Origin of the sequence: Dysgonomonas sp. GY617 (assembly GCF_015233815.1) — a bacterium.
GTDB lineage: Bacteria > Bacteroidota > Bacteroidia > Bacteroidales > Dysgonomonadaceae > Dysgonomonas_A.
On record NZ_JADCLR010000022.1, the window covers coordinates 1 to 115,343 of the forward strand.

At 34.9% G+C, this 115,343-nt stretch carries 94 protein-coding genes (1 of these 94 running past the window's edge); 47 read left to right on the forward strand and 47 right to left on the reverse strand.

Annotated features, from left to right (window positions below):
• From IR022_RS12405 to IR022_RS12425, 5 genes are all read right to left on the reverse strand, one after another.
• Positions 1–203: PfkB family carbohydrate kinase (locus IR022_RS12405; RefSeq protein WP_242053240.1), on the reverse strand; the 203-nt coding region annotated here is incomplete at its 3' end.
• A 61-nt stretch (positions 204–264) separates the two neighbouring features.
• Positions 265–1,440 carry a mannonate dehydratase gene (uxuA, locus tag IR022_RS12410; protein ID WP_194203942.1) on the reverse strand — a complete coding sequence of 392 codons (1,176 nt, stop codon included), beginning with the start codon at positions 1,438–1,440 and terminating at the stop codon, positions 265–267.
• Between the two features lie 61 nt (positions 1,441–1,501).
• Positions 1,502–2,317 carry an SDR family oxidoreductase gene (locus IR022_RS12415; RefSeq protein ID WP_194203943.1) on the reverse strand — a complete coding sequence of 272 codons (816 nt, stop codon included), beginning with the start codon at positions 2,315–2,317 and terminating at the stop codon, positions 1,502–1,504.
• Between the two features lie 4 nt (positions 2,318–2,321).
• Positions 2,322–3,395, reverse strand: coding sequence for a substrate-binding domain-containing protein (locus IR022_RS12420; RefSeq protein ID WP_194203944.1), 1,074 nt, complete (start codon positions 3,393–3,395; stop codon positions 2,322–2,324).
• A 230-nt stretch (positions 3,396–3,625) separates the two neighbouring features.
• Complete coding sequence (locus IR022_RS12425; protein WP_194203945.1) at positions 3,626–4,318, reverse strand: archaeosortase/exosortase family protein; 693 nt, start codon at positions 4,316–4,318, stop codon at positions 3,626–3,628.
• Between the two features lie 275 nt (positions 4,319–4,593).
• Here IR022_RS12425 and IR022_RS12430 point away from each other — a divergent pair, with 275 nt between their 5' ends.
• The 4 genes from IR022_RS12430 (at position 4,594) to nth (ending at position 9,769) form a co-directional block, all read left to right on the forward strand.
• Positions 4,594–5,907 (forward strand): OmpP1/FadL family transporter, encoded by a 1,314-nt coding sequence (locus IR022_RS12430; RefSeq protein ID WP_050710567.1) that lies wholly within the window; start codon positions 4,594–4,596, stop codon positions 5,905–5,907.
• Between the two features lie 32 nt (positions 5,908–5,939).
• Positions 5,940–6,563: an LPS export ABC transporter periplasmic protein LptC gene (gene lptC / locus IR022_RS12435; protein ID WP_191976329.1), complete on the forward strand. Its 624-nt coding sequence runs from the start codon at positions 5,940–5,942 to the stop codon at positions 6,561–6,563.
• Positions 6,564–6,817: 254 nt separating this feature from the next.
• Positions 6,818–8,935: a peptidylprolyl isomerase gene (locus tag IR022_RS12440; RefSeq protein ID WP_194203946.1), complete on the forward strand. Its 2,118-nt coding sequence runs from the start codon at positions 6,818–6,820 to the stop codon at positions 8,933–8,935.
• Positions 8,936–9,106: 171 nt separating this feature from the next.
• Positions 9,107–9,769: an endonuclease III gene (nth, locus tag IR022_RS12445; protein ID WP_194204028.1), complete on the forward strand. Its 663-nt coding sequence runs from the start codon at positions 9,107–9,109 to the stop codon at positions 9,767–9,769.
• An 8-nt stretch (positions 9,770–9,777) separates the two neighbouring features.
• Here nth and IR022_RS12450 read toward each other — a convergent pair whose 3' ends face one another.
• Positions 9,778–10,938, reverse strand: a complete 1,161-nt coding sequence (locus IR022_RS12450) for a glycosyltransferase (RefSeq protein WP_194203947.1) — start codon at positions 10,936–10,938, stop codon at positions 9,778–9,780.
• Positions 10,939–11,163: 225 nt separating this feature from the next.
• Here IR022_RS12450 and IR022_RS12455 point away from each other — a divergent pair, with 225 nt between their 5' ends.
• A complete protein-coding gene (locus tag IR022_RS12455) occupies positions 11,164–11,490 on the forward strand; it encodes a Bor/Iss family lipoprotein (RefSeq protein WP_194203948.1) in 327 nt (108 codons plus the stop codon).
• Positions 11,491–11,692: 202 nt separating this feature from the next.
• Positions 11,693–12,577 (forward strand): alkaline phosphatase, encoded by an 885-nt coding sequence (locus IR022_RS12460; RefSeq protein WP_194203949.1) that lies wholly within the window; start codon positions 11,693–11,695, stop codon positions 12,575–12,577.
• 111 nt (positions 12,578–12,688) lie between these two features.
• On the opposite strand, the gene IR022_RS12465 is transcribed toward IR022_RS12460, so the two are convergent.
• Together IR022_RS12465 and IR022_RS12470 are read right to left on the reverse strand one after the other, a co-directional pair.
• Complete coding sequence (locus IR022_RS12465) at positions 12,689–13,315, reverse strand: nitroreductase family protein (protein ID WP_050710573.1); 627 nt, start codon at positions 13,313–13,315, stop codon at positions 12,689–12,691.
• Positions 13,316–13,452: 137 nt separating this feature from the next.
• Entirely contained in the window at positions 13,453–13,620 is a 168-nt protein-coding gene (locus tag IR022_RS12470) for a DUF362 domain-containing protein (RefSeq protein WP_050710574.1), read from the reverse strand.
• A gap of 291 nt (positions 13,621–13,911) precedes the next feature.
• Here IR022_RS12470 and IR022_RS12475 point away from each other — a divergent pair, with 291 nt between their 5' ends.
• The 5 genes from IR022_RS12475 (at position 13,912) to IR022_RS12495 (ending at position 17,921) form a co-directional block, all read left to right on the forward strand.
• Entirely contained in the window at positions 13,912–14,628 is a 717-nt protein-coding gene (locus IR022_RS12475; RefSeq protein WP_082204179.1) for a porin family protein, read from the forward strand.
• A 44-nt stretch (positions 14,629–14,672) separates the two neighbouring features.
• On the forward strand, positions 14,673–15,005 hold the full coding sequence (locus IR022_RS12480; protein ID WP_194203950.1) for a DUF2185 domain-containing protein: 333 nt from the start codon (positions 14,673–14,675) through the stop codon (positions 15,003–15,005).
• Positions 15,006–15,391: 386 nt separating this feature from the next.
• Positions 15,392–15,886, forward strand: coding sequence for a hypothetical protein (locus IR022_RS12485; protein WP_194203951.1), 495 nt, complete (start codon positions 15,392–15,394; stop codon positions 15,884–15,886).
• 215 nt (positions 15,887–16,101) lie between these two features.
• Positions 16,102–17,109: a L,D-transpeptidase gene (locus tag IR022_RS12490; RefSeq protein ID WP_194203952.1), complete on the forward strand. Its 1,008-nt coding sequence runs from the start codon at positions 16,102–16,104 to the stop codon at positions 17,107–17,109.
• 122 nt (positions 17,110–17,231) lie between these two features.
• Positions 17,232–17,921 (forward strand): murein L,D-transpeptidase catalytic domain family protein, encoded by a 690-nt coding sequence (locus tag IR022_RS12495; RefSeq protein ID WP_194203953.1) that lies wholly within the window; start codon positions 17,232–17,234, stop codon positions 17,919–17,921.
• 120 nt (positions 17,922–18,041) lie between these two features.
• Here IR022_RS12495 and IR022_RS12500 read toward each other — a convergent pair whose 3' ends face one another.
• Positions 18,042–19,097, reverse strand: coding sequence for a class I fructose-bisphosphate aldolase (locus IR022_RS12500; protein WP_194203954.1), 1,056 nt, complete (start codon positions 19,095–19,097; stop codon positions 18,042–18,044).
• Between the two features lie 235 nt (positions 19,098–19,332).
• On the opposite strand from IR022_RS12500, the gene IR022_RS12505 reads away from it, so the two are divergent.
• Positions 19,333–21,063 (forward strand): phosphoenolpyruvate carboxykinase, encoded by a 1,731-nt coding sequence (locus IR022_RS12505; protein ID WP_194203955.1) that lies wholly within the window; start codon positions 19,333–19,335, stop codon positions 21,061–21,063.
• Positions 21,064–21,132: 69 nt separating this feature from the next.
• Here IR022_RS12505 and IR022_RS12510 read toward each other — a convergent pair whose 3' ends face one another.
• The gene (locus IR022_RS12510; protein WP_194203956.1) at positions 21,133–24,642 is read right to left on the reverse strand and encodes a bifunctional proline dehydrogenase/L-glutamate gamma-semialdehyde dehydrogenase; all 3,510 of its coding nucleotides are present in this window, start codon (positions 24,640–24,642) and stop codon (positions 21,133–21,135) included.
• Between the two features lie 362 nt (positions 24,643–25,004).
• Here IR022_RS12510 and IR022_RS12515 point away from each other — a divergent pair, with 362 nt between their 5' ends.
• The 4 genes from IR022_RS12515 to tilS all read left to right on the forward strand — a co-directional run bounded on the left by IR022_RS12515 (position 25,005) and on the right by tilS (position 33,427).
• On the forward strand, positions 25,005–26,279 hold the full coding sequence (locus IR022_RS12515; RefSeq protein WP_194203957.1) for a M64 family metallopeptidase: 1,275 nt from the start codon (positions 25,005–25,007) through the stop codon (positions 26,277–26,279).
• Positions 26,280–26,454: 175 nt separating this feature from the next.
• Positions 26,455–30,876, forward strand: coding sequence for a translocation/assembly module TamB domain-containing protein (locus IR022_RS12520; protein WP_194203958.1), 4,422 nt, complete (start codon positions 26,455–26,457; stop codon positions 30,874–30,876).
• Positions 30,876–32,066 carry a class I SAM-dependent methyltransferase gene (locus IR022_RS12525; RefSeq protein WP_194203959.1) on the forward strand — a complete coding sequence of 397 codons (1,191 nt, stop codon included), beginning with the start codon at positions 30,876–30,878 and terminating at the stop codon, positions 32,064–32,066. Before IR022_RS12520 ends, IR022_RS12525 begins: the two co-directional genes overlap by 1 nt.
• A gap of 41 nt (positions 32,067–32,107) precedes the next feature.
• Positions 32,108–33,427: a tRNA lysidine(34) synthetase TilS gene (gene tilS / locus IR022_RS12530; RefSeq protein ID WP_050710585.1), complete on the forward strand. Its 1,320-nt coding sequence runs from the start codon at positions 32,108–32,110 to the stop codon at positions 33,425–33,427.
• Here the strand turns inward: tilS and IR022_RS12535 are convergent.
• On the reverse strand, positions 33,417–34,739 hold the full coding sequence (locus IR022_RS12535) for a tetratricopeptide repeat protein (RefSeq protein ID WP_194203960.1): 1,323 nt from the start codon (positions 34,737–34,739) through the stop codon (positions 33,417–33,419). The two genes, tilS and IR022_RS12535, sit on opposite strands and share 11 nt — an antisense overlap.
• Positions 34,740–35,006: 267 nt before the next feature.
• Between IR022_RS12535 and rho the strand changes: the two genes are divergently transcribed.
• The 7 genes from rho (at position 35,007) to IR022_RS12570 (ending at position 44,840) form a co-directional block, all read left to right on the forward strand.
• On the forward strand, positions 35,007–36,851 hold the full coding sequence (gene rho / locus IR022_RS12540; RefSeq protein ID WP_194203961.1) for a transcription termination factor Rho: 1,845 nt from the start codon (positions 35,007–35,009) through the stop codon (positions 36,849–36,851).
• 206 nt (positions 36,852–37,057) lie between these two features.
• On the forward strand, positions 37,058–37,978 hold the full coding sequence (locus IR022_RS12545; RefSeq protein ID WP_194203962.1) for a cation diffusion facilitator family transporter: 921 nt from the start codon (positions 37,058–37,060) through the stop codon (positions 37,976–37,978).
• A gap of 40 nt (positions 37,979–38,018) precedes the next feature.
• Positions 38,019–39,341, forward strand: coding sequence for an alpha-L-fucosidase (locus IR022_RS12550; protein WP_194203963.1), 1,323 nt, complete (start codon positions 38,019–38,021; stop codon positions 39,339–39,341).
• Positions 39,342–39,608: 267 nt separating this feature from the next.
• The gene (rpsA, locus tag IR022_RS12555; protein ID WP_194203964.1) at positions 39,609–41,411 is read left to right on the forward strand and encodes a 30S ribosomal protein S1; all 1,803 of its coding nucleotides are present in this window, start codon (positions 39,609–39,611) and stop codon (positions 41,409–41,411) included.
• Between the two features lie 176 nt (positions 41,412–41,587).
• Positions 41,588–42,475 carry a class A beta-lactamase, subclass A2 gene (gene bla / locus IR022_RS12560; protein ID WP_242053242.1) on the forward strand — a complete coding sequence of 296 codons (888 nt, stop codon included), beginning with the start codon at positions 41,588–41,590 and terminating at the stop codon, positions 42,473–42,475.
• 129 nt (positions 42,476–42,604) lie between these two features.
• Complete coding sequence (locus IR022_RS20375; protein ID WP_410492820.1) at positions 42,605–43,597, forward strand: acyltransferase family protein; 993 nt, start codon at positions 42,605–42,607, stop codon at positions 43,595–43,597.
• A gap of 46 nt (positions 43,598–43,643) precedes the next feature.
• Entirely contained in the window at positions 43,644–44,840 is a 1,197-nt protein-coding gene (locus IR022_RS12570; RefSeq protein WP_194203967.1) for a pyridoxal phosphate-dependent aminotransferase, read from the forward strand.
• Between the two features lie 66 nt (positions 44,841–44,906).
• Here IR022_RS12570 and IR022_RS12575 read toward each other — a convergent pair whose 3' ends face one another.
• The 7 genes from IR022_RS12575 to IR022_RS12605 all read right to left on the reverse strand — a co-directional run bounded on the left by IR022_RS12575 (position 44,907) and on the right by IR022_RS12605 (position 51,780).
• Positions 44,907–45,533, reverse strand: coding sequence for a hypothetical protein (locus IR022_RS12575; RefSeq protein ID WP_194203968.1), 627 nt, complete (start codon positions 45,531–45,533; stop codon positions 44,907–44,909).
• 154 nt (positions 45,534–45,687) lie between these two features.
• Positions 45,688–47,013 carry a ribosome biogenesis GTPase Der gene (gene der, locus IR022_RS12580; RefSeq protein ID WP_194203969.1) on the reverse strand — a complete coding sequence of 442 codons (1,326 nt, stop codon included), beginning with the start codon at positions 47,011–47,013 and terminating at the stop codon, positions 45,688–45,690.
• A 159-nt stretch (positions 47,014–47,172) separates the two neighbouring features.
• On the reverse strand, positions 47,173–48,579 hold the full coding sequence (locus IR022_RS12585; protein ID WP_194203970.1) for an NAD-dependent succinate-semialdehyde dehydrogenase: 1,407 nt from the start codon (positions 48,577–48,579) through the stop codon (positions 47,173–47,175).
• A gap of 350 nt (positions 48,580–48,929) precedes the next feature.
• A complete protein-coding gene (locus IR022_RS12590) occupies positions 48,930–49,484 on the reverse strand; it encodes a 2-oxoacid:acceptor oxidoreductase family protein (protein WP_050709785.1) in 555 nt (184 codons plus the stop codon).
• Positions 49,485–49,516: 32 nt separating this feature from the next.
• The gene (locus IR022_RS12595; RefSeq protein WP_050709786.1) at positions 49,517–50,275 is read right to left on the reverse strand and encodes a thiamine pyrophosphate-dependent enzyme; all 759 of its coding nucleotides are present in this window, start codon (positions 50,273–50,275) and stop codon (positions 49,517–49,519) included.
• Positions 50,276–50,415: 140 nt separating this feature from the next.
• Positions 50,416–51,498, reverse strand: coding sequence for a 3-methyl-2-oxobutanoate dehydrogenase subunit VorB (locus IR022_RS12600; RefSeq protein ID WP_194203971.1), 1,083 nt, complete (start codon positions 51,496–51,498; stop codon positions 50,416–50,418).
• 54 nt (positions 51,499–51,552) lie between these two features.
• On the reverse strand, positions 51,553–51,780 hold the full coding sequence (locus tag IR022_RS12605) for a ferredoxin family protein (RefSeq protein ID WP_050709788.1): 228 nt from the start codon (positions 51,778–51,780) through the stop codon (positions 51,553–51,555).
• 350 nt (positions 51,781–52,130) lie between these two features.
• Between IR022_RS12605 and IR022_RS12610 the strand changes: the two genes are divergently transcribed.
• The 4 genes from IR022_RS12610 (at position 52,131) to IR022_RS12625 (ending at position 59,262) form a co-directional block, all read left to right on the forward strand.
• Positions 52,131–54,542 carry a carboxypeptidase-like regulatory domain-containing protein gene (locus tag IR022_RS12610; RefSeq protein ID WP_194203972.1) on the forward strand — a complete coding sequence of 804 codons (2,412 nt, stop codon included), beginning with the start codon at positions 52,131–52,133 and terminating at the stop codon, positions 54,540–54,542.
• Positions 54,543–54,766: 224 nt separating this feature from the next.
• Positions 54,767–56,488 (forward strand): single-stranded-DNA-specific exonuclease RecJ, encoded by a 1,722-nt coding sequence (gene recJ, locus IR022_RS12615; protein WP_050709790.1) that lies wholly within the window; start codon positions 54,767–54,769, stop codon positions 56,486–56,488.
• A 29-nt stretch (positions 56,489–56,517) separates the two neighbouring features.
• Positions 56,518–57,333 (forward strand): MBL fold metallo-hydrolase, encoded by an 816-nt coding sequence (locus tag IR022_RS12620; protein ID WP_194203973.1) that lies wholly within the window; start codon positions 56,518–56,520, stop codon positions 57,331–57,333.
• An 18-nt stretch (positions 57,334–57,351) separates the two neighbouring features.
• A complete protein-coding gene (locus IR022_RS12625) occupies positions 57,352–59,262 on the forward strand; it encodes an ATP-dependent DNA helicase RecQ (protein ID WP_194203974.1) in 1,911 nt (636 codons plus the stop codon).
• A gap of 66 nt (positions 59,263–59,328) precedes the next feature.
• On the opposite strand, the gene IR022_RS12630 is transcribed toward IR022_RS12625, so the two are convergent.
• The 11 genes from IR022_RS12630 to IR022_RS12680 form a co-directional block, all read right to left on the reverse strand.
• Positions 59,329–59,736, reverse strand: a complete 408-nt coding sequence (locus IR022_RS12630; protein ID WP_194203975.1) for a DUF3836 domain-containing protein — start codon at positions 59,734–59,736, stop codon at positions 59,329–59,331.
• Between the two features lie 448 nt (positions 59,737–60,184).
• Positions 60,185–61,435 (reverse strand): NADH:ubiquinone reductase (Na(+)-transporting) subunit F, encoded by a 1,251-nt coding sequence (gene nqrF / locus IR022_RS12635; protein WP_410492821.1) that lies wholly within the window; start codon positions 61,433–61,435, stop codon positions 60,185–60,187.
• Between the two features lie 45 nt (positions 61,436–61,480).
• A complete protein-coding gene (locus tag IR022_RS12640; protein WP_194203977.1) occupies positions 61,481–61,915 on the reverse strand; it encodes a hypothetical protein in 435 nt (144 codons plus the stop codon).
• 103 nt (positions 61,916–62,018) lie between these two features.
• Positions 62,019–62,636, reverse strand: a complete 618-nt coding sequence (nqrE, locus tag IR022_RS12645; RefSeq protein WP_194203978.1) for an NADH:ubiquinone reductase (Na(+)-transporting) subunit E — start codon at positions 62,634–62,636, stop codon at positions 62,019–62,021.
• Positions 62,637–62,707: 71 nt separating this feature from the next.
• Positions 62,708–63,340, reverse strand: coding sequence for an NADH:ubiquinone reductase (Na(+)-transporting) subunit D (locus IR022_RS12650; RefSeq protein WP_194203979.1), 633 nt, complete (start codon positions 63,338–63,340; stop codon positions 62,708–62,710).
• Position 63,341: 1 nt separating this feature from the next.
• Complete coding sequence (nqrC, locus tag IR022_RS12655) at positions 63,342–64,049, reverse strand: NADH:ubiquinone reductase (Na(+)-transporting) subunit C (protein WP_050709797.1); 708 nt, start codon at positions 64,047–64,049, stop codon at positions 63,342–63,344.
• Entirely contained in the window at positions 64,046–65,281 is a 1,236-nt protein-coding gene (locus tag IR022_RS12660; protein ID WP_194203980.1) for an NADH:ubiquinone reductase (Na(+)-transporting) subunit B, read from the reverse strand. Before IR022_RS12660 ends, nqrC begins: the two co-directional genes overlap by 4 nt.
• Positions 65,282–65,333: 52 nt before the next feature.
• Complete coding sequence (locus IR022_RS12665; protein WP_194203981.1) at positions 65,334–66,704, reverse strand: Na(+)-translocating NADH-quinone reductase subunit A; 1,371 nt, start codon at positions 66,702–66,704, stop codon at positions 65,334–65,336.
• Between the two features lie 356 nt (positions 66,705–67,060).
• Complete coding sequence (locus IR022_RS12670; protein ID WP_157258206.1) at positions 67,061–67,387, reverse strand: hypothetical protein; 327 nt, start codon at positions 67,385–67,387, stop codon at positions 67,061–67,063.
• A 219-nt stretch (positions 67,388–67,606) separates the two neighbouring features.
• Complete coding sequence (locus tag IR022_RS12675) at positions 67,607–69,658, reverse strand: M13 family metallopeptidase (RefSeq protein ID WP_194203982.1); 2,052 nt, start codon at positions 69,656–69,658, stop codon at positions 67,607–67,609.
• Positions 69,659–69,694: 36 nt separating this feature from the next.
• Complete coding sequence (locus tag IR022_RS12680) at positions 69,695–70,648, reverse strand: N-acetylornithine carbamoyltransferase (protein ID WP_194203983.1); 954 nt, start codon at positions 70,646–70,648, stop codon at positions 69,695–69,697.
• Between the two features lie 223 nt (positions 70,649–70,871).
• Between IR022_RS12680 and IR022_RS12685 the strand changes: the two genes are divergently transcribed.
• On the forward strand, positions 70,872–71,204 hold the full coding sequence (locus IR022_RS12685) for a DMT family transporter (RefSeq protein ID WP_050709803.1): 333 nt from the start codon (positions 70,872–70,874) through the stop codon (positions 71,202–71,204).
• A 14-nt stretch (positions 71,205–71,218) separates the two neighbouring features.
• Here IR022_RS12685 and IR022_RS20190 read toward each other — a convergent pair whose 3' ends face one another.
• On the reverse strand, positions 71,219–71,347 hold the full coding sequence (locus tag IR022_RS20190) for a hypothetical protein (RefSeq protein WP_262892250.1): 129 nt from the start codon (positions 71,345–71,347) through the stop codon (positions 71,219–71,221).
• Between the two features lie 155 nt (positions 71,348–71,502).
• On the opposite strand from IR022_RS20190, the gene IR022_RS12690 reads away from it, so the two are divergent.
• Positions 71,503–72,429 (forward strand): homocysteine S-methyltransferase family protein, encoded by a 927-nt coding sequence (locus tag IR022_RS12690; RefSeq protein WP_194203984.1) that lies wholly within the window; start codon positions 71,503–71,505, stop codon positions 72,427–72,429.
• Positions 72,430–72,506: 77 nt separating this feature from the next.
• Entirely contained in the window at positions 72,507–74,477 is a 1,971-nt protein-coding gene (locus IR022_RS12695) for an ABC-F family ATP-binding cassette domain-containing protein (RefSeq protein ID WP_194203985.1), read from the forward strand.
• 44 nt (positions 74,478–74,521) lie between these two features.
• On the opposite strand, the gene IR022_RS12700 is transcribed toward IR022_RS12695, so the two are convergent.
• Both IR022_RS12700 and IR022_RS12705 read right to left on the reverse strand, forming a co-directional pair.
• Positions 74,522–75,655: a hypothetical protein gene (locus tag IR022_RS12700; protein ID WP_194203986.1), complete on the reverse strand. Its 1,134-nt coding sequence runs from the start codon at positions 75,653–75,655 to the stop codon at positions 74,522–74,524.
• A 4-nt stretch (positions 75,656–75,659) separates the two neighbouring features.
• Positions 75,660–76,460 carry a hypothetical protein gene (locus IR022_RS12705; protein WP_194203987.1) on the reverse strand — a complete coding sequence of 267 codons (801 nt, stop codon included), beginning with the start codon at positions 76,458–76,460 and terminating at the stop codon, positions 75,660–75,662.
• 233 nt (positions 76,461–76,693) lie between these two features.
• Between IR022_RS12705 and IR022_RS12710 the strand changes: the two genes are divergently transcribed.
• The 4 genes from IR022_RS12710 to IR022_RS12725 all read left to right on the forward strand — a co-directional run bounded on the left by IR022_RS12710 (position 76,694) and on the right by IR022_RS12725 (position 81,558).
• Positions 76,694–79,435 carry an AsmA family protein gene (locus IR022_RS12710; RefSeq protein ID WP_194203988.1) on the forward strand — a complete coding sequence of 914 codons (2,742 nt, stop codon included), beginning with the start codon at positions 76,694–76,696 and terminating at the stop codon, positions 79,433–79,435.
• Positions 79,436–79,530: 95 nt separating this feature from the next.
• Complete coding sequence (locus tag IR022_RS12715; RefSeq protein ID WP_050709807.1) at positions 79,531–80,199, forward strand: flavin reductase family protein; 669 nt, start codon at positions 79,531–79,533, stop codon at positions 80,197–80,199.
• Between the two features lie 207 nt (positions 80,200–80,406).
• A complete protein-coding gene (locus tag IR022_RS12720) occupies positions 80,407–80,748 on the forward strand; it encodes a DUF805 domain-containing protein (protein WP_194203989.1) in 342 nt (113 codons plus the stop codon).
• A 207-nt stretch (positions 80,749–80,955) separates the two neighbouring features.
• A complete protein-coding gene (locus tag IR022_RS12725; protein WP_050709809.1) occupies positions 80,956–81,558 on the forward strand; it encodes a nitroreductase family protein in 603 nt (200 codons plus the stop codon).
• A 68-nt stretch (positions 81,559–81,626) separates the two neighbouring features.
• Here the strand turns inward: IR022_RS12725 and gldG are convergent, their stop codons facing one another.
• The gene (gene gldG, locus IR022_RS12730; RefSeq protein WP_194203990.1) at positions 81,627–84,035 is read right to left on the reverse strand and encodes a gliding motility-associated ABC transporter substrate-binding protein GldG; all 2,409 of its coding nucleotides are present in this window, start codon (positions 84,033–84,035) and stop codon (positions 81,627–81,629) included.
• A 303-nt stretch (positions 84,036–84,338) separates the two neighbouring features.
• On the opposite strand from gldG, the gene IR022_RS12735 reads away from it, so the two are divergent.
• The 3 genes from IR022_RS12735 (at position 84,339) to IR022_RS12745 (ending at position 87,421) form a co-directional block, all read left to right on the forward strand.
• A complete protein-coding gene (locus tag IR022_RS12735; RefSeq protein ID WP_194203991.1) occupies positions 84,339–85,658 on the forward strand; it encodes a hypothetical protein in 1,320 nt (439 codons plus the stop codon).
• Between the two features lie 67 nt (positions 85,659–85,725).
• On the forward strand, positions 85,726–86,145 hold the full coding sequence (mscL, locus tag IR022_RS12740; RefSeq protein ID WP_050709812.1) for a large-conductance mechanosensitive channel protein MscL: 420 nt from the start codon (positions 85,726–85,728) through the stop codon (positions 86,143–86,145).
• 253 nt (positions 86,146–86,398) lie between these two features.
• Positions 86,399–87,421: a hypothetical protein gene (locus tag IR022_RS12745; protein WP_194203992.1), complete on the forward strand. Its 1,023-nt coding sequence runs from the start codon at positions 86,399–86,401 to the stop codon at positions 87,419–87,421.
• A gap of 85 nt (positions 87,422–87,506) precedes the next feature.
• Here IR022_RS12745 and IR022_RS12750 read toward each other — a convergent pair whose 3' ends face one another.
• From IR022_RS12750 to IR022_RS12785, 8 genes are all read right to left on the reverse strand, one after another.
• The gene (locus IR022_RS12750; protein WP_194203993.1) at positions 87,507–89,573 is read right to left on the reverse strand and encodes a hypothetical protein; all 2,067 of its coding nucleotides are present in this window, start codon (positions 89,571–89,573) and stop codon (positions 87,507–87,509) included.
• 228 nt (positions 89,574–89,801) lie between these two features.
• Positions 89,802–91,370: a SusD/RagB family nutrient-binding outer membrane lipoprotein gene (locus IR022_RS12755; RefSeq protein ID WP_194203994.1), complete on the reverse strand. Its 1,569-nt coding sequence runs from the start codon at positions 91,368–91,370 to the stop codon at positions 89,802–89,804.
• Between the two features lie 13 nt (positions 91,371–91,383).
• The gene (locus IR022_RS12760; protein WP_194203995.1) at positions 91,384–94,803 is read right to left on the reverse strand and encodes a SusC/RagA family TonB-linked outer membrane protein; all 3,420 of its coding nucleotides are present in this window, start codon (positions 94,801–94,803) and stop codon (positions 91,384–91,386) included.
• 688 nt (positions 94,804–95,491) lie between these two features.
• Positions 95,492–95,983 (reverse strand): glutathione peroxidase, encoded by a 492-nt coding sequence (locus tag IR022_RS12765; RefSeq protein WP_050711492.1) that lies wholly within the window; start codon positions 95,981–95,983, stop codon positions 95,492–95,494.
• 12 nt (positions 95,984–95,995) lie between these two features.
• A complete protein-coding gene (gene tpx / locus IR022_RS12770) occupies positions 95,996–96,496 on the reverse strand; it encodes a thiol peroxidase (RefSeq protein ID WP_050711491.1) in 501 nt (166 codons plus the stop codon).
• A gap of 76 nt (positions 96,497–96,572) precedes the next feature.
• Complete coding sequence (locus IR022_RS12775; RefSeq protein ID WP_194203996.1) at positions 96,573–97,208, reverse strand: NAD(P)H-dependent oxidoreductase; 636 nt, start codon at positions 97,206–97,208, stop codon at positions 96,573–96,575.
• Positions 97,209–97,272: 64 nt separating this feature from the next.
• Positions 97,273–97,710: a MarR family winged helix-turn-helix transcriptional regulator gene (locus IR022_RS12780; protein WP_194203997.1), complete on the reverse strand. Its 438-nt coding sequence runs from the start codon at positions 97,708–97,710 to the stop codon at positions 97,273–97,275.
• A 199-nt stretch (positions 97,711–97,909) separates the two neighbouring features.
• Positions 97,910–98,848, reverse strand: a complete 939-nt coding sequence (locus IR022_RS12785; RefSeq protein ID WP_194203998.1) for an alpha/beta hydrolase — start codon at positions 98,846–98,848, stop codon at positions 97,910–97,912.
• Between the two features lie 183 nt (positions 98,849–99,031).
• Here IR022_RS12785 and IR022_RS12790 point away from each other — a divergent pair, with 183 nt between their 5' ends.
• On the forward strand, positions 99,032–99,667 hold the full coding sequence (locus IR022_RS12790) for an NAD(P)-dependent oxidoreductase (protein ID WP_194203999.1): 636 nt from the start codon (positions 99,032–99,034) through the stop codon (positions 99,665–99,667).
• Between the two features lie 31 nt (positions 99,668–99,698).
• On the opposite strand, the gene IR022_RS12795 is transcribed toward IR022_RS12790, so the two are convergent.
• Positions 99,699–100,583, reverse strand: coding sequence for a helix-turn-helix domain-containing protein (locus IR022_RS12795; RefSeq protein ID WP_050708194.1), 885 nt, complete (start codon positions 100,581–100,583; stop codon positions 99,699–99,701).
• A gap of 177 nt (positions 100,584–100,760) precedes the next feature.
• On the opposite strand from IR022_RS12795, the gene IR022_RS12800 reads away from it, so the two are divergent.
• From IR022_RS12800 to IR022_RS12835, 8 genes are all read left to right on the forward strand, one after another.
• Complete coding sequence (locus IR022_RS12800) at positions 100,761–101,192, forward strand: thioredoxin family protein (protein ID WP_194204000.1); 432 nt, start codon at positions 100,761–100,763, stop codon at positions 101,190–101,192.
• A 27-nt stretch (positions 101,193–101,219) separates the two neighbouring features.
• The gene (locus IR022_RS12805) at positions 101,220–102,197 is read left to right on the forward strand and encodes a UDP-3-O-acyl-N-acetylglucosamine deacetylase (protein ID WP_050708176.1); all 978 of its coding nucleotides are present in this window, start codon (positions 101,220–101,222) and stop codon (positions 102,195–102,197) included.
• Between the two features lie 14 nt (positions 102,198–102,211).
• Complete coding sequence (locus IR022_RS12810; protein ID WP_082204018.1) at positions 102,212–102,424, forward strand: hypothetical protein; 213 nt, start codon at positions 102,212–102,214, stop codon at positions 102,422–102,424.
• A 187-nt stretch (positions 102,425–102,611) separates the two neighbouring features.
• Complete coding sequence (locus IR022_RS12815; protein WP_050708177.1) at positions 102,612–103,955, forward strand: DEAD/DEAH box helicase; 1,344 nt, start codon at positions 102,612–102,614, stop codon at positions 103,953–103,955.
• 19 nt (positions 103,956–103,974) lie between these two features.
• Positions 103,975–104,451, forward strand: coding sequence for a hypothetical protein (locus IR022_RS12820; RefSeq protein ID WP_194204001.1), 477 nt, complete (start codon positions 103,975–103,977; stop codon positions 104,449–104,451).
• Between the two features lie 62 nt (positions 104,452–104,513).
• Entirely contained in the window at positions 104,514–104,690 is a 177-nt protein-coding gene (locus IR022_RS12825) for a histone H1 (protein WP_050708179.1), read from the forward strand.
• Between the two features lie 194 nt (positions 104,691–104,884).
• Positions 104,885–106,828 carry a heavy metal translocating P-type ATPase gene (locus IR022_RS12830; protein WP_194204002.1) on the forward strand — a complete coding sequence of 648 codons (1,944 nt, stop codon included), beginning with the start codon at positions 104,885–104,887 and terminating at the stop codon, positions 106,826–106,828.
• A gap of 277 nt (positions 106,829–107,105) precedes the next feature.
• Positions 107,106–108,284, forward strand: a complete 1,179-nt coding sequence (locus tag IR022_RS12835; RefSeq protein WP_194204003.1) for a multidrug effflux MFS transporter — start codon at positions 107,106–107,108, stop codon at positions 108,282–108,284.
• A 99-nt stretch (positions 108,285–108,383) separates the two neighbouring features.
• On the opposite strand, the gene IR022_RS12840 is transcribed toward IR022_RS12835, so the two are convergent.
• The gene (locus IR022_RS12840; protein ID WP_157258044.1) at positions 108,384–108,911 is read right to left on the reverse strand and encodes a hypothetical protein; all 528 of its coding nucleotides are present in this window, start codon (positions 108,909–108,911) and stop codon (positions 108,384–108,386) included.
• A gap of 284 nt (positions 108,912–109,195) precedes the next feature.
• On the opposite strand from IR022_RS12840, the gene IR022_RS12845 reads away from it, so the two are divergent.
• Positions 109,196–109,495 carry a hypothetical protein gene (locus IR022_RS12845; RefSeq protein ID WP_194204004.1) on the forward strand — a complete coding sequence of 100 codons (300 nt, stop codon included), beginning with the start codon at positions 109,196–109,198 and terminating at the stop codon, positions 109,493–109,495.
• A gap of 177 nt (positions 109,496–109,672) precedes the next feature.
• On the opposite strand, the gene IR022_RS12850 is transcribed toward IR022_RS12845, so the two are convergent.
• The 4 genes from IR022_RS12850 to IR022_RS12865 form a co-directional block, all read right to left on the reverse strand.
• Positions 109,673–110,500 (reverse strand): ROK family protein, encoded by an 828-nt coding sequence (locus IR022_RS12850; protein ID WP_194204005.1) that lies wholly within the window; start codon positions 110,498–110,500, stop codon positions 109,673–109,675.
• A 22-nt stretch (positions 110,501–110,522) separates the two neighbouring features.
• Positions 110,523–112,139, reverse strand: a complete 1,617-nt coding sequence (locus IR022_RS12855) for an MGH1-like glycoside hydrolase domain-containing protein (protein WP_194204006.1) — start codon at positions 112,137–112,139, stop codon at positions 110,523–110,525.
• A 38-nt stretch (positions 112,140–112,177) separates the two neighbouring features.
• A complete protein-coding gene (locus IR022_RS12860; RefSeq protein ID WP_194204007.1) occupies positions 112,178–113,641 on the reverse strand; it encodes a PA14 domain-containing protein in 1,464 nt (487 codons plus the stop codon).
• Positions 113,642–113,736: 95 nt separating this feature from the next.
• Positions 113,737–115,343, reverse strand: the 3' portion of a protein-coding gene (locus IR022_RS12865) for an alkaline phosphatase (RefSeq protein WP_194204008.1). 361 nt of this gene lie beyond the right edge of the window; the window shows 1,607 of its 1,968 coding nt (coding positions 362–1,968); the start codon falls outside the window, past its right edge — the gene reads right to left on this strand; it ends in the stop codon at positions 113,737–113,739.

A 115,343-nucleotide genomic window follows, 5' to 3' on the forward strand; every position in this document is an offset into this window, starting at 1 on the left:
TCTGATATGCACCATTCTGCTATGTCATTTTTGGGTAGACGGGTTACAAAATCGGTGGGTATGCCGTAATTGGATAGGGATACGGCTACGTTGGCTTCACCGCCTCCGAAGGTGGCATTTAGGTTATTGGATTGTATAAAGCGTTGATAGCCGGGAGATGATAGTCTTAGCATGATTTCTCCGAAAGTCACTACTTTTTTCATATGATTTAATGGATTAAGGTCATGGACCTTTGATGGGTTATTATTGGATTATTAAAAATCGTTAGTTTGCAAACAAAGTTTTAGCAATACCAAGTTCAAGTCCTCTTAATTCGGCTAGCCCTCTAAGGCGCCCTATACACGAATATCCTGGATTTGTTTTCTTATTCAAGTCATCAATCATTTGATGTCCATGATCGGGACGGAATGGTATTGAAATATTTCTTTTTTGTTGTATCTCTAATAATCCTCTCATAACGCCATACATATCCACATCTCCTTCAAGATGATTTGCTTCGTAGAAATTACCTTCTGCATCACGTTGAGTTGCTCTCAGATGCACGAAGTTTACTCTGTCTCCCAAGTTTCGAATCATTTTTACCAAGTCATTATCAGCTCTTACACCAAACGAACCTGTACAAAAACATAGTCCATTAGAAGTATTAGGTACGGCTTCAACCAATTTAAGAAAATCATTCTCGGTACTTAACACACGAGGCAAACCTAATATTGCATAAGGAGGATCATCTGGGTGAATTGCGAGCTTCACTCCCACTTCATCGGCTACAGGAGCTATTTCTTTTAAGAAATCAATCAAATTGGAACGAAGTCTATCTTCATTTATACCATCATATCTATCCAATTGAGCTTGGAATTCTTCGAGCGTAAAACTTTCTTCTGCACCGGGTAATCCAGCAATCATATTTCGTACTAATAGATCTTTTTCAGCCTGAGACATACTCTCAAATTTGGCTTTTGCTTTTGCTATATCTTCAGCGCTATATTCTTTTTCAGCTCCAGGACGTTTTAATATACACAAGTCAAAAGCCAAAAATGCTGCTCTTTCGAAGCGCAGGGCTTTCGAGCCATCAGCAACCGTAAATGCTAAATCGGTACGTGTCCAATCTAAAACGGGCATAAAATTGTAAGTTACAATCATAACTCCGCATTTAGCGAGATTACGAATACTTTCCTTATAATTCTCTATATATTCTTTATAGTTACCTTCCTGCGTTTTGATAAATTCGTGTACTGGTATACTTTCTACTACTGACCATGTAAGACCAGCTTCTGCTATAATTTGCTTACGCTTTTCGATTTCTTCCACAGTCCAGACTTCACCGTTTTTAATATGATGAAGAGCTGTAACAATACCTGTTGCTCCTGCTTGTTTGATATCGGCTAATGATACTGGATCATTAGGACCGTACCAACGCCATGTTTGTTCACTTAATACCATTATATATTAAATTTAAAAGTTTGTTTATTCTTAACTATAATACGACTTAAGATTTTAGAGTTTAAATAGAAAATGCATCAAAACCACCATCAATTACAAGTATAGTTCCTGATACAAAATTCGAAGCATCACTAATCAAATAGTGCAACGAACCTAACAACTCGTCAGCCTCTCCAAAACGGTTGAATGGAGTATGTGCTAATATTGTTTTTGCACGATCTGTATAAGTACCATCTGGATTAGTTAGCAATGTTCTGTTTTGTTCAGTAATGAAGAATCCCGGAGCTAATGCGTTTACTCTGAATTTTTCTCCAAATTTAAGAGCCAATTCTCCAGCCATATATTTTGTGAAATTTGCCACAGCAGCTTTAGCAGCTCCATACCCCACTACTCGAGTTAAAGGTCTCAATGCCGATTCAGAAGCAATATTTATAATATTTCCTGCTCCATTGTCGACCATAGCTTTAGCAAAAACCATAGTCGGGATAGCTGTTCCGAATAGATTCAAATCAACCACCTTTTTAAAATCATCTATTGCCAAATCAAAAACCGTCTTATCAGGTCCTATTGTAGCACCCGGCATATTACCTCCTGCTGCATTTATAAGTACATCAATTTTACCATATACTTTGATAATTTCATCTCGATTTTGTTCTAAAACTTCTTTGTTCAAAACATCGGTTGAAAGAAACAATGCTTCGTTTCCTTCACCTTTAATTTTGCTTACAAGTTCTTCTCCCTTGTCTTTAACACGATCTAGAATCACAATTTTAGCACCTTGAGCGGCTAAATATTGAGCCATATCTGAACCTAAAACACCACATCCACCAGTGATTACAATCACTTTATTTTCAATACAGAACAAATTGTTTTTCATAGTATTATAATTTGTAATTTTTGTAATATTCTATATTTTCTTTCATCAAAATATCGATAGGCATAAAGTTTATCTTATTGATAATCTTGCTAAATAATAAATGATTACTCAACGATTTTATAGCATCATAACCCTGCTGAGTGGAGCGCTGAGAAATAAGGAATAGCACCTGATCATTTTTAAGTGCCTCCACATTTTTCTCTATTGAGTCGTACCCTATAAGATTGATCTTTTTATCTCCACAAGCAATACTTTCAAAAAGCTCTACTAGTTCATATATTCGAGAATTAAATACAATAGCTCCAAGCTTGTTATTGGTATTATTCAATATTGATTTAAGCTCATTTACTACATCTTTCGATTGTTCCGAGTCTATTTCTAAATAATAAATTTCCCCTTTGAAACCATTATTATTGAGATATTCTTTAAAACCCTGTTCACGTGTCTCCATCTGAACCGAATTGCTCGTTCCTTTGTATTTTATTTTCCCAATGAGAATATCTCCTGTTTCACCTATTTCGCGCATCATCAATTTAGCAGCTATAATGCCACTCATATGCGAATCGGCTCCAAAATAAGCCAGATTATGCTGATTGGGTATATCAGAATCTATATATATGTATGGTATTTCTTTTTCTTCAAGCTTTTGAGATAAGCCGATTACGCTTTCGCCAAAAATAGTAGCTATAACAACTCCTGCAAATTCTCTTTGATTTAATGCTTTAACAGTGTTATTAAAAGAAAATTCATCTTGCTGATCAAAGAAAAAATATTCAATTCCAATATTGAAATTCTTCAATTCCGCGACAGCCTTATCTATTCCGGTAGTCACCAATTCCCAATACTCACCTTCAATAAAGGAGGGAATCAATACGGCAAATGTGTAGTCTTTTTTCGATGCTAAAAAACGGGCAACCATGTTTGGTTCATAGTTGATTTCTTTAAGTACTTTTTCTATTTTGATTCTTTTCTCTTCCGATACACGTCCGCGATTATGTAAAACTCGATCAACAGTACCCACAGATACTCCTGCCAATTTTGCAATATCAACAATACGTATAATTGATTTGTCTTCCATAGTATTAGATTATACGATACTTCTTATGTGTTCGAACACAAGACTATATTTTTTATTATTAAAGGTTCTTAGCAAATATACAATAGAATTCTTAGAAAACAACAAGTGTGTGCGAGCACATTAACGGATAAAAACCAACAACTATCTAATTATAAGAAACATAATACATACAGAAAATCAAAAAACATGTTTTATAATATGTTTTTGCTATCTAAAAATGTCATTGAAACTTAAATTTCACTACGTTGGTAAGGTAAATTATACTTTTCTTGCCAAAATAGCCAGAGGAGGAACATGACTCCATCGTAATATATCCACTTAAAAAAACCATCGTGAAAGAAATAATACCAATCTTCGTAAAACTTCCAATAAGACTGAGGGGTATTATTCCAAGTCACATTATTAAGACTTTCATTAATAGGAATAAACCAATCTGGAAATCCGTCCTTTATCATAAAAGCCGAAACAATGAGTCGTAGTATATTGACAAAAAAGAGAAGGAGTACCGATAAAGGAATAAAGACAAGCTTCTTTTTTGCTGGTCCTTTATAACATATTAAGATAAAAATGAATAGCAACATTTGTTTAACACCTGTGCATCCCCATATAATTTTCATCTTTAAAGAATTATCAAAATAGATTAACAAGCCATCTATATTGAAACTGCTAAAGCCAAATAAATTATGAATAATGTAGTATGTAAATTGAGCCGTCCACAAACAAATAGGATAAATATAACTTGTAATATCTTTTCCCCATACAATCAACAACTCTCCATTATCAGCCTCATGCACCGATAATTTCCAAAGTAGCTCAAAAAAAAGAAATAAAAATAGAAAGTACGCTATATCTTTTACCGGTTCGATAAAATCAAAAAAACGACGAAGATAAATTTGTATCACATCTTTCCCTTTCCCAATCATATGCAATGTTGTAACATTTCGGCAACAAAGATACTAAAATACAATGAGATTCATTTATCTGCAGAAACAGCATTACTATAGTTTTATTGAATATATAAATTTGTATAACTATTTTAATAAGCCTAGTCCAAGCTAATACTTTAAAGTTAAGATATGCAAATTTTACAACAAAATGAGGGTAGAGGTAGAAAAGAGGTAAAAATCTCAACTAAAAAATAATACATTTGCAGAACTAAAAATGAAAGTACAAAAGTTTATTTTTGAATATTTACATAATGCAGGGATATAAAAAATTATTGCTTACGGCAGGTCTTGTCGCTTTCCTTATTCCCGTACAGGGACAAAATACCGACTCTCCATATAGTAGATATGGTTACGGAGTGCTTAATAATCAAGCCGTAGGCGTATCAAGAGCGATGGGAGGTATAACTTACGGGGTACGAAGCTTAGACGCCAACCCAGGTAACCCTGCTTCTTATACAAGTGTAGACTCTTTGACTTTTATATTTGATATGGGGATTTCGTATGTCAAATCTCGTTTTTCTGAAGGAAATAACGTTCAAAATGATAACAATGGAGGTTTGGACTACATTTCTATGCAATTTCGTGTTGCTAAAAAAATGGGAATGAGTTTTGGTATATTACCCTTTTCATCGGTAGGATACCAATTTGGTACACAAGAAACCCGAAATGGTATATCTACAACGAAAACTTTCACCGGATCTGGTAATTTCAGTCAAGTATATTTAGGTTTAGCTTACGAGCCAATCGAGAATTTATCTATCGGAGGTAATGTATCTTTCTTGTTTGGAAATACAAAATATACTCGTAGCATGTCAGTTACAAGTGAACCTTCTGCTAACTCCGAATTTCAGTTTCACAAACTAACAATGAACTCCTTGAAGTTTGATTTAGGAGTACAATATACTTTACCTTTAAATAAGAAAGATTTACTAACAATAGGAGCAGTATTATCTCCCAAGGTAACAACTTCTGGTCAAATTGACAGGATTAAGAGTGACTATGCCGCAGGAAATTCAAATACTCCTATAACAAGTGATACTGCACGTTTTACGGGTAGTGATGCCTATTCTGACCTACCAAGTACATATGGACTAGGTTTTACCTGGAATCGCGACAGACGATTAACTGTAGGTGCTGATGTTACATTCCAAAACTGGTCTAGAGTACGTTATTCTGAAAATATGGGAGACGGGCTTACTCAAGCTACCCGATTTAATAATGTATGGCGTTTCAATACCGGTCTCGAATATGTAATAGACCCCAGAGATAGAAATTTTGTCAAAAGGATGAAATTCAGAGGAGGGGTTAACTATAGTAACTCTTATATTAATGTACAAAACAATCTAGGGGAAATATCAGGTTATAAAGAATATGGAGCTACATTTGGCTTTGGTCTTCCTATTCGTGATGTTGTATATTCGGGAAGAACATCATATATCAATATCAATTTGGAGTACCGTAGTTTGAATCCTGAAAAAGCCAATCTAGTTAGAGAACAATACTTTGGAATTTCGGTAGGAGTTTGCATCAATGAATTGTGGTTTATGAAAAACAAACTAAGATAACTTAGGATATTTTTTCAATATCTCTTTCACCAATGCTTAAAAAGAATCTATTTTCATCAAATAAATACAAACAAGGTATTAGGATATTGCCATTATTGGCTATCCTAATACTTTCTTTTTTTATGTCATGTAACAATGATAAAAAAGAATATATAAATGCACCTCTGGATAGAGAAACAATGCCTAGCATGCAAGACGATAGTGTTACAATGCTAATTTCCGATTCAGGGCTAATTAAATATAAACTTATTACAAAAGATTGGGAATCTTTCGAAAATGCAAAAGACCCACATTGGTATTTTCCAGAAGGAATATATGTAGAGCAATTTGACACTCTTTTTCAAAAAGAAGTAACCTTAAAAGCAGATACTGCTTGGAACTTTACTCTCAAAAAGCTCTGGAAACTGAAAGGGAATGTATTTATTGAAAATATAAATAATGAAACATTCAGCACCGACGAGCTTTTCTGGGATCAAAAAGAACAAAGGTTTTATTCAGATAAATATATAGAAATAAATAGACCTGAGAAGCTTATGCTTAAAGGAATAGGCTTTGAGTCGAATATGAATATGACCCAATATCGCATATTCAAACCACGCGATACATATATTTATGTCGAGGAAAAAGAAAATCAGAATCAAGATCCACAAAATTAGGCTCTTGATGTTTCGCTAGTAAATATATAAACCAAGACTCTAATACCTGTATATTTACAAACCCGTTAGCAAATAATAAGCTATACTAAAATCTAATATTAGCAGATAAATGACAAATATCAATCGAAGCCTTATAAAGACTCACATTTTTTGCTATTTAAACTGATTTTCAAGCTAAAATTACTATCTTCGCTCGCTAAAATTATTTAAAAGAATAAATCACAATAATAATAAAAATTTAATAGTTCGTTTAAATGGCTGCATTACAGAAAATTAGAAATAAAGCCGGATTGCTTATCGGTGTAATTGCCGTTGCGCTGTTGGCTTTTATTTTTCCATGGAATGAATTAACATCATTCATCAACAAACAGAGAGATAAAGCTTTCACTGTAGATGGAGAGGTTGTTTCAACCGGAGATTATCATAAAAGAGTGACTGACTTCGAGAACTTCCAAAAAATAATTAGTGGACAAACATCTTTGGATGAGAACACTAATTCGCAAATCAGAGAATTTGTTTACGAGCAGATGGTAAAAGAACTTATGCTTAATGAACAAACTAAAAGCTTAGGCTTAACTGTTTCGGAAGGAGAGTTACACGATTTAATATTTGGAGCAAATATTTCTCCAGTATTACGTCAAATACCAGTCTTCACTGATCCTCAAACAGGACAATTCAGCCAAGCAGCACTTACTCAATTTGTAACATTGGTAAGTACAGATGCTAAAACTGTGCCTCTAGATCAGCAAGCTCAATTGGAAAACCTAAAATCTGTTTGGGAAACTATTCAGAACATGGTTAAATACCAACGCTTAGAAGAAAAGTATAATGTTCTGCTTGCAGGTACAATTATGGTAAATGACACAGAGGCTAAAGCTAATAGCGACGCTTCTAAATCAACATCAGACATAGCATACGTTATCAACAGATACTCATCTATACCTGATTCTACTGTAACAGTTACTGACAAAGAAATTGAGAAATTATACAACGATCGTAAAAACAATTTCAAGACTTTCGAAGAGTTAAGAAAAGTATCTTATTTCACTAAACAAATCGTTCCTAGCGAAAGTGATTTTGCTGAAGTAGAAAAAGAAGCTAACATTGCTCGTGAGAAATTGGCTGAAGCTACTAATCCTGCATTAGTTGTTGCAGATTATTCTGAAGTACCATTTCAAGATGTATTTTTCTCTGAAAAGAACCTATCAGCAGAAGAGGCTACGTTTGTAAAAGCTGCTTCAATTGGTGATATTTATGGACCAATACGCGATAACGAAGCTTTCAGAATATATAAGCTTATCGATCGTACAGCGGCACCAGACTCTGTGAAACTAAGTATGATAATAATTCCTGAAGGAGCTGATAAATTAGTAGCTAATAACAGAGCAGACAGTATTATCAATGTTATCAAACAAGGTAAAGCTTTTGATGTAGTAGCAAACGAAATATTCCCTCAATCAAACGGAGGAGAAGTAGGATGGGTTACTGAAGCTCAATTGTCATCAGCAGGAAAAGAGTTTGTAGATGCTTCTTTCAAAACTCCTGTTGGCGAAATAACTAAATTGAACTTGCAAGGACAAATCCAAATCATCAAAGTTGAACAAAAGACTCAACCTGTAACAAAATATAAATTAGCTCTAGTTCAAATGCCAGTATCGGTAAGCGATCAAACTCTTATCACTTTGGATAATGAGCTAGGACAATTCGTAACAGAAAGCGGAAACCCTAAAGACTTTGTAAAAGCTGCAAAAGAAAAAGGATATGACGTTGTTGCAAATTCTCTAATTTCAGGATCATTCCCTAATATCAACCAAATCAATGGGTCACGCCAAGTTATAACTTGGGCATTCAACGAGAAAGTTGGTTCAGTTAAGAAATTTGATCTTGCAGATTATAAAATTGTAGCTCTTATTGATTCAAGAATTGCTCAAGGATTCCTTCCTGTATCAGAGGTTGAAGAAGGCTTGAAAGCTGAATTGATTAAAGATAAGAAAGCTGAGAAAATGATTGCTGATCTTAAAGCCAAAAACATATCGTCTCTTGATGGATATGCTGAAGCAATAGGAACTAAAGTTGACACAGTTAAGTTTGTAACTTTCAATACACCAAACATTCAAGGTATCGGTAGAGAATCAGCTCTAAATGTATATTCGGAGTTAGGTACTGTAAATAAACTTGAAGCTCCTGTAAAAGGCGACAATGGTGTTCTAGCTATCACTGTAGTGAACAAGGCAGATCAAAGTAAAGACTTTAATTTGGAATCATTCAAACAAACTACAAACAGTCAAAATATGTACAGAGTAATGTCTCAAGCAATGCCTGCACTGAAAAACAAAATGAATGTAGTAGATAATAGAGTAAAATTCTTCTAATTAAAGAATAACCCTATTTTAATATAAAGAGAGGCTGTCTAAATTGGACAGCCTCTCTTCTTTTTTATTAATGTCTTACGAATATTTACTATTTTTGTAATACGATCATAAAAGAAGGTTCAAACAGAACCCACTAATTTGTGACACTGACAATACAACTTTAAAGAGATGATAACTAAAAAGGAACGATACGAAAATATTATAGCTTGGTTTCAAAAAAACATGCCTGTTGCCGAAACCGAATTACATTACGATAACCACTACCAACTATTAATAGCTGTTATACTTTCAGCCCAATGTACCGATAAGAGAATAAACATTATAACGCCTCCTTTATTCGAAGCCTTCCCTACCCCTGAAGTTATGGCAGAAAGCTCTAAGGAAGAAATATACGAATATATAAAGAGTGTATCATATCCGAATAATAAGGCGAAGAACCTTCTCGGTATGGCTAAAAAGTTAACTTCCGAATTTGGAGGAAAAATACCTAGTACTCTATCCGAGTTAGAGTCAATACCGGGAGTAGGACGCAAAACAGCCAATGTTATATTGTCTGTAGCTTTCGACAAACCTGCTATGGCAGTAGATACGCATGTATTTAGAGTTTCCAATAGAATTGGTTTAACCAATAACTCTAAAACACCGTTAGAAACAGAGCGAGAATTGGTAAAACATATACCTAATAAGCTTTTATCGATAGCTCATCATTGGCTTATACTGCATGGTAGATATGTATGCACAGCAAGAAGCCCGAAATGTGACGCTTGCGGCATCAATCAATGGTGTAAATTTTATTTGAAAAAGAACGGGGTAAAATCAATAACAAAAGTTTAAAGAGTTTCTTAGACTCTCAATATATGATCAACTTCATTAAGCCATTTCTGATAATCGAAACGTTTCATGCACTCATCGGTTTTTGATACAAAGTAAGGAAGTAAAGCAGGATCATCCAACACTTTCTTCATGCCCATATAAACACCCTCCGAACTATTCTCGGTGAGTATTCCGTATTTGCCTCTTTCTATTACATCTTCAGGACCTCCACAATCCGTAGTAATAACAGGAGTACCTAAAGCCGTAGATTCAAGCAGAGTCAATGCAAAACTTTCACGAGATGAAGGACAAAGAAACCAATCGCTTCTTTTCATGTAGGGAAAAGGATTTGCTACGCGTCCCAACATTTTAATCCGATCATTTAATTTATATTCAGAAATCATGGACTGTAATTTATCAAATTCGTCTCCATCCCCTACAATCAGAAAATTAAAATCATAACCTTCATTTTTTAATCGATCTGAAGCTAAGATAATACGATCTACTGTTTTCTCATAAGACAAACGAATAACTACTATAAAACTGACCCCTGTAAACGCAGGTAAATCAACAGGCTCTTGTGCTCTATCAACAATACTCGATAAATCTAATGCATTATACAAGACTCTTATCTCTCTTTTGGCCTTTCCTCCGTGATAAAGATTTATATAGCTTCTCCTTGATGAATCGGATACACATATAACCTCATCAAATCGATCAAATGAACGGTTCATACGATTAATCTGAAATCTATTTAGAGTATACGAAAGCCATTCTTTTAAATTATGACTACTATAATCCCTTTCAAAAGGGTGATTCTGTATCCAAAGATATTTAGGCAATTTTAGTTTACTGAATAGTATAGAATAGAAGCCGTCTTTGAAGCAAACAACTTCATCATAATCATCTTCTTTAAAACCTACCAACTTGGCATATAACCGTGGATAGAATATGAGTATATTCTTATAAAGAAGTTTCTTTAAACCTATAAGTTCGTTTGGGAAAATATATTTGACAGGAACTTTAGAAGAGACTCTACTCAATAATGTATTCTTTTCGGAAGGGTTGGGCAATAATAAAGTTACAGCACACTCCTTCTCTACTAAATGATTCAATAAATTAACAAGGAGAATCTCTGTTCCCCCCATATAAAAGCAATCATTGAATATGAGTATTCTCTTTTTCTGCATTGAAATATAATTGATTCTCTATATCAAAGTTAATAAAAATATGATAGATGAGATAAATCAGTTCAAAACAGATTTTAAGCTATGGTTTATTCGAAGCCAAAGATCAAATAAAACAAAATGCAATTAATCTAATTTTCATTAAGACATAATAAAAGGAATATGGATATTTATATATACATTTGGCGACTTATTAACTAAAATTACACTAATTTAAAAATTTCATTTATGAAAACTAGTAGAATTAAATTCTGCCTAATGGCACTTATCTGCGTGCTTATGACTTCATGCTACACATCAAGAGTAGCTAATGGTAATATGACAATAACAGAGCCAACTCTAAAAGTGAATTCTCAAAAGAATCATTTTTTGTTGTGGGGATTACTTCCTTTAGGAGAAACACAAGTTGCTAAAGAATATGTTGGAGACAGAAAAGACTATACGACAGAAACCAGTTGGACTTTTGTTGACGGATTGCTTAATTGCATTACACTTGGTATCTATACCCCAACAACTACAACATACTACCTCCCAATAGATGATGTAAAGAAATAATATTTTTCTTTAAAAAAGAGAAGGCAGCCGTTAAGCTGCCTTCTCTTTTAGTAAATTTTCGATACATTTGTTTTTCTCAAATACCTATCTTCTAATTAGTCAAAGTCTATAGAGTTCAAAATATAGCGATATTTATCTTACTTTACCTTCAATTAGCTACTATCATTTGAACCTTATTTTATATTAACCAATATTATTAGAGATGAAAAACAAATTATTATTCTTAATCTTATTCTTCGTCGCATTTCAAATAAATGCAGCCAACAAAGCAAAACATGTAGTATTAATCGGTTGTGATGGCTTTGGTGGTTATGCTTTCGAGAAAGCAAATATCCCAAACATCAAGAAACTTGCTCAGAATGGATCTATAACTCTTGAAATGAGAACGGTATTACCATCTTCGAGTGCCGTAAACTGGGCTTCAATATTAATGGGTGCAGGTCCTACATTCCACGGATATACGGAATGGGGAAGTAAAACTCCCGAAATACCATCGGTTACGGTTAGCAAATACGGAAAATTCCCTTCTATATTTACAATATTAAGAGAGCAGAAACCCAATAGTAAAATGGCAGTAGTATATAGTTGGGAAGGTATCGAATATCTGGTCGAAAAAGATATTATTGATATTGTAGCTCCTACCCAATCGAATGAGAACCTTTCTGCAGACACAGCTGCCGCAATTATAATGAAAGAAAAGCCAGACTTTATTTTTATTCATTTCGATGAACCAGATCATGTTGGTCATTCAATAGGACACGATACCCCCGAATATTATTCAACATTAGAGATAGTAGATCAACGGGTAGGCAAAATTATAAATGCTGTACATGAAGCAGGCATAGCCAACGAAACAGTAATAATACTTCTTGCAGATCATGGTGGTATAGAGAAAGGACATGGAGGTAAGACTCTACAAGAGGTACAAGTACCTTTCATTATTAGTGGCGCAGGTATCAAGAAAAATCATAAAATTACAGACTCTACAATTGTATATGATGCTGCCTCAACCATTGCCAAGATATTAGGATTAAAACAACCTCAGGCATGGAGAGGAGTACCCGTTCAAGATGCTTTTTTGAAGTAAATCAATTTGGTGTCAAACAATTTTAGAATAACACAACATATTAAAAGAAAAAGCCGAAATAATAATATTTCGGCTTTTTCTTATTCAATAATAAATCTATTATTTATATCGTTAGAAAATAAATAGATCTTTAATATCTTTCCTTACTTTGGGCGTATCAGCCAAATGGTCTTCGTTACTATCTCTAAAACCAAGAGGAAATAGAAGCGTAGATCTTAAATTTTTCTCTGGTAAGCCAAGTATCTCATCAACTATTGAAGCATTAAAGCCCTCTACGGGAGTTGAATCAACTCTCAACGAAGCTGCTGCAATAGACGCATATGCCATAACTATATAGGTTTGACGAGCCGACCATTCGAATATTTCCTGCTCAGACATACCTAGCAAGAAGCTCCATTTTGTTCTGTATTCCTCTAATCTTGCACCTGTTATATTTCTTACTTCACCCAAATGATCAATATATTCGTTCACATCTTCTTGAGTAAGCTTAGTATAAGCCGAAAATACCAAAAGATGAGAGCAACCTTTTATCATCATTTGTCTTGGAGCAGCCTCTTCTAAAATCTGATTTTTTATTTTAGGATCTGTAATTACCGATACCTTAAATATTTGCATCCCCATAGAAGTAGGAGCTAAACGTATAGCATCAAGTATAGTATCTATCTTATCTTGTTCAACAGTCTTGCCATTCATTCTTTTGCAAGCATACCGCCAGTTCAAATCTTCAATTAAACTCATTTCTTATTTTTAAATTAAGGTCACAGACCTTGGTTGTTTTTATCTTTAAAGAATAGTAAATATTTACAAAGCCTTATACTTATGTCTAAATAAAAAAGGACTACAATGTAGTCCTTTTATACTTCTTCTTCAGCAAATTATGCTGGACTGATTGCGCTTGTTGGACATACATCAGCACAAGTGCCACAATCTGTACATGTATCAGGATCGATTACATAGATCTCTCCTTCTGAAATTGCAGTTACAGGACACTCATCAATACATGTACCGCATGCAATACAATCTTCGTTAATTACATAAGCCATGACTTCAATACTTTTATAGTTAATACTTACTTTTCTATATGACCTAACAAAGATATAGCCTTTTTTTTTCTATTCAAACACCAATCTGCGAGATTATACAAATACTTTACACCTTTTATTGATATAAACAATCCCCAATCCACCTTAAAATACTTATTAACAACAATATAAATAATTGATCCTAAAAAAAGTGATTATTTATATTTTCTGCTTAATTTTACCGATCCAAAGTCAAAACACTCAAGATGCAGTCATCATCTTGATATGACATTTACCTAAAAGTATATTATTTTGAGAAATTGCAATAAATATATAATCCTTATCTGTCTGTTAATCACTTATGGAAATAACCTTTTTGCTCAGAAGCAAAAGGTAAAAAACCAACCATATGCCGACCAAAAACTATTTCACTTAGGTTTTACTCTTGGATTAAGTACACAGGACTTGATTTTATCTCATACAGGATTCGTCAACCCCGATAATAGTGTCTGGTTTTCCGAAATTCCCTCCTACTCTCCCGGGCTTAGTGTGGGTATTATTGCCGATCGATACATCAATCAATATATGAATCTAAGAGTTATACCAACTTTGAATTTTGGAGAAAAACGATTTATATTTAGTGAGCAGAACGGTAAGCATGAAAACTTTGAGACGAGTATAAAGAACAACTACCTCTCGCTGCCTATACATATGCGATTCAGTTCTGAGCGTTTAAATAATATCCGTCCCTACGTGCTAGCAGGAGGCTTTATCAATACACAGATCGGAGGACAGAAAGAACCCGTTATAAAACTTAATAACGTAGATTATGGTATAGAAATAGGGCTAGGCTGTAATCTATATTTTCCTTTATTCAAACTTAGCCCTGAGCTAAGATTCTCATTTGGTTTAAAGGATATACTGGAAAAAGACCGCTCAGACCTTACTGATGAGAAGCTTTTGATTTACACAAGAGCTCTTAATTCGGCTAAATCGAGAATGATAACATTAACATTCAATTTTGAATAATTCAAATAACAATCATAACATATTTATAATATAAAATCCGACCTATGCAGAACGATGAGAATTGGGATGATCCCTCAATAAAAGATTATACAGACATGCAGAAGTATGCATTTGTCACTCAAAGAGCACTCGATAATGATTATATCGGATATTGCTACCGCGAAAATTCAGAAATAAAGATTGATAGCGGATGGCGTTTCTTATATGGTGATGAAGACGAAGATTATCTGGATAATCCTGTTAATACTATAACTCAAGATTTATCTGTTGTAGTAGAATGGAAACCTCAGGTGAAAGACATACTTACTTTTCGGAGAGGACTCGATTTTGAATGGAATCCAGAGAAAGAAATATTTGAACAGATATCAGACGAATAAACCGGCTTATAGCCTTATAACATTCTTTTAGGAAAGAATACCTACCTAAAATAGGTATAGAAATATTACAATAAAACTCTACACTATTTTAATCATAAAAAGAGCTTGTCATCCAGATAAGCTCTTTTTATTTCTTCCCTTTTTCGCACACAACTTCAAAAGCTATTTAAATATATCAATATTGTGAATAGTTATCCATTTTTTAAGAATTGACACCTCCCCTAAATACGGTAAATTTGTATTCTATAATATTATAAGAATAGATACAAGCCCACTATTGAAAACAATCAAAACTTACAAAAATAGCAAAACAACAGTACTATTTCATGTATATATTTTTATATATAGTATGTAAAACAATAACTAAAGACAAACTTTAAACAATTATGAGAACTATACTAGTTATTCTTTTTATCATATTTTACACACACAATGTATCATGTCAAAACAGTTTGAAACTTAATGAGAATAACGAGAACAATAATTACTTTAAATATACCGTAGAAGGGAAATCTTTTCTCTTAAAAGAGAATATAGATATAGAAATCACCGTATCATTAACATCTCCATCAATAATATATAATTTCTGCGGTCAAGAGAAAAACAGACAAATACAACTTAAGTGGGAAAAGATGGATAAGACCAATGATGTTGGAACTTTCAGTATTCTGAATGGACATTTTACGGATTCGGAAAAAAACATCAAAAACAAAGAAGTAACAGGTAAAGTAGTCATAAAAAAAGCCAATTACAAATCGCATATCAATAGAATTATTGCCCTCGAAGGGTTATATGAAATAAGCGTTAATATGCCCGATAAAACAAAACAAATAATTAACGGTAACTTCTTTTACGAGGGAGAATATACCATTTCGCTCTGACGTTCTTCATTTTTCATATACCACGAAGCCAAGAAAGGAAACTACTATCAATCAAACTCCTTTCTTGGCTTTTCTTCTACATCCGTTAGCAAAAATTCACATTTTTAACTATATTGCAGTTTTAAGGGAACAATAACATTCCTTGCTTTGTTTGTATAGTTAAACAGCTAAAATAAGATAGCGATTTACAAAAAAACAAATATATTGACAGTATAATGAAAAAAGCCACATTACTATTAATCATCGGTCTCGTGACTTTAAACTCTTGCAATCAAAAGACTCAACAAGAAGCGCCTCTTAATACTCAGGCAGAGGATTCTGTCGTAGCAGAGAAACCTGAACCTATCAGTTTTGATCCGGAAAAAATAGAAATAGAAAAAGCATTTCTTTATGATGATCACACATTAGAAGACACATATCCATATAAAGATACTGTAAGAGTATTTCAATGGAATAAAATACGTAAACGATTGGCTCTGCTCGATTCGATAGAAGCAGTACCCGCTTCGTGGGCTATTTTACAAAACTATAAAAACAAGAATGGTGAAGCTCCACTCGTTAAGGTATATAAAAGAGATTCATACAAACGTATTTCGGATACATTGGGAGTTGAAAGATATCAATCGGTGCCTTTATTCTTACCTACCGACTCTACTGTTGCTGAAATATATGGAAGAGACGGATCGTTGGTAAAGCTAATCAATAATGATTCTTCAAGATTAGTGAAGATAACAACTGTTGATATGAAAGGAGAATGGCTTGTACCTCAAAAATATATCAAAGCCATAAACGATACAATAATATTCAGAAAAGCAATCTTTATAGATTTGACAAATCAGAACATAGCTACACTGGAAAAAGTTGATTCTAAATGGCTTGTCAGAAGTATGAATCCTGCTACCACTGGTTTACACAAACCTCCTCATATGCAGGAAACACCAAAAGGAATATTTGTGATTCAAGAAAAAAAGTCTAAAATGGTTTATCTTGTAGATGGGTCGCAAGAAACAGGAGGCTTTGCTCCTTACGCCAGCCGCTTCTCCAATGGAGGCTACATACATGGTATTCCTGTGAATGCTCCTAGTACAAAAGTTATAGAGTTTAGCCCATCACTAGGAACTACCCCCCGTTCGCATATGTGTGTACGTAATGCTACATCTCATGCTAAATTCATTTATGACTGGGCTCCGACAGAACAAACTCTAGTTTTTATTTTTGATTGAAAAAACTTAACTTTTATTCTCATTTAAAAGATGTAACTTTGTGGGCGCTAAGGTCAAAGACTAATATTAAACCCTGCAATTAAATAAAGCAGTAATATTTTACTATACTTATTATCTTATTTATGCAAAAAGTTATAATTTACATTTTAATGTTCTTTCTACCAGTGGGCTATTCAGTCACTAATCATAAAGATCCCGTATTACTTGCTTCTGCAACTTCTGAATGTGAAAAACTTTATACTGATATGCATTTAGAAAACATCGTTAATTATGCTGCCTTTGAGCAAGCATTTGTCGGTTACAACAAAGTTCAGGAGAAAAACAGAGATATTATCACTCTAATCGATTTTACAAAACCCTCAACAGAGGAACGTTTGTATGTTTTGGATATGAAACAGAAAAAATTGCTTTATTCTTCTCTTGTGTCACATGGCAGAAATAGTGGCGAAAACTATGCCACTTCGTTTTCTAACGAGAACGGCTCTTATAAAAGCTCTTTAGGCTTCTATTTGACAGAAAGTACATACGAAGGTAAAAACGGCTATTCTCTCGTTTTAAATGGTCTCGAAAGAGGTATCAATGATCGGGCTAAAGAGCGTGCTATTGTTATTCATGGCGCCCCCTACTCTAACCCATCGGTTATAGCTTCGGGACGACTTGGCCGCAGCCAAGGATGCCCTGCACTACCTCAGGCACTAAGTAAACCAATTATCAATACAATAAAAGGAGGAACTCTGCTTTACATTTATGCCGATGACCACAAATATCTGGCTCAAAGTAATATTTTATCATCATATACAGCATCCCTATAAACGAACATTAGTACCACATAAAAAGAAGAGAGATTATTCGCAGTGAATAACCTCTCTTCTTTTTATGTAGATTCAAAATCTAGTTATTTAAATGTATCTAATATAACAAGATCTGCAACCTTAAGCAATAGTTATACTCTTATCTAGATAAACATCCTGAATGCTATTTAATAGTTCGATGCCTTCTTTCATTGGTTTCTGGAATGCTTTACGACCGCAAATCAACCCCATACCTCCAGCACGTTTATTTACTACAGCTGTATAGATAGCTTCTTTTAAATCTGAAGCCCCATGAGACTCTCCACCCGAATTTATTAAACCTACACGACCCATGTATCCATTGGCAACCTGATAACGGCACAAATCGATCGGATGATCGGTAGTCAACTCCGAATACATCTTAGGATCGGTCTTACTAAATTTAATAGTTGTAAAGCCACCATTATTAGTAGGTAGTTTTTGTTTTATAATATCTGCCTTTATAGTTACTCCTAAATGATTTGCCTGACCAGTCATATCGGCTGCAGCAGAATAATCAACACCATCTTTAGCGAAAGCAGGATTACGCAAATAACACCAAAGAATAGTAACCATACCCAACTCGTGAGCATATTCAAAAGCTTTGGCAATATCTACTAACTGTCTACGACTTTCTTCGGAGCCAAAATATATAGTAGCACCTACTGCTACAGCTCCCATATTCCAAGCCTCTTTAACTGTTCCGAACAAAACCTGATCGTATGTTGTAGGATATGACAATAACTCATTATGATTTATTTTTACAACAAAAGGAATCTTATGTGCATATTTACGTGCAACCGATCCCAATACTCCAAATGTAGAAGCAACAGCATTACAACCTCCTTCGATTGCCAGCTTCACTATATTCTCCGAATCGAAGTACATCGGATTAGGAGCAAATGAAGCACCTGCTGTATGTTCAATACCTTGGTCTATCGGTAAAATAGATAAATAACCTGTGTTAGCTAAACGACCATGCCCCAATAACGTTTGAAAACTATTCAATGTTTGAATATTCCGATCAGAATCTATCCAAAGATTATCGATAAGCGACGGAGTCGGCACATGAATAAGCGATTTGTCGATTGTTTTACTAGTGTGGTTCAAAAGATAAGATGCAGAATCACCTAAAATTTGTTCAATTTTTGAGCTCATAATTTTATTCTTTTTTGTATGAAGAAATTAATACTATATAAACAGCCAATGAGCCCTAATAGTTTACATCAATCGCCCATAAAAAATAATAAAAGAAAGTATTTTTAACAAAAACCAGAACAGATAAATACTCTATTTACGACAATTAGTCTGAATTATTTTTTAACTTTGCTTGCTACACTAGACAAAAAGATATCAAATTACAAATATTAATAATCAAAGAGTAAGAGAAGATATGCTACATGAATTCACCCTATCGCGTGATAAAGCGATGATAAATTTCACTCTAAAATATTGCGACACTAAACAAAAGTTACTTAGTAGCTATGGTTTTAAACGCGTAGTGGAAGCATTTATTCAAAAAATAAAAAAGGATGATCCTATCATATACGATCACTATATCAAAAGTTTCAAACTTGATGAAGATCTAGTTGAATCTCTAATCGAATCTTTTAAATTATTGACTGTTTTCAAAATAGAAGAAGTAATAGAAGTAGACAATAAGTACAGCGCTTTCTTTGCAGATAAAGATTTATTTATCGAACTTATTGATCTATTGATTCAATTCTGGAAAAATCTTGAAAGATACTCAATTGTACGTAATTCAAGTTTAGGTGACGGTCTTCAAAATGTAAGATTTATTCAAGCCAATGATTTATTCAACGACCTTGTACTTACAACTGCACGCAGAATCACCGAAACTGTGAACGGATTCGAACAAAGAGTATATCGTCAAAAAACAGTAGGAGCAACAGCTTCATTAACTCTTAACGATGTTAATTGGAACTGTCCTATCGAATACAAAGGACTATCAGCTATACCATTTATCAGTACAGTTGTAATACGCCCTCCATTTATTACATATACAAAACGTAATACTCGTGATGGCATTTTTCAAGAACACCACCAAAATCCTCTTGAAAACATTGTTCTCAACGAAGACGATTGGTTTGTATTCCCTGCAAAAGTAGGTATCATGCTAACGTTCGTATATTTCCACAAAGATTTCATGGCACATGGTATTGGTCTTTCAAATCTATTCGAACTTGCAAAAGAAAGCGAATATATTGGTAAGAAACCAGATATTATCTATGTATTCGGATATCCTGACGGACACGAAGAAAAAAGAACATTCTATTACAAAGATAAGAAGAACGATATCTTGATCGGATATGCAAACTATTGCGACGATATCGATTATTTCGGATACTTGAAGAAGATGTTATTAACACTTCACAATGTAAAACAAATAGAATTCAACAGATTACCTATTCATGGTGCAATGGTAAACATTGTATTGAAAAACGGAAACGAATCTAATATCATCATTATGGGTGATAGCGGTGCAGGTAAATCTGAAAGCTTGGAAGCCTTCCGTAGTCTTAACGAAAATTACATTCGCCACATGCGTGTAATATTCGATGACATGGGATTCCTTAACAAAGAAGCTGATGGTTCAATCAAAGGATATGGTACTGAGATCGGAGCTTTTGTTCGTATCGATGACCTTGACCCTGCTTATGCTTATGAACAGTTAGATAGAGGTATTTATACCAATCCTGACAAAATCAATGCTCGTGTAACTATTCCTATTTCAACTTACGAAATAATATCTAAAGGATATAAAGTAGATATTATGCTATATGCTAATAACTACGAAGATGTTGAACAAAAAATCGTATTCCACGATGATTTGGCTAAAGCAATTGGTATCTTCGAAGATGGTGCTCGTAAAGCTAAAGGAACAACTACTGAAAAAGGTCTAGTAAAGTCATACTTTGCAAATCCATTCGGACCAGTACAAGAACGTGCTGAAACTGAAGTACTAGTACGTCAATACTTCAAAGACATGAAAGATAACGGTGTGCAAATCGGAGAGATACATACATCATTAGCTATTGACGGACGTAGCAAAGACGGTCCTCGCGAAGCTGCTGAAGAACTATTCTCATTGATAAATAGCTAATAACTATATTACCAGATATAAAAAAGGACTCAATATTGAGTCCTTTTTTTGTTATATACATTACACTAATTATTTGTGCTCATCGAATATACTACCATAACGATGGTATTCAAAGGCAATACTTTGCTCTTTCATATAGTGAAGTAATTCTAATCGACCTTCAATTAAAGGTTTGTCCGTAGCAATATGCTTTCCTAATTTAGCCGCTTTAGCAAATATAGCATCCGACAGATTAGCCGAACAAGTTCTTACACGCTCATACTTATCCATATCAGCTATAAATTGCTCTTCGTTCTGGATAACTATATCTATACCTTTAATTATTGAAACAGCTTTCTCTAATGCCTTCAATTTATTGTTATCAGCATCAATACTTACAAACAAGTGAGTCTTTGCAGTAGAAGCAGCTAATAAACTTAACAGCACATCACACAAATTATCATTTGGCTGAATACGAAGAACTACTTTTCGTAAAGGTAAATAACGAAATATATTAGACTCGCCATAAATATGGTTTACATCGCGTTCTTCAAAGAACTCTTCACGCCATACTTTTCTATAATTAACAGTAGCAAAATCTAATCGGGCTTTCGACTTCTTATCTTCAACAAGCTCACTTAAAGAAGAATTAGACGATTCAGCAGTTACAGTTTCTTTTTCGGTAAACTCAACGAAACAAGATACATAATTTACACCTCCCGCTTTAATGCCTCCACCAAAAGCAGAACATTTCATTCCGCCAAAAGGTTGACGATTAACGATAGCACCCGTAATGCCCCTATTTATATATAAATTACCGGCCTCAAGCGTATTCTTCCAAAGTTCTTGTTCGTTCTCATCCAAACTTTGAAGACCGGAAGTCAGTCCGTATTCCGAAGAGTTTACATAATCAATTCCCTGTTTCAAATCATCTATACACACAACAGCTAATAAGGGAGCAAACAATTCGGTCTTAAACGTATAACTGGATGGCTTTACTCCCCACTTAACAGTAGGTTTTAGAATGTATTTCTTCTTGTCCACAAATTCGGGAGCCACTAACCACGACTCTCCCGCTTCCAGATTATCAATTGCATGCAACAATTTATCATTATCATTAGTAATCATGGGACCTACTATATTACCTGGATTCCAAACGCTTCCTGTATGAAGACTCTTTACAGCATCTTTTAGCTTAGATTTAAAATTCTCATCATTATAAATATCTTTATCAACTAACAATAGCGAACATGCCGAACATTTTTGACCTGCATTGCTAAATGCAGACGAAACAACATTCAAAATAGCATGATCCTGATCACCATTACCTGTAAGTATAATTGCATTCTTTCCTCCTGTTTCAGCAGAAAGCGGTGTACGTGGACTATTCTCTAATAAACGGAATGCAGTATCAGTACCTCCCGTAAGAATAACATGCTTTATAGATGGATGAGCAGTCAGATAATTCAAAGGCTCTCTTCCATCGGTGCATACTACCTGTAACGCATCTTTATGTACACCTGCATCCCAGAAGCATTGGGCAAATTCCCAAGCAATAGGTAAAGCTACTGTTGCAGGCTTTAAAATTACCGTATTACCTCCTGCCAATGCTGCAGCAACACCTCCAACGGGAATGGCTAACGGAAAATTCCATGGTGGAATAACTAATACAATACCTTTCGGTGTATATGATAGAGTATCCAATTTTTCAAAAGATTCCATCGTTATCGGATAGAATCGACAAAAATCAATAGCTTCCGAAACTTCTACGTCACCTTCCATAAACGTTTTGCCCGTAATTGCCGACATACATCCAATCAAATCACCTCTCTTCGCCGATATATTATCGGCTACTGTATGTAAGATTTCGTTACGCTTCTCTAATTTAGTCTTTCTCCAACCCGATTGATCTAATTCTGCAATTGTAATAATCTCTTTTACTTGTTCTAATGATGATAAACTAGCCTCACAGAAACAAACTTCATCATTGCGACTTCTATCGTAATACTTCTTCTGGCTTTCGGTCGTTACTTCCTTATCTCCTATCTGAACAGGTATTTTGTAATTATCGGCATTTATCTCACTGCCCCACTTCTTCAATTTATTTAATGCCCATTCTCTATTAACGGGTAAATCTAAATCAGTATCGGCTTCATTATGAAACTTATTTATATCTTTTACAGGAATAGGCTTCTCTTTTCTATTTTGCTTTCTAAAAGCTTCTGCTTTTATGCTGTCCTTTCTCTCGTATGCTTCAAGAAATTGATTGGCTAAAAAATCCCAATGAGGACTATCTAATTTTAAATTAAACGAATAACTCAAGAAATTGTCCTTACCTGTATTCTCATCCAAGCGTCTAACCAAATAAGATACAGCATTAAGGAAGTGCTCTTTCTTTACAACCGGTGTATATAATATGATTTGCTTTCCTAAACCTCTCATTACACGAGGCAGATGGTTTGCCATACCTTCGAGCATTTCGAATGTAATATAATCTTTCACATTATTCTTTTCACTCAACAGATATGCATATCCAATTGTAAAAAAATTATGCGATGCCACACCAACATGCAATACCTTAGCATTTTCGGGTAATAGAGCTATATCCAAAATATGCAAATAGTTTGCATCAACATCAACTTTGGTTGGCAAAACGGGATTAGCCCATCCCTTCATCGAAGATATAATGCTTTCCATTTGAAGATTAGCACCTTTTACCAATCTCATTTTAAGAGGTGCTCCACCTTCTGCAACTCGCTGCTTTGCCATCTTCAATAATCGTTGATGATAGAGTGGCGCATCAGGCAAATAGGCTTGCACAACTATTCCTCCTGTATAATTCTGAAACTGGGGCATATTCAAAACCGTCTCAAACACATCTAGTGTTAGCTCTGCATCCTTATACTCCTCCATATCCAGATTTACAAACTTAGCTTTCTTAGTGCCCTCTTGCGTAGTATATGGATAATCTATTGCTTGCTGGTATATATTAGCAACAAGCTCACAAAGTTCTTTCTTATTTTGCTCATAGTTCAATGGTTTGATTTGAGCATAGATACCTGATAATTTTATAGATATATAATTAATATCCGGTTCCTTCAATGCATCCAGATAATGCTCATAGCGATGCTTAGCTTCACTGTCTCCCAAAACAACCTCTCCCAATAAGTTTACATTCTGTCCTATATGGCTTTGCCATCTATGTCCTAAATGCTTGGTTAGTTCGGGACGCTCTTCTCCTATAATTATTTTATTTGTCTCTTGACGAAGACGGTCCTTAAAGATGGGTATAGATATACCATTAAATAAATAGCCTACACTTGTAAATAACTTCAGCATTGCCTGATCAAGAGGACCAAAAAAATCGGGAACTCCATATTCCTCAATAAGCAACTTCATGCGCTTTGCCAGTTTTTTGTTATTACGAATCTGCGACGACTCGTCCAACATTTTCGACAGTAAAATTTTATTGGCAGGAGTTTGTACCAGCGAAGCAAACTTTTGTTGTTCCTTTACTTCTTCGGGTGTTAATTCACTTTCAGCCTTAGCCAAGAATTGTTTAGCCCAATCCAACACATCAGAAGTCTTTATGTTTTCCATTTATTCCTAAAGATTAAAGTATAATATGATCGTAATTTTAATGTTGTATTAATTTAGTTGTAACCGTAAATATTTTGAGGAATAAGTACCCCTCTCCATAATTTTAGAAGCTCGTAAATGAATGTGTAATTTTAGTAATAATTCTCTTTGCAAGATACAAAATAATCCATTTTTTCAAAATAATTATTTTGATATAAAATCAGACAAAACAACATCAATATAAAACGAATATCACAAATATTAAATCCATTAGAAAGAAAAGAAAGAAATACAAGATACAATTACTCAATGTTAATAAAACGAATATATCAAGGTAAATATGTATCTTTAGATTCTTAATTATAGACCCAAATCTATTCACTATGCGTAATCTTGTTTTTCTTTCATGCTTCTTGCTTTCTATAATTTGTCGAAGTCAAAATTTCGATACTTATTTTGTTGACAAAACTTTACGAATCGATTATATATTTTCTGGAAATTCAGAGAATCAAACTATATCAGTAGATCAAGTAAACGAACTTCCACAATGGGCTGGACGTAAACATAATTTATCCAACACCCTATTAGATGGAAACGGACAAATTACAATGTATAATCTACAATCAGGAGAATGTATATATAAAAATACATTTTCTACCTTGTTTCAAGAGTGGGTTACCACAGACGAATCCAAGACGATAACCAAAAGTTTCGAAAATGTATTTCTATTACCCTTTCCTAAAGAAAAAATAAAGGTGGAAATTGCTTTAAGGAGTAAAGACGGAGAATACAAAACCCAAATAAGCCACCTTGTAGATCCTTCCGATATTCTAATTCGTAAGAAAGGATACAAAGACATTACACCCTACTCTATTATTCATAAAGGCAAAGACAATGTAAAATCTATCAATGTGGCAATAGTAGCCGAAGGGTATAAAGCTGATGAAATGGACAGTTTCAAAAAATATGCAGAAGAAACCGTACAGCAAATACTATCTTATACACCTTTTGATAAATATAAAGACAATTTCAATTTCTATATTGTAGAAAGTGCATCTAAAGAAAGTGGGTTAAGTGTTCCTCGTAATGGTATATGGAAAAATACAGCTTTCAATTCGCACTTTGACACTTTTTACTCCGAACGATACCTTACTACCAGCCATATAAAAGATTTGCACGATGCTTTAGCAGGCATACCCTACGAACATATTATAATACTTGCAAACACTGATGTATATGGTGGCGGAGGAATTTTCAACTCATATACATTAACGACTACTGGACACAAAGATTTTAAACCAGTAGTAGTACACGAGTTTGGACACAGTTTTGCAGGTCTGGCAGATGAATATTTTTACGAAAGTGATGTATTGGATAATACCTATGAACATAATATAGAGCCTTGGGAACAAAATATTACAACATTGGTAAACTTCGACTCGAAATGGAAAGATATGCTGGCTCTTCAAACACCCATTCCGACCACTCTGAGCGATAGTACCAAATATAAAATCGGAGTATTTGAAGGTGCAGGCTATTCGGCAAAAGGCATCTACAGACCAACTATTGATTGTAGAATGAAGACAAATACCTATAACAAGTTTTGTCCTGTTTGCCAACGGGCACTAGAACAATTAATACTATTTTATACCAAGTAATCGGCCCTTTTAGAAATTAGTATTAATTATCACAAAAATAGAGCGAAATACGACTTGCTTTTTATAATTTTGTGTATCCAAAGAAAGATACTCTATAAAACGATTTAAATATATATTTCTCAGCATATTAGGAATAATTTTAGGATTAATATTGCTTTTGTACGGCCTATTGAATATGTCGTACGTGCAAAACTATATCAAAGATCGAATTGTTCTCGAACTCCGCAACAAACTACAGACCGACTTAAACATCGGTTCTCTATATATCAAACCATTCAATGTAATACAACTGAATGATGTATATCTGAACGATCGGAAAGACAGCAGTATTTTGATTGCCAAGAAGGTATATGCAGACTTAGAAATACTACCCCTTCTCAATAATCAATTGGTAATTACAGTATCTAAATTGTCAGACTTTCAGGTCAATCTGGCGAAAGACAGTGCAAGTGCCCCTTTAAATATTCAGTTTATTATTGATGCCTTCAAGCCTAAAGACGACAAAAAAGGAGCCAAATTTCAAGTAAAGATACATTCCTTAAATATCAGCGATGGTCGCTTTCGGTTCGACATTAACGATCGTCCTGCGCTAAAAGATAAATTCGATCCTAATCACATCAATGTTTCAGACCTCAATGCAATTCTTTCATTACGTTCATTGGAAACTGATTCATTGAATATCCAAATCAAAAAACTAACCTTACAAGAGAAAAGCGGATTCAAGATCAACAATCTTATAGTAAGATTGATAACCCAAGAGAATCATCTTTTTGTAAGAGGTTTTAAACTTGAATTGCCCAAATCGCTACTTCAATTCGAGAAATGTGAGATAGATTACTCTTCAACAGATTCTACAAAGAAATTGATCGATAAGGCTATTTTTACAATCAAGACTTCTTCGTCCTACATTGCACTGAAAGATATTGCAGCTTTTGTACCCGCATTTAAACACTTTGAAGAACGAATATTGTTTAGAACCGAAATAGATGGAAGTCTCGATAGTATACGAGTTTCTAACTTAGCACTAGATTACGGTGATAAAATGCATATCATAGCCAAGGGAAACGTCAATAATGTAAGAGATAAAGAGAAGCTATACCTAGAAGGTAGTGTAAGCAATCTTACTGTGACTAAAGATGGAGTTAAGGGAATTCTTAATAATCTGTCGGGAACCAAAAAAGAATTACCTCCAATATTTAATAATATAAATACGGTTTCGTTTCATGGTAATATATCGGGACTTCTCAAACAGCTAAAAGCTGATGGATATCTGGGAACCGAGCTAGGCACAATAACAGCAAAACTCGATTTTGGTTTTAACCCCAACCCTAGTATTAAATCATTTTTCAAAGGAAATATCCGCACTCAGGAATTCCAATTAGGTAACTTACTGAATAATAAAGATCTTGAGAATATTTCTTTAAATCTGGATATTAATATCAATCAACCCACCTATGGCAAACTAAGAGGTTCAGTAGATGGACTGGTTGATAAATTTACATTCAAGAAGTACACTTATAATGATATTAAACTAGGTGGTACTTACGACGGATTGCGCCTCAATGGAGGGTTATCTCTTAATGATGAGAATGCTATTTTAGACCTCCACGGTTTATTCGACCTATCGGATAAAGAACCTAAACTCAACTTTGATGCGCGCCTTAAAAATGTTCGTCTCGACAAACTGAACTTAAGCAACAAATACAAGGAATCGTACTTAAGTGTGGATGTGGATGCCAACTTCTCAGGAAAAAACATTGACGATATTCAAGGCTACATAAAAACAGACTCGGTTAGCTTTAGACAACCTGACAAAAGCTTTACTCTTGATAATTTTATTATCGAAGCATCAGGGTTAGCCGACACCCGAAAATTGAGTATAAAATCGGATATTATCAATGGAGAAGTGACGGGAGCATACTCTTTCACAACCATTGCTGAAAGTGTAAAAAGATCTTTGAATGCTTATCTTCCTGCATTGATTGATTTTAATGAAAAGAAAAAATCAAATATAAAATCGAATGATCTTTCTTTCGACTTTACAATTAACAATACAGAAAAGGCTAGCGATATATTTCAACTACCTGTAACCATATACAGCCCCACTAAGATAATCGGGTTCTATAACAATCAGACTGAACGATTTAAAATCGAAACATATCTGCCATCCATAAAAGCTGCAGGAACAAAAATACAATCGGGTTATTTATTGCTAGAGAACAACAATGAAGAAATAAAATCAACTATATCAGGAACATTTGTTACCAAAAACGGAACATTGAATAATCTATCAACAGATATTCGTGTGAAGAATGATGTAGTTAATATACATACCTTATTCTTAAACAAAGAAGAAGGCAGGCTTAAAGGTGAATTTGCTAACTCTATTGCATTTTCGAAACCCGATAAGAAAACTTTACAAACGGATATCCGATTCCAAGCAGGAGAGCTTATACTAAATAACACTCTTTGGAAAATTAAAAATTCCAACATTCGTATTATTCCTAATAAGATTAGCGTCGACAATTTTGTAGTGACCAGCGAAAATAAAGACCAACAACTAAGTATAGACGGTACTTTTTCAGCTAAAGATCCAGACGAAAAGCTTCATGTTCAGCTAAGAAACATTGATCTCGATTATATATTCAACACTCTCTCAATTAGCGCTCTGCAATTTGGAGGATCTGCAAGTGGCGATTTGGCTCTCTCTACCATAGATGGTCAACCTTATGCTAATATTAATTTAAAGGTTCACGATTTTGCATTCAACAGTACAAAACTTGGAGATTTAGATTTATTCAGCGATCTGGATGCTGAAACTAAGAAAGTAAATCTTAAAGGAACAATAACAAATCCCGAAGACAAACTAACCAACATTGACGGATTTATTAATCCTCTTACACAAGAGCTGTCTATAAATTTCGATGCCAAAGAAATAGATGTTGCTTTCCTTAATAAATACGTTGCAAGCTTATTTAACGGAATCAAGGGTAAAGGTAGTGGTAATGTCCACTTGTTTGGAGATTTCTCTAATGTAACGGTCGAAGGTGAAGCCTTTATCGAGAATGGTAGTTTAGGGATAAACTTCCTAAATACCAATTACTCCTTTACAGATACTATCTATATGAAAAAGGATCTCATTTACTTCAATGATATCGCATTTCATGATGAAAAAGGAAATACTGCTATGATTAGCGGAAAAGTAGTACACGATTATTTTACGAACTTCTTATATTATGTAGACCTTGTTGGAGACAATTTTATGCTTTACAATGCCACACAAAAACTGAATCCGATGTTTTACGGAACAGTTTTCGGATCGGGTTCGGGAGTCATAAAAGGCGACGAAAGAGCTGTGGATATCAATGTGAATATGCAGACAAACAGTAACACTAATATTTACATGAATTTCATGGAGGATAAAGCCTCCGAATATTCTTTTATCAGATATAAAACGAAGGAAGAAGTAACCGATTCAATAAAGAATCCAAATGAGAAACCTAAGTTCAGCAGACTTCAAACCGACTCTGGAATTGAGATTAATATGAATTTTTATATTGATGCAACTCCTGACGCTACTGTCGAATTATTGATGGATCCCGTAGGCGGTGACAGATTAAGAGGTTCGGGAACGGGAGCTTTGCAATTCACTTGGGGAACCAATAAAGAGCCCATGTTGTATGGTACTTATATGATTAATAAAGGTTCGTACAATTTTACTTTCCAAAAGATATTTGAACGTAAATTTACAATACAAGACGGCAGCTTTGTTCAGTTCAGGGGAGATCCATTTGAAGCAAACATAGATCTTACAGCTATATATAGAGTAATAGCCAATTTGAACGATCTCGATCAAAATATAGCTAAGAACACAGGACAAGCCAGTGTACCTGTAAACTGTATATTGAATATTACGGGAGCATTGCGTCAACCTAAAGTAAATCTGGATATTGCTTTACCATCTGCTGACCCCGAAGTGCAGCGACAAATAAAGAGTCTGATTAGTACAGAGGATATGATAAACAGACAAATTGTTTATTTATTATTGCTGTCTAAATTCTATACGCCCAACTATGCCATGACAGATCAGAAAACATCCGATCTGGCGGCTGTTGCATCTGCAACTCTATCTACTCAATTGAGTAACATACTTAGCCAATTGGACGATCGCTGGCAGGTAGGCACAAATATTCGTACCAGCGATGCAGGATTTTCGAGTACCGAAGTAGAACTTATACTTTCAAGCAGATTGCTTAACGACAGAGTACTATTTAATGGTAACTTTGGGTATCGAGATAATCCCATGACGCAAGATGCTTTCATCGGTGATGTAGATATTGAAGTATTATTAAACCGTATCGGTACATGGCGTCTTAAAGCATACAACCACTACAACGAAAAATATTATTACGTTGGAGCCGGAGGTAGCGGCAATGGAGTGCAAACACAAGGTGTAGGTATCTTATACAAAAGAGATTTCGATTACCTAAGAGAATTATTTACAAGACCTAAAAAGAAAGGGCAGCCCTTACAGCCCGATTCTACAAAGCGCCAAGATACAGTTAAGCATATCAACCAAATTGTCAAAATGAAATAATGAGTCTTATCGATCAGCAAACAAAGCAATTTATAGCGCTACATGAATCTGACGATATACGACAACTTGCTTTAAAAACGAAGTCGTATCCTGAGATTGATATGCCTATGGCTATTCAGCAAATTGCAGGAAGACAAATTGCTAAATATAAAATCCCTTATTGGTATCAACACGAAGACATCATTTATCCTCGACATTTATCGATGGAACAATGCTCGTCAGAAATCACAGCTCTTTACAAAGCCTCTCTATGCAAAGGTGATACTCTTGTAGATCTTACAGGTGGATTGGGGGTCGATTTTTCGTTCATGGCAAAAAATTGTAAACAAGCCTATTATGTAGAAACTCAAAATGAATTGACCGAATTAGCCAAATGTAATTTTAACACACTAATGCTAAATTGTGCCGAAGTTATAGAAGATGATGCCATTTCTTTTCTCAATTCTTTTAATAAAATAGCAGATACTATATTCATTGATCCTGCAAGAAGAAGCAATACCGGAAAAAAAACAGTTCTGATAGAAGATTGTACTCCAAATCTGATTGAAATAGACGATCTTCTTAATAATAAAAGCAAACGGGTTATTATAAAACTATCCCCCATGCTTGATATTACCCATGCCCTCACGTCGCTTAGCAATGTTACCGAGGTGCACATAATAAGTGTAAATAACGAGTGTAAAGAGCTGCTATTCGTAAAAGAAAAATCAGAGAAAGAAACACAGCTTATTTGTGTTAATCTTTTAACTCATAGAGAAAACGAATCCTTTACTTTCACCAAGACCGAAGAAGCTTCATCCTTTGTTTCTCATACTGATAGCCCCGAGAAGTATTTGTATGAGCCGAACAGCTCTATATTAAAAGCCGGTGCATACAAAAGCGTGGCTTTAAGGTACAATCTAAGAAAACTACATCCTAACAGCCATCTATATACTTCTGATAGTTTGATCACTGATTTTCCGGGTCGGAAATTTGAAATTAAAGAAGTTATTTCGCCCAATAAAAAAGAAATTAAAGTACATTTCAAAGACACTAAACAAGCTAATATTGCCACAAGAAACTATCCTTTTTCGGTAGCAGACATTAGGAAACAAACCAAACTTAAAGAGGGTGGCACCAATTATATATTTGCTACAACTCTGGCTAATGAAAAAAAAGTATTAATTTTGTGTCAGAAGGTTCTTGATTAAAATCATAAACCAAACTTACCGTACATAATTCAATGCTGTCCATGCAAACCATTTCCAAAGTAAAAAAATACATCCAAGACAATATGCTACTTACCGATAAGGCTAAAGTTATTATCGGCGTTAGTGGTGGTGCCGATTCCATGGCATTGTTGGATATACTTCATCATTTGGGATATGATTGTATTATTGCTCATTGCAATTTTCACCTTAGAGGACAAGAATCGTACAGAGACGAGTATTTTGTAGAGAAAGTAGCTTCAAAATATAATTTGAAATATGTATCGGCAAATTTTGATACGAAGAAATACATCGAAGAAGAGTCCATATCCTTAGAAATGGCTGCAAGAGAGCTACGTTATGCATGGTTCGAAAAAATCAGAAAAGAATACAAGGCTGATAAAATTGCAGTAGCTCATCATCAGGACGATTCTGTTGAAACGGTATTAATAAACCTGATAAGAGGTACAGGTATACGAGGTTTGAGCGGTATTCCACCCATCAATGGAAAGGTAATCCGTCCCCTACTCTCCATATTCAGAGAAGATATTCTCGAATATCTAAAAACTAAACATATTGGTTTTGTAGAGGATAGTACCAATAAAGAAGATATTTACACTCGTAACAAAATACGTTTAAATGTAATTCCTCTGCTTAAATCAATAAATCCGTCTGTAGTACAAGCCATACAAAGAACATCGGAAAATTTATATCATACCGAAAGTATATATAATGCTTATATTGAAAAGGCAACTCGCAAAGTGTTTTTGGATAATAAGATTGATATTAATGCTTTATTGAAACAAAAAGAGCCTAAGACTATTCTTTTTGAGATTCTATTTCCATATGGTTTCAATACATCTACAGTTGATAATATATTCGATTCAATAAATAGCCAATCAGGCAAAGTATTTTATGCGACTGATTACCAACTGATCAAAGATAGGGAGGCATTTATCTTAGAACCTATTAACAATCAGCCCGATAGTATTTATACGCTTTTTGAACATGAAACAGAGATTAGCGAACCTGTGAAAATGACATTTGAATCGTTTCGTAAAACTTCATCGTTTAAAATAGAACAAGACCCCAATATTATCTATTTAGACAAAGGGAGACTGGTTTTTCCTCTCATAATCCGCAAATGGAAACATGGTGATAAGTTTATTCCTTTTGGGATGAAAGGGCACAAAAAAATAAGTGATTATTTTACAGATCGTAAATTTAGTTTAGTCGATAAAAACAATACGTGGCTGTTATGTTCTGCCGATGATATTGCATGGATTGTTGGTGAGCGTATTGACGACCGATTCAAAATAACCAACAAGACAATAGAAGTCTTAAAAATCACTCTCAATCAGTAGTAACTTTAGCTACTTCTTTCTCTAAACGTCCAATTTGCGAATTAAGAGTTTTAATGCTTGATTCTACGTTTGTCATTTCTAATTTATGCGTCTCATCTTTATCCTCTCTTCTTTTCAACTCCTCCAGATAATCTCTTAAAGATGCCTGATATTTAAGATAATAGTTCAAAGCTTTATCAGCTTGTCGCAGATCATAATCATATATAGTTGCTAAAGTGAAATTAAGATACATGTTCTGATTTCTCGTTCCATATCTTGTTGCCTCTTCATAATTATCAACTGCTTCTTTATATTCTTCAAGCCCCTCATATCCTTTAGCTAACCCTCTGAAATAAAGATAAAGGTACATATCAGCAGGAATCGTGCGATCAAGAAGAGTTCCGAAGTAAGTAACTGAATTAGTATAGTCTCTAATCTCATTCGAGATTACCCCCAAGCAATATAATACTCTAAGGTTTGTAGAGTCTTGTGCATAGGCTTTTAACAAAAATGGCAAAGCCTCTTCATTCTGTCCCAAGGAGTAATAAGAAATACCTAAACTTCGGTTAACAACCAAAGAACTGTCTCCATTCAAATAGCATCTTCCGAACCTAGAAACAGCATCTTCATAAAAATCAGCGCCATAATAACTTAACCCATTCAGCAAATTAATCTGCCTATTGGTACTGTCCTTTTCAACAAAACTATCCGAAAGCCTCATTGCCGCCCCAAAGTTTTTTTGTTTGATATTTATATTTATCAAACTTGCTATCGAAAAAACATCCATTGTATCTGCCTCTATCGCTTTACTGTAATAAACCATTGCACTATCGAGTTCATTCATATTTTCAAAGCATTGTGCAGAACGCTTAATCATATTGCTCAACTTATAGTCATCAGTCAACGCTTTATAGTCAACTAACGCATCCTTATAATGCTCAAGACGATACAACATATCTGCTCTCTTGATTTTATAATATATATTGACCGAATCAAGTTCTATCAAAGCATTATAACAATTTAAACCAGCACTCCAATTTGAAAGAGCCTGATAACATAAAGCCATTTCTGATTTTATTTGTAAATCTTCGGGATATGCCTGTGACAGAGAGGATAAAACCTCAATCGCTTTCGAATAATTATCTAAGCCTTTATAAGAAATGGCTCTCTTTTCTTGGAGTTCCTTTGTTTGATTTTCATTCTCGATAGCTATTAAAGCTTTATCAAATTGATAACTAGCAATGTACTCATCAATAATTGGATAATTATTTTGAGCTTTTAGTAAGGGATAATATCCAATAAAAAATATAGTTAGATAGATAAGTGTTCTCATAATTAGATTACTATTTATTCGTAAATCTACAAATAAATAATAACAACCGAAAATAAACAGAGAAAAAAATATTTAGTCCAACAAAAGATTGTTTTTCCAAAAAATATATATAATTTTGTATGACGATAAGAAAAAACTACAGATTTCTTATTTTAAATCATAGTAAAAACTCGATTGTATCCTTTTTATTTTGCATCAAATTGAATCAGCAATAATCTCTCATGCTGTCTAATCAGAATATTAAATAACAAAACAACATAGATATACATGCGTATATACAACATTCTTGAGCTAAACGAAAAGCTCACAACTGAATTAAGAACCTTAGCTAAAGAACTAGGGATAAAACGTCCTGACGCATACAAAAAGGACGAATTAATCTACAAGATTTTAGACGAACAAGCTATTATTGAGGCAAAAAACAAAAACTCGGAGAGCTACAAAGCTGAAAACAAACAATCGGAAAAGAAAAACACGGAAGCTCCAGCTAAAACAAAACCAAATAAAGCTGCTCCCGCTCCTAAACCTGTTGTTGAAACTAAAGTAGAGGAAGTAAAAAAAGAAGAAGTAGAAGAGATTCTTGAAACTCCTACTGCCAACCAACAACCTCCGATAAATACTCCTACAGAGGACGCTGCAATAGCTAAACCCAAAGAAAGAGTAGTCCACCGCAAAAATGTAGAGACTACCAGTAACAATGCTAATGAATCGACAAATACTAAAACTCTCCCACAAAGACCGACACAATTAGTATTTAAGTCTAGCAAACCACGTACCGAACCTAAAGAAGAAGTTCCGGCAATGGCTCCTCTATCGCCACTAGAAGTAGATACCGATGTGGCTCCTATTGTTGCAGAATCTCCTAAAATGGCTCCAGTGACTGCTACCCCTCCTGCAACGGCTCCAACTCAAGTTGCAAGCAACAGCGGAAACAACAATAACAGTCAAAATCAGAAACAAAATAATAATCAGGCGCAAGAAAAATCATTCGAATTTGAAGGAATTCTATCTGCAACAGGTGTATTAGAAATAATGCAAGAAGGTTACGGATTTTTACGTTCTTCAGACTACAATTATATGTCTTCTCCTGATGATATCTATATATCTCAATCTCAGATACGTTTATTTGGTCTTAAAACCGGAGATATCGTAGAAGGCCCTATCCGCCCTCCAAAGGAAGGTGAGAAATTTTTCCCTCTTGTAAAAGTGGATAAAATAAATGGACGCAGCCCTGACGAAGTTAGAGATCGTGTACCATTCGATCACTTAAAACCTCTTTTCCCTAACGAAAAATTCAAATTAACATCCGGCAGAAATGACAATTTCTCATGTCGTGTTGTAGATTTATTTTCGCCAATAGGAAAAGGACAACGTGGTCTTATTGTTGCTCAGCCTAAAACAGGTAAAACATCATTACTTAAAGATATAGCAAACGCCATAGCGACCAATCATCCTGAAGTATACATGATTGTATTATTGATAGATGAACGTCCTGAGGAGGTTACAGACATGGAAAGGAGTGTAAATGCAGAAGTTATTGCATCTACTTTCGATGAGCCTGCAGACCGCCACGTAAAAATTGCAGAAATTGTACTGAACAAAGCGAAACGTATGGTTGAATGTGGTCACGATGTAGTAATCCTATTAGACTCTATCACTCGTTTGGCACGTGCTTATAATACAGTTCAACCAGCATCAGGTAAAGTACTTACCGGAGGGGTTGATGCAAATGCATTACACAAACCAAAACGTTTCTTCGGAGCAGCTCGTAACATCGAAAATGGTGGTTCATTAACCATTATTGCTACAGCTCTTACTGAAACAGGTTCTAAAATGGATGATGTTATCTTCGAGGAATTTAAAGGCACGGGTAACATGGAGCTTCAATTGGATCGTAAATTATCTAACAAACGCGTATTCCCTGCTGTTGACATTATCTCATCAAGTACACGTCGTGATGATCTGTTGCTTGATCCTGATACACTTAACCGTATGTGGGTACTTCGCAACTTCTTATCAGATATGAATTCGGTAGAAGCAATGCAGTTCCTTGATAAGAGATTGAAGAAAACAATCAATAACGAGGAATTCCTAATCTCAATGAACGACTAAAAACTAAATAGTTAAGATAGAGACATTAGTCTTTAACCTTAAACTCAAAAAATTAAAGCAAGGATTGTTTGATATCAAAACAATCCTTGCTTTCTTTGTATATCATTCAATTATAAGTCTTAGTATAAGGTGATAACTCAGTTTTATCTATGCTAGGCTGAATAATGATGGCAGTAAATATTTACTTTACTAAATCTATATCAAATATGTCACATAATCATGCTCATGGTGGACATTCTCATTCGCATAGTCACACCACAAACAAAAGAGCCCTCACCTTTAGTTTCCTGCTCATTGCAGGATTTATGTTTGTCGAATTCATCGGCGGTATTCTCACCAATAGCTTAGCTTTATTATCAGATGCAGGTCATATGCTTAGCGACTCCGTTGCTTTGGGGCTTAGCTTAGCAGCAATTATATTCGGACAAAAAGCTGCAACCATCGAAAAAACATATGGTTATAAACGCTTCGAAATATTAGCCGCCTTGCTCAATGGAATTGCGTTAGTCGCGTTGTCCGCTTACATATTATACGAAGCCATAGTACGCCTCTCTTCCCCACCCCAAGTTATAGGAAAGGGAATGATGATTATAGCGATTATCGGTTTACTTATCAATATCATTGTAGCATGGATATTATCAAGAGGTGAAACCAAAGACAACTTAAATGTTAGAAGTGCATTTATGCATGTTTTGGGAGACTTACTCGGTTCAGTAGGCGCTATTATCGCAGCATTATTGATCCTGCTTTTCGGATGGAATATAGCCGATCCTATTGCCAGTATGATTGTATCGGTCATCGTTCTTTATAGTGGATGGCATATTTTAAAAGATTCTGTTAATATTTTGATGGAAAGCAAACCTTCTAATATCCATACGCATGAAGTAGTAGATATCCTACGTGCAATACCCGATGTAGAAGATGTACACGATTTACACATCTGGATGATTACTCAGGAGTTCCCATCACTAACCGTACACCTTAGAGTGAAAAACGATTCAGACAGAGATCTTATACTAGAGCAAGCACTCGAAGCTTTAGCCGATCATACTGGTATTAAACATATCACCATACAAATAGAAGGACGAAAGCTTAAAGTAGAAGAACACTGCTGTACCCTTTATTAAGTCTTAGAATCATAAAAATATCAACACTTAAATAATTACTATGAAAAAAAACATCTTACTTGTATTCATCATGGCTCTATCTTTTATAAAGGTACAGAGTCAAACTCCTAATAACCCAAACCATGCATGGCTTGATGAAGCTCGATTTGGTATGTTTATTCATTTTGGTCCATATAGTGTATTAGGAGATGGCGAATGGGTGATGCAAAACCGACCTATAAAAGTGCAGGAATATAAAAAACTTCAAAAATTCTTTAATCCACAAGATTTTGATGCCAAAACTTGGGTAAAAATAGCTAAAGATGCAGGAATGAAATATATTACATTTACCTCACGACATCACGACGGATTCAGTAATTGGAATACTAAACAATCGGATTGGAATATAATGAATACCCCTCATTTTGGCAGAGATATAGTAAAAGAATTAGCAGATGAATGCCATAAGGAAGGAGTCAAGCTCGTGTTATACTATTCACTTATCGACTGGTCGAGAAACGATTACCAATATTGGACAGGATATACAGGTCAAGGCTGCGGTCGTACAGAAAGAGGAGATTGGAATTCATATATTAATTTCATGAAAGCTCAATTAACAGAACTACTAACAAATTATGGAGACATAGCAGGCATATGGTTCGATGGAGATTGGGATCAACATCCTAGTGATAGTCATACACATGCAACATCTAAGGTAGATTGGCATTACCCTGAAATATATAATCTTATACATACATTGCAACCTAATTGCATGATTTCAAATAACCACCACAAAGAGCCTTTGAAAGGAGAAGATTACCAAGCTTTTGAAAAAGACTTACCTGGAGAGAACAAAACAGGATTTAGTGAAGGCCAAACAGTATCACAACATATTCCTATGGAAACATGCGAAACAATGAATCAAACATGGGGATATAGTATTACTGATACCAAATTTAAATCGACCACAGAAATCATACATTATCTTGTTAAAGCTGCCGGATATGGAGCTAACTTATTATTAAATGTAGGTCCTATGCCAAACGGAGAAATACAACCCGAATCTGTACAACGCTTACAGGAGGTAGGTAATTGGACTAAACAATTTGGGCACACTATCTATGGTACAAAGGGAGGATTAATAAAACCTCAATCGTGGGGTGCTGCTACCAAAAAAGGAAATACTCATTATATACATCTGTTTGAACAAGACGGAAATCAGTTAACAATAAATATTCCTAAAAAAATTAAATCAGCACGATGGCTTAATATAGATTCTAAATTAGATTGGACAGTGGATAAAAAAACAGGAAATGTAACTTTTGATTTATTAAACGTCACATTCGATGATATTGATTCAATTATAGAAGTTGTTGTACAATAAAATACAAAGTAATATATTCTTTAAAAGTAAGAGTTGCGCATGCCTCAGCCCTTACTTTTGAAATTATAGTAAGCAGCATATCTATTCCAACGAAATCATAGCCATTCGTAATTATTGCACCTAAATTACTTAAGGTCAACATTTCTTGAAAAATAATTGCCTATAATTTGATTTATTACTTGAAAAACAATACCTTTGCACCGTTTTTTAAACAACATAATGTCTAATTTATTAATAAAATGATCCTAGAGGATCGAACAGTAACAAATGTCTGATAACTTAAAAAATGTAAGTCCAATTGAAGATTTCGATTGGAATGCTTATGAGATCGGTGAAACTTTCTCTGAAAGAAGCAAAGAAGATTTAGAAAAAACTTATGACCAATCGTTGAGCAGAATCAATGATAAAGAAGTGGTTATGGGTAAAGTAAGCTCTATGAACAAACGCGAAGTGGTTGTGAATATTGGTTACAAATCTGACGGTATTGTTTCGATGAACGAATTTCGTTACAACCCAGATTTAAAAGTTGGTGACGAAGTAGAAGTATACATCGAAAGCCAAGAAGACAAAAAAGGACAGCTTATCCTTTCTCACAAAAAAGCACGCGCTTCTCGCTCTTGGGAACGTGTTAACGAAGCTCTTGAAAAAGACGAAATTATCAAAGGATACATCAAATGCCGTACTAAGGGCGGTATGATTGTAGACGTATTTGGTATCGAGGCGTTCCTTCCAGGATCTCAAATCGATGTTAAACCAATCCGTGACTATGATGTATTCGTAGATAAAACTATGGAATTCAAAGTGGTTAAAATTAATCACGAATTCAAAAACGTTGTTGTATCTCACAAAGCTCTTATCGAAGCTGAACTTGAACAACAAAAGAAAGACATCATTTCGAAATTAGAAAAAGGACAAGTGCTAGAAGGTACTGTTAAAAACATCACTTCTTATGGTGTATTTATCGACCTTGGTGGCGTAGATGGTCTTATCCACATTACTGACCTTTCTTGGGGACGTGTACAACATCCAGAAGAAGTGGTTAAATTGGATGAAAAAATCAACGTGGTTATCCTTGACTTCGATGATGACAAAAAACGTATCGCTCTTGGTCTAAAACAACTTACTCCTCATCCATGGGATGCTCTTAGCGCTGACTTGAAAGTTGGTGACAAAGTGAAAGGAAGAGTTGTTGTTATGGCTGACTATGGTGCATTCATCGAAATCACTACAGGAGTAGAAGGTCTTATCCACGTATCAGAAATGAGCTGGACACAACACCTACGTAGCGCTCAAGACTTTATGAAAGTTGGAGACGAAGTAGAAGCTGTAGTTCTAACTCTTGATCGTGACGAACGCAAAATGTCTCTAGGTATCAAACAATTGAAACCAGATCCATGGGAAAATATCGAAGAAAAATATCCAGTTGGAAGCCAACATACTGCTAAAGTACGTAACTTCACTAACTTCGGAGTATTTGCTGAAATAGAAGAAGGCGTTGATGGTCTTATCCACATTTCAGATCTTTCTTGGACTAAGAAAATCAAACACCCAAGCGAAATAACTCAAATCGGTGCTGATATTCAAGTTCAAGTACTTGAAATAGACAAAGACAACCGTCGTTTGAGCCTAGGTCACAAACAACTAGAAGAAAATCCTTGGGATGTATTCGAAACTATCTTTACAGTAGGATCAGTACACGAAGGTACAGTTGTTGAACTTGTTGACAAAGGTGCAGTTATCTCTCTTCCTTACGGTGTTGAAGGTTTTGCAACTCCAAAACACTTAGTGAAAGAAGACGGAACTCAAGCTCAAGTTGAAGACAAACTTGAATTCAAAGTTATCGAATTTAATAAAGATTCTAAGAGAATCATCGTTTCTCATAGCAAAGTTTATGAAGACGAAAAAGGTGGTGGCGAAACTAGAGAAGCTTCTGAAAAAAGAGCACCTAGAAAATCAGCTAAAAAAGACGATGCTCCTCAAATGACATCTACTGCTGCTGAAAAAACTACTTTAGGTGATATCGAAGGACTTGCTGCATTGAGAGACAAACTTTCAGGTGAAGGAAAATAAGAATTAATACAATTCTATATATAGAAAAGGTGTAACGAAAGTTGCACCTTTTTTGTTTTTAAGACTGAGCAAGCAAATAAGCGAACAAAGAGAAATATCAGTATATTTGCTATATTTGTAAATAATAAGGTCACAGACCTAACTCTATTCTCACACTAAAATAAATCTTAATGAAGATGAATCGTTTTCTTATTTTAGGATGTTTCCTATGGATCACAATTTCGGGGTTTGCTCAAAACAATGAACTAAGAAAAAACATACAATCAATTATAGAAAATAAAAATGCAACAGTTGGAGTAGCTATTATTTTCAATGGTAAAGATACCTTGACTGTAAACAATCAGTATCGTTATCCAACAATGAGTGTATATAAATTCCATCAAGCACTTGCAGTGCTGGATAATCTAAATAGAAGAAATCTACCTTTAGATCAACAAATATATGTAAGTAAAGCGGCATTACAACCTGATACACATAGCCCACTAAGAGATGCCAGACCCGAAGGTAACTTTTACATGCCAATTAAAGAACTATTACAATATAGCGTATCTCAAAGTGACAATAATGTTTGCGATATATTATTTGACTTTTTAGGGGGACCAAACTATGTCGAAAAATATATAAAGAGCCTAGGTATTATGCAAATTGCAATTACAGCAACGGAAAAAGAAATGCATGATGACCATAATAAGCAATATGCCAATTGGACCACTCCCTATGCTGCGGCTGAACTTTTGGAAAAATTTAAGCAACAAAACAATTGGTTTCCTTCCCAATCTAAAAATCTCTTATGGAATACTCTTATTGAAACATCTACGGGTAAAGACAAGATAAAAGGACTACTTCCGACAGGAACTGTGGTTGGACATAAAACAGGAAATTCGTTTCGTAATGAACAAGGATTAAAAGCCGCAGATAATGATTTAGGTTTTATAGAGCTATCTAACGGCAAACAACTTTCAATAGCAGTCTTTATAGTAAACTCAATGGAAGATGATAAAACTAATGCAGCGATAATTGCCCAAATATCAAAGGCTACCTATGACTATTATAAAACCAAGTAAAAATAATTCAAGATTATTCAAGTTGTAACCAATAATTATTAGATGTATCTAAAGTCTCGAATAAAGGCTTCAAATTAAATATAAATGCAGACTGATTTAACTTTATTAAGTAAATATAGAAGCCAACTTATGGGTTTCGCTATATTATGGATTACTTTCTATCATACATCCCTTGTTTTTTACATACCTATTATTTCTGAAGTAAAGTGGTTAGGTTATGCAGGAGTCGAAATATTTCTTCTTGTTTCAGGAATTGGTCTTTTTTTTTCTTGGCAACAAACCCCATCAATAATCTTTTTTTATAAAAAAAGATTATTACGAATATTTCCCACTCATATATTAATAGCTAGCATCTTCACTTTAATTGCTATATACTTATATAAATACCAAATATTATATTTATTTTATAGCATAACAACTCTAGGTTTTTGGGTTAAGAAAGGAGATGTACTCACATCACCTTGGTTTATATCAGCAATCCTATTTTTATATATCATAACTCCGATATTCTTAAAATATTTTCAAAAGAAAATAATAACTTCTTCAGTCATAATAAGTCTGATCTCTATTATTATTACTGCATTAATAACGAATACAGCTTTCAGCTATTTACAACAATTTACAGCTAGAATACCATCTTTTTTTATAGGTCTCTGTGTCGGATATTTAATTATTTATAAAAAAAAGATCTCATCTTCGACAATTTATTACCTTTATATATCTTTAGTCTTGGGAATGGTATTCTGTGTTTGCCAATTACACAATATAGGAGATTATTTTAAGTTTACTAAATATGGATTTGTTTGGTATCCACTAATATTAACAACACTCCCTTTCTGTTTATTATTAACTAAGATTTTCGATAAATTAAAAATAGACGTATTCTCTTCTATATTTACATTTTGGGGAACATACAGTCTCACCATTTATTTGTACCATGAAAAAATTTTATTTTTGCTAACATACCACACAGCACTAAGAGGGTTGACTATAAATATCTTAGCCATAATCATTACCCTAATAGCAGCGTATATAACATCTAATATAATTACATATACAACTAATAAAAGCCATAGATTTAAAATTAATAAAATACTATTTTCTAGATTTAAAGAATTATAATATAACAAATTAATTTACTACCTTCATCAGATTATTTTAAGACAGTATGCCTAAAATTTCGGAACGTGGAATAGAAATGCCCAGCTCCCCTATCAGGAAGTTGGCACCTTTATCAGACTCAGCAAAAGCTAGAGGTCTGAAAGTTTATCATCTTAATATCGGTCAACCCGATTTACCTACACCTCAAGCGGGTTTAGATGCACTAAAAAATATTGACAGAACTATTCTCGAATATAGTCCTAGTGATGGTTACCGCTCTTATCGTGAAAAATTAGTGGGCTACTATGCCAAATATAATATAAATGTATCGGCTGACGAGATTATTATAACTACCGGTGGATCAGAAGCCGTTCTTTTCGCTTTTTTAGCCTGTTTAAACCCCGGTGATGAGATTATTGTGCCAGAACCCGCCTATGCCAATTATATGGCTTTTGCGGTCTCTGCAGGTGCTATCATTAGGCCAGTATCTTCAACAATTGAAGAAGGTTTTGCTTTACCTCCAATTGAAAAGTTTGAGGACCTAATCAACGAGCGTACTAAGGGAATAATGATATGCAACCCGAATAATCCAACTGGTTACCTATATTCTAGAGCCGAGATGAATCAGATAAAAAAGCTTATCCAGAAACATGATCTATATTTATTTTCGGACGAGGTTTATCGCGAATTCATATATACAGGTTCTCCTTATGTTTCAGCTTGCCACTTAGTTGGTATTGAAGAAAATGTAGTACTTATTGACTCCGTATCCAAACGATATAGTGAGTGTGGAATACGTATAGGCGCTCTTATAACAAAGAACAAAGAACTGCTGAAGGCAGTAATGAAATTCTGCCAAGCACGCTTAAGTCCACCACTTATCGGACAAATAGTTGCTGAAGCCTCACTAGATGCAGATCCTGATTACTTACGAGATACTTATGAAGAGTATGTTGAACGCCGAAAATTTTTGATCGATAGATTAAATATGATACCCGGAGTTTATTCTCCAATACCTATGGGGGCATTCTATACTGTAGTAAAACTTCCCGTAGATGATGCTGATAAGTTCTGCGAATGGTGCTTGTCTGATTTTGAATATGAAGGGCAAACTATTTTCATGGCTCCAGCTTCGGGTTTTTATACAACACCCGGATTAGGTAAAAACGAAGTTAGAATGGCTTATGTTTTAAACAAAGAAGATCTAGGCAATGCTTTAACTGTTCTTGAAAAAGCACTGGAAGCATATAATGCTTTAAATTAAAATAACAGAAGGGATTACAATATAAATGTAATCCCTTCTCTCTTATATAGCAATTCGCACACAAATTTACTCCTTTGATTGATCTCCTCCGATTATAACACCCTTATTTATTAGATTAAATAACTCCGTCCTTTTGTAGCCATCAATCAGATCTTTCGATTCTACTTCATTTGCAAAGCTCTTTTTCAAATCCTTCAAATCTTTCTTCTTACTCACTATACTCTCACTAAATTGTAGATAAATAGAGTCTTCAGATATAGATGCCACTTTGCATACCGAATACTGGTTATCTTTTATTTTCATTTCCAATACATCTCCAACCTTAGGATTAGTCAGAATAGTGACAGCATCATTCTTAGAAGAACTCTCACCTTTCCTCATTGTTGTAGAATAAAATACAAAAGCAGCTAAAGCCAGTATTATAAAAAGTCCGATAAATGAAAACAAGGAAGTCTTAGCTTGCTTTTTCACTTCTGGAGTAATTCCTCCGATATAATGATCAGGAGCCTCATGACCGCAAGCTTTGCAAACTACAAAGAATTCTTTTCCTGTAGGAATAATAGGAATCCAATATACATGAAAGCTTTTTTGAAAAGGTAATACAGCCAACGCATTTTCTTTTCCGCAAAATGGGCATTGACAATTGGTGTCTATAAATTTTCCTTTACTAGACTTCGTTCCATAAATAATCATAATGAATAAAATGTTAGTTAGTTGTGCAAAGATAAAAAATAAAAATAAAAGACTAAAGAGTATAATTCCGAGAAACAAAAAACCGATCTAATATAATTATTAGATCGGTTTACAATATCTGTGTTCTATTTATTATCAGGTAAAAGACATAGTCTTATTTCTCTCTAATAATAATATTGATTTGTGTACCTGACAAATTCCAATGCTCACGGATACGGTTTTCCAAGAAACGTTTGTATGGGTCTTTAATCCACTGAGGTAAATTACAGAAGAATACAAATGTTGGAACTTGCGTATTAGGCAATTGAGTAATGTATTTAATCTTAACATATTTCCCTTTATTAGAGGGTGGTGGTGTACGCTCTATAATAGGCAACATCACTTCATTCAGCTTATGTGTTGGAATTCTAACCTTTTTGCGGGTATAAACCTCTTTGGCTGTTTCCAAAACTTTTAGAATACGCTGTTTTGTTAGTGCAGATGCAAATACAATAGGAAAATCAGTAAATGGAGCCAATCGTTCGCGGATTGTATTCTCGAATGTCTTAACAACAATCTGCTCTTTATTCTCTACTAAATCCCATTTATTTACACATACAACTAATCCCTTTCTATTCTTTTGAATGATCGAGAATATATTTAAATCCTGACTTTCGATACCTTGTGTAGCATCAAGCATCAATACACAAACATCCGAATTCTCAATTGCTTTAATAGAACGAATTACTGAATAATACTCTAAGTCTTCCGTAACTTTTCCTTTCTTACGGATACCAGCGGTATCTACCAGATAAAAGTCCATATTGAACTTATCGAAACGAGTATATACCGAATCACGTGTTGTTCCGGCAATATCTGTTACAATATTACGCTCTTCATCAATCAAAGCATTTACAAATGACGATTTTCCTGCATTAGGACGACCTACTACTGCAATACGAGGTATAGTATCCTCATAGGTGTCAAATACCTGATCATCTTTTTTTGTAAACTTACTAATAACCAGATCAAGTAAATCACCAGTTCCAGCACCGTTTATTGCAGAAATATTTATTGGATCTCCCAATCCTAATGAGTAGAACTCAGCAGAAAGTGGATGAACATTAAAATTGTCAGCCTTATTTGTTACTAAAATAACAGGTTTACCTTTTGCTCTACGCAAGATATGAGCCACGCCCAAATCTAAATCGGTAACACCATTCATCACGTCTACAACAAACAAAATTACATCTGCTTCTTGTATCGCAATTTTCACTTGTTTATTAATCTCTTCCTCAAAAATATCATCCGAGTTTACAACCCATCCACCGGTATCAACCACAGAGAACTCTAGTCCTCCCCACTCTGTTTTACCGTATTGTCTGTCGCGAGTTGTCCCCGAAGTCTCATCAACTATAGCCTGACGAGTTTGTATCAGACGATTGAAAAGTGTTGATTTTCCTACATTTGGACGTCCAACAATCGCTACTAAATTTCCCATAAATTATTAAGATCTATCTTATTTGGTGCAAAGATACTTATTTTTTGTCGTTTTCTAACGTCCTATAATATAGATAGAAAAAAAATAATCAAATACCAAATAAAAACAGAGAGCATATGTCCTCTGTTTTCTAAAAATTGAAAAGGTTTATTCTGATTTTTAATAAGCAGCATCGGGGGTTGTAATACGAATCAATTTCGCATTTACAAATTCGTAAATACCGGCTGGTGATTGCTCGCGACCATAACCCGAATTTTTAGTTCCTCCAAATGGAAGTTCGGGAGCTATGCCTGTCACATGATTTATATAAACCATACCTGTATCAATCTGACGGGCAACTTTTACTGCCTTATCAGTATCTTTACCAAATACAGTACCACCAAGTCCAAATTTTGTATCGTTCGCCAATTTTATGGCTTCGTCCTCATTCTTTACAGGATAGATACAGAGCACCGGTCCGAAAATTTCATCCGAATATGCCAACATACCTTTTTTTATACCTGTAAGAATAGTTGGCTCCATGAATGCTCCTGAGCGATTCAATCGTTTACCACCATATACTAATTTAGCTCCTGCTTTTACAGTAGCTTCAACTTGAGCAATAACATCTTCCGCAGCCTTTTCGCTACTTAAAGGAGCTAATTGAGTTGACGGATCAAGAGGATCACCAATTACTACTTTCTCATAAATAGCTTTCGCTTTCTTTATAAATTCTTCGGCAACCGACTCCATTACTATCACTCTCTTTGGAGACACACATACTTGCCCAGCATTCCACAAACGACCAAATGCTGCTGTGTGTACTGCTTTATCAAGATCGGCATCCTCTAAAACAATAAAGGCATCGCTACCACCTAATTCAAGAGTAGATTTCTTTACATATTTTCCAGCCATAGCTGCAAAACTCGATCCTGCCGGTTCGCTACCTGTCAATGCAGCACCTTTAACACGAGGATCGGCAACTAAGTTCGAAATCTTAGAACCGGGTACAAAAAGGTTAGTATATACACCTTTGGGAGCTCCAGCTTCTGTGAATATCTTTTCCATAGCAGCAGCACATTGAGGTACATTTGAAGCATGCTTCAACAAAAATGTATTGCCTGCCATAATATTAGGAGCCGCCGAGCGTGTAATTTGATAGAAGGGGAAATTCCAAGGTTGTACACTCAATAGCACACCTATTGGTTCATAACTAAGAAAAGCCTTCCCATGAGGAGTTTCAAGAGGAGAATCCGCTAAAAACTTAGCTCCATTTTTAGCATAATAATCAAAAATATCAGCACATAAAGCTACCTCTCCTATTGCTTCAGTTTTAAGCTTTCCCATTTCTATTGTACACAGTTCGCCCAAATCTTCTTTACGCTCACGTAAAATAGATGCCACTTTGTGCAATAGCTTAGCTCTTTCTTCAAACGAGGTTTTTCTCCAGGATTGGAATGCTTTATCAGCCGCACTTATAATCTCTTCAATTTGATGTTCGGTCATCACATCAAATACCTTCTCAACCTCATTAGTCGTTGGATTGACCGTTTTAATAGACGACGTTTTGTTTGCTTTATTATCCATTTCTTTTACTTAATTTATTAGTACAGCAATACTCAATTACTATACCTCTATTCATAATTAAACTAGGATTAGTACACCTATCAAAATAACAAATAGGTTTATAACCGCTTAGAGGTCGCAAACCTATTTGTTTCTTTGATAAGTAGAAGACAAGAAAATAATATATCAGTCAATTCTCACCGTTAATATAAGAATCTTCATTTACAATATATGACAATCAACTCATCTAAAATTAAAACAACACTAAACAGCAAAAAGATTATTATTGCTTTCTTTTTTCTTATTATTTAACAAAAGGAGCAACCCTATACAGAGTTGCTCCTTACTATATTATATCTATAACTACTTTTTTAAGCAGGTTTATTTATTTCTTCTACAATTTCCATTCCTTTCAAAATAGCTTGCTCATTCATTGGCAACATACCATGATGTCTTTCGGGTAAAGATTTTTTCAATCCCATCATCACATGTTCTAGTGTAACTATCGGACAAACTTTAAGTAATCCACCCAATACAAACATATTAAATGCTTTTTGGTTTTTAAGTTCCGAAGCCGTAGCCATAGCCTCTATTTTATAAACCAATATATCAGTTCTTTTGGGTGCACGTGGAATACCTTCGGGATCGTAAAGTAAAATACCTCCGGGTTTAACCTGAGATTCGAATTTGTCAAGTGATGGTTGGTTCAATATTATTGCAATATCATATTCACTAACAATAGGCGAACTGATAGTATTGTCACTCAATATGACAGTTACATTTGCTGTTCCACCACGTTGTTCGGGACCATATGACGGAAACCACGAAACTTCTTTTCCTTCCATTAAACCTGAGTAAGCCAAAATCTTACCCATCGATAATACACCTTGTCCACCGAATCCGGCTATAATAATTTCGTTTACCATTATTAAATTTTCTTGTTGTTTAAGGTCTCAGATCAGATATTCTTTATATCACCCATAGGATATACAGGAAACATATTTTCAACCATCCAGTCGTTTGCTCCCGCAGGACTCATTTTCCAACCGGCACTACAAGTAGAAACTATTTCTACAATAGAAGTACCTTTGCCATCTAACGAGTTTTGGAAAGCTTTAGCAATCATCCTTTTCGCCTTTTTAACGGCTCCTGCTGTATGTACACTGTGTCGTGTAGCCAAACAAACACCCGGTAATTGAGCCAATAAATCGGTAATTTTCAATGGATACCCGTTTTCATGAGTATCACGACCATTAGGCGTAGTCGAAGTTTTCATATTCATAAGAGTAGTCGGAGCCATCTGGCCTCCCGTCATACCATATATACCATTATTGATAAAGATAATAGCAATATTTTCGCCTCTGTTTGCAGCATGAATAGTCTCAGCAGTACCAATAGCAGCTAAGTCTCCATCACCTTGATACGTGAATACCATCTTATCAGGGTTCAAACGTTTTACTGCCGTTGCCAAAGCCGGAGCTCTACCATGCGCAGCTTCCTGCCAATCTATATCTAAATAATCGTATGCAAACACAGCACAGCCCACAGGAGCTATACCTATAGTTATTTCTTTCAAGCCCATTTCATCGATTACTTCTGCAACCAATTTATGGACAACACCATGCGAACAACCCGGGCAATAATGCATCTGGGTTTCGTTCATCAATACGGGTTTGGCATATACCAAATTCTTAGGATCTATTATACTGGTGCTCATTCTATTTATCCTTAAATTTACATTTAGGTCTCAGACCTTTTTATTACTTTAACAAGTATAAATGCAACCAACTATTATATTTAAATAAGTAATGTTACATCGACTACTTGCTGTGATTAAGAAAGAATTGCGATTTTAAATCAACAACCCATTTTTTCTTTTAAAGCAGCAACTACTTCATTTGGAGTAGGAATAATTCCTCCCAAACGTCCAAAGTGTTCAACCGGTACTTGTCCGTTTACTGATAAACGTACATCTTCAACCATTTGTCCGGCATTCATTTCCACAGTAAGTATTCCTTTTACCTTGGATGCGTATTCTTTAATTATCTTGGTAGGGAAAGGCCACAATGTTATTGGTCTTAATACTCCTACCTTTATACCTTCTGCTCTAGCCAGTTCAATCGCTTTTTGACTGATACGTGCAGCCGACCCAAAGGCTACTATTAGATAATCTATATCTTCACAATCTATTTCCTGATACATCACTTCATTGGCTTCAATTTCTTTGTATTTAGCCTGTAAATGAAGATTGTTACTCTCCATCGTGTGAGAATCCAACTCAAGAGTTGTTATTATATTAGGTTTACGATCGGCAGGTTTACCCAAGGTTGCCCAAGGACATTGCTCACGTATTTCTTTCTCGGTACGTCTTCTTCTAAATTCTGGAAGTTTTACTTTTTCCATCATTTGTCCGATTACACCATCTGCTAATATTGTAGCAGGTGTCGAATATTTAAATGCAAGTTCAAAACCAAGATCTACAAAATCAGCCATTTCTTGAACCGATGCCGGAGCAAGAGTAATCATTTTATAATCACCATGTCCCCCACCCTTTACTGTCTGAAAATAATCAGATTGAGATGGTTGGATAGTTCCCAAACCGGGACCTCCACGCATTACATTAATAAGTAAGCAAGGTAAGTTACCTCCTGCAAGGAAAGAAACCCCTTCCTGCATAAGACTCATACCCGTACTTGATGATGATGTCATCACCATTTTACCACAGCCCGCACCTCCATATACCATATTTATGGATGCTGTTTCGCTTTCAGCCTGCATTACAACCATACCAGTTGTAGTCCAGGGAGCTTCGGCCATCAATGTTTCTATAATTTCCGATTGGGGAGTAATAGGATAGCCAAAGTAGCCATCAACTCCTATGCGAATTGCAGCGTGGGCGATTGCCTCGTTGCCTTTCATCAAATATATTTCTTCTGACATAACTTTTAATTGGAGTAAGTTAATATACTACAAAAGACTAATATTCCTAAGAAATTAGCCTTTTTGTCTATATACGGTTAAACATCCATCAGGACAAACATAGCCACAATTGGCACATCCGATGCATGCATCCTCATTTTTCATAAATACGTAATGATATCCTTTTTCGTTCACCTCACGAGCTTGTAATTCAAGCACATCACAAGGACAGGATACAACACAGAGATCGCAGCCTTTACATCTTTCGACGTCGACCACTACTGTTCCTTTTACTTTTGCCATATCTTATTATAGATAGTTGTCAATTTACTTTTGATAATTCCACATTTCGTTTTCCGGTCAGTTGAATGGCTACAAAGTTATAGCTTATTATCACATTCCATCCTTTTTTATCTATAAAATTGTCAACATAATGTTAAGAAGCACTTACCTATTCACACTTAAAAATAAGATACACAGACATATTACCAATAGATAATTTCAATAAGAAAAGATGAACAAAACTAACTTTTTTAATAAGAACAGACAATCTCACCCATTCTCCTTATTTAAATTCTAAAATATAAATTAACTTTGGGCATTATTGAATCTCCTTATCTAAGGGATTTACAGAAACTCATTCTAAGCAAAAAATGATTAAACATCCGATATCTACAATCTTAGCGTTTCTTTTACTTACTCTTAATCTATCAGCTCAGCAGGCAAAGATTAGCGGTACTGTTACCAATTTCGATAATAGCCCTGTAGATTTTGTAAGTGTATCAATGCAAGGTTCATCACTCGGGGTTTTCACTAATAATCAAGGAAAGTATCAGATTTCAGTACCAGTAGGTGACTCTATTGTCATTGTTTTTTCACGAGTAGGTTATCAAACATCCGAAAAGAAGATAGCCAAAATCATCGGAAATATGACTATCAATATGATGATGCGCGAAACAGTATTAGAGGAAGTAACTATTCTCGGTGAAAAAGGTCAAACAACTACCATGGGTAAAATAGAAATAGGTAAAACTAATCTATTAACCGATCCTTCTGGAGGAAGCATTGAATCTATTCTTGCCCTAGGACCTGGTGTAAGTAATACTAATGAAATGAGTTCGCAATACTCAGTGCGTGGTGGTAACTACGATGAAAATATTGTATATGTAAACGGAATAGAAATCTACCGACCTCTTCTAATCCGTTCGGGACAGCAAGAAGGGCTTAGCTTTATAAATCCAAACATGGCTAAAGAAGTAAAATTCTCAACAGGAGGTTTTGAGGCTGCATATGGAGACAGGATGGCTTCTGCTCTTGATATTACCTATAAGAAACCACAAGCTTTTGAAGCCTCAGTAGCAGGAAGCCTACTTGGAGCAAATGCTTATGTAGGAAGTTCGAGCGGACGTTTTTCTCAAATTACCGGATTCAGATATAAAACAACACGAGCTTTACTCGGCACATTAGATACAAACGCAGAATATGACCCTACTTTTGTAGATGCACAAACTTATATGACCCTTGGCTTATCGTCGAAATGGGAAGTCAGTTTCTTAGGTAATGTATCGAGCAACGTTTATAAATTCACACCGCAAAGTCGTCAAACACGCTTTGGTTCGGCGGCCAATGCCAAAGATTTCACAGTTTATTTTGATGGTTGGGAGAACGACAAATTCCTCACCTATTTCGGAGCATTAAGCATGAAAGGCAAATTGACCGATAATCTCGAAGTAGAATTTATGGGATCGGCCTTTTCATCACGAGAATACGAACGTTATGATATAAGCGGAGAATATAAACTCACCGATCTAGGTCTTTCATCCAACGGATCAGAAGGAGACAACGGTAATTTATTAGGAGTAGGATCATATCTGGAACATGCACGTAATAATCTGAATATAGATGTCTCGAATATTCGTCATTTAGGTTCATTCAAATTTGGTAAACATGCTCTACGTTGGGGTATGACAATTCAACAAGAAAAAATAGACGACCAAATAAAAGAGTGGAGTGTTCGCGATTCGGCAGGTCACTCCCTTCCTAACCTCGGAGATGTGGTGAGCGTATATTCTAATCTTAGATCAGATAATATAATTAATAGTAACAGATATTCGGGCTTCTTGCAAGATACCTATCAGTTCACTTCGGGAGACAACATTATATACATCAATGCAGGTATAAGAGCCAGTCATTGGACATTCAATGACGAAACTATTATAAGCCCTCGTGCATCAATAGCACTTATACCCGATACCAAGAGGGATATTACTCTACGTTTTGCGACAGGTATTTATTACCAAGCACCTTTTTATCGCGAATACCAGAAGATAGTAACAACAGGTCAAAATTCAGTAGTAGAGCTTAATAAAGATATAAAATCGCAAAAGTCTATACACTTCATATTAGGAGGCGATTATAAATTTAAATCAATGGATCGTCCTTTTAAATTTACAAGTGAAGTGTATTACAAAAAGTTATCGGATTTAGTTCCATATACTGTTGACAACGTAAAAATCAGATATTCAGGAGAAAATTCGGGAACTGGATATGCCATGGGATGGGATATGAAGCTATTTGGTGAGTTTGTAAAAGGTTCCGATAGTTGGATAAGCTTCTCTTTAATGAAAACCCAACAAACGGTAAATAGTATAAAAGCACCACTACCTACCGATCAGGGATATAACTTCTCTCTGTTTTTCCAAGACTATTTCCCTGGAATAGAACGTCTCACAATGAATCTTAGAGGACACCTTTCACAAGGATTGCCACAAACTGCACCCAACTCGGGATTCTTCGAAAAAGGCTTCTTCCGCACACCTGCCTATCGCAGGGTTGATATTGGCTTTGCATGGCAAGCTTTAGGCGAAGATTTCAGTATTAGAAATAATAATTCATTCTTAGGCTCATTCAAAAATATTTGGTTTGGTGTTGATATTTTTAACCTTTTTGCAATAAATAATACCAATTCATACTATTGGGTAACCAATGTGTTTAATGAACAATTTGCAGTACCCAACTATTTAACGGGACGTCAACTAAACTTCAAGATTGTAGCCGATTTTTGATTAACTTATAAAGAATTATTAATCAATAAATCTTGGTTTTCTCATTTTTTTTTCAAGAACAAAAACAGAAAATCACTATTCAGTGTTATATATAAATAGTATCTTTACGAGATATACCTCAATGTGTCAGCTCTATTATTATAGAGAATAACTACTGATACAAAGAGCATTAGAGGCTTGATGAAGCTTCTACCCCGACAGAGAAAAGAAAAAAACAATATATAATGATTTACAAATGGAATTACAAACCACTTACACCAAAAGAAACAGATATAAGAGATGAGCTAGCAACTCAATTGAGTATGCACCCAGCTCTATGTCAATTGCTTATTCAACGAGGAATAAACTCTGTTGAGCAAGCTCAAAAATTCTTCCATCCAAGTTTAAAAGATCTTCACGATCCTTTTCTCTTGCCCGATATGGATAAGGCTATCGATAGAATCGAGGATGCTTTAGGACAGAAAGAACGTATTTTGGTATACGGTGATTATGATGTAGACGGAACCACGGCTGTGGCATTAGTCTATAAGTTTTTAAGAAAGTTTACAACCAATCTGGATTATTATATTCCCGATAGATATGACGAAGGATACGGAATATCGGAACAAGGAATAGATTATGCAGCAGAAACAGATGTAAAACTAATTATTGCTCTCGATTGTGGTATAAAAGCCATAGAGAAAGTAAAATATGCAAAAAGCAAGGGAATAGATTTCATTATCTGTGATCACCACATGCCCGATGAAACATTGCCCGATGCCGTAGCTGTTGTAGATGCTAAACGAGTAGACTCAATCTATCCCTACGAACATTTATCTGGTTGCGGAGTCGGCTTTAAATTAGCACAGGCTTTGGCACAGAATAACAAAATCGACTTTTCAGAATTACTCGATCTTCTAGATTTGGTTGCTGTAAGTATTGCATCCGATATTGTACCTCTTACCGGAGAAAATCGTATTCTTACTTATTATGGACTGAAGCAACTAAACTCAAGCCCAAGCATGGGATTGCAAGGCATTATTGATATTTGCGGACTAAACGATAAATCGATCACAGTAAGTGATATCGTATTTAAGATAGGACCCCGTATCAATGCTTCGGGGCGTATGATGAATGGAAAAGAGGCAGTTGATCTGCTTTTATCAAATACAGCCCATGATGCAAAACTAAAGAGTGAGAATATAGACCATTATAATGCCAATCGTCGAGAGCTGGATAAGCGTATTACAGAAGAAGCGACCAACTTTATAGAATCAGAACTTGATATTACAAAAATCAATAGTATAGTTATATTCAATAAAGACTGGCACAAAGGTGTAATTGGGATTGTAGCATCAAGACTTACCGAAAAATACTACCGCCCTGCGGTTGTTCTTACCAAGTCTAACAACTTAGTTACAGGATCGGCTCGATCAGTTATGGGTTTTGACGTCTATAAAGCCATTGAGGCATGTAAAGATATACTCGAAAATTTTGGAGGACATACCTATGCTGCAGGTCTTTCGTTAAAGGAAGAAAACTTATCAGAATTCAGACGCCGCTTCGAAGCAATGTCTGTTGAACTTATTGCTCCCGAGATGATGCGCCCTCAGATTGATATAAATGCTGAATTAAAATTTATTGATATAAATAATAAATTTGTTTCTGATCTGGATAGGTTTGCGCCATTCGGTCCAGAAAATTTAAATCCAATCTTTGTATCAAAAGACGTTTTAGATCATGGTAACAGCAAATTAGTTGGTAAAGATTCTCTGCATATCAAACTAGATATGGTAGACTCATCAGTTAATGCCCCAATGCATGGTATCGCTTTCAGACAGAGCAATAGCTTTAGTATGATAAAGAATGGACTGTTCGATATTTGCTATACTTTGGAAGAAAACGTTCACAACGGAAAAACTAACACTCAATTATACATAAAGGATATTGACAAAGGACAATTTTAAAAATTAATATATAAAATTACAGCCAATATATGAGAGGGTTAATTGTGTTTTTTACAGCAGCAACGATATTATCTATCGGTACAGCTTGCAATAGCGATAAAAAAGTAGAGACTATTAATAATAGCGTTTCAAGTAATAGCAGTGATATGAAAGAAGCTCCATCACAACCATTAACATCAGATAGTTATCTTACTAAATTAGGAGAACTGAATGTAACTTTAGTTGGACATGCATCTTTGATGTTAGAGATAAACGGAAAAGTAATACACGTAGATCCATATTCTAAGGTTGCAGATTATTCTAAGCTACCCAAAGCAGACTTAGTTCTACTTACTCATGAACATTCAGACCATTTGGATCTGGGTGCTATTGAGCAAATAAGACAAGCTAAAACTCGTTTTATTGTATCAAAAGTATGCGCAGACTCAATAGGTTATGGAGAAGTTCTTAATAATGGAGACAAAACCATCTTTGAAGGAATCGACATTCAAGCTGTTCCTGCATATAACATTGAAAGTAAAAGACCCGATGGTGAATATTATCATCCAAAAGGCAGAGGAAACGGATATGTACTAACCTTTGGTAGTGAAAAAGTATACATAGCAGGTGATACAGAAAATATTCCGGAGATGGGGCAGCAAAAAGGTGCATATATTGCTTTTCTACCCAAAAATACTCCGTATACAATGACGGATGATATGTTTATAGATGCTGCACAAAAAGTATCGCCGGTATACCTATACCCCTATCACTTTTCGGAGTTTAACGACGATAAAATCACAAAAGCTCTAGAGAAGGAAAATAACAAAGCCAAACTATTAGTGCGTTCAATGTCGAACCTCTAAAATATTCTGAAAACAGAATTGAATATTTTTCATAAAATACTTCGTGAATACTGGGGATATTCAGAATTCAGACCTTTACAGGAAGATATCATCAAATCTGTCTTTTCAGGAAAAGACACTCTTGGTCTAATGCCTACCGGAGGTGGAAAGTCTATAACTTTTCAGGTTCCGGCTTTGGCTATGGATGGTATCTGTCTTGTTATCACTCCTCTAATTGCCCTAATGAAAGATCAGGTTGATAATCTGAAAGAAAAGGGAATAAGAGCACTATCTATCTATTCGGGTATGTCTCACAATGAGATAGTGATCACTTTAGATAATGCCATCTTAGGTGATTATAAATTCCTTTATATTTCGCCCGAGCGTTTAGGCACACAACTATTTCAAGCCAAGCTTCGTAGTATGAATGTATGTCTTCTGGCTATTGACGAATCACATTGCATATCTCAATGGGGTTACGATTTTCGCCCATCATACATGAATATTGCAGACATAAGGAAGGAGCTACCCAATGTTCCGGTACTTGCACTTACAGCAACCGCCACACCTGAAGTGACGGAAGACATCCAAAACATTCTCGGATTTAAGGAAAAAAATGTATTTCGAAAAAGCTTCGAAAGGAAAAACCTGTCTTATATTGTTCGTGAAAGTGATAATAAGACAGAATCATTAATCAAGATTCTATCAAAGATTCAAGGCTCGGCAATAGTATATGTCCGTAGTAGACTGAAGACAAAAGAAATTGCAACAGAACTAATTCAACATGGTCTTTCAGCTGATTTTTATCATGCAGGATTAAGCAGTGATGACAAAACACACAAGCAAAATGCATGGAAAGACAACGAATGCCGAATTATAGTATCTACCAATGCTTTCGGAATGGGAATCGACAAGCCCGATGTTCGTGTTGTAGTACATATAGATTTACCTAATTCGATAGAAGAATACTATCAAGAAGCCGGACGGGCAGGTAGAGATGAAAAGAAGGCTTATGCCGTTATACTCTACTCTAAAACTGACAGTACGAAATTAAAGAAACGCATTAGTGATGAGTTCCCCGAACGCGATTTTGTTATTGCAACATACGAATCACTCGCTTACTTCTTTCAAATAGCCGAAGGCTTTGGTCATAATTCAACCTATGATTTCAGTTTACAAAAGTTTTGCTCCATCTACAAATACCCACTTATTCCGACTCATAATGCGCTGAAGATTCTCGAATTGGCTGGATATATTGAATATACTGATGATACAGACAATCAATCGAGAATAATTTTCTCTATTTATAGGGACGAACTCTATAAGTATGAATTTACTAAAGAATACGAGCTCCTTATAAACATAGTATTAAGATTGTATACTGGTATATTCGCAGACTATGTCTCTATAAATGAAGGAACAATAGCCTTCCATCTCAAAAAAAGCAGAACCGAAGTATATCAGATGCTTAAAGTTCTTGCCAAAAAGCGAATAATAGAATATATACCTTTCAAGAAAACACCTTTCATTATTTATAAACAGCCCAGGATATCCATAAAATATCTTGTCATTCCTCAAAGTGTCTACGAAGTAAGGAAAGCGAGATTCGAAAAACGAATTATGGGCATAACCGATTATGCCGAAAGAAAGGATATATGCCGCAGTAGAATGTTACTCACCTATTTTGGAGAGAAAAAGAGCTCTGATTGTGGACAGTGTGATACATGCCTTGCAAAGTCTGATACAGGAATCAACAATTATAAATTCAATGATATTACTGATCAAATAGAGGAATTAATCCGTGAAAAAGATTATTCAATAGAGGAATTGATAAATGAAATATCAGGATATAAAGAAGAAGATATCATCAATGTTATTCGCTTTCATCTCGATCAGGAATCTTTCCTAATAGAAGACGATCATATCAAGGTTAATAAAAAGAAAGAGTAGATATCACTGAGACATCTACTCTTTCAACACTACTACTTATATATCTGGAATTTGTGAAAAGATCACTTATTGCACTGAAGCTCCATTTTCATTATAGGTATAAGATGCTTTTTTAGGCTCTCCCCATGTTTTAGAATTTTCATTCCAAGCATAATGAGAAACACTCATTACCTTAGTACCATCGTAGGTATAAACCATCATATTAGAAGGAGTCCAATTTTTATTCGATTCATTCCATATATAAGTGATCTTAGACACGAATGCCCCTTGTTCATTTAATGTGTTTACTTTCTTTTTGAAAGGCACAAGATTATTATTCTTGACATCTCCTTTGAAATAAGTAGTCGAAACTACATTCTCTGTTTTTTCAACATTATGATACAATACTGCATCCGAATCTGCTTTTACCACGCTAGAATTAGTTGCAAATAAAAGCAGAGCAACAACAACTGAAGTAAAAACATTTGCTTTCATAATGATATTTATTTAAGTGATTAAATGTTTGTTTTATTATTATGATTCAAATTTAAGCAATAAATCAGATATAAAATATCATTATGTCACATATTTTAGCAAACATGTTATTAAACACATACAACAAACATATCACAGTGCAAATATCAAAATGGTATCATTACTATTTGTCAATAAAAGATATAAAAACAAATAAAGTTCCTTATATTTTATTCTTCAATTTACGCTATAATGTCTTATTTTGATGATACACCCCTATCCTCTCTTAATGATATTCTTATCTATTTATATAAAACTCTTTCAGAAGGATCTTATTCAGTAGCCATTGGGGGCATAAGCGAAGAGAGAAAAAAAATTCATACTATTGGAAAAATCTCAATAAAAGAATAACCCATCATAAAAATATAAAGCCCCACTTTTAAAAGTAAAGAGTGGGGCTTTTGTTTTATCAACCGAAATCATCGAATAATAACATTTCTGGGGGAACACCCAGATCATCTAACATCTTCTTGACCGAATTAGCCATCGGTCCCGGTCCACACATGTAATATTCAACATCTTCGGGAACATCATGATCTTTCAGATAGTTGTCATATATTACCTGATGAATAAAGCCCACATAACCAGTCCAGTTATCCTCAGGTAATGGTTCTGAAAGAGCTATATTAAAAGTGAAATTTGAGTATTCTTTTTCTATTTGGCGAAAGTCTTCTTCATAGAAAATCTCGTTCTTCGAACGGGCACCATACCAATATGATATTTTTCGATCAGTAGTTTTAAGTGTATTGAATAAATGCAATAACTGCGAGCGAAGTGGAGCCATACCAGCACCTCCTCCTATATATAACATTTCGTTTTTAGTATCCAGAATATGAAAATCGCCATAAGGTCCCGACACACTTACTTTATCACCAGGTTTAAGCCCGAAAATATAAGAAGAGCCAATACCCGGTTTTATGCCCTGCTTCCACCCTCCTACTGATCTGTCAAAAGGAGGTGTTGCAATACGTATATTAAGCATTACAATATCACCTTCCGCAAGATAGTTAGCCATAGAATAAGCCCGCATGGTTTCTTCCGTATTGGTTACTCCCAAATCCCACATCTTAAATTTATCCCATTCCGATTTAAAACGATCTTCTATAATAAAATCTGTAAAACTGAGCTGATACTTAGGTATATTAATTTGGATATACGAACCCGGTTTAAAATCAAGATGCTCACCTTGAGGCAATCGAACTACAAATTCTTTGATAAAAGAAGCCACATTATGATTGGATACTACCTCACACTCCCACTCTTTTACTCCAAAAACTTCAGCAGGTATTTCAATCTGCATATCAGCTTTTATTTTTGTCTGGCAACCCAATCTCCAATGCTCTTTTCGCTGCTTCCGCGAGAAAAAACCAATCTCAGTAGGTAATATCTCTCCTCCACCCTCTACTACTCTACATCGGCATTCGCCACATGTGCCTCCACCTCCGCATGCCGAAGACAAATAGATTTGCTGCGATTGTAAAGCACTGAGTACAGATGTGCCAATGGGACTTTGAAACTCTTTTTCTCCGTTTACCAACACTCTTACATTTCCCGAAGGAAGTAACTTTGCCTTAGAATAGAGAATGGCTATAACAAAGAGTAGAATCAGAATCAAAAATGCAACCACACTTGAGATTACTGTCAACATACTTGATGACATTAAAAACACCATAAATTTTACTTTTATCTTTTAAAGTCTAATACTTCAATTATCTTCTTTTGAATAACTCGCTTTAAGAATTGTATTTCTTATAAAATTCAACTCCAAGCCAATTTCAGCCTCCCCCTCCTTGGAGGCTGGTATTGTATAGGAGAACAGAATAGTTCTTCTCCCTTTTGAGTTTATAGGAACTATTATTGTCCATGAATAAACAAGAAGATCTTGATCTCCTTCGTTGGTAAGTTTGACTTCTTCCTTTAAAGAAAAACCATCTTCCACATATATACCCGATGCTGATGATAGTTCTATGCTTTCGTTATATTCTTCTTTTGCCTCTGAAGACTGAACACTCAATCTCAATGTTCCTGAATCTACATCATCTCTATAAAAAGCTGCATCACCATCATCGTAATATTCTTCTTTCCAATTGATCGGCAATTTGAAAGAAACTATGCCTTTGTTGTATTTAATTAGTTTCATACCATTAAGTAAATAATGTAAAACATTCATTAAAGTCTAAAACCTATCAATTTATTACTTTGGCAAGCACAAATAATTTAAGCTAAACAATCAGTTTAAAAACTTAAAGTTTGATACCTGAGAAGCTCATAAAAGCGATTCCCATTAATGCCGTTATAATAAAAGTAATCCCCAAGCCTCTCAAAGGTTTAGGAATATCAGAGTATTCGAGTTTTTCGCGTATGGCTGCCAATCCTATAATTGCCAAAAACCAACCCACACCCGATCCAAAACCGTATACTGTAGCATAGCCAATATTAGGAAACTCTTTCTGCTGCATAAATAACGAGCCTCCAAATATGGCGCAATTAACAGCCAGCAGAGGAAGGAATATACCTAGAGTAGCATACAATGATGGACTGTATTTCTCGATAAGCAGAGCCAATATTTGTGTTACCGATGCCAGTACAGCAATAAACACCAACAATGTCAACATACTCAAATCAACATCTTTAAAACCATCACCCAACCATTGTAAAGCACCTGGTTTCAATAAATAGTTCTCCAACAAATAGTTGAGGGGAACAGTTATAGTAAGAAGAAAGATTACTGCAATACCAAGCCCTACTGCAGTTTTCACATTCTTAGAAATAGCGAGAAATGTACACATACCCAAAAAGTATGCAAATATCATATTCTCAATAAAAATGGATCGGATAAATATATTAATAGCCTCTTGCATATTTGTTCTGTTCTTTTTCTTATAATCTATTTACTAAGGCTTTTTAAAGCCTTCTTTCAGACTCTGCTCAATTAGCTCTCTTGTAAATCTTTATTACGGAAGCGTTGTATCCATATCAACACAGCTACCACTATAAGAGCCATAGGAGGAAGTATCATAAATCCGTTGTCCATATAACCCATATTATAAAAAGATTGCGGTATAATCTCAAATTCTAATATCGTGCCCGACCCTAATAATTCGCGAATGAAACCTACAATAAATAGTACTACTGCATATCCCAAACCATTACCAAGCCCATCTAAAAAGGAGGAAACAGGTCCGTTACCTAAAGCAAAAGCTTCTAAACGCCCCATTAAGATACAATTGGTAAGAATAAGACTAATAAATACAGATAGCTGTTTATTTACATCAAAAGCATATGCTTTTAGCAATTCACTCACAAGTGTTACTAAAGCCGCCGCTATAACCATTTGCACTATTATACGAATCTTATCTGGAATAAGATTACGTAATAGAGACAAAAATAAATTAGCAAAAGCAACCACAATAGTTACACAGACACCCATCATTATCGATGCCTCCAGTTTAGTAGTTACAGCCAAGGTCGAACAAACGCCTAATACTTGGACTAAAATTGGTTTTTTTCTATTTAATGGACCTAATAGTATAGCCCTTGTTTTATCTGATAATAGCTGACTCATTTTAGTTCTTCTTTAAATTTTCCAAAAACTTACTATAACCTTCCAATGTATTATAGAGCATATTATCTACACCATGACTGGTAATTGTACCACCCGATATACCATCTACATAATCTCTGTCTGAGACGCTTTTGCCGGGTTTTACAATTGCTATTGATTTAAAAACACCATCCTTATAAAGGTGTTTTCCCACAAATTCGTCACTAAACCAATCGTGAGAAACTTCAGCCCCCAAGCCAGGAGTCTCCGATTCGTGATCAAAATCAGCACCATATACTGTATTTCCATCTTCATGCACAGCAATGTATCCCCACATAGCACCCCATAATCCTGAACCTCTCAAAGCCAGAATATATAAAGTTTTACCCTCTAAATTTGCGACATATACCGGGTATCTGCGCTCACTTAAAGGCTTATCCATCTCCACTTTCATATCTGCATTAAATGCATCTTGTTCAGAATTAGGAATAATATTACCATCTAAATCTATCATATACATATTCGGAATTAGTTCTTTAAACTTTCGTTCAGATGCCTCTCCTTTTGTATTTATATTAATAGAACGTAGTATTTGCGACATTTTATCGACATCCTCATTCTTCTGTTGAATCCCTTTTAATGATACGTGAACTATAGAAAGTACAACAGCTACAAGAATAACCATTATACTCGCAAATACGATCGTATATTTATTACTATCTCTATTCATACACTTTTATCAGTTTTCTGAGATACTCGTCTCATTCTGCGTTTAATATTTTGCCCAACCACAACATAATCTATCAAAGGAGCAAAAGCATTCATAAACAGTATTGCCAACATCATACCTTCCGGATAGCCGGGATTGAATACGCGGATCAAAACGGCTATCACTCCAATAAGAAACCCATACACCCATTTTCCAGATTCGGTACGTGCAGATGTAACAGGATCGGTAGCCATAAAAACGGCACCAAAAGCAAATCCTCCTAAAAGAATATGCTCCAGAGGAGTTATCTGCATCACAGCATTTACAGCAAATTGATTGATCAAAAGAGCCGTTGCCATCCCTCCGACAAAAACAGATACCATCGTTTTCCAACTAGCAACACCAAATAAGATCATAATAATTGCACCTATCAGAATAGCCAATTTAGATGTTTCACCAATTGAACCGGGAATAAGTCCTAAGAACATATCCCAATACGTAAGCACATGCCCCGTAACATCAACCAATGTTACACTATCTCCTGTTGCAGTTTCTATTTGTGATAAGGGGGTAGCTCCCGAAAAAGCATCTACCGTTTGCGTAATACCATCCACTATATTTGCATCACCTACACCAAAACTGTTTTCAGCACGAACAAATACATGCTCACCCGTCATTTTAGAAGGATATGCAAAGAACAAAAATGCCCTTGCAACCAAAGCAACATTGAATATATTATAACCCGTTCCCCCAAAAACTTCTTTTGCAAAAACAACAGCAAATGCAGTAGCAACTGCGAGCATCCATAGAGGAAGATCGACAGGTACAATCATAGGAATCAGCATACCCGACACCAGAAAACCTTCTTGTACTTCATGCCCTTTAATCTGAGCTATAATAATTTCAATACCCAAACCTACCACATACGACACTACAATCTTGGGCAGAATAGCTAATAAGCCAAATAGAAAACAGTTCCATAAAACGGGAACTTCTCCTATTGCCTGATAGTGCTGATAGCCGACATTATACATTCCAAAAAGCAATGCAGGAACCAAGGCTAAAATAACCAACGACATGGTTCGTTTCGTATCAGAAGCATCGTGTATATGCACACCACTTTTTGAAGTAGCACTCGGCACATACAAAAATGTATCTATTGCATCGTATAACGAATGCAATTTCTCGAGCTTACCACCTTTTTCAAAGTGAGGCTTAATCTTATTATCCAGTTGATCTCTTAATGATTTCAATGTTATATCTATTTTTTTATAAAACTTACAACTAACAGGAAGCTCAGAAGCTTCATTCCATTTCTTTTTTCAACTTATTGAGCCCTTCACGAATCTCTTTCTGAATTTCGAGTTTTGAGGTATCAACAAATTCGCACAAAGCAAAATCTTCGGGAGCAACTTCATATATACCCAGTTGTTCCATCTTATCTACATTATACGTTATTGTGGCTTTTATAAGTTGTTCAGGAAGAATATCCATAGGGAATACCTTATCGTATTCGTTGGACATAATAATAGCACGACGTCCGCCCATTAATCGGGCATCTAAACGGTATTTTTTATTGGGCTTCAATAAACTCACCAATTTAGATAGATAAGTACTACCAGCACTATATTTTTTGTTTAATCCGGGAGAAGCCCAGCCTATGAAATCATGCTTATCGTCACCCTCAGGAATAACAGTAACTTGTGAATCATAAAAATGAAGCGAACCGTCTTTATCAATCTGTTTACCAGTCAACACATTACCCGAAATGTAGCGCAATGCAGCACCTCTGGTAACATTAGCATCAAATAAATGATCTAACTTCGAACCTATAACTACAGAATAATACCCTTTCTTGACTGCCTCCGAACCGGTATAAGCAATAAGACGAGTAAAGTCAACATATCCCTTCAATAGAAAACGACCAATCATTAACACATCGGGTGCAGTAATAGTCCAGACTGTTTCACCTTTATTTACAGGATTTATTGAATTGATTTGTACACCAATATTTCCTGCAGGATGTGGACCTTCAAATTCGCAAACCTCTACATTTTTGGCATCAAGCAAAGCTATTGATTTAGTGTTAGGACTAACTCCTAAATATATTTTACCTGAAGTTAATTTAGATAAGGTATCAATACCTTTCTGAAAAACCAAAGGTTCTTTGTCAATTATAAAATCATATGATGGAGCCAAAGGCACAGACGAAAATCCAGATATAAATATATCACGAGGCGAACTATTAGGATCTGCAATTATATCATAAGGACGCTGCTTAATAAATGGCCAAAGTCCGGCTTTTAATAACTTACTTTTTATTTCTTCTGCGGAGTCACCTTGTATAGACGATATATCGAAAACATCACGTTGAATCTCTTCATCTGCTTCTATCGTAATATCTAGCAGTCGTCTTTTCTCCCCCCGTGTTACCGACACAACCGTACCACTCACAGGCGAAACAAAAACTAATTGCTCGTTCCGTTTATCGTGCATCACTGGAGTACCAGCATTTACTCGATCTCCTACTTTAACATCTACTTTGGGAATAAGACAAGGAAAATCATCAGGCACAATTTTTACGATGGATGGCTTTACACTACCTACAATAACTTCTGGTGCATCGCCTTCTATCGGAATATTCAGACCTTTCTTTATTTTGATATATTTTGGCATATAATATTTATGTCAAACGATTTTGTAAAATATCTGTTTTACTTATTACTATCTTTCATTTACTCTAAAACCACATGAGTTTAGTCTGAAAAATGTAGTAACAAAGACTTTATATACTATTCTTCTAAGAAATACAATATATTTTATCTATATAATTAGGAAAGCTATTATCACAAATATAACTTTTTTTTTCGAGAAATAAAAGTCAATTCCTCCAAAACATCCCGAAGCTAAACTATACGATCACTCAAATCTCTAAAATCTTATTTATCTATTAGAAACAAAAAAGGTTTGACTTAAAAGTCAAACCTTCTTATTATAATGTAAAAAATAGTTCTAAACAAACTCCATATTTTTTATAATGCCAAAATCTTAGTTGCTGTATGGCGTCTTATTCTTGCAATCTCTTGCTCAGACTCCTCGTGATATTTTGCAGCTCGTTTATCACCTTCTTTTCTGATTTTATCAGACTCTTTTTGAGCTTTTTTGTCAGCTTCTTTATGAGCCTTCTCAGAATTCTTTAAAGCTTTACTTTTGGCTTTCTCTATATCCTTCGCTTCTTGTGCTTTTAACTTTTCTATTTTCAACTGAATCATAGGATCAGCCGAACTTCTGTCCTGAGCATAAGATACTTGAGTTGCCAACATACTGATTAGAAACATTGATAGTAACAATCTTTTCATAAATATATAAAATGGTTAGTATTAATCAATTAGTGTGCATTTACGCTATACATTTCTAATAACATAGCCTGCAAATCTAAAAATACTTATTGAATATTCTGCAAAAAAAGTGTTATTTTTTCATAAATGAGTCTATTCGACTCATTAAGAGCAAAAAAAATCTCCCATGAAAATTAACTCATGGGAGATTTTACTATCTATTAATAAAGTCTTTGTTTCTTACCAAATAGAAGAACGTTTTTCAATAGGTAAATAAAGAGAATCTTTCTCTGTTATATTGAATGCTTTATACCAAGCCTCTACATGAGGTAAAGCACCATCTACACGCCATTTACCTAAAGCATGTGGATCTATTTTTGTTAAGCGTCTGATTTCGGCGTCTCTGATATTACCAGCCCACAGATTAGCGTAAGCTAGGAAGAAACGTTGTTGAGGAGTAAATCCATCAATCTTTTCGCTCGATTGTCCTTGCTTAGTCTTCATAAAGGCATAGTAAGAAACTTGCAAACCTCCTTGATCGGCAATATTTTCACCTAAAGTAAATTGACCATTAGCATGTAAATCATCCAGCACTACAATATTACTGAAGTGGTCAGCCAATACTTTAGCTCTCTCCTCAAATTTCTTAGCATCATCGGCTGTCCACCAGTCGGTCATGTTACCGTTTTTGTCATACTTACGACCTTGATCATCAAAACCATGAGTCATTTCGTGACCAATAACCACACCAATCGCACCATAGTTAACAGCATCGTCAGCATCCATATAGAAGAATGGAGGTTGCAAAATACCAGCAGGGAAACAAATCTCGTTTGTAGTTGGATTATAATAAGCATTAACTGTTTGAGGAGACATTAACCATTCTGAACGGTCAACAGGTTTACCCAACTTATTTAACATAAAATCGAACTCGAAATTAGATGCACGAACAATATTTGCCCAATAGTTATCATCTTTAATATCTAAAGCCGAAACATCTCTCCATTTGTCAGGATAACCAATCTTTACGATAAACGTTCCTAATTTTTCTTGAGCCTTAGCTTTAGTTTCTTTGCTCATCCACTCCAAATTGTTGATACGTTCGCTCAACGATTCTTTAAGGTTTTTCACAAGGTCAAGCATACGCTCTTTAGCCTTTGGAGGGAAATATTTTTCAACATACAATTGTCCGACTTCCTCACCTAGAGCATCATTAATTGTATTTACAGTTCTTTTCCAACGAGGTTGTATTACTTTACTACCGCTCATTTCCTTACCATAGAATTCAAAGTTTGCATTCACAAACTCGTCACCTAAGTATTTAGAAGCAGCATTAATTAAACACCAAGAAAGATATGCTTTAGAATCTTTTACCGGTGTAGATTGAATTAGTTTTACGGCTGCAATAATAGGCTCTTTTTGAGAAACATTCAGTTCCTTCAAATCTTTTGCACCTACAGCTGCAAAAAACTCGTCCCATTTAAATTTAGCTATCGAATCATTTAGGCTACTAACCTGCATTTTATGATAGTTAAGTTCAGGGATACGTGTTTTTTCTTTCTCGAAATGCGATTTAGCCAATGCTGTTTCTATTTTCATTACAGCTATAGCCGCTGCCTTTGCATCAGCCTCAGTATATCCTGCATGCTTAAATTGAGTTTCCATCAATTTAATATATCCTTCACGCAAAGATTTTGATGTTGCATCAGTAGCCAAATAATACTCACGTTCGCCCAATCCCAAACCACTTTGGTAGATATGAGCTATATTCATCGAGCTATTCATATCATCGGCTCCTACATAGAAACCAAAGAATGGAGCTGATGTATAGTGTCTGATTTTTCCTGATAGAGAAATTATATCTTCTACAGTAGAAGCAGCATTAATAGTAGCTAATTGTTCCAAAATAGGAGCTGCACCATCGGAGTTCAGCTTCACACTATCCATACCCAGTTTATACAAATCTCCGATCTTTTGAGCGGTAGATCCTTGCTTATTTTCAGTTTTACCCAATTCAATAATCAGATCTTTTATTTGCTTCTGATTATTTTCTCTCAACTGATCAAATGAACCGTAACGAGAATATTCGTCTGGTATAGGATTGGCATCCGACCATCCACCTGTTGCGAAACGATAGAAATTGCTACCAGGATTAGCTGTAGTATCTAAATTCTCAATCTTTAAACTTTCTACCATAAGCACCTCCTCCTCTGCGTTAGCTTTCTGTTTACAGCCAACCGTAGTTGCTGCTGCCAGAATGGCTACCGGTAAATAATAATACAATCTATTCATCTTTATTATATTTAATATTTATTCTTAAAACAGTCTTTATAAACTTTCTAACATACGTTTAATAACGGTCTGGGCTGAAATTTCACGATTGGCAGCCTCTTGAACGACTATCGATTGTGGACTTTCGATAACATCATCCGTAACAATCATATTACGACGTACAGGTAAACAATGCATAAAATAAGCATTATTAGTCAAAGCCATTTTTTCGGTAGATACTGTCCATGCTCTGTCTTTACTTAATATCTGTCCATAGTTAGGATCTGTATAAGCTGCCCAGTTTTTAGCATAAACAAAATCGGCTCCTTCCAAAGCTTTATCCTGATTATACTCTACTTTTGCACCACGCACAAATTTAGGATCTAGTTCGTATCCTTCGGGATGAGTAATTACAAAATCAACATCAGCCTCATTCATAAAATCAGCAAAAGAGTTGGGTACAGCCTGTGGCAATGCTTTTGGGTGAGGTGCCCAAGTCAATACAACTTTAGGGCATCCGGTCTTTTTATACTCTTCAATAGTTATCAAATCAGCAAAAGCTTGCAAAGGATGCCCTGTAGCTGCTTCCATACTGAAAACGGGACGTCCCGAATATTTAATAAACTGATTTAGAATCTTTTCTTCATAATCGTCTTGCTTATTCTCAAATTGAGCAAAAGCACGTACTCCTATAATATCGCAATAACAACCCATCACAGGAATTGCTTCCAAGAGATGTTCGGTTTTATCTCCATCCATTATAACACCTCTTTCAGTCTCCAACTTCCATGCACCTTGATTGATATCCAATACCATTGTATTCATTCCAAGATTCATTCCAGCCTTTTGTGTACTCAAACGTGTACGCAAGCTAGAGTTGAAAAACACCATCAAAAGGGTTTTATTTTCACCCAGATGTTTATATCCAAATCTGTTTTTTTTAACTTCTAATGCTTCCTGAATAGCAGCATTTAAATCCCCTAAATCTTTGACATTTGTGTACGTTTTCATAGAACAAAATGTATATATAATATATGTTATAAAATCACCCTAAAAACTTTCAAAAATCAAAGGTAATAATAATTAAAAACACAAAACGGTTATTATCTATCAATTTTGCGGAAAACGGAAGAAATCTAACAAACTAACTACAAGAGAAAAAACATTAAAATAGAATCTTTATTTTCTCAAAGCCGTCTTTTTCGAGTATTTTTGTAGTCTAAAGTTAATCACAATGAAGCATTACGTATTCTTATTAATGGCTATTGCATTTGAGATAGTAGCAACATCTTCGCTAAAAATGTCCGAGCAGTTTACCAAGCTCATCCCTAGCGTTGTCACCGTAGTATGTTATATTGCTGCATTTTATTTTCTGAGTTTAACCCTCAGAACTTTACCTGTAGGAATAGCATATGCACTTTGGTCGGCAATTGGCATTGTCTTTATAACCATAATAGGTATTTTCGCTTTTAAACAAGTACCCGACCTTCCGGCTATTATCGGATTGGTACTTATTGTAGCAGGAGTAGTTATTATAAATGTTTGGTCTAAAACATCAGCACATTAAAACACTCAGAATTATTATTTCTGAGCCAGATATTCGCTTGATGGTGTATGTATGCTTCCATAAGGACAACCACAAGATTTAGAGGATGATTTGCAGCTTAGAAGTAAGCTTGAGATAAAAACAATTACCAGAATCTTTTTCATAAAGAAATAATTATTAGGTCTAAAACCTTTTTATTGTTTAGCTAGTCAATAATACGATTACGATCTATTTTCCAGATAAAATTAAGCAATAAACTCTATTATTCATTTATCGACCTCTACAAATGTAGAAATAATAATAAATACTTTTCAGCCATATGAATTTCTTAACATGCTACACAAACAAATCTCCCCTTTTGATGGAAGGCGCATTGGGAGAACGGCTAAAACGAGAATACAATTTATCCTTTGATGCTGATGTAGCAATGGCAAACCTCGTTTACACCAGCGAAGGTCGTCAAGCCCTAACGCACCTATGGGACCAATACATAGCTATTGCCGAAGAACATAACCTTCCTTTTATTGCTACCACCCCTACCCGACGAGCTAATAAAGAACGCATCACTCGGTCGAAATATACAGAAGATATTATTTCAGAAAATGTTTCCTTCTTAAAATCGATTGAAGAAAGTAGCCAAACGACCATGTTTATAGGGGGACTTATGGGATGCAAAGGAGATGCCTACCAAACTAAAGACTCTCTCTCTATTGAAGAAGCTAAAGGATTTCATTCATGGCAAGCAAATTTATTTAAAGAATCAGATGTCGATTTTTTATTTGCAGCCATTATGCCTGCATTATCCGAAGCCATCGGAATGGCAAATGCTTTAGAAGAAACACATCTACCATATATTATCAGCTTTATGATCCGAGAAGATGGATGTCTATTAGATGGCACATCCATTCACAATGCAATTGAGGCAATAGATAAGGCAACAAAACAAAAGCCTGTTTGCTACATGGCTAACTGTGTACATCCAAGAATTTTATATTCGGCACTAGAAAAAGAATATAATCAAACTCCACTGGTAAAAGAGCGCTTCGGAGGAATACAGGCAAACACATCCTCTCTTTCTCCCGAAGAATTAGATAATTCCGCTGACTTGAAATGCTCTGATAGTATTGAACTCACTAATGAAATTCTCAAATTGAATGATTTCATTAACCTCAATATTGTTGGAGGTTGTTGCGGTACAGATAATACACACATAGAACAAATTGCAAAAAGAATCTCAAATAAATAGATGATTTCCCAGAAAAAAATCAACAAATAGGTCGGCGACCTTAAAATTTGTACTTTTGCAAATAAAATTTAGAAAAAGTGATTTCAATAGAAGGACTAACAGTAGAATTTGGAGGTCGTCCTCTTTTCGATAATATATCGTTTGTCGTAAACAAAAAAGACAGAATAGCACTTGTCGGCAAAAATGGAGCCGGCAAATCGACTATGCTTAAAATATTTGCAGGATTACAACAGCCTACACAAGGAAATGTTTCTTATCCCAAAGAACTTACTATCGGTTATTTGCCACAACATATGCAACTAAATGATGGAAACACAGTTCTTGAAGAAGCATCTTTGGCTTTCGACCATATCCAACATTTAGAGGTTGAACTAGAACAAGTCAATGAACAACTTGCCACACGTACCGATTATGAATCTAAAGAATACCATAATCTGATAGATAGATCTTCGTATCTTAATGAGCAATTCTTAATGTCGGGAGGTGGAAACTTTCTTGCAGAAGTAGAAAAGACTCTAATCGGATTAGGTTTTAAACGTACAGATTTCGAACGCCCAACCAACGAATTTAGCGGAGGCTGGCGTATGCGTATCGAGTTAACTAAGCTATTGCTTCGCCGTCCTGATGTATTGTTACTTGATGAGCCGACCAATCACCTTGATATAGAATCTATACAGTGGTTGGAGAATTTTCTATCAACACATGCCAATGCGGTTATCTTAGTTTCTCATGACAGGGCTTTTTTGGATGCAGTGACTACACGTACCATCGAAATTTCGTTAGGGAAAATTCACGATTATAAAGTTCACTACACTAAATATGTAGAGTTAAGAAAAGAACGCCGCGAACAACAAATCAGAGCCTACGAAAATCAACAAAAACAAATACAAGAAACAGAAGACTTTATAGAAAGATTCCGATATAAAGCAACCAAAGCTGTACAGGTACAATCTAGAATCAAGCAATTAGATAAAATAGATCGCTTAGAAGTAGATGAAGAAGATAATTCGAGTCTTCGCTTAAAATTTCCTCCCGCACCCCGATCGGGTTCGTATCCTGTTATTGCCGACGGCTTAGAAAAAAGCTATGGTGATCATCTGATATTTAAAGATGCCACTTTCACAATCAACAGAGGCGATAAAGTAGCCTTTGTTGGTAAGAACGGAGAAGGTAAATCGACCTTGGTAAAGTGTATCATGGGTGAGACCGATTTCAAAGGGAAATTAGAATTAGGACATAATGTAAAAATAGGATATTTCGCACAAAATCAGGCTTCATTACTTGACGAAAGTCGTACAGTATTCGAGACTATTGATTATGTAGCAACAGGCGACATACGTACCAAAATTCGAGATATACTTGGAGCTTTCATGTTTGGAGGAGAAGCATCTGACAAAAAAGTAAAAGTACTTTCAGGAGGAGAACGAAGCCGCTTGGCAATGATCCGTCTATTGTTAGAGCCTGTGAATCTTCTGATTCTCGATGAGCCAACCAATCACTTAGACATGCGCTCTAAAGATGTCCTGAAAGATGCTATCAAGGAATTTGACGGTACAGTTATAGTTGTATCGCATGACCGTGAATTTTTAGATGGGCTTGTAGACAAAGTATACGAGTTTGGAAATCAGCAAGTAAAAGAACATTTGTACGGCATTTACGAATTTCTTCAAAAGAAAAAAATGGATACTCTACAAGAACTCGAAGCTGTTTCGGCTGCTAAGGTTGAAGCATCTGCTGCCAAAACTGTTGAGGCAACCACGGCAACGACAACTCCTACCCCATCAGAAAATAAGCTTTCTTATGAAGAACGCAAGGAGTTGAATCGACTTATCAAGCGTCTTGAAAGACAAATATCGGACATCGAGCAAAAAATAGAACGAATGGAACTAGAGAAAGCTTCTTTAGAAGAAACTCTTGCCACTCCCGAGGGATCAAGCGATCCTGCACTATTTGAGAAACATGGTAAGATGACGAAAGACATAGAAAATGAGATGAGTACATGGGAACTTGTCACCATGGAGCTAGAGGAAATGAAAACCAAAGCATAATTAAAAAGAGAGATCACTTGATCTCTCTTTTTATTAATCATTTTTCATCTTTGTTCCAAGTATTCTAATCTTTCATTTTGTTCTTCTATTAAAGATTGTTGTTCGTTCAATCGTTTTTCTTGCTGAATTGTATATAAGGTCAATTCTTCTATTTTCTGTAATAGTTTTATTTGAAATTCATTCATATTAAGTCCCTCTTCTTGCATTTGTTTTTCAGATGGGATTTCAGGTAAATGTTTATTTTCTTTGACAAAAGCTTCTAATTCCGATAAAGGCTTTAGAACATAGTTGGAATTAAATACATGATCAGCTCCTGTTAAAACCTGTACTTTTACTTCTTCTGCTGAAATAGTACCTCTTACATCTAGTTTTACTGTTGGATTCTCGGTGCCAATGCCAATATCGCCATTTCCCGAAATATGCATCCTTACAATTGGTGCAGCATCTGTATAAGTAGTTAAAAATTGAAGATAATTATCCCATGATTCTCCTCTATAGGCTCTAATGATTGACTTACCTGCTTCTACAAAGTCAAAACATATATCCCTTTGACTTGCTTTTCCATAAGGGTTGTTAGGTCCCTTTATTATCAAATTAGATTGAACCGAGCCATTATAGGAGCCTAATCTAACATCTCCATCCACATCTAACTTATAAGCAGGATCTTCGATTCCGATCCCGACATTCCCTGCAAATACATTTTTATAAGGAACTTGCTTTTGCTGAGTACCGCTTAATGCAGCATCAATGACATTCCAACCTTGAAAATATTCAGATTTTTCTACCATACCTTGTGCAAAAGCACTAACTGTAAATCTCTGAAAATAGATTTTCTGATCTAAATAAATAACAACTTTTCCATTTTCATTACTCAACCATATATCAGGAGCTGTTCCACCAAAGCTAGATGCTGTTGGTAAATAGAATTCGTTATCATATATATACCAAGATATACTTAAATTTATTGTTGAAACATAAGTCTTATTACTAGCATAATTATAACCTTCAATTTTCACAGCAGGCATCTGCGAAGAATTCACAAAAGGCAAGTTAGTTCTAATCTTAACTCCATAGTTAGGAGTTCCATTAAAATTATAGTTGACAATATTTGGATAGTTTTGACTGAAAGAATAAACACTCCCAATAAAAAGGAGAAAGAAAATAAGTTTTACTTTCATTATTTTATAGTTTTTCTAATTGTTGAATTCTTTTTTCAAGCTGAATTATATAGAGTGTTAACTCTTCTATTTTCTGTAATAGTTTTATTTGAAACTCATTCATATTAAGTCCATCTTTCTGCATTTGCTTTTCCGATGGAATCTCGGGTAAATGCTTGTTTTCTTTGACGAAAGCTTCCACCTCCGAAAGTGGCTTAAGTTCATAATCGTGCGCGAAAACATGATCAGCACCTGTCAAAACCTGAACTTTAATCTCAGAGGCAGAAATTACACCTCTTACATCTAATTTAGTTGTAGGATATTCAGTTCCAATCCCGACATTACCCCCAAAATTGTTCTTATATATTAATTTAGTTTGGTTTAGTCCTCCTAAAGATTCATCAACAACGGTCCAACCTTTAAAAAATGTAGCTGATTCCCCCACATTTTGAGCAAAAACACTTATTGTAAATCGTTGATAAAATATTCTTTCATTAATGAATATTACAACTTTTCCATCTTCATTACTTAACCAAACATCTGGTATTGATGCACCATAGCTAGATATAGAGTTATATATGAAAGCACCATTATATACATGCCAAACAAGATTAAGGCTTAATGTATTACTTTTACCTGCGTCATATCCTTCTATTTTCATATAAGGCATTTGGACGCCATGTAAAAATGGTAAATTAGTTTTAATCTTAACTCCATAAGTCGGAGTTCCATTAAAACTATAATTTACAATATTAGGATAATTCTGACCGAGAGAATAAATGCTTCCGAGAAAGAAGAGAAGAAAGAAAATAAGTTTTGTTTTCATAAATTAAATAAATATTATCAAAAATACACAAACAAATTTAACTTACAATCGTATATAATCGATCAAAACTTAAAATATTATTTCCATAAGTATTTATATACATTAACAGTTATCATTACTATTATGGCAGACTAAAGATTTAACTTTAGCGCCAATATTAAAGTAAGGAAGCCCATACTTTAATATAAATCTAAAATTTCAAAAGATTTAAAGCATTAAACTAACAAAGACGAATGAAAAAAGGTGTAAAAAAAGGACTCATAATAGGAGGTGGAGTTTTTGTAATCCTCTTAGCTATAATTATTTCAATCCCATTTTTATTTAAAGATAAAATAAAAGACGCCGTAATTGACGCTGCAAATAGCAATTTGAACGCAGAACTCCATGTAAAAGATTTTGGAGTAAGCATTTTTTCTAATTTCCCCAATATCACACTGTCTCTCGAAGATATGTCTCTCAGCGGAGTTGGCGATTTTAAAGGTGACACTTTACTAAAAGCGAAATCGGCAGATGTTACTTTAAATATCATGCAGGTATTGAAAGGTAATTATGAAGTTTCGAAAATTAATATGAATGGTGCTACCGTTTTTGCCAAAGTTCTTACTGATGGACGTGCCAACTGGGATATTGTAAAAGTAGATTCGACTGAAATTGCTCCTACGCCTACAAATGAAGAAACCGTTGAAGATGCTTCATCCTTTAAACTGAAATTACAAAAGGTCTCGCTCGATAATTGCCAAGTGACTTACGAAGATCAGCAATCTAACATGAAAGTTATACTGACCAATTGGAGTGGCGAAGTTTCTGGTGATTTTAGTGCAGATAATACTACACTGAAAACGAAATCGAATATCGGAGAAGTGTCTTTTATAATGGATGGTATTCCATATCTATCTAAAATCAAAGGAATAGCCAATGCAACTATTGACGCTGACATGGATAAGATTAAGTTTACATTCGTTGAAAGCGATATACAGCTAAATGAAGTAAAAGCTTCAATCGATGGATCAGTAGCTATGGTAGGCGAAGATGGTAAAGATTTTGACCTTAAACTGAAAGCTCCAGATACACAATTCAAGGATATATTGTCTATCCTTCCTGCAATGTACACCGAAGATTTCAAGGATATTAAAACATCAGGTACTGCTTCTCTTGACGGATTTGTAAAAGGGTTGATGCAGGGGGAACAATACCCAGCCTTCGACTTCAAGCTTTTGATTAACAATGCAATGTTTCAATACCCATCGTTACCTAAGTCTGTTGATAATATCAATGTAGATATGGGTATCAGCAATAAGGGAGGTTCGTTTGATAATACAATTATCGATATCAGTAAATTTAATTTTACAATGGCAGGTAATCCATTCTCGGCAAGCTTGAATATTCAGACACCGATGAGCGATGCCAGTCTAAAAGCTCAATTGAAAGGTATCATAGACCTAGCAATGATTAAAGATGTTTATCCCCTAGATAAAGGTACTGAGCTAAACGGGAAATTGACAGCTGATCTTAATATTGCAACACGTATGTCGGCAATAGAAAAAGAGCAATATCAAAATGTGAATGCCAGTGGATCATTAAAACTGAACAATATGATCTATAAGTCTGGCGATATGCAAGATGTAGTTATAAACAATGCAGAATTAGGATTCACACCACAATATGTAAATTTATCGTCATTAGATGTTAAGATTGGGAAGAACGATATTTCGGCAACAGGTCGTCTTGAAAATTTTATTGCTTATGCCTTGAAGAATCAAACCTTAAAAGGTCAACTTAATTTGAAATCAAATTATTTCAACCTAAATGACTTTATGGGTGACAGTTCAACTACTGCCACAACAGAAAGTACACCATCTGTGCCTGCTAGTGGTTCGGAAACAACACCATCAGCAACAAGTCAATCATCTGATAACTTTGTAGTGCCTACGAATCTAAATTTTGCACTTAATGCAGATATGAAGCAAGTAGTTTATGAGAGAGTAAATATTACCAATCTCAAAGGATCTATTGCAGTAAAGGATGGTACTATAACCATGCAAGATGTTACAGCAAATGCTTTAGGTGGAACAGCTAAAATTACAGGATCATACAGTACGGCTGCAGATCCAAAGAATCCAAAAGTATCTCTTAATGCCAATATAACTAAAGCTTCCTTTGCCGAAACATTTAAATCGGTAGAAGCTATTCAGAAATTTGCACCCGTATTCGATAAGGTATTGGGGAATTATTCGATGAACATGAATATGAACGCATCAATGGGAGATAACTTACTCCAAATGTTGAGCGGACTTACTGCAAGCGGTGTTTTACAAGCGAATGACGTTCAAGTAGAAGGTGTCGAAGCTTTAGACAAACTATCATCTAGCTTAAAAACAGATGCTCTCAAGTCGTTCTCGGCGAAAGATATAAGTATTCCTTTTACGGTAAATGAAGGTAAAATAAACACTAAACCATTCACCGTGGGAATAGGTGATGGAGGAAAACTCAATCTTGAAGGAACAACCGGCTTAGACCAATCGATCAACTATAAAGGTTCTATAACCTTGCCTAAATCAATGGCTAATGCATATATTAGCAATATCCCTATCACTATAGGAGGAACATTCTCAGACCCCAAAATTGGTGTAGATACTAAAAGCCTAATTGGTAATTTACTTTCGGGTGATACAGTAGATAAATTATTAGGAGGAAATACCGCTAATAAAAAAGAAGAGGCTACAGCAAAAGTAGGAGAAGAGAAAACCAAACAAATTCAAAGACTTCGTGATGAAGCAAAAAGCTCTGCTGATAAGTTGGTAGAAGAATCTCAAAAAAGAGGACAACAACTTGTTACTGCTGCTGAACCTAAAGGAGCCCTAGCGAAACTAGCTGCACAAAAAGCCTCAGACAAATTAGTATCTGAAGCAAAAAAGAATGCACAAAAAATAACAGAAGAAGCCGAAGAACAAATAAAAAAACTGGAATCTCAATAAGGTCTATCACCTTATTGATACTTTGTAGTGTATATCTTGGTTATTACTCTAAAATACAGAAACATACAATTAAATAATATAAATTAAAACAACATATGAAAAAGATCTTTTTATTATTAGTAAGCGTTGCCTTATTATCATCATGTAATAACGCAGCAAAAGAACAAAATACTGACAAGCAAACCAATGACAGTACAACAGTAGCTACATCTACTGTAGATGTATCGGGAAAAAGTTTTGACGAATTATTCAAGTCCATTGACGCTAAAGATATTGATCAGAATATATTCAAATTATTGGAAGTAAACTATTCGGTGATCACCGCTGGAACAGATAGTCTGTATAACTCTATGACCGCAAGTTGGGGCGGATGGGGCAGATTATACGAAAAGCAAGTTGCGTGGTGTACACTAAATGCTAGTCGCTATACATTGGAGCTCATAAAAGAAAAAGGAACTTATACATTCTCATTCTTTGATGAAGCATATAATAAACAGGTACTTTTCCTTGGAAGCAAAACAGGTAGAGATTCTGACAAAATGAAAGAACTTAAGCTCACCAAAGTAGATACTCCCTCAGGAAACATTACCTATAAAGAAGCTTTTCTTGTAATAGAATGTAAAGTACTACAACAAACAACTATTAATCCTGCTGATGTTGTAGAGCCTGAAGATAAAGAGTTTTTGAATAAAGCTTACAAAACGGCTAAGAACTATCATCAATTACTAATTGGTGACATAACTAATGTTTGGTTAAGAAAATAATCTGTTTGTTAAACAGTTGTTTCTGACACAATCGGAAGCCATTAGATAACAATTGATTAATCTAGTTATTTTAAAATAAATGCGTATTTTTGACATATATATGGTAAAATTTACTAATTTTGAAAAATAATTCGTCATGTGACACACTAATATTTTCACAGAACAATTAGGTAATTAGATTTCTAAATTATTTAAACTAAAAAGATTATGAATTTCAATTGGTTTCTAGAGGTTGTAAAAAACAAGTACATTAAATTTGACGGCAGAGCAAGAAGAGAAGAATTCTGGATGTACTACCTTGTATATCTAATCATTGCTATTGTTGCAACTATTATTGACAGTATTATAGGAATGCGAATTGTAGGTAGCCTTTTAAGTTTAGCTTTATTACTACCAACAATAGGTGTAGGTATAAGAAGAATGCACGATATAGGTAAAAGTGGTTGGTTTATTCTTATTCCACTTTATAATATCTACTTATGGGCACAAGCAGGAACTCCAGGAACAAACGAATATGGAGCTAACCCTAAAGAAGTTTCAAATATCTAAACCATACGGTTTATTAATATATTGAATATATAATAAAAAAAGCTCCTTTCTCAAGGAGCTTTTTTTATTACAATTATATAAGCACAAATAAATTTTCTTATATTTAAGAAATACAGCCGAAAAGCCTTTAGATTACTTAAAACACATCACCTTACACAACAAAATAAAAAGCTAATTGTTATCACATAAACTAAATAATAAAGAATTATGGCTCGTAATTTTAAAGAAACAATTAAACATCGCAGAACTTATTATTCAATAAGTAATACTTCTCCGATTTCGGATAAAGAGATACAAGAAATTGTAGAATATGCAGTACTACATGTACCATCATCATTTAATTCTCAATCAACAAGAGTAGTTCTATTACTTGGTGACAATCACCGTAAATTGTGGAACATCGTAAAAGAAACATTGAGAAAAGTAGTGCCAGCAGATAGCTTTAAAGCCACAGAAGACAAAATAGATAATTGTTTTGCTGCTGGATATGGTACAATTTTATACTTCGAAGATCAAGCTGTAGTAGAAGGTCTACAAAAAGCTTTCCCTTCATATAGTGAGAACTTCCCAAAATGGTCTGAGCATACCTCGGCTATGCACCAATATGCAATTTGGAATATGTTAGAAGACGCAGGATTTGGAGCTTCTCTACAACATTACAACCCATTGATAGATGCAGAGGTTGCCAAAACTTGGAATATTGATCCAAACTGGAAGCTAATCTCTCAAATGCCGTTTGGTACACCTGCAACAGAACCAGGAGAGAAAGAATTCTCACCACTCGAAAAACGTGTATTAGTGTTTAAATAAGATACACTATCTATATAAAAAGAAAGAGGTCGAATATGTTTCAACCTCTTTCTTTTTTTATCATAAATTTATCGGGTATATTTATAACGACGACGCAAACTTACCCCGCCAATAATCAATCCTATAAAACAAACAGGAACAAGTATATTCAATGCAGCATACTTATTTCGACCCTCATAAATGAGTTTTTTATCCAAAAGATTCAATTGTTGAGTCTTCGCTCGAAGTTCCATCCAACCATCATCATTTGCCAGCCAATTGACCGCATTTACTATAAAATCTTTATTTCCATATAATCGTCCCGAAGTTCTATCATATCCCATCGGCAAAACCTCTGTATTATCGCCCTGCCCTACTACTTCATTCCTTATAATATCAGAAGAGCCCACCACTATCATTTTTGTATCAGCACTCTCTACACGTGTTTTATATCCTCTCAAATCTATACTATCAGTTATAAGTCTGTTATTGAAAGCCGATTGAAACATACCTTTTAGAGCAACTCCAACAGATAGAAACGATTCATTAAAATAGTGTGCATCAGACTGAATATGCTCTACATCAAATGTTATCATCTCGGGAACAGGTACAATACGACTATGTTGCGATGTTGTCAATAGAATATCTTTCGTAACCAACTTCGATTTATTTAATATATCGATACTACTCACAAAGGCAGCTTTTACTTCGGTTATATCTTTTGTAATTGTATTATCTAAGGATGGAAGGAGCAAGGGTGAATAATACCAAGGAATATTTATAGGTTGTGTCTCCGAATGATTTTGAACCAAAATCTGGGAAGATTGAACATCTTGCACTAAATTAGAGCCAATACGCACACCATAAGTAAATAACAAATCATCAAGACCTGTTTCATTCCTCATACTTGCCGATTGTCCTTTATTAGCCAAATCATCTAACGATAGATATGCACCATCTACTAACCAAAGAATTCGCCCACCTTTCATCAAATACTGATCAAGAATATATTTCTCTGTTTCCGAATACTTTTGAGTAGGTCCTGCTATAACAACAACCTTAAAATCGTCGAGAATAGAAGGATTTGTTCCTATTTCACCTCTGTTTACAAAAAAATATTTGGCTAAAGCTTCCTCGGCATCATATACATAAGCTCTCGGCAATTCGCCATGCCCTTCTATAAAAGCAATAGCCTGAGATTCTTTTCTCAACAAAAGACGCAAAGCATCTACAAACTGAAATTCGAGATTTACGATTGAAGCTGTCAGATTTTCTTCTGCCGTATTACCTTTTATATTCTTCAATAAAGAAACTTGCAAAGTATCACTATCAACAATAACTTCGGCATACGGATAAATCAACTGTTTGCTAACCTTTCCATCACGATCAACCTCATTGAGCATAATAGGCGGCATTGCCCGTTGTGCCATATAATCGGGTAAACTTTCTCTTGACACATCCAATGAAGCAGGATTTATAAATGAAACATCCATTTTATAACCTGCATATCTATTTAAATCATCGAGAAATTGATTCGTAGCATTCCTCAAACGTTGAAAACCAAAATTAAGGTTGCCATCTAAATATACATTGACTCTAACGTGTAGTGATCTACTTTCAGCAAGAGAACCTACCAAGGTTTTCGAATAATCACTGATTGTATATCTTTTATCGGCAGTAAAATCAAATCGAGGATTAGGCACACACAACATCACAATATTTAGAACTAAAATACTTACAGCATATATCCCTAATTTCTTATTTATCTTTTTATTTCTTAAACTCAATATATACAGGGTTATCAAATGAATGATAAGCATGTAATTTATCAACACCCATATATTATTAAGGCTAACAACTCCTCGCTGTATCTGCGTCATATAATATGACAAGCCGCAGGAAGCGACGAACACTTTTGTTGCACCTCCCTCTAAAAGTGTGCTTAATAGATCGAATCCAAAATAGATAACAAAGTTGATAAACAAAGCTACAACAAAAGCTATAATCTGATTCTTTGAAAGTGATGACGCCAATATGCCTACAGCAATAAAGATACTCGCTAATCCAATTAAAGACAGATAAGAAAGCAGTATAACTCCCATATCTAAATTCCCGACAGGACTACCTAAAATATACAAAGTATAAACATATATAATGGTCGGAAGAAGAACCAACATCACAAATAACAATGAGGCTAACCATTTGCTACTGATAATAGCAGATATTCCAACAGGGCGCGAACGAAGTATATCTAACGTTCTATTCCGCTTTTCTTCGGCAATAAGCCGCATAGTCAATGCCGGAATAAGCAGGACAAAAAGAATAGATGACAAATTAAAGAATTTCTCTAAAGTGGCATAACCAGTGTCCATTATATTAAAATCCCCCTCGAAGATCCAAAGCATTGCCCCATTTGCAACTAAGAATATTAGTGCAAAAAACAATCCTATACCCGAGCATAAGATCGAAACCAGCTCTTTTCGTATCAAAACATTCATACTAATCTATGCCTTTTATATATAAGATAAGTTTATAAAAATAAAGTCTTATCATTTAAATATATACAATATTCTTCACTCTGCTATGTTGCAGCAACTTTTTATGGTAATAAGAACGAGTTTGCACCACAAGTCAACAAAGATATACAATAGAGAAACTATTTTTAGTGTCTTTTTGTTATCTATAGGTGTTAAATTTAAAGAAATATTACTATATCTTTGTAACTAGCTGATTAAGTTCAATAAAATAATTATTGACTGCTTAATTTTAGCAGCAGATAGGTCTGATACTTTATTTTGTATATGCATATAAAATCCGGAGCTAAAATAGGTCTTTTATCGTTGTTGGTTGTTGCAATAATAACTACGGGGATAATTATGTTTCAGAAACTCAGTCATGATAAGGGGGTATTTGAGACAGACTTATATACGCATATTCCAGCGAAAGTTACAGGTATCTTACAGATCAACAAAGAAAAACACACTAAAGTATTTACACCTTTCTTTCCTGAATTAGAAAATATAATACAAACAATAGAAACGTCTCTTACTTATCCAATATTAATTGCCGAACATAAAGAAGACACTTATATAATAAGCAAAATTACAAGCGAACAAGAATCTAAAATAAAATCGCTACTGAGTATAGATCTCTTTCCTGCCTTTGCACCTAAAGTAAGAACCTACAAAGACGCAAAAATACTTTTTTACCCAACCAGCAACAATCGCTTTTTTTCGTGTATGTTTTATCAGGGATTTTTTATTGGAGGATACAACTATCTACTTTTAGAAAACTTTGTAGATACCGATTCCTCTAACAATATATTCAGCAGTAAACCTGCTACGGAAATAGCTAAAAAAATAAAGACAAGCTATCCGGCAAACTTATATTTCAACAACGAAACATTTTTCACCTCTTTCAATATAAATCTAGAGAATAACTTTATAGAACTTGAAGGTTTTACCAATACTACTTTTTCGAACAACTGGCCTAACGAAGCAATTAGCGATAGTGACAGTATAACTATTGATTACTCTATATTTCCCGATTCATTAATATCTTATCAGATAGATACTAATGCAGCAAGCATATCAAGTTCGCTTATCTGCCTATTTGATGCTCCGTCGTATGGTTTCATTATAAATGAAAATCAAACATCACCCATTTACGCACTTAAACATAGAGAAGACCGCTTTGATCTATATAATCATCTTAATAAACTTGAAGTAAATTATATACATAGAAAATTCAGCACCAAAGATGTAGTTTTAGGAAATCAGCATATATATATGACATCTGAACAAATGGGTAAAGATGTGTTTCATCACAATTCATCTGTTTATCTCACTTTTTACAAGAACTATCTTCTGGTTGCTGCCGATAGAGATATTATGATTCAATATCTGAAACGTAATGGAAACTATTCTATACAAACAGACTTCGATCCTTTAAATATAAGTACAAAAACAGTTTCTCTATTCTTCAGTAATAATATTCAAAAATTTCATCCTGACTATTTAAAAAGCTACCATCTTCTCAAACTGATGAGCAAAGAACAAGCATATTTCAAAACATATATAGAAAACGGAGAAAAGAAAATAGAGATATTACTAAACAATTAATTACTGACTAGCGTTATACAATCTAAATGTATAAAAGAAAAATATAACTAATAAAAACAACATAAACATGGCAATTGTACAAGAGTTAAAGGCATTCATGATGCGTGGTAATGTAGTCGATATGGCTGTCGGGGTTATCGTCGGTGGAGCATTCGGTCAAATTGTAACCTCACTCGTGAATGATGTTATCATGCCTCCTATCGGAGTACTTCTTAACGGTGTAAATTTTACAGATCTAAAACTTATCATTAAAGAAGCTTCCGTAGATGCAGCAGGAGCAGCAATACCCGCTGTTAGCCTCAATTATGGCAATTTCATACAAATGGTTATCAACTTTATAATCATATCAACTGCAATATTCTTTGTAATCAAAGGGATGAATAGTCTTCAACATAAAAAAGAAGAAGTACCAGCAGCACCTGCCGCACCATCTAAAGAAGAAGTTTTACTGGCTGAAATAAGAGATCTTCTGAAAGAGAAAAAATAAAAATCAGTATTTGATATTGATTCAGATCGGATGGTATTATCTAATTCCATCCGATCTTATTTATTATTCCACTATTACTAATAAATAATCACACAGATAGCACCTTAAAGTATAGGGCTCCTTTCTTAAAGCAATAATTATTATTCAGTAATAAAATAATCATTATTTAACCTAATATTTTAAATACTGTAAATATTGCCTATCTTTGTTAGTACATACTGTCTATAAATACTAATACTAACAAAATATTATAATGAAATTTGGAAAGCTCTTACTGATCTTATTCGTTTTTATGTCTTGCAGTGATAATGACCACTTAGAGCCAGTAACACCATCAGAACCCACACCACCCGAAAAAGGCCCTACTATTCCCCTTGTTTTCTACGATAATTTCATAAATAAATCAGTAGACTACAAAGCCGTAAAAATTGGAGAATATCTATGGATGAATAGTAATATCAACCACTATCCAGGTCAGCCTTTTACAAAAGCTGATATAGAACTTATACTTACAAGATACAGACTTAATCCACAAGCTCTCAAAGATGTGAGTATTGACGATATAGACAAGTATTGCGGGCCTTATTATGACAGAGATCGTTTCGAGTATCTGGAAGATAGAAGTAAATGTGTAATTTACGAAGGAGAAGAAAAAGTTCTAACCAACGGATGGAGTGCCGCATCAACAACTGATTTTCGCCAACTCTTTGCAATGTGTGGAAATGCAACAGAACAAGATGTTAGAGCCATTCTTACTGTTAAAGCAGGAGACAATCCGGTTGCCATACCGGGCTTGACTTATTGGTTCGGACCGAATAATACCAATAAGTATGGGTTTAATTTAATGCCGGGGGGAGCCCGATTTAATGGACCTCAAGTTTGGGAACTCAAACATAATCATGATGGTACAGATACTGAATCATTTAATGTTCTAACAGGCGATTTTTATGGTTTCATAGAGGCTGCTATATGGCAAACTTGGGACGGAATGGTTGCTATACATGACTACCCACAAGCAATCCAAAGTAAAACATGGCATTGGATGCCTGTACGCTGGTGTCGTAAACTTACAGCCGAAGAGCTTGGATACAGATTATATATAAATCAGGCACAAACAGATATACAAAAGCTAACCCTTACGGAATCTGCACCTCAAGGGTATACTGAACTGCCTAATGGCTACATAAGAGGTTTTTATGTGCAATTTATCTTAGATAATCCCAATCCACTAAAAACAGTATCTCAAATTGTTGAAATGGCTAAACACCTAGGATAAAGTCTAATATATTTTATATAATAGAAAGGGATGAAACTATTAAATTTCATCCCTTTTTGTATCTAATAGATAAGAAATCTAAAACTTACAAAGCATCAACTTGCTTTTTCAAATGATCTCTATAAAACAAATGATCGGCATCTGTTATAATATCTTCTTTCTTAAAATCTACGGCATATTTCACAAGAAACTCCATCATTAAATCTTTACTTACAGCTCTTTTATCACTTAAATAATTAGCTAGCTGCAACAAGAGAACTCTTTGTGTCTCTAATGTCTTTTGAGCTAAATTCTCAGCTGCTTCCAGCAAAGCCTTAGCCTCTCTGTTTATTCCTTCACGTGCATCATCAAAAATAACATTGGGAGTTTCGTCCATATTCTCATTACCAAACAAGGCCAACATATTTCCCATGCCACAAGCATAGAGAACATAAGTAGCCAATTTAGTAGCATTCTGTAAATCGCTACTCGCCCCTATCGTAATATTTTCGTCACCAAAAACAATTCGTTCTGCAACTAAGCCACCCATTAATACTGCTAGACGATTCACGATCTCTTTTTTCGAAATATAATTCCATTGAGGACGAGCCAATACAAATCCTTGACTATTACTGTCGGCTGTCACTGAGAATATAGAATCGGGTATTGTATGCATCAATATTGATGAAACAATAGCATGTCCACTTTCGTGCACTGCAACTATGGCTTGCTCATCATTTAATTTTTCCTGACGCAACTTACCTAGCACCAAAGATTGCTTATCAGCCCATTCATGTACTAACTTCTCATCCTTATAAAATTTGATCTTCAAAGAAGCCACATCTTTAGTAGAACCTTCTTCATCAATAGCAAAGTGTAATCGATCTACGAAATAACCATTAATATAAACCTCATTCAGGATTTTACCTAAACGAGCATTTACAATTTGTTGAACAGTAGTAAATAAAGGACGAGTTCCTTGTGTTGGATAAACTCCTTCTTCGTAAATCAACTCATTTATGCCTTTATCAAAAGTCAGATCAAAATTATAAATAGATTTTATCTTCTTCTGAATTTTAGACAGCTCCAATTCTATTATACGATGAAACGCTTCGGATGTAAAAGAGGGATATATAATATGAATATTTCCTAACCGGGCAATCTGTTCACTTCTAAATCGAGCCAACAAAGCATTCTTTACCTGTGTAACCGATATTTTTAATGATTGCTTATTAAACTCATCTGCATTCATATCTGGATTAAAATCATGTGTCATAGAATACACTTCATCCAAATTTCCCATTATGAATACTAAAGCCTTCGAACAATCAACCGTTTTAGGTTTCAATGTTTTCTTATACAGTTGAATCAGATACTCAATAGTAGCCTCTCCATCAAGTTTATCAAGCTTGTCTCTCAATTCACTTTTCGAAAGAAACATATCTGCTACCGCATAAAAAATATTATTAAGATTTACTTCTGGTATAAAATAAAGTTTCTTTTCCTTATTAATTTTAGAAGATTCGTCATTACCGTCTTCATCATCATTATCGTCGTCTTCCGTAATTTCCAATATATTTTTATGAATATCCGCATTTAATGTAACAAGACCATTTTCCACTTCTACCCCTTTACTTAAAGATAAATCCAGCTTTTTTATCAATTTACTGAATACCCCAATATTGTAGTTGAAGTCAATTAAATCGAACTTACCACTGTCAAGCAAATCCCAAATAGCACGCGATGACGACTTATCGATTTCTTCTTGATTCTCATTTATTGTTCGTGCAAATTGAAATTCATCCAAACCGATAATAAAAGGTTCTTTGTCACAATTTTCGTATATCTCCTTAAATGAATCTTGTATATCAAAGTATTTACCGGTACTTTCACCTAAATCAAAACGATAATAACGTTCATTATAATCTATCAATTGAGAGAAACGTTTCACCAACGATGTTTTACCGATACCTGTCAATCCCCAAAGATTGATAATTACAGGCTTTTCCTGCATCTCAGGAAAGAATAGCCATGCTCCTATAGCATCCGCAATCTGATCAATAACATTGTCAATTCCAACAAATTCACTTTTTAACTGCACTATGGCACTATCCAATAAGTTTTTCTTCTCTAATAAATCCTTACGATATTCTTCTATATTATTCTCGATCATAATCAATTAACTTCTATTCAACACTTATTGTAATGTAAATTCAATCGAACTATCTTACTGGGATTTGACTAAACAAACATTACAATACATTCTATGTTTCATCGCATCTCTGAAACATGATTGTGCAAAAGTAAACATATATTGGGCAACTCAAGAAATGTAAATAGAAAAAAGGAGCTATTCTGTACAGAATAGCTCCTTTTTTAAATATTTAATTCTTATGAAATATTATTTCACATCCCAGAATATTCTAGTATCACGAGTGTCTTGTGCTTGAACATCAGCATAATTAGGGTTGTATGCCGTTTCAGCCGAAGGATATCTCAAACGTGTTGGAGGTTGTGTATAACCTGCATCCATTCCTATAGAAGGGAAAGCCAACAATTTTGGATATTTAGTTCTACGATACTCTGTCCAACATTCAATAGATTGTAACCAACCAAAATGAAGCCATTTTTGTGTGCCAATCAATTCTAATCTCTGATCTAGTGTTCCTGCATATGCAATACGCTCAGTCACAAATTTATTTATTGCATCGTCCGAAGGCTTATCTTCGATACGGAAACCTCCACCTGAACTATTATTATTTAGGTGATTCAGATAATAATAAAATGTTACAGATTGTTTAACAGCTGTTTCATAAGCTGTTTTAGCTTTTGCAGGATCTCCCCAACGTTGTTGAGCTTCAGCCTTGATAAAATTAACTTCTGAGGCTGTTAACCTTATTCCAGGCAGATTTTTATTCATCCATACAGTAGTTGAATCCCAACAAGAATAGTCGCTTGATGAAGCTGATTGAGAATCTCCTGGTGTATTGATTGGCATACCAATGTAATCAGGTAAATCATTCTTATCAAACATCACCGATAAACGAGGATCTTTTGTTGGCACCAATAACTTATTAACCATATAGTCTGGAGCGACCTTAGAAAGACCTTCATTTAACGCTTGAGTTAACGCATCAGTAAATGTTGTAAGTGGAGCATTCAATACATCTGAAGTTTCAGGCTTATAATTAGGATTATTATCTCCATCAATCAAAGGATATTTACTTGCATCATTTAAGATAGCCATAATTTTTTCCTTTGCATACGCCTCATCAGAATATGACATATGAATAAGCATTCTCAAACGTAATGAGTTAGCATACTGACGCCATTTAGCAACTCTTCCTCCGATCAAGATGTCTTGTTTTGTAAAAGCAGGCGTTGCAACAGCTGTTGCAAAATAAGTAGCTAAAACATCCAACTCATCAATCATCATCTTATACAAAGCCTGCTGATTTTCAAATTTAGCTGGAGTAATCTCATTATTTGTAGGTAAACTACCTGCTTCAGCAAAAGGAATATCTCCAAACATATCAATAAGACCTGAAGCATAGTCATAAAGAACAATCTTCGAAGCTTTAAAGAATATATCGTTAGCTGCTTGATCTTCCGAAGGTAACCCCTTATTGACAGTCTCCATCAAACGATAAATACCCATAGGACCACCATATTCAGTAGTGTAGAAATCTCTCCAATAATGACCTACATAACTTTCAATCTGACGATACTGTCCTGCTGAATTAGGAAGAATCAATGTTTGAGTATATCTACCAGTATGCTCTGCAGCCATTGTTCTCACCTGATAATATTCAGTTCTGAACCTTGCATTATTAAGCATCCCTGTGAATAGAAGCGAAATATTCCCTTCTGTTGTTTTTTCCGGATTTAAAAATTTATCTTCCGGATTACAACTTGTCGTAACAATTAATGTTGACAAGAGTATACAAGTTATAATATATATTCGTTTCATCGTTTATCTCGATTTAAAATTTAGCACTTAACATAAATCCAAACGTTCTAGACGCCATAGATGCACCGCTATCAATACCTTGCGAATACCATTTAGAACCAATAGAAGCCTCTGGATCTATATCATCCGCAGTTTTATAGATATAGAATAAGTTTCTAGCAAAAAGCGAAACACGAAGATTCGACATAAATAACTTTTTGGCATATGTATCAGGCACTAAATAACCCAAAGTGATTTCACGGAATTTGATATAATCATTATCATATACCATACCTTTTTCATTCCAAGCATCTTTACCCCAATAGAATGTATTCATGTAATAATCAGCAGCCGAAATAACTGTTGTATTTTTTTCTCCAGTATTTACATTCACACCATCAAGAAGAACCCCATCATTACGATCGAAAGTTCCAACAACATTACCCTTATCGTCTTTTGCATTAAATACCCAAGGTAAACCACCGCTTCCGGCATCACGATATGGCAACGTACTTTTCAATAGACCAGCACTTGTTGCATATTTAGTTCCGGGAGAAATTATCTTACCTCCAAAACGATAGTCAATAGTAAAGTCTAAAGAGAAATTCTTGTAATTAAGAGTATTCGACCATCCTCCTACTACATCAGGTAAAACATTACCAACTTTTTCATACTTACTATCATCCATAATATAGTAACCATCATCACTAATCAGTAATTCTCCTTTATCGTTAGTTTTACGAGGGAATACATAAATATTACCTAATTTTTCGCCAACAGTAGCAGCAATCTTCACACTTGCTTGATCTTCACTCCAGAATTCAATCTGAGAAACTCCATCTTTTAACGAATTTACTTTCGACTTATTGAATGACCAGTTTAAACGGGTAGTCCATCTGAAATCACCGATAATAGGAGTTAAACTTCCTGCAATTTCCAAACCTTGACTGGATATTTCACCAACGTTCATAATTTGGCTGCCACCTCCACTAGAGTAAGGAGCTGTAACTTCAAGAAATTGATCCTTCACCTTATTTGTATAGTAGCTAATATCTACACTTGCACGATCATCCCAGAAACGAGTTTCCAAACCAAACTCCCACTCATGCTTCATCTCAGCAGTAAGATCCATATTACCATATACATTATTCATGGTAAGCTGTGCAACTGATCCATTACCTAATGTTTGCAAAGATTTTTGATCGTATGCAATATTTGCAACATACATTACAGGAGAGTTACCTACAACCCCATATGAAGCTCTTACTTTACCATAAGTTAACCACGAAGGTGTTTGAAAAGCTTCTGTAAAAATCCAGCTACCATTAGTTGATGTGTAGAAGTAGCTATTATTATTAGGAGGAAGAGTTGAAGCATATTCTTGTCTTGCTGTTGCTTCTAAGAACAACATATCTTTGTAAGACAAGTTTAAAATTCCCAAATAAGCATATTTTAGAAGTTGAGCTCTAGAAGAAGTTGCATCAACTATTCCGAATGAGTTTTTCAAAGAGAACCAGTTCTCTGTTACTAAACCTTTAGTAGTTCCCGAATATTGAGTTTTATATTCTTCCTGACGTCCCTGCATACCTCCAGCAATAGTAAAACCGAAGTCTTCCGATAGCTTATCACTATAAGAAAGCAGAGCATCTCCATATAATATAGAATACTGACTTTTAGTAACAGCATATTGTCCTGTACTTTCAGTAGTATTAAAAGCTGATGCTTGTTCTGTAAAACGCTCATCTTCGATATTTATACCAGTATAGTCATTACCAATACGTCCTCTGAATTTTAACTTACTATTACCTAGTATATCCCAATTCATTGTAGCACTTGTAATCAAACGATTTTCTGTTTCATCATAGTTATTGCGAAGTCTATTCCAGAAATAGTCCATTAAAGTAGTAGCATTCGTATTGTATCTGAAATACTCTTCACCTGGTCTATTCTCACGATTACCGAATGAGGTATATTTATACCCTCTCGATGTTTTAAAGCGATCCAAGATATTATCAATACTCTCAGCTCTATTAATCATACCTGAATAGTTATTGAATATTCTATCCATTGACTCAGGACGATTGTGAGTATTTGTATTCATAAAGTTAGCAACCACATCTAAAGAGACATCTTTAGCTACATTAACTACAGAATTCAAGTTAAATGTATTTTTCTGCATTTCACTTCCACGCTGAGTACCAGTATAATCTAAACGAGTATATGATAAACGGTAATTAACTTTATCTGTCTGTTTAGATAATGCTACGTTTAAGTTTGAAGAAAATCCAACTTGAAAAACATCTCTCAAATTATTAGAACCTTGTGAAGAATAAGAACGATTTGTTCCATCCCACCAAGCAACTTGACGACCATCGTATTTAGGCCCAAATTGAGCCCATGCACTAAAACGTGGACGTAGACCTCCATTTATATCCGAAGGACCATCAGTTAACCAACCATCAATATTACCATTCTGAAAATTATTTGCTGGACCATAACCGGGACCATATATTTCCTGATATTGAGGTAAGAATGCTACACTTTCAAAGGCACCATTATAATTGAACTCAACACCCAATCCTTCGCCTCTAGATCCTTTTTTCGTAGTTATTACAACAACACCACTAGCAGCATCAGAACCATATAGAGCAGATGCACTAGCTCCCTTAAGAATAGTCATAGACTCTATATCCATAGGGTTAATATCTAAGGCTCCATTACCACGAATTCTTTGATCACCCCAATATCCATCGTTATTTGTGCCTTTTCCAGCATTCTGATTGTCATTACGAATCATGATACCATCTACAACATATAACGGTTGCGAGTTATAGTTTAGAGAATTGACTCCACGAATCTGAATATTTACGGCACTGGTAGCTCCCCCCGGAGCAGCATTAATTTTAACCCCCGCAGCTTTACCATACATTGCAGATGCAAAGTTGGTATTTCCTGCTTCAGTTAATTGTTTAGCTGAAATAGAACTTACCGAATACCCGATTTCTTTAGGAGGACGTTGTACCCCAATAGGAGCAGTAACAACAACAGTTCCTAGTACTTGTGAGTCATCTTCCATTACTACACTAATTGTAGTATTAGAACCCACAGTTACTTTTTGCGAAGTATATCCAACATATGTAAATTCTAAAACAGATCCTACACGAGGAACATTTATTGAAAATTTACCATCAAAATCAGTAGCTGTACCAATAGAAGTACCCGCCACTTTTACACTTACCCCAATAAGTGGTTCATTGGCTTTGTCTACAACAGTTCCCGTAATTGCAATTTGTCTACCATCTTGCAATACTTGTGTTTCGAGTTCTTTCTCTCCCGATAATGAAGGATCAGCTCCAACATTGGGTGTTGCCCATACAGAGAAAAAGAGAAATGCAAACAAAACCCGCTTCATCGCAATAGGTGTTTGCGCCAGGTTAATAGCCTTTTTCTTCATAGAAAATTAGTTTTTAATTAAATTTCAGATTTATTAATCAATCTAGTTCCGTTCAGCAAATATAAATACAAAAAAAATACAAAAAAAAGTTTTTAGAACATTATTTTTTTAACAAAACAGATACACACTTTAACCTAAATACCTTATTGGTAAAGGATTTTAAGCGATTTAGCATCACTTTATAGTTTTAACTAAAAGAAACAATAAGCCATGACACCTCAATACAAACAAACAAATTGAAACCATCTATTAAAATGATAATAAACAAGTTAAACCATTTACAGAAACACCACAAAAAACAATAAGATAAACAAAATAAATAGGTGATTTCTATGTATATGTTATATAACACATATAAACATTCAAGATCTCCAAAGCAAAACAAACAAACCAAAAAGACACAATAAAACCTAAAAGATATTCATTTTGTCAAATAAAACAAATATTAAATTTCTTAAAGATGCAAACCAAGAGAAATAAAAAACAACTTATAGAGTAAAAAAAGAGGTATATAAGAATATATCAGGATAAAGTTATCGAAGAATACGTGGTTAATTTTTTATAAAATAACTAAAATAACATCTGTAAAAAAACGAAGGTCAATCTATAAAATGCAGAGATGAAATATAGATATAAAATAAAGGGGTATATAATATAAAAAGGGCAAGCATAGTGCTTACCCTTTTTATTATTTTCCTACTAAAATCATTTTAAGAATATCAGCTTCCAGTGATTCAGGCTTAGATATAGGACTAAATCGCTTGACTGTTTGCCCATCCTTATCAATGAGAAACTTTGTGAAGTTCCACTTTATTCCAGAAAAGAGAAAACCTCTCGCTCTTTTCTTTAAAAACTGATAGATAGGAGCTGCCTCTTTACCATTTACATCAACTTTTTTCATCAAAGGGAAAGTAACACCATAGTTCAGTTCACAGAATGAGGCTATCTCAGCATCAGCCGCCGGTTCCTGATTTGCAAATTGATTACAAGGAAAACCTAATATCACCAACCCTTCATCCTTATACTTCTGATAGAGGTATTCGAGACCTTTGTATTGAGGTGTAAAACCGCATTTACTAGCTGTATTCACAACCAAGAGCACTTGTCCTCGATATTGAGCAAGATCAACATCCTGTCCGTTATTTCCTTTGACTATAAAGTCATAAATAGTAGTAGGCATAAGCTTTATATTTTATTTCAAAATAGTTAAAGCAGCCTCGTAGTTAGGCTCATCTTTGATTTCGGGAACAAGTTCTGTATGCACTACTTCTCCCTCTGGATTTATTACAACCAATGATCGTGCAAGTAATCCCTTCAATGGACCATCTACTAACAATACTCCATAATCGCGAGCAAAAGCTTGATCTCTGAAAACAGAAACTGGAATAACATTTTCTATACCTTCTGTTGTGCAAAATCGACCTGCTGCAAATGGAAGATCAGCCGAAACAGCTAATATTACAGTATTAGATAGGCTTGCAGCTTCTTTATTAAATTTTCTTACCGAAGCAGCACAAGTACTTGTGTCTAAGCTTGGGAAAATATTAAGAATAACATTTTTACCTTTAAGATCAGATAAAGATAATTCTGATAAATCTTGTTTTACTAATGTAAAAGCTGGTGCTTTCGATTTTACTGATGGTAAATTTCCGATTGTATTTACCGCTTGACCGCCTAATGTAATTTGTGACATTTGAGTTATTTTTTAATTGTGAATATAATTATAACGCAGAAACAATCTGTATCTTATTTTTTAAGTATTCTAAGCCTTATTTTATTTCGATAACAAACTCTGATTGAGGATGTCTTGCCTTTTTCATCTTAACCAACCAATCATTAGACTCGTCTCTGTAACCTAATGGTAGAAGTGTAACACTTCTCAACCCTTGCTCAGAAAGATTCAATAATTTATCTACAGCTTCGTTATCAAAACCCTCCATGGGCGTTGTATCTACCTTAAGCTCGGCAGCCATAGCAATGGCATAAGCAAAAGCGATATACGATTGACGTGCTGTATGTGCAAAATTCTCTTCGTGAGGACGAGTCAAATAAAGCGATTTGAGGCGATCCGTATAATCTTTATATCTATCAGTCGGTTGTTCTCTTGCTCCGGTAGTGATACCATATATATGATCTATTCTTTCTTCGGTGTAATTATCCCACGCAGCAAAGACCAACAAATGAGAACAATCTGCAACTTGTTGTTGTCCCATAGATATAGGCACTAGCTTATTTTTCAACTCTTGGTTAGTTATAACAATTACCTTGAAAGGTTGTAGTCCCGATGAAGTTGGAGCCAATCTGGCTGCTTCTACTATTTGATCTACTAATTTTTGATCTACTTTTTTAGAAGCATCAAACTTCTTTGTGGCGTATCGCCATTTTGCTTGTTCTAATAAACTCATTTTATTTTTAATATAATGTAAGACGTTTTATAATAGTACTCCAGATATATTTAACTCTCCGAAATTACAGTTTGCATTTAGAGGTTGTCAACAATATTCGCTTCAGTTGCTCACGTAATGCAATCAATGGCTCATCCTCCGTTTCTAACTGCTCTTTTATATGCATTGGAATATCTTCGGCTTGTAACCTAAGCTCCTCCCCTTTTTCCGAAATCAGAATATCTACAACCCTTTCATCCACGCAAGAACGTTTTCGTGAAAGTAGTCCGTTAGATTCCATGCGTTTCAATAAGGGAGTCAGCGTTCCACTATCAAGCCAAAGTAATTCACCTATACACTTTACACTAGCCGATTTATGCTCCCACAGAACCAGCATAACCAGATATTGAGGATACGTTAAACCCAATTTATCCAGATAAGGTCTATATAAAGCTGCCATCTGCCTTGCTAAAGCATATATAGGAAAGCATACTTGATTTTCGAGTTTTAAATATTCTGTCATTACCTACTAATTATTTAATTTTGCAAAATTAGATTGCATACAACCAAAATAAAAATATAATACGTTAAATATTACAAACCACGTCTATGATTATATCTATACTTACATACACCATATCTATATAACAAGATAACTAAATGAAAAAGATGAAGATATCCATTAGACACCTTCATCTCTATATTTCCTGAAAAACTCTATTTTACTTGTACAAATTCTTAGTAGTCATAACCAGACCAGGCTTTAAGCTTGCATCATTCAATTTCACCTCCATTTGCCAAGGCTTTTTATCAAAAATATATTCATCAATAAACGATATAATTTGATTGTGATAGATAACCATTGGAGATTTAGCAATTTCATGCGAAAGCCCTTCAACAGTAAAAAAACAATAGGAATATCCTTTCTTCTTGAATTTCTTTGCTAATGACTTCGAACCAAAAAGACCTTTTCTGAAAAAACGCTTTGAACCGTAGGGCACAAGAACATCTTTATCTCCATGAAAGAACAAAGTAGGAGCTGGTGCTACCTTATAGTTAGGTGTTCCCTCTTTGCTTGCAATAGCTCCTGCAAATGCTAATACGCCGCTATATTGAAAATCAGCAGGTAATACCTCTGAACCTGAAAGAGCATTTCTTTTTACATAATCGGACTGAAGCACGGTAATAGCTCCCGCACTCGATCCACTAATCATAATCAACTCAGTATCTATATTTAATGTCTTGGCATTATCGAGCAAATATTTAGTTGCACTGAAAAGATCTTCTACTGCTACATCAACAGCATGATACATAGGCTCGGTATTTGTGACAGATGGAGCTTTCTTAATGCCTCTTAAGCCAAGTCGATAATCTATAGAAACTACCGTAATACCCTTTTCCGCTAAAACTGTAAAATAATCGTTATACTGCTGACTATCTCTTTTTCCACTAATAAAACCGCCTCCAAACACGAATATCATACATGGCTGCACTACATTAGATTGAGACTTCAGTTTATATATATCCATTTTTAGATTTGAAGTGTCTTTTATTGCAAAAACTTTGGTCGATTTTTCAATAGTAGATGGAATATCTTTACTAAAAGCTAAATAGGGTAAAAACACCAAAACAAGAACGAGAACAAATAACTTTGAATTCATAGGGCTAATCTTTACAATAATTATATCTATAACGATCAGGATTTAAAATTGTTGACAAAAGAACAAGCTATCTTCAAAGAACATTATTATTACCAAATTGAAGAAGATTTATAACAGAATAAAACATTTATTATACCCCTAATGTTGATACCTTTGATTATTATACAATTAAAAGACTATCATATGAGAATTACAGTTTTCGGAGCGAACGAGGATATAGGAAAACACCTCGTAAACAAAGCCCTAAGCAAAGGGTTTTATGTAAAAGCATATGTAAGAGATCCGGCCAAAATACAAATATCAAATTCTAATCTAGAAATAATAAAAGGTGAATTAAATGATTTTCAGAAAATAAAGAAAGCCATCACAGATTCCAATGCAGTTATTAGCACATTAGGTCCACCTCTCAAATATAAATACAAGGGACATCCTATTCTTGATGGACATCTAAATATAATCCATGCAATGATAGAGTTAAATATATCACGCTTTATTACCTTAGCAACACCTAGTATAAGATATAGCAAAGACGAAGCTTCTATTGCTACTAAACTGCCTGGCATTATCGCCCGTATTATTTACCCAAGTCCATATAAGGAGATTATTCAAATAGGTAAGGTTGTACAAGAGTCTGATTTAGATTGGACTATTGTCCGTATTATTGCACCAAATAATAAACCTGAGACCCAAAATATTAAAGTGTCGTTTGGTGATAAAAAAATAAAATTTGATATTCCTCGAGAAGATATAGCAAATTTTATGCTTAACCAAGTAATCGATAAAACCTACATACAATCTATGCCTATTATTGGAAGTTAAAAAACTTACTAACAATATCAGAACAGAGGTATTAGCATTCACGATATTGAACTGGAGTCATCCCTACTCTCTTTCTAAAAAAACTACCAAAGAAAGAAGCATTTGCAAAATTCAACTCTTCCGAGATTTGTAAGATTGTCATATTAGATGTCTTCAACAAAGCTTTAGCAGCCATTATAACCATTTCATCTATCCATTGTAAAATTGGCTTTCTTGTAATGTCCTTTATTACTTTCGATAAATATTTAGGAGTAAGAAACATCTTATCAGCATAGAAGGCAATACTTCTTTCCGTCTTATGATACTTAAAGAGCAGTTCTACAAATTGACTAATAATCTCTTCTTGCCGCGACTTAGTCCGTCCATTATCTACAACTTTCGAAACTAGATATAATTGCATAACCTCACACATAAGTGCATATAATAAGTTCTTCGCAATCTTCATCCTATTTGCATTGTCTGTTTTCTTATACTGTTTTACTATGAATGCATGGAATTCAAGCAAATTTTGGGTTTCCTCTTCCGTTATCTTCAGACAAGGCATTTGACCTATCTTTTCGGGAATAGCCAAGTCCAAATCCAGTTTAACATCTGCAATAAAGTCGAAAGTAAAAAAAAGAAACTCTATGGATAAGTCATCACTTTCCGAAACAAACTCTATTATATTTCCCGGTATAATAGTGACAAGCATATTCTCGGTAATCTGGTATTCGTGAAGGTTAATTTTCATTTGTGCACTTCCTTTCACGCAAATAGCAAAGCTAATCCCCTCTACAATGTGCGGATAGCGCATATCAAGAAAGTAATCTTGAACATTAACACTCTTATCAGACACAATGAAATTCTTTAATATCGAAGGTGAACTTTCCTTGAATGTATCAGTTGAAAATATCTTTCCACATTGATCCTTGCTCATAAGTACAGCATTTATATATTTAGTACAAATATAACTGAATAAAAAAAGGAACCGCACAAAAAGCGAAATATTGAACATTATTAGCGATTTATTGAGTTCAAAAAACTCATTTAAAGCAACCATCTTTGTACTTGTAAGAAGATTTATAGAATGTAAGGTTATTAAAATGGAAATAAGATGAGCAAGATTAGTCTTAAGACGTGGCATTTTTTGTTAGTTTTTGCCACACTAGTAGTTTCTTCAAATATCATTTCGAGTAAGGAATTAGAAAAAAAAGCGATGTTAGAAAATAAAACAGTATTGGTGGAGTTAGACAACCAGTCATTTTCTGATAGTGTAGCATCAGGTATCTGTTTTGTTCTTTTTCATACAGACGAATCAGACCTATGTAATGCAATGGAACATAATCTTAATCAGCTCATAACAGCTTCTGAAAATCATACCAGATTCTACAAATTGAACATCGACAAATATCCAGGTGAATATGGAAAGTATGCCATATCGGGCACACCCAGTACTGTAATATATAAAGACGGTAAAGAGATCGACCGTATTATGGGCATTGTACCCGTATCTAATTTAATCATGATCTATAAACGAAGTATATAATAAGTATTACGAAAAAAAAATGTTGTTATGACTAAACAAAGAACTTTAAAACAAAGTTTCTCTTTGGAAGGAAAGGGACTTCATACAGGAATTAACGGACGTATAACATTTAATCCGGCTCCTGATAATCATGGATATAAAATAAGAAGAACAGATGTAGATGGACAACCTATTATAAATGCTTTGGCCGAAAATGTAACTTCTACTGCTAGAGGAACAGTATTATCTAAAAATGGAGTTCAGGTAAGAACAGTAGAACATGCTTTGGCTGCCTTGTATGCTTGCGAAATAGACAATTGCCTGATTGACATAGATGGACCCGAATTTCCCATTCTGGACGGAAGTTCGACTCAGTTTGTTCGCAAAATAAAAGAAATAGGTGTTAGCTTACAGCAATCCAAAAGAATATATGTAAGCTTTCCACGCAAAAGAATAAAAGTGATAGATGAAGTTTCAGAATCATCGATACTTTTATTACCTGACGATCATTTCAATATAGAATGTCATATCGCATACGACTCTATTCTGCTTAAACGTCAAGATGCACGCTTGGAAGATATTTCTGATTTCACCAAAGACTTTGCTCCGGCTCGTACTTTTGTCTTCGTAAAAGAAATTGAACAACTATTGAAAAACAACCTCATCAAAGGAGGTGATTTAGATAATTCAGTCATTATTTATGACCAACTCATGTCACAGGATGAACTTGATCGTGTATCAGACTTAATGGGTGTGAAACGAAAAGATGCCAGCAAGTTAGGCTATCTAATGAACAAGCCATTACTATTTGCAAATGAACCTGCACGTCACAAGTTAGTCGATATTATAGGAGATGTAGCTTTAGTCGGATATTTTATAAAAGGAAAAATTGTAGCAAATTGTCCAGGTCATCACATTAATAATATGTTTGCCCGAGCCATTCGTAAACAATTAAATGTAAGTACCGAAGCCGACATGAACATTCAACAACCAAAACCTAGTCAATTTTATTGGAATCACCCTTAAAGTATTAAATCAAAATGAAAGATATATTACTATTTATCCACCACAACAATAGAGCATTAATAGGAACAGTTGTAGGTATAGTCTTAGGATACCTACACTGGTATTACTTTGCTTGTTATTGGGGAACTTATCCACTTTCAGCGGAATGTTGGATAAATTGTGCCTATGGCGGAGTAATAGGTGGATTTGTTATGTGTTTGTTTAAAGAAACTAAACACATAAGATAAGTCCAGTTTTTTGTTGTTACATTCTATTAAGGTAGGGGTGAGTAGGTATTATTCGCCCCTATTTGCTGTCCCCACATAGAGCTTCTTGCATAATCAGTCTACAAATAAATAAGATCAGAAGTAAAAAAACAAAGGGATTTAAGCTCTTAAATCGAGAAATTACAAGACATTAGATTACCTTTGCACTATGAATACAGAAAATAAAACAACCACCATATTATCGAATTTGGGTATCGAAACCCTAAATGAGATGCAGATAGCTGCCAAAGCAGCCATTTTAAGTTCGAGCAGCAATACAATACTATTGTCGCCCACAGGTTCGGGTAAAACAGTAGCATTCTTACTACCTGTACTCGAATTATTGAAGGAGGATGTAAAGACCGTTCAAGCCCTAGTGATTGTTCCATCTCGCGAACTTGCTATTCAGATAGAACAGGTATGGAAGAAAATGAGTACCGGATACAAAATAAATGTATGTTATGGAGGTCACTCTATTGATACTGAATTACGTAACCTCAGCAATCCACCTGCATTACTTATTGGTACACCGGGCAGGTTGAAAGATCACTTGGAAAGAGAATCATTCAATACAGACTCAATTCATACACTAGTATTAGATGAGTTTGACAAATCATTACAATTGGGTTTTCAAGATGAAATGAAGCACATCATCAACCAATTGCCTAACTTAGAAAAGAGAATATTGACTTCGGCAACTTCCGACGTAGAGATTCCTGAATTCACACAAGTTATATCGCCCAAAGTTTTAGATTATACTAAAAAAGAATCGAATGACGGACTTTCGGTAAGAATGGTTATATCGCCCGAAAAGGATAAAATAGAAACTTTATTTCAACTTATATGTGCCTTTAACTCCGAACCTGCTCTTATCTTCTGTAATCACCGCGAAGTAGCCGAGCGTATTAGCGATATGCTTACCGCCAAAGGTATACTGACTGGTTATTATCATGGAGGAATGGATCAGGACGACCGCGAAAGGGTGCTTATTCAGTTCCGCAATTATAGCTTGCGTTATTTGGTAACTACCGATCTGGCAGCACGAGGATTGGATATTCCCGAAATGAAGCATGTAGTTCATTATCACCTGCCTGCTAAAGAAACCGAGTTTATGCATCGTAATGGTCGTACAGCGCGTATGCATGCTCAGGGAACAGCTTATATCCTACTGCATAAAGATGAGAAAACTCCCGATTATGTTCCTACACACTACAAAGTATTCGGTGTCCAAGCAGGGAAACCCCTACCCGAGCGTCCCGAATTCCAAACAGTTTATGTAAGTGGTGGTAAAAAGAACAAGCTCAACAAAAGTGATATTGTAGGCTTCTTCTTACAAAAAGGAGAACTAGACAAAGACGATTTAGGATTGATAGAAGTAAAAGATTTCATTTCGTTTGTGGCTGTCCGCTCATCCAAAGTAAAAGCACTCCTTTCAACGATCAAAGATCAAAAAATGAAAGGAAAAAAATACAAGATAGAAGTTGCCAGAAACGTCATCAAAAAAGAAGAATAAAAACAAACATTTAAAAAACATGAAACATCTCTTTATCTATATACTTACTTTGGGAGCCATATTTACATCGTGCGATTCCAAGAAAGCGGCACAAGCCGAATATGAAAAAGAAAATATAAATACATCGGAAGCTAAAATAAATGACAGCACCAAGATTTTTATTGATGCCTCAAAAATAGATTCGATGATGCTTGTTCTTGATAACGATTTAAAAACAATTATCCAGAATTCGGACTATATAACATTAGCCGATGCAGTATTGACCGCTGAATACGATACTAGATTAAATGACAGCGACATAATGATAAAAATGCAGGCGCCCGATTATACTATTATAATCTATAATACAGGAAAATCGGCTGACGAAAGTGATTGGCTGATGGTCTGGAAAGAAAACGGAAGAACTAGATTTAAGAACAAATGGTATACTTTGGCTGAAGATAAAAAGGCTGATCTATATAAATTACTTGACAAATACAAAGAAATTTCGAAATAAAAAAATTTCGAAATTATATTGTTTCTATTACCTTTGCCCGAATTAAAAAAATAAATAAAATTATGAAAGAATTACTAGACAACTTGAACGCACTAATTGCAGAATTCACTAAAGACGCAGGACAACAAGCTGAAAGCGGAAACAAAGCTGCAGGAACTCGTGCTAGAAAAGCTTCTTTAGCTATTGAAAAATCTCTGAAAGAGTTTCGTAAAATCTCTATCGAAGAGTCTAAAAAATAAGAGAGACAACAAAAGAGATGCTGAAAAGTATCTCTTTTTTGTTTTATTACATTCTTTTCTCCCCCCCCCCCTCGCATCATATCCCCCTTTCACTATGTTTGCAACCTAGTTGCAAGTCTTTAGCTTTAAATTTGTCGTCAGATACAATATATTGTGATTAATCAAGTCGAACAACGGCTTTAATACATATTAAGATGGCAAATACAATTCAACAAACAGAATCTCACGAACATTGTTGTGGTTCGCACTCACATGAAGGCGGAGAAGGTACAACAACATGGAAAAGATATATTCCAGCAATATTCAGTCTGAGTACACTCCTTATAGGAATCCTTCTTGATAATATCAGTTCAATCAATTTCTTTTCGGGTTACCCCCGTTTAATATGGTATATAGTAGCCTATATCCCTGTAGGATTTCCTGTAATCAAAGAAGCATACGAAGCAATCAAGCAAAACGATTTCTTCAATGAGTTCACATTAATGGTTATTGCCACACTAGGCGCTTTCTTCATCGGAGAATACCCCGAAGGTGTTGCAGTGATGTTATTCTACTCCGTAGGCGAATTGTTTCAAGAATCAGCTGTAAACAAGGCTAAAAGTAACATTAAAGCCTTATTAGATATTCGCCCCGATACTGCAAGCGTATTAAGAAACGGTATTTACCAAACCGTTTCACCCGAAAGCATCCTTATAGGAGAAACAATACAAGTAAAGGTTGGTGAAAAGATTCCTTTAGACGGAATTTTATTGTCAGCCAGTAGTAGCTTCAACACGTCCGCTTTAACAGGCGAGAGCAAGCCCAAAACTATCCGTGAAGGCGAAAAAGTATTGGCTGGTATGCTCAACCTTGATAAAGTAATCGAAGTAAAAGTGGAAAAGAAATATGCAGACAGTTCACTATCCAAAATATTGGAGATGGTGCAGGATGCTACTTCTCGAAAAGCAAAGACAGAATTACTTATTCGTAAATTTGCACGCATATATACTCCTATTGTATTCTTTCTGGCATTAGCTATAACAGTAATCCCTTATTTTGTGCTTAGCGATTATGTATTTGCTACATGGCTGTACCGTGCTCTTGTTTTCTTGGTGATCTCATGTCCATGTGCATTAGTAATCTCTATTCCTTTGGGATATTTTGGAGGGATTGGAGCTGCTTCCCGCCATGGTATCCTATTCAAAGGAGCTAATTACTTGGATCTGATGACCTCTGTTAATACTGTTGTAATGGATAAAACAGGTACACTGACCAAAGGAGTATTTAAAGTACAAAACATAGTTTGCCCCTCATACGATCAACAAGAGTTTATTGAAATTGTAGCTGCTATTGAAAAACTATCAAATCATCCGATAGCTAAAGCCATTGTTGAGCACAGCATCTCAATAGCTAGAAACAGTCATAACAAAGCTAAAGATGTAAAAGAAATAGCAGGTTATGGTCTTAAAGGCTACGTAGGCGACAAAAATGTATTGGTGGGAAATGCTAAGATGATGCTAAAATATGGAATTGAATATGATAAGAGTATTGATTCTATTACCGAATCTGTAGTTGTTGCAGCCATCGACAATAAATATGCAGGATATATAACTATTGCTGACGAAATAAAAGAGGATGCTCTTTCTTCCATAGCCGAAATGCATAAGCTAGGCATACAAACCGTTATGTTAAGCGGCGACAAATCGTCAATAACCCAGAAAGTAGCCAAAGAGTTAGGAATCGATAGTGCACATGGTGATCTTCTACCCGAAGACAAAGTAAAGTATGTTGAACAATTGAAGGCTGACAAAACAAACGTTATTGCTTTTGTGGGTGATGGTATTAATGATGCCCCTGTTTTAGCACTCAGCGACGTAGGAATTGCAATGGGTGGTATGGGCTCCGATGCTGCCATTGAAGTTGCAGATGTTGTTATACAAACAGATCACCCATCTAAAATTACAACAGCCATACGCATCGCCAAGGCAACTAAACAAATTGTAATTCAAAATATAATACTGGCTTTTGCAGTTAAACTTCTGGTACTATCATTTGGTGCTGTTGGTGTTGCAACCATGTGGGAAGCTGTTTTTGCCGATGTAGGTGTAGCATTACTCGCAATATTGAATGCTGTACGAATCCTTAGAAAGAAATTCTAAACAGTCAGTAAAGGTGTCTCAATATAGGCACCTTTACTTTTTATTATTGGGGACTATCTCACAGTACATCTTCTATTTATTTAAATTATTATTACCTTTGAGCTTTATTTCAACTTTTAATAAATTATCAATATGTTTTTTTATTTAAAAATAAGCTAAGATATTCATTAACATCATATACCATCTTTCTCAACAGATGGAAATAAACTAATGAATATTAATATTTTACTCTTTTTAATTACTATCATAATTGGAGAGTAAGCTAAAGCGTATTTTTATGAAAAAATATATGCAAGAGCCATCTATATGGCTTCTTATATTTCTTGTAGGGTTTCCGCAAATCAGCGAAACCATCTATACCCCATCCTTACCCGAACTGGCTGAGCAATTACAAGCCTCTGACAATCAAATTCAACAAACCCTCAGTGCCTATTTCTTAGGTTTTGCTCTAGGTGTTTTCTGTTGGGGTATACTTTCTGATAAGATAGGCAGAAGACCATCTATGCTCTATGGCATCATTACCTACATAATAGGTTCTATTGGTTGCTTAATAGCCAATTCAGTTGAGCTGTTACTTATCTTTCGAGTAGTCCAGGCTTTTGGTGCTGCAACAGGCTCTGTTACCACACAGACTATAATGAGAGACTGCTATGACGACAAACGTCGCCCTCAAGCATTTGCCAAAGTATCGGCAGTTCTGGCATTCTCGCCGGCCGTCGGACCTCTATTAGGTAGTATAATATCACAATATTGTGGAGTGAGTTATATTTTCGTCACTCTAGTCATTATTGGATTAGTGGCACTTATTATGTCATACTTTACTCTCCAAGAAACTCGCCCTGATTCAACAACCTCCAGTATAACAATACTGTCGGTAACCAAACAAATGATTCTTGATAAGCATATCTGGATATTTGGCAGCTTTATAGGTATTATAAATGGTATTATATTCAGCTATTACGCCGAAGCACCTTTTATATTTATCAATAATCTGTACTTTTCTATCGTCCAATATGGATGTTTAGGTATAGTAGTGGCTCTCGCCTCATTTTTAGGTGCTGTTATTGGGAAGAAGCTGATAACACATTTACATTATATATCTGTAATGAGGATCGGTTATACGCTTATGTTATTCAGTAGCCTATTATTCATATTATCAGTAGGACTATCGTTACCATATATTTTATGCTTAGTGGGAGTCTGTGGCAGTATATTTCTACTTATGGCAGGCATAGGCATAGCCTTGCCCTCATGCCTCAGTAATGCCTTAATACATTATAGAAACTGTTTAGGTATTTCTGGTGCTTTACTGGGTTTATTATACTATATACAAGTAGCATTAATAACATGGGGAATAAGTAATCTCCATAATGATTCTATGCTTACTCTCCCTTTTTATTTGCTAGCATTAACTTGTTTCTTACTAATATTGACTTTACCTCTGAAACAAGAATAAAATTTTAAAACAAGAAGAGGTGAGCGAAAATTATTCGCTCACCTCTTTATATTATCCTAAAGTTTATAGACGTTTAATTAGATATAAACTCATTTCGAGTTAATCACTTCCATGAGACTCATTATTAGTATTCTTCACGATATTTATCTCAGCTAAAGATGTATGAGCTTCTTCCTTTATATGATCTATTTCAAGTGCTGCTTTTTCTACCATTAGCTGTGCTTTCTCAGCCACCAACTGAGCATGTTGTCTGATATAGTCTATCTGTTTTTCGCTCTCGGCTTTCAATTTATCAAACTCATCTTCTATCTCTTGCCTTTTCTTTTTGTTACTCTTATCCATAAAGAAACCTGCAATAGTAATCAAGATAGTCAATGCAGCGATTACAAGTCCGAATATATCTATGATTTTAGACAAACGACTTTGGGTTTCAGCTAAGCGTTTATCTTGTTCTATCATCTTGATGTCTACCTTATCTTTCTCATTTTTTAACTCCGTCAGCTTTTCATCCATTTCTTTCTTCTGAAGCTCCAGTTTCAGATCTACTTCTGTCTGGCTATACGAGTTTTGTGCATAAGTTACTATACTCAAAAAGAATAGTAACATGAATAATAGTTTCTTTACCATAAAATTGTTGTTCTGTAAGTTATAACGATTCCAAATTTAATCTTTTTCACTAAGGTCATAGAGTTTGTTATTGCTTAGACAAGTAAATAGACTCTCTTCTCCTTTAATAATTCTTTTTTAATAACACTTTTTGAAAGTATTTAGTTTTCGCACCCCTCTATTTAAACGCCTTACATACATCTTATAAATTTTAACTATTTCGCATTAAACAAAATAAATCAGAACTATGTTATATAAACAGTATAAGGCACACAATAGTGCGACATAAGATATTTAAAGATAAGATGGACATAGGATTCGACGTTATAGGGTCATTAATAATAGGTATTCTTATAGGATATATAGCTAATAAGCTTCCCAAAAAGAATAAACTTGGTTTATTTACAAGTTTTGCCATTGGTATGATAGGTGCTCTACTCGGATCTTTCGTGCTTAATTTATTTAGACTCGATTATGAATCGCTTACCTCTAATGTTCTTATAGGATATGCCACTGCAGCAAGTGTTGCTGCCATTTTTCTATATATGGCATTTATCATAAATAGAAAACAAGAGCAAGAAGAGCAAAAACAACAAGAAAAATAAAGCCATACATATTTTAGACTACATTTAGTTATTCAATTCTTTTATTTTATTTTACTCAATATTGGAGTGCGTATATCAAGATTTTGATTACGCACTTTTTTAATTTCACCATATGAAAAGAAAGGGTGATTATAGAATCTATAATCACCCTGTAAAATATGTGTTTCTGGTAAAGTATTAAATAATTAAATCTGCTGCTCCAACAATCGCGATGTCGTCTTTCTTAGAGCATGCTATTTTTAATTTAGCAACAGTTTCCGGATAAGGAAAAGTGTGTAAAGTTTCATACATTTTTGGAGAAAAGAATTCAAACGACCTAGAGATACTTCCTCCCAATATTATTGCTTGAGGGTCGTATGCAAAAAGAATAGTTTTCAGCAGGTTTCCAACATGGATACCAAACTCATCCCATATCTTTAAAGCCTCTGCATCTTTTTGACAAGCTCTATCGTAGGCCTTTCGTCCCGTTATATTATGTTCTTTTATAAAGAAATGACTGCTACAGTAATACTCATAATTGTGTTGAAGGTAAGATAACTCGCCTATCTCACCTGCTCCCGTATTAGCACCGTTACACAGCTTATTGTTAAAGATAATACCTGAACCAACTCCTGTTCCAAGAGCCACACATACGATATCATCGAAATTGGCACCCTCTCCACACGAATGCTCGCCTAGAGCAAAGCAATTGCAATCGTTATTCACTGATATGGGAATCTTGAATTCTTTCTCAAGAATCTCTTTGAGATGAACTTCTTTCCACGAAGGAATATTATTTACATTATAGACAATCCCTTTTTTTACATCTACTACCGAAGGAACTCCTATGCCTATGCTTGTTATATCGGAATTTATCACCTGATGAATCATACTAATCAGATGATCGAGAATCTCTTTTTCCGATTTATCGGCTTTGCATGACTCTGCTATTTTCTTGACAATAATACCTTTGTCAACAACTCCTATTCGAATATTGGTGCCACCAAAATCTATACCTATTTTCATGGTTGTAATTTTTCTATTCCGATTAGATCGTTTGCTTTCCTTCTTTAATAATAACCTTTTTCGACTTATCTTTACCCCAGTACACAGTTATTTCGAAAGTAATATTCGACTCAATAGTAATAACAGGAGTTTCATCAGCCGAGCTTCTCTTATTTACTTTAAAAGAAACTACACCTTCGGGTCCGAAAGGATACCTTTCAATACCATGAGCCTCTAATTGATTGACATCCCAAACTACGGAATTAGTAGAAAAATCGGATCGGATACCCAAAATATATTCAATAAATACAGCGATGGGAGGTAAACCTGTCCAACCGACAAAGTCTTTACGAGCCATAAAGCCTTGCTCTGCCGATTCGGGAGAATAATATTCCCAAAATGTTCCTGTCTTTTTATATACTTCAAAAATATTATCATAATGGTTCACAGCTATCTCATGAGCTTCTTTGCGATAGTCTTTTTTATCAAGACCTGTTATCACCATATAATTAGTACCCGGCCACACGCCACCTTGCCAATATCTGCCTTTTGCATTGTATTTGGGATTATCAGCAGATAGAGATGGAACTCTGTGCGGACGATTAAACGTCTTTGGGTTATCCAGTTCCTTTACCAAACGATCTAATTGTGGTTTTTTCAACACATCGGTTTGCAATGCCCAATAAGCCATAATTCCTTTGGTTGTTGATAGACTTCCATCTGCATATTGATCGTACAGAAAGCCTGTTTTCTCATCCCACATATTATCCTGAATATATTTGGTAAGCATTTTAATCTCATCTTCCAGATCTTCGATCTCCTGCCAACGCTCCAAATAGAATCCCATTTCGAGCAGGATATTATCGGTCAGTATTTGTTGCAAACAAGCATCTAACCATACCATATGTCCATGACTGAAAATCATACTATATTGAGATTGTACACGAGGCATATTGTCCATACCTGTGCCCCACCCGCTCGACCAGTATGTACCGTTTGGCCAAGTACGGTTCAATCTCAACCACTTATTATAAGCACACAGTACGGGAAATATTTTATTTAAACGATCTATATCTCCATATTGTTTGTAATATTGCATTTCAGCCCAAGGGATAAGGTTAGGACCTGTACTTACAGGATCGTAACGCTCGAAACAATCTGCACCATCTGCTTTTATTTCGCGACAGATAAAGCCATCAGGATGCTGTTTTGCATAGAAATTATCCAATGTATTTTGAAATGGAAAGAATCGATAACCATATCGGGCAAACATCATCATAAACGATGCATCCCACATGAAAATATTTCCATTGTAAGCTACATCCAAATAACTAGCAACAAAACCCGAACCTTCATCCGGTTGGCGGATATTCCCAATAGCTATTTGCCATGCCTTCCAATACATTTCTATTTCTTTGTCGTGCCCTTGCCATATAGGATTGGGCAATATATTCTTGGCTTCTTCAAAACTTTTAGGTTTCGTTATTTTAGGCTTTGCAATCCTATATTCATTTTCTGCCACCAAGGCTTCTTTTACATATGTATTCTTATAAGGCATATTATATTTTGGTGGAGTTTCATCGTTTTCCTGCGAAAACAAAGCCATCGGAAACATAATAATCAATCCGAGAATAAGAAGTACAAAAGATGTTCTTTTCATAAATTTTCTGATTTTAAGGTCATAGACCTTTCTTTTATTTACCTATTCGGTATAAACAACATATTATCGGGTATGGCTTGCTCTAGGATATGCCGACTAGCAATACCAACTTCGAGGCTTTGCCCCATATAGTTTTCAAGATAGCGAACTTCTATTTCATGAAATCCTGCTTCAAGAGCTACTTTCCCATCCACTCGCTTTAAACTGTGTGAGCCATCGTTATCAACCACTAATTGTCCGTCAATATACAATTTCGAACCATCATCCGAATTAGTATAAAATACATAGACTCCTCTTTCAGGTATTTTGATGTAAGACTTGAAGCCGAATGCAAAATAATCTTCTACCGCAGCAGATTCTATTGAGAAATTTTTCAATCTCCCTTCTTTCAAAGGTTTAAGAGAAACAATATCATCGACCGATTTAAATTTACCTTCGTAATAACTATACTCTACACCCTGTTTGGTCAACTTAATATCCTTTGCTGGCAGAAAGCTCAAAGTCTGCTCATCCACAGACGATATACCCGAAGGATAGTAATAATACAACTCTGTTCCTTTTTTAGTCCTGATCCATGTATCAAACTTAAACTGACCTTCGTACATTAGAATAATGCGAGAACCTCTTTCGAGTTTACCATAAGCATCCGTTCCCGATGTACGACCAAAACCTAGAGCTATATTCTTTTCGATACCAATATAGTCGTTATCATGATCATGTCCAACAAATACACCCATTACATCTTGCTTTTCAACCAAAGAAGCAAACATTCCCGAATTAATATCGGCAGCAGCTACACCTTCGCCTTTTGTACCTACTGTTGTTGGTTGACCTACAATAGTATTAAATTCAATAAGTGGAATATGAAAAAATGCCAATGAAGGTAATACTTTATTATTGTTTTTAGAAGCATAAGTATCACTCAGATGTCTATACCAACTAATCTGATCGAAATGTATCCAATCATAATGCCCGACTTTATCGTTTTCAGGATAATCATTCGAGTCGATATGATACAAAACAGCAGCCGTTTTATCACCTTTTGATGCCATTACAGGAATTGCATAATTTCCACAACCTGTCATAGGTAAACCTTTTTCTCCGGCATAATAAGGTAAGCCTTCTATTATATCAAATATTTGGCAACGAGAGAATCCTCGTCCTTTTTCTGAATCATGATTACCTAATACAACAGTCCAAGGAATTTTAGCTTCCTCGAATATCTTAGCCACAACCAACCATCCGTCCTTAATGGGTGGATCGCTCACTACATCACCCGTAAGCACGGCTAAATCGAGCTTTTCTGCTTCCAGTACGGCTTTAATCGTTTCTATTGTTTTAGCACAATTATCAGAAGTGTTGTTCCAGTGAATATCTGTAAATTGGGCAATTTTAAATTGTCCTGCTTTATTGAATCGGAACTGGATATTGTCTTTTGCGAAAGACGACATCGAACCAAAGCTCAAAAAAAGTAACAGGGATAAAATTGTATATTTTTTCATATGCTTAAGTTAAAGAAAGTATTTAATGATATACTTGAGGTTTATAAGAGGCTTTAGCTATTTTACTAACCAAAGCAACAATAAGGTCTAAGACCTCATTTCTTTTGTTTGTTTGCATCCAAAAGAGTTTTCATCTTATGAAACACCTGAGTATTTTTATATACCCCGATAAATTCAGCAGAACCAGGCCCATAAGCAAATACAGGCAGCATAATAGGTGTATGGTCGTCAGTCATATAACGAGCCGTAATCTTACCTGTTTCGAGATCGCCATCCACTAAAGTAAGACCGCCCGTTTCATGATCAGCAGTTACTACAATTAAAGTTTCACCATTACTGTCGGCAAATTTCATAGCCTCAGCAATTGCCATATCAAAACTAAGCATCTCGACAATAGATCCGGGTAATGAATTAGCATGACCTGCATAGTCTATTTTAGCACCTTCAACCATCAGGAAGAATCCGTTCTTATTATTCTCGCTTAGTTTCTTTATCGATTCTTTTGTTGCATCTGCCAATAAGCCAATAGTCTCGGCAGTTGCAGCTTGTTCCATACGTTCATCAATAGCAATTACTTTCCCGCTTTTGCTATTTATCTCGTCTATCGAAGTAGTAATATTATATTGCGATTTCAGTTCATCTGCCAGATTTCTATTGTCTTTTCTATCTGTTAAAATATGCATTCCACTACCATTGAGAAGAGTAAGATTACCTTTTAATAGCCATTCGGTAATTTCATCAGCATTGTCTCGCTCAGTAGAATGTCCGTAAAATGCAGCAGGAGTTGCATCTGCAATATTGCCCCAAGTAACAACTCCGGCAGTCATACCTTTAGATGTAGCGACATCGCTCATCGATGGATAAATAGTGCCATCATCAGACATCGAAATGTGACGGTTGTTATTAGATTCTCCCGTAGCTAAAGCACTTCCTCCGGCTGCCGAATCGGTTGTAAAGGCATCTTTCGAGCTATTTTGTTGTAAGCCTAGATACTTAAATCCGAACAACGACAAACCTTTATTTGCGCTTGCTGCTACATTAATTTGAGCCAAGCCCATACCATCACCAATCAAGAAGATAATATTTTTAACAGGCTTTCTAAGTCCATCATTCAGATAAGTAGGCTTATATATTTCAACACCTTTCGATAATTGAAGTTTCTTATTGTCGAACCCTTGAAAACCGGCTGTCGTTTTATCCAAACGGTCAGTTTTGGTAATTCCCTCATGCGCATTAGCATGGTCAGGAGAGATTACGAAATTCTTGTCATCAAAATTGTGAAAAAAGTCAGCACAAAGTTCGGGCACATCAGTATTTATAATATCTACACCCATTGTATGGAAAGTATTCCAAGCCGTTACATGATCGGGAGTTCCCCAAAAGCGGATAGGTTTACCCATTGCATGAATCTGGTTAATAACCGCTTCTACTTTCTTTTTCTGATCAGTTACTAGTGTCCCTTTTCCATTCCATTGAGCATACTCAAAAAAAGGAACACTTATATAAGCTACCCTAGCCAATTGTTGTGGAGTATATTTTTCGCTCAACAATCCGTCAAACTGAATATAGGTTGGATATTTCGAAAAATCAGCAGGGTTAGGAACAAATTCACCAGTAATAACTATTTGTACCGCATAAGGGTTCACCTCTCGGTTAAATACTTCAGGGTGTGCATTCAACTTCTCTACTACAAGATCCAATG

Bases quoted from the DNA above. Each gene is read 5' to 3' on its own strand.
- uxuA (WP_194203942.1), bottom strand. From the start codon at position 1,440: ATGGTATTAAGTGAACAAACATGGCGTTGGTACGGTCCTAATGATCCA.
- IR022_RS12415 (WP_194203943.1), bottom strand. From the start codon at position 2,317: ATGAAAAACAATTTGTTCTGTATTGAAAATAAAGTGATTGTAATCACT.
- IR022_RS12420 (WP_194203944.1), bottom strand. From the start codon at position 3,395: ATGGAAGACAAATCAATTATACGTATTGTTGATATTGCAAAATTGGCA.
- IR022_RS12425 (WP_194203945.1), bottom strand. From the start codon at position 4,318: ATGATTGGGAAAGGGAAAGATGTGATACAAATTTATCTTCGTCGTTTT.
- IR022_RS12430 (WP_050710567.1), top strand. From the start codon at position 4,594: ATGCAGGGATATAAAAAATTATTGCTTACGGCAGGTCTTGTCGCTTTC.
- lptC (WP_191976329.1), top strand. From the start codon at position 5,940: ATGCTTAAAAAGAATCTATTTTCATCAAATAAATACAAACAAGGTATT.
- IR022_RS12440 (WP_194203946.1), top strand. From the start codon at position 6,818: ATGGCTGCATTACAGAAAATTAGAAATAAAGCCGGATTGCTTATCGGT.
- IR022_RS12450 (WP_194203947.1), bottom strand. From the start codon at position 10,938: ATGCAGAAAAAGAGAATACTCATATTCAATGATTGCTTTTATATGGGG.
- IR022_RS12455 (WP_194203948.1), top strand. From the start codon at position 11,164: ATGAAAACTAGTAGAATTAAATTCTGCCTAATGGCACTTATCTGCGTG.
- IR022_RS12460 (WP_194203949.1), top strand. From the start codon at position 11,693: ATGAAAAACAAATTATTATTCTTAATCTTATTCTTCGTCGCATTTCAA.
- IR022_RS12465 (WP_050710573.1), bottom strand. From the start codon at position 13,315: ATGAGTTTAATTGAAGATTTGAACTGGCGGTATGCTTGCAAAAGAATG.
- IR022_RS12470 (WP_050710574.1), bottom strand. From the start codon at position 13,620: ATGGCTTATGTAATTAACGAAGATTGTATTGCATGCGGTACATGTATT.
- IR022_RS12480 (WP_194203950.1), top strand. From the start codon at position 14,673: ATGCAGAACGATGAGAATTGGGATGATCCCTCAATAAAAGATTATACA.
- IR022_RS12485 (WP_194203951.1), top strand. From the start codon at position 15,392: ATGAGAACTATACTAGTTATTCTTTTTATCATATTTTACACACACAAT.
- IR022_RS12490 (WP_194203952.1), top strand. From the start codon at position 16,102: ATGAAAAAAGCCACATTACTATTAATCATCGGTCTCGTGACTTTAAAC.
- IR022_RS12495 (WP_194203953.1), top strand. From the start codon at position 17,232: ATGCAAAAAGTTATAATTTACATTTTAATGTTCTTTCTACCAGTGGGC.
- IR022_RS12500 (WP_194203954.1), bottom strand. From the start codon at position 19,097: ATGAGCTCAAAAATTGAACAAATTTTAGGTGATTCTGCATCTTATCTT.
- IR022_RS12505 (WP_194203955.1), top strand. From the start codon at position 19,333: ATGCTACATGAATTCACCCTATCGCGTGATAAAGCGATGATAAATTTC.
- IR022_RS12510 (WP_194203956.1), bottom strand. From the start codon at position 24,642: ATGGAAAACATAAAGACTTCTGATGTGTTGGATTGGGCTAAACAATTC.
- IR022_RS12515 (WP_194203957.1), top strand. From the start codon at position 25,005: ATGCGTAATCTTGTTTTTCTTTCATGCTTCTTGCTTTCTATAATTTGT.
- IR022_RS12520 (WP_194203958.1), top strand. From the start codon at position 26,455: ATGTCGTACGTGCAAAACTATATCAAAGATCGAATTGTTCTCGAACTC.
- IR022_RS12525 (WP_194203959.1), top strand. From the start codon at position 30,876: ATGAGTCTTATCGATCAGCAAACAAAGCAATTTATAGCGCTACATGAA.
- tilS (WP_050710585.1), top strand. From the start codon at position 32,108: ATGCAAACCATTTCCAAAGTAAAAAAATACATCCAAGACAATATGCTA.
- IR022_RS12535 (WP_194203960.1), bottom strand. From the start codon at position 34,739: ATGAGAACACTTATCTATCTAACTATATTTTTTATTGGATATTATCCC.
- rho (WP_194203961.1), top strand. From the start codon at position 35,007: ATGCGTATATACAACATTCTTGAGCTAAACGAAAAGCTCACAACTGAA.
- IR022_RS12545 (WP_194203962.1), top strand. From the start codon at position 37,058: ATGTCACATAATCATGCTCATGGTGGACATTCTCATTCGCATAGTCAC.
- IR022_RS12550 (WP_194203963.1), top strand. From the start codon at position 38,019: ATGAAAAAAAACATCTTACTTGTATTCATCATGGCTCTATCTTTTATA.
- rpsA (WP_194203964.1), top strand. From the start codon at position 39,609: ATGTCTGATAACTTAAAAAATGTAAGTCCAATTGAAGATTTCGATTGG.
- bla (WP_242053242.1), top strand. From the start codon at position 41,588: ATGAATCGTTTTCTTATTTTAGGATGTTTCCTATGGATCACAATTTCG.
- IR022_RS20375 (WP_410492820.1), top strand. From the start codon at position 42,605: ATGGGTTTCGCTATATTATGGATTACTTTCTATCATACATCCCTTGTT.
- IR022_RS12570 (WP_194203967.1), top strand. From the start codon at position 43,644: ATGCCTAAAATTTCGGAACGTGGAATAGAAATGCCCAGCTCCCCTATC.
- IR022_RS12575 (WP_194203968.1), bottom strand. From the start codon at position 45,533: ATGATTATTTATGGAACGAAGTCTAGTAAAGGAAAATTTATAGACACC.
- der (WP_194203969.1), bottom strand. From the start codon at position 47,013: ATGGGAAATTTAGTAGCGATTGTTGGACGTCCAAATGTAGGAAAATCA.
- IR022_RS12585 (WP_194203970.1), bottom strand. From the start codon at position 48,579: ATGGATAATAAAGCAAACAAAACGTCGTCTATTAAAACGGTCAATCCA.
- IR022_RS12590 (WP_050709785.1), bottom strand. From the start codon at position 49,484: ATGGTAAACGAAATTATTATAGCCGGATTCGGTGGACAAGGTGTATTA.
- IR022_RS12595 (WP_050709786.1), bottom strand. From the start codon at position 50,275: ATGAGCACCAGTATAATAGATCCTAAGAATTTGGTATATGCCAAACCC.
- IR022_RS12600 (WP_194203971.1), bottom strand. From the start codon at position 51,498: ATGTCAGAAGAAATATATTTGATGAAAGGCAACGAGGCAATCGCCCAC.
- IR022_RS12605 (WP_050709788.1), bottom strand. From the start codon at position 51,780: ATGGCAAAAGTAAAAGGAACAGTAGTGGTCGACGTCGAAAGATGTAAA.
- IR022_RS12610 (WP_194203972.1), top strand. From the start codon at position 52,131: ATGATTAAACATCCGATATCTACAATCTTAGCGTTTCTTTTACTTACT.
- recJ (WP_050709790.1), top strand. From the start codon at position 54,767: ATGATTTACAAATGGAATTACAAACCACTTACACCAAAAGAAACAGAT.
- IR022_RS12620 (WP_194203973.1), top strand. From the start codon at position 56,518: ATGAGAGGGTTAATTGTGTTTTTTACAGCAGCAACGATATTATCTATC.
- IR022_RS12630 (WP_194203975.1), bottom strand. From the start codon at position 59,736: ATGAAAGCAAATGTTTTTACTTCAGTTGTTGTTGCTCTGCTTTTATTT.
- nqrF (WP_410492821.1), bottom strand. From the start codon at position 61,435: ATGTCATCAAGTATGTTGACAGTAATCTCAAGTGTGGTTGCATTTTTG.
- IR022_RS12640 (WP_194203977.1), bottom strand. From the start codon at position 61,915: ATGAAACTAATTAAATACAACAAAGGCATAGTTTCTTTCAAATTGCCG.
- nqrE (WP_194203978.1), bottom strand. From the start codon at position 62,636: ATGCAAGAGGCTATTAATATATTTATCCGATCCATTTTTATTGAGAAT.
- IR022_RS12650 (WP_194203979.1), bottom strand. From the start codon at position 63,340: ATGAGTCAGCTATTATCAGATAAAACAAGGGCTATACTATTAGGTCCA.
- nqrC (WP_050709797.1), bottom strand. From the start codon at position 64,049: ATGAATAGAGATAGTAATAAATATACGATCGTATTTGCGAGTATAATG.
- IR022_RS12665 (WP_194203981.1), bottom strand. From the start codon at position 66,704: ATGCCAAAATATATCAAAATAAAGAAAGGTCTGAATATTCCGATAGAA.
- IR022_RS12670 (WP_157258206.1), bottom strand. From the start codon at position 67,387: ATGAAAAGATTGTTACTATCAATGTTTCTAATCAGTATGTTGGCAACT.
- IR022_RS12675 (WP_194203982.1), bottom strand. From the start codon at position 69,658: ATGAATAGATTGTATTATTATTTACCGGTAGCCATTCTGGCAGCAGCA.
- IR022_RS12680 (WP_194203983.1), bottom strand. From the start codon at position 70,648: ATGAAAACGTACACAAATGTCAAAGATTTAGGGGATTTAAATGCTGCT.
- IR022_RS12685 (WP_050709803.1), top strand. From the start codon at position 70,872: ATGAAGCATTACGTATTCTTATTAATGGCTATTGCATTTGAGATAGTA.
- IR022_RS20190 (WP_262892250.1), bottom strand. From the start codon at position 71,347: ATGAAAAAGATTCTGGTAATTGTTTTTATCTCAAGCTTACTTCTAAGC.
- IR022_RS12690 (WP_194203984.1), top strand. From the start codon at position 71,503: ATGAATTTCTTAACATGCTACACAAACAAATCTCCCCTTTTGATGGAA.
- IR022_RS12700 (WP_194203986.1), bottom strand. From the start codon at position 75,655: ATGAAAGTAAAACTTATTTTCTTTCTCCTTTTTATTGGGAGTGTTTAT.
- IR022_RS12705 (WP_194203987.1), bottom strand. From the start codon at position 76,460: ATGAAAACAAAACTTATTTTCTTTCTTCTCTTCTTTCTCGGAAGCATT.
- IR022_RS12710 (WP_194203988.1), top strand. From the start codon at position 76,694: ATGAAAAAAGGTGTAAAAAAAGGACTCATAATAGGAGGTGGAGTTTTT.
- IR022_RS12715 (WP_050709807.1), top strand. From the start codon at position 79,531: ATGAAAAAGATCTTTTTATTATTAGTAAGCGTTGCCTTATTATCATCA.
- IR022_RS12720 (WP_194203989.1), top strand. From the start codon at position 80,407: ATGAATTTCAATTGGTTTCTAGAGGTTGTAAAAAACAAGTACATTAAA.
- IR022_RS12725 (WP_050709809.1), top strand. From the start codon at position 80,956: ATGGCTCGTAATTTTAAAGAAACAATTAAACATCGCAGAACTTATTAT.
- gldG (WP_194203990.1), bottom strand. From the start codon at position 84,035: ATGAATGTTTTGATACGAAAAGAGCTGGTTTCGATCTTATGCTCGGGT.
- IR022_RS12735 (WP_194203991.1), top strand. From the start codon at position 84,339: ATGCATATAAAATCCGGAGCTAAAATAGGTCTTTTATCGTTGTTGGTT.
- mscL (WP_050709812.1), top strand. From the start codon at position 85,726: ATGGCAATTGTACAAGAGTTAAAGGCATTCATGATGCGTGGTAATGTA.
- IR022_RS12745 (WP_194203992.1), top strand. From the start codon at position 86,399: ATGAAATTTGGAAAGCTCTTACTGATCTTATTCGTTTTTATGTCTTGC.
- IR022_RS12750 (WP_194203993.1), bottom strand. From the start codon at position 89,573: ATGATCGAGAATAATATAGAAGAATATCGTAAGGATTTATTAGAGAAG.
- IR022_RS12755 (WP_194203994.1), bottom strand. From the start codon at position 91,370: ATGAAACGAATATATATTATAACTTGTATACTCTTGTCAACATTAATT.
- IR022_RS12760 (WP_194203995.1), bottom strand. From the start codon at position 94,803: ATGAAGAAAAAGGCTATTAACCTGGCGCAAACACCTATTGCGATGAAG.
- IR022_RS12765 (WP_050711492.1), bottom strand. From the start codon at position 95,983: ATGCCTACTACTATTTATGACTTTATAGTCAAAGGAAATAACGGACAG.
- tpx (WP_050711491.1), bottom strand. From the start codon at position 96,496: ATGTCACAAATTACATTAGGCGGTCAAGCGGTAAATACAATCGGAAAT.
- IR022_RS12775 (WP_194203996.1), bottom strand. From the start codon at position 97,208: ATGAGTTTATTAGAACAAGCAAAATGGCGATACGCCACAAAGAAGTTT.
- IR022_RS12780 (WP_194203997.1), bottom strand. From the start codon at position 97,710: ATGACAGAATATTTAAAACTCGAAAATCAAGTATGCTTTCCTATATAT.
- IR022_RS12785 (WP_194203998.1), bottom strand. From the start codon at position 98,848: ATGAATTCAAAGTTATTTGTTCTCGTTCTTGTTTTGGTGTTTTTACCC.
- IR022_RS12790 (WP_194203999.1), top strand. From the start codon at position 99,032: ATGAGAATTACAGTTTTCGGAGCGAACGAGGATATAGGAAAACACCTC.
- IR022_RS12795 (WP_050708194.1), bottom strand. From the start codon at position 100,583: ATGAGCAAGGATCAATGTGGAAAGATATTTTCAACTGATACATTCAAG.
- IR022_RS12800 (WP_194204000.1), top strand. From the start codon at position 100,761: ATGAGCAAGATTAGTCTTAAGACGTGGCATTTTTTGTTAGTTTTTGCC.
- IR022_RS12805 (WP_050708176.1), top strand. From the start codon at position 101,220: ATGACTAAACAAAGAACTTTAAAACAAAGTTTCTCTTTGGAAGGAAAG.
- IR022_RS12810 (WP_082204018.1), top strand. From the start codon at position 102,212: ATGAAAGATATATTACTATTTATCCACCACAACAATAGAGCATTAATA.
- IR022_RS12815 (WP_050708177.1), top strand. From the start codon at position 102,612: ATGAATACAGAAAATAAAACAACCACCATATTATCGAATTTGGGTATC.
- IR022_RS12820 (WP_194204001.1), top strand. From the start codon at position 103,975: ATGAAACATCTCTTTATCTATATACTTACTTTGGGAGCCATATTTACA.
- IR022_RS12825 (WP_050708179.1), top strand. From the start codon at position 104,514: ATGAAAGAATTACTAGACAACTTGAACGCACTAATTGCAGAATTCACT.
- IR022_RS12830 (WP_194204002.1), top strand. From the start codon at position 104,885: ATGGCAAATACAATTCAACAAACAGAATCTCACGAACATTGTTGTGGT.
- IR022_RS12835 (WP_194204003.1), top strand. From the start codon at position 107,106: ATGAAAAAATATATGCAAGAGCCATCTATATGGCTTCTTATATTTCTT.
- IR022_RS12840 (WP_157258044.1), bottom strand. From the start codon at position 108,911: ATGGTAAAGAAACTATTATTCATGTTACTATTCTTTTTGAGTATAGTA.
- IR022_RS12845 (WP_194204004.1), top strand. From the start codon at position 109,196: ATGGACATAGGATTCGACGTTATAGGGTCATTAATAATAGGTATTCTT.
- IR022_RS12850 (WP_194204005.1), bottom strand. From the start codon at position 110,500: ATGAAAATAGGTATAGATTTTGGTGGCACCAATATTCGAATAGGAGTT.
- IR022_RS12855 (WP_194204006.1), bottom strand. From the start codon at position 112,139: ATGAAAAGAACATCTTTTGTACTTCTTATTCTCGGATTGATTATTATG.
- IR022_RS12860 (WP_194204007.1), bottom strand. From the start codon at position 113,641: ATGAAAAAATATACAATTTTATCCCTGTTACTTTTTTTGAGCTTTGGT.